General features: G+C 71.3%; 100 protein-coding genes, 5 tRNA genes and 1 pseudogene (2 of these 106 cut by a window edge). 70 read left to right on the forward strand and 36 right to left on the reverse strand.

All coding sequences use genetic code 11. From position 1 onward, the window contains the following. A protein-coding gene (locus tag O5O46_RS05035) for a TIGR03960 family B12-binding radical SAM protein (protein ID WP_269854015.1) crosses the window boundary here: on the forward strand, positions 1–1523 show its 3' portion. The gene continues 430 nt to the left of window position 1, outside the view; the window shows 1523 of its 1953 coding nt (coding positions 431–1953); its start codon lies off the left edge, out of view; its stop codon occupies positions 1521–1523. 243 nt (positions 1524–1766) lie between these two features. On the opposite strand, the gene O5O46_RS35440 is transcribed toward O5O46_RS05035, so the two are convergent. Beyond that, positions 1767–2810: an eCIS core domain-containing protein gene (locus O5O46_RS35440; RefSeq protein WP_443072390.1), complete on the reverse strand. Its 1044-nt coding sequence runs from the start codon at positions 2808–2810 to the stop codon at positions 1767–1769. Positions 2811–3111: 301 nt separating this feature from the next. On the opposite strand from O5O46_RS35440, the gene O5O46_RS35445 reads away from it, so the two are divergent. The 12 genes from O5O46_RS35445 to O5O46_RS05105 all read left to right on the forward strand — a co-directional run bounded on the left by O5O46_RS35445 (position 3112) and on the right by O5O46_RS05105 (position 16082). Continuing rightward, complete coding sequence (locus O5O46_RS35445; RefSeq protein ID WP_443072391.1) at positions 3112–3501, forward strand: type II toxin-antitoxin system VapB family antitoxin; 390 nt, start codon at positions 3112–3114, stop codon at positions 3499–3501. After that, positions 3471–3902, forward strand: a complete 432-nt coding sequence (locus tag O5O46_RS05055) for a VapC toxin family PIN domain ribonuclease (protein ID WP_269854016.1) — start codon at positions 3471–3473, stop codon at positions 3900–3902. Before O5O46_RS35445 ends, O5O46_RS05055 begins: the two co-directional genes overlap by 31 nt. A gap of 113 nt (positions 3903–4015) precedes the next feature. Beyond that, a complete protein-coding gene (locus O5O46_RS05060; protein WP_269854017.1) occupies positions 4016–4840 on the forward strand; it encodes a TIGR03936 family radical SAM-associated protein in 825 nt (274 codons plus the stop codon). A gap of 255 nt (positions 4841–5095) precedes the next feature. Then, entirely contained in the window at positions 5096–8584 is a 3489-nt protein-coding gene (locus O5O46_RS05065; protein WP_269854018.1) for an Rne/Rng family ribonuclease, read from the forward strand. A 275-nt stretch (positions 8585–8859) separates the two neighbouring features. Continuing rightward, the gene (gene rplU / locus O5O46_RS05070) at positions 8860–9180 is read left to right on the forward strand and encodes a 50S ribosomal protein L21 (RefSeq protein WP_255928715.1); all 321 of its coding nucleotides are present in this window, start codon (positions 8860–8862) and stop codon (positions 9178–9180) included. Between the two features lie 14 nt (positions 9181–9194). Further along, positions 9195–9449, forward strand: coding sequence for a 50S ribosomal protein L27 (rpmA, locus tag O5O46_RS05075; protein WP_269854019.1), 255 nt, complete (start codon positions 9195–9197; stop codon positions 9447–9449). Between the two features lie 117 nt (positions 9450–9566). Next, complete coding sequence (gene obgE, locus O5O46_RS05080; protein ID WP_269854020.1) at positions 9567–11000, forward strand: GTPase ObgE; 1434 nt, start codon at positions 9567–9569, stop codon at positions 10998–11000. Positions 11001–11136: 136 nt separating this feature from the next. Next, entirely contained in the window at positions 11137–12234 is a 1098-nt protein-coding gene (gene proB, locus O5O46_RS05085) for a glutamate 5-kinase (protein WP_269854021.1), read from the forward strand. Positions 12235–12471: 237 nt separating this feature from the next. Then, the gene (locus tag O5O46_RS05090; RefSeq protein ID WP_269854022.1) at positions 12472–12942 is read left to right on the forward strand and encodes a hypothetical protein; all 471 of its coding nucleotides are present in this window, start codon (positions 12472–12474) and stop codon (positions 12940–12942) included. Positions 12943–13002: 60 nt separating this feature from the next. Continuing rightward, positions 13003–14295 carry a glutamate-5-semialdehyde dehydrogenase gene (locus tag O5O46_RS05095; RefSeq protein ID WP_269854023.1) on the forward strand — a complete coding sequence of 431 codons (1293 nt, stop codon included), beginning with the start codon at positions 13003–13005 and terminating at the stop codon, positions 14293–14295. A 91-nt stretch (positions 14296–14386) separates the two neighbouring features. After that, positions 14387–14905 (forward strand): SCO2584 family spore wall biosynthesis protein, encoded by a 519-nt coding sequence (locus O5O46_RS05100; RefSeq protein WP_269854024.1) that lies wholly within the window; start codon positions 14387–14389, stop codon positions 14903–14905. A gap of 109 nt (positions 14906–15014) precedes the next feature. After that, positions 15015–16082 (forward strand): SCO2583 family membrane protein, encoded by a 1068-nt coding sequence (locus O5O46_RS05105; protein WP_269854025.1) that lies wholly within the window; start codon positions 15015–15017, stop codon positions 16080–16082. Here the strand turns inward: O5O46_RS05105 and O5O46_RS05110 are convergent. Beyond that, positions 16048–17097: a M48 family metallopeptidase gene (locus O5O46_RS05110; RefSeq protein ID WP_269854026.1), complete on the reverse strand. Its 1050-nt coding sequence runs from the start codon at positions 17095–17097 to the stop codon at positions 16048–16050. The two genes, O5O46_RS05105 and O5O46_RS05110, sit on opposite strands and share 35 nt — an antisense overlap. A gap of 91 nt (positions 17098–17188) precedes the next feature. On the opposite strand from O5O46_RS05110, the gene O5O46_RS05115 reads away from it, so the two are divergent. From O5O46_RS05115 to O5O46_RS05150, 8 genes are all read left to right on the forward strand, one after another. Continuing rightward, on the forward strand, positions 17189–17329 hold the full coding sequence (locus tag O5O46_RS05115) for a hypothetical protein (protein WP_269854027.1): 141 nt from the start codon (positions 17189–17191) through the stop codon (positions 17327–17329). Positions 17330–17524: 195 nt separating this feature from the next. Continuing rightward, positions 17525–17671, forward strand: a complete 147-nt coding sequence (locus O5O46_RS05120) for a hypothetical protein (protein WP_269854028.1) — start codon at positions 17525–17527, stop codon at positions 17669–17671. 43 nt (positions 17672–17714) lie between these two features. Then, complete coding sequence (nadD, locus tag O5O46_RS05125) at positions 17715–18365, forward strand: nicotinate-nucleotide adenylyltransferase (RefSeq protein ID WP_269854029.1); 651 nt, start codon at positions 17715–17717, stop codon at positions 18363–18365. A gap of 42 nt (positions 18366–18407) precedes the next feature. Beyond that, entirely contained in the window at positions 18408–20045 is a 1638-nt protein-coding gene (locus tag O5O46_RS05130) for an LCP family protein (protein WP_269854030.1), read from the forward strand. A gap of 282 nt (positions 20046–20327) precedes the next feature. Beyond that, a complete protein-coding gene (gene rsfS, locus O5O46_RS05135) occupies positions 20328–20762 on the forward strand; it encodes a ribosome silencing factor (RefSeq protein WP_269854031.1) in 435 nt (144 codons plus the stop codon). Between the two features lie 20 nt (positions 20763–20782). After that, positions 20783–21472, forward strand: a complete 690-nt coding sequence (locus O5O46_RS05140) for a histidine phosphatase family protein (protein ID WP_269854032.1) — start codon at positions 20783–20785, stop codon at positions 21470–21472. Positions 21473–21547: 75 nt separating this feature from the next. Then, positions 21548–21620: transfer RNA gene (locus O5O46_RS05145), tRNA-Ala, on the forward strand. A 245-nt stretch (positions 21621–21865) separates the two neighbouring features. After that, complete coding sequence (locus O5O46_RS05150; protein ID WP_269854033.1) at positions 21866–22276, forward strand: hypothetical protein; 411 nt, start codon at positions 21866–21868, stop codon at positions 22274–22276. Here the strand turns inward: O5O46_RS05150 and O5O46_RS05155 are convergent. Then, complete coding sequence (locus O5O46_RS05155) at positions 22221–23579, reverse strand: glycosyltransferase 87 family protein (RefSeq protein ID WP_269854034.1); 1359 nt, start codon at positions 23577–23579, stop codon at positions 22221–22223. The genes O5O46_RS05150 and O5O46_RS05155 overlap by 56 nt on opposite strands. A gap of 233 nt (positions 23580–23812) precedes the next feature. Here O5O46_RS05155 and O5O46_RS05160 point away from each other — a divergent pair. Then, positions 23813–23885, forward strand: a tRNA-Ala gene (locus O5O46_RS05160). Here the strand turns inward: O5O46_RS05160 and O5O46_RS05165 are convergent. After that, on the reverse strand, positions 23867–24724 hold the full coding sequence (locus O5O46_RS05165) for a hypothetical protein (protein ID WP_269854035.1): 858 nt from the start codon (positions 24722–24724) through the stop codon (positions 23867–23869). The genes O5O46_RS05160 and O5O46_RS05165 overlap by 19 nt on opposite strands. A gap of 359 nt (positions 24725–25083) precedes the next feature. On the opposite strand from O5O46_RS05165, the gene O5O46_RS05170 reads away from it, so the two are divergent. From O5O46_RS05170 to O5O46_RS05195, 6 genes are all read left to right on the forward strand, one after another. Further along, positions 25084–27027, forward strand: a complete 1944-nt coding sequence (locus tag O5O46_RS05170; protein WP_269854036.1) for a S53 family peptidase — start codon at positions 25084–25086, stop codon at positions 27025–27027. Positions 27028–27291: 264 nt separating this feature from the next. After that, positions 27292–30165 carry a leucine--tRNA ligase gene (gene leuS, locus O5O46_RS05175; protein WP_269854037.1) on the forward strand — a complete coding sequence of 958 codons (2874 nt, stop codon included), beginning with the start codon at positions 27292–27294 and terminating at the stop codon, positions 30163–30165. A gap of 131 nt (positions 30166–30296) precedes the next feature. After that, complete coding sequence (locus O5O46_RS05180; protein WP_269854038.1) at positions 30297–30902, forward strand: hypothetical protein; 606 nt, start codon at positions 30297–30299, stop codon at positions 30900–30902. A gap of 72 nt (positions 30903–30974) precedes the next feature. After that, entirely contained in the window at positions 30975–31820 is an 846-nt protein-coding gene (locus O5O46_RS05185) for a DegV family protein (protein WP_269854039.1), read from the forward strand. Positions 31821–32028: 208 nt separating this feature from the next. After that, positions 32029–32886: a ComEA family DNA-binding protein gene (locus O5O46_RS05190; protein WP_269854040.1), complete on the forward strand. Its 858-nt coding sequence runs from the start codon at positions 32029–32031 to the stop codon at positions 32884–32886. After that, positions 32883–35438 (forward strand): ComEC/Rec2 family competence protein, encoded by a 2556-nt coding sequence (locus O5O46_RS05195; RefSeq protein WP_269854041.1) that lies wholly within the window; start codon positions 32883–32885, stop codon positions 35436–35438. The genes O5O46_RS05190 and O5O46_RS05195 overlap by 4 nt, the downstream gene beginning before the upstream one ends. A gap of 114 nt (positions 35439–35552) precedes the next feature. On the opposite strand, the gene O5O46_RS05200 is transcribed toward O5O46_RS05195, so the two are convergent. Beyond that, complete coding sequence (locus O5O46_RS05200; protein ID WP_269854042.1) at positions 35553–35798, reverse strand: hypothetical protein; 246 nt, start codon at positions 35796–35798, stop codon at positions 35553–35555. A gap of 84 nt (positions 35799–35882) precedes the next feature. Here O5O46_RS05200 and holA point away from each other — a divergent pair, with 84 nt between their 5' ends. Then, on the forward strand, positions 35883–36869 hold the full coding sequence (holA, locus tag O5O46_RS05205) for a DNA polymerase III subunit delta (RefSeq protein WP_269854043.1): 987 nt from the start codon (positions 35883–35885) through the stop codon (positions 36867–36869). 204 nt (positions 36870–37073) lie between these two features. Here the strand turns inward: holA and rpsT are convergent, their stop codons facing one another. Continuing rightward, positions 37074–37340 carry a 30S ribosomal protein S20 gene (gene rpsT, locus O5O46_RS05210; RefSeq protein ID WP_269854044.1) on the reverse strand — a complete coding sequence of 89 codons (267 nt, stop codon included), beginning with the start codon at positions 37338–37340 and terminating at the stop codon, positions 37074–37076. A 197-nt stretch (positions 37341–37537) separates the two neighbouring features. Here rpsT and lepA point away from each other — a divergent pair, with 197 nt between their 5' ends. The 4 genes from lepA (at position 37538) to hemW (ending at position 43465) form a co-directional block, all read left to right on the forward strand. Continuing rightward, positions 37538–39406, forward strand: a complete 1869-nt coding sequence (lepA, locus tag O5O46_RS05215) for a translation elongation factor 4 (protein WP_269854045.1) — start codon at positions 37538–37540, stop codon at positions 39404–39406. A 154-nt stretch (positions 39407–39560) separates the two neighbouring features. Next, positions 39561–40010, forward strand: a complete 450-nt coding sequence (locus tag O5O46_RS05220) for a hypothetical protein (RefSeq protein WP_269854046.1) — start codon at positions 39561–39563, stop codon at positions 40008–40010. Between the two features lie 265 nt (positions 40011–40275). Then, positions 40276–42177 (forward strand): AMP-dependent synthetase/ligase, encoded by a 1902-nt coding sequence (locus O5O46_RS05225; protein ID WP_443072392.1) that lies wholly within the window; start codon positions 40276–40278, stop codon positions 42175–42177. A gap of 55 nt (positions 42178–42232) precedes the next feature. Further along, the gene (gene hemW / locus O5O46_RS05230) at positions 42233–43465 is read left to right on the forward strand and encodes a radical SAM family heme chaperone HemW (RefSeq protein ID WP_269854048.1); all 1233 of its coding nucleotides are present in this window, start codon (positions 42233–42235) and stop codon (positions 43463–43465) included. A 47-nt stretch (positions 43466–43512) separates the two neighbouring features. Here the strand turns inward: hemW and O5O46_RS05235 are convergent, their stop codons facing one another. Next, positions 43513–44340, reverse strand: coding sequence for a DUF3097 domain-containing protein (locus tag O5O46_RS05235; RefSeq protein ID WP_269854049.1), 828 nt, complete (start codon positions 44338–44340; stop codon positions 43513–43515). 24 nt (positions 44341–44364) lie between these two features. Continuing rightward, on the reverse strand, positions 44365–45108 hold the full coding sequence (locus O5O46_RS05240) for an MBL fold metallo-hydrolase (protein WP_269854050.1): 744 nt from the start codon (positions 45106–45108) through the stop codon (positions 44365–44367). Between the two features lie 237 nt (positions 45109–45345). Here O5O46_RS05240 and hrcA point away from each other — a divergent pair, with 237 nt between their 5' ends. The 7 genes from hrcA (at position 45346) to O5O46_RS05275 (ending at position 54101) form a co-directional block, all read left to right on the forward strand. Continuing rightward, the gene (gene hrcA, locus O5O46_RS05245) at positions 45346–46362 is read left to right on the forward strand and encodes a heat-inducible transcriptional repressor HrcA (RefSeq protein WP_269854051.1); all 1017 of its coding nucleotides are present in this window, start codon (positions 45346–45348) and stop codon (positions 46360–46362) included. After that, positions 46363–47502, forward strand: coding sequence for a molecular chaperone DnaJ (dnaJ, locus tag O5O46_RS05250; protein WP_269854052.1), 1140 nt, complete (start codon positions 46363–46365; stop codon positions 47500–47502). It abuts the gene before it with no gap. An 85-nt stretch (positions 47503–47587) separates the two neighbouring features. Further along, positions 47588–48655 carry a nitronate monooxygenase gene (locus tag O5O46_RS05255; protein ID WP_269854053.1) on the forward strand — a complete coding sequence of 356 codons (1068 nt, stop codon included), beginning with the start codon at positions 47588–47590 and terminating at the stop codon, positions 48653–48655. Further along, on the forward strand, positions 48652–49389 hold the full coding sequence (locus O5O46_RS05260; RefSeq protein ID WP_269854054.1) for a 16S rRNA (uracil(1498)-N(3))-methyltransferase: 738 nt from the start codon (positions 48652–48654) through the stop codon (positions 49387–49389). Before O5O46_RS05255 ends, O5O46_RS05260 begins: the two co-directional genes overlap by 4 nt. Before the next feature lie 67 nt (positions 49390–49456). Continuing rightward, positions 49457–52702 (forward strand): S41 family peptidase, encoded by a 3246-nt coding sequence (locus O5O46_RS05265; protein WP_269854055.1) that lies wholly within the window; start codon positions 49457–49459, stop codon positions 52700–52702. Between the two features lie 79 nt (positions 52703–52781). Continuing rightward, entirely contained in the window at positions 52782–53141 is a 360-nt protein-coding gene (locus O5O46_RS05270; RefSeq protein WP_269854056.1) for a histidine triad nucleotide-binding protein, read from the forward strand. A gap of 54 nt (positions 53142–53195) precedes the next feature. Beyond that, positions 53196–54101 carry a ribonuclease Z gene (locus O5O46_RS05275; RefSeq protein WP_269854057.1) on the forward strand — a complete coding sequence of 302 codons (906 nt, stop codon included), beginning with the start codon at positions 53196–53198 and terminating at the stop codon, positions 54099–54101. A 116-nt stretch (positions 54102–54217) separates the two neighbouring features. On the opposite strand, the gene O5O46_RS05280 is transcribed toward O5O46_RS05275, so the two are convergent. Continuing rightward, positions 54218–54943 (reverse strand): MgtC/SapB family protein, encoded by a 726-nt coding sequence (locus tag O5O46_RS05280; protein WP_269854058.1) that lies wholly within the window; start codon positions 54941–54943, stop codon positions 54218–54220. A gap of 102 nt (positions 54944–55045) precedes the next feature. Here O5O46_RS05280 and O5O46_RS05285 point away from each other — a divergent pair, with 102 nt between their 5' ends. Then, positions 55046–56044, forward strand: a complete 999-nt coding sequence (locus O5O46_RS05285) for an adenosine deaminase (protein ID WP_269854059.1) — start codon at positions 55046–55048, stop codon at positions 56042–56044. An 89-nt stretch (positions 56045–56133) separates the two neighbouring features. Next, entirely contained in the window at positions 56134–58287 is a 2154-nt protein-coding gene (locus O5O46_RS05290) for an HAD-IIB family hydrolase (RefSeq protein ID WP_269854060.1), read from the forward strand. Here the strand turns inward: O5O46_RS05290 and O5O46_RS05295 are convergent. Next, entirely contained in the window at positions 58192–59511 is a 1320-nt protein-coding gene (locus O5O46_RS05295; RefSeq protein ID WP_269854061.1) for a 6-phospho-beta-glucosidase, read from the reverse strand. The genes O5O46_RS05290 and O5O46_RS05295 overlap by 96 nt on opposite strands. Before the next feature lie 228 nt (positions 59512–59739). Between O5O46_RS05295 and O5O46_RS05300 the strand changes: the two genes are divergently transcribed. The 6 genes from O5O46_RS05300 (at position 59740) to era (ending at position 65535) form a co-directional block, all read left to right on the forward strand. After that, positions 59740–60825 (forward strand): carbohydrate kinase family protein, encoded by a 1086-nt coding sequence (locus tag O5O46_RS05300; RefSeq protein ID WP_269854062.1) that lies wholly within the window; start codon positions 59740–59742, stop codon positions 60823–60825. Between the two features lie 291 nt (positions 60826–61116). Then, entirely contained in the window at positions 61117–62157 is a 1041-nt protein-coding gene (locus O5O46_RS05305) for a PhoH family protein (protein WP_269854063.1), read from the forward strand. 13 nt (positions 62158–62170) lie between these two features. Then, on the forward strand, positions 62171–62668 hold the full coding sequence (ybeY, locus tag O5O46_RS05310) for an rRNA maturation RNase YbeY (protein WP_269854064.1): 498 nt from the start codon (positions 62171–62173) through the stop codon (positions 62666–62668). Positions 62669–62673: 5 nt separating this feature from the next. Continuing rightward, the gene (locus tag O5O46_RS05315) at positions 62674–63975 is read left to right on the forward strand and encodes a hemolysin family protein (RefSeq protein WP_443072393.1); all 1302 of its coding nucleotides are present in this window, start codon (positions 62674–62676) and stop codon (positions 63973–63975) included. A 226-nt stretch (positions 63976–64201) separates the two neighbouring features. Then, the gene (locus O5O46_RS05320; protein WP_269854065.1) at positions 64202–64552 is read left to right on the forward strand and encodes a cytidine deaminase; all 351 of its coding nucleotides are present in this window, start codon (positions 64202–64204) and stop codon (positions 64550–64552) included. Positions 64553–64593: 41 nt separating this feature from the next. Beyond that, the gene (gene era / locus O5O46_RS05325; protein ID WP_443072394.1) at positions 64594–65535 is read left to right on the forward strand and encodes a GTPase Era; all 942 of its coding nucleotides are present in this window, start codon (positions 64594–64596) and stop codon (positions 65533–65535) included. Positions 65536–65598: 63 nt separating this feature from the next. On the opposite strand, the gene O5O46_RS05330 is transcribed toward era, so the two are convergent. Both O5O46_RS05330 and O5O46_RS05335 read right to left on the reverse strand, forming a co-directional pair. Then, positions 65599–65865, reverse strand: coding sequence for a protealysin inhibitor emfourin (locus tag O5O46_RS05330; protein ID WP_269854067.1), 267 nt, complete (start codon positions 65863–65865; stop codon positions 65599–65601). 9 nt (positions 65866–65874) lie between these two features. Further along, entirely contained in the window at positions 65875–66993 is a 1119-nt protein-coding gene (locus O5O46_RS05335; protein ID WP_269854068.1) for a M4 family metallopeptidase, read from the reverse strand. 310 nt (positions 66994–67303) lie between these two features. Here O5O46_RS05335 and leuA point away from each other — a divergent pair, with 310 nt between their 5' ends. The 4 genes from leuA (at position 67304) to O5O46_RS05355 (ending at position 71752) form a co-directional block, all read left to right on the forward strand. Beyond that, entirely contained in the window at positions 67304–69073 is a 1770-nt protein-coding gene (leuA, locus tag O5O46_RS05340; protein WP_269854069.1) for a 2-isopropylmalate synthase, read from the forward strand. Positions 69074–69322: 249 nt separating this feature from the next. Continuing rightward, positions 69323–70042, forward strand: coding sequence for a TerB family tellurite resistance protein (locus tag O5O46_RS05345; protein WP_443072395.1), 720 nt, complete (start codon positions 69323–69325; stop codon positions 70040–70042). A gap of 76 nt (positions 70043–70118) precedes the next feature. Further along, positions 70119–70898 carry a DNA repair protein RecO gene (gene recO, locus O5O46_RS05350; protein WP_269854070.1) on the forward strand — a complete coding sequence of 260 codons (780 nt, stop codon included), beginning with the start codon at positions 70119–70121 and terminating at the stop codon, positions 70896–70898. 26 nt (positions 70899–70924) lie between these two features. After that, on the forward strand, positions 70925–71752 hold the full coding sequence (locus tag O5O46_RS05355; protein WP_269854071.1) for an isoprenyl transferase: 828 nt from the start codon (positions 70925–70927) through the stop codon (positions 71750–71752). Positions 71753–71822: 70 nt separating this feature from the next. Here the strand turns inward: O5O46_RS05355 and O5O46_RS05360 are convergent, their stop codons facing one another. Beyond that, positions 71823–72230 (reverse strand): Fur family transcriptional regulator, encoded by a 408-nt coding sequence (locus tag O5O46_RS05360; RefSeq protein ID WP_269854571.1) that lies wholly within the window; start codon positions 72228–72230, stop codon positions 71823–71825. Positions 72231–72393: 163 nt separating this feature from the next. On the opposite strand from O5O46_RS05360, the gene O5O46_RS05365 reads away from it, so the two are divergent. Then, complete coding sequence (locus O5O46_RS05365) at positions 72394–73776, forward strand: glycine--tRNA ligase (protein WP_269854072.1); 1383 nt, start codon at positions 72394–72396, stop codon at positions 73774–73776. 63 nt (positions 73777–73839) lie between these two features. On the opposite strand, the gene O5O46_RS05370 is transcribed toward O5O46_RS05365, so the two are convergent. The 6 genes from O5O46_RS05370 to O5O46_RS05395 form a co-directional block, all read right to left on the reverse strand. Then, positions 73840–74256 (reverse strand): MarR family winged helix-turn-helix transcriptional regulator, encoded by a 417-nt coding sequence (locus O5O46_RS05370; RefSeq protein WP_269854073.1) that lies wholly within the window; start codon positions 74254–74256, stop codon positions 73840–73842. Beyond that, positions 74256–75701, reverse strand: coding sequence for an MFS transporter (locus tag O5O46_RS05375; protein WP_269854572.1), 1446 nt, complete (start codon positions 75699–75701; stop codon positions 74256–74258). The genes O5O46_RS05370 and O5O46_RS05375 overlap by 1 nt, the downstream gene beginning before the upstream one ends. 91 nt (positions 75702–75792) lie before the next feature. Then, positions 75793–76383, reverse strand: coding sequence for a TetR/AcrR family transcriptional regulator (locus O5O46_RS05380; protein ID WP_269854074.1), 591 nt, complete (start codon positions 76381–76383; stop codon positions 75793–75795). A gap of 27 nt (positions 76384–76410) precedes the next feature. Continuing rightward, positions 76411–77412: an aldo/keto reductase gene (locus tag O5O46_RS05385; protein WP_269854075.1), complete on the reverse strand. Its 1002-nt coding sequence runs from the start codon at positions 77410–77412 to the stop codon at positions 76411–76413. 87 nt (positions 77413–77499) lie between these two features. Next, positions 77500–78078, reverse strand: a complete 579-nt coding sequence (locus tag O5O46_RS05390) for an NADAR family protein (protein ID WP_269854076.1) — start codon at positions 78076–78078, stop codon at positions 77500–77502. Between the two features lie 93 nt (positions 78079–78171). Next, a complete protein-coding gene (locus O5O46_RS05395) occupies positions 78172–79647 on the reverse strand; it encodes an MFS transporter (protein WP_269854077.1) in 1476 nt (491 codons plus the stop codon). A 101-nt stretch (positions 79648–79748) separates the two neighbouring features. On the opposite strand from O5O46_RS05395, the gene O5O46_RS05400 reads away from it, so the two are divergent. The 4 genes from O5O46_RS05400 (at position 79749) to O5O46_RS05415 (ending at position 86017) form a co-directional block, all read left to right on the forward strand. Next, positions 79749–80624, forward strand: a complete 876-nt coding sequence (locus tag O5O46_RS05400) for a helix-turn-helix transcriptional regulator (RefSeq protein WP_269854078.1) — start codon at positions 79749–79751, stop codon at positions 80622–80624. Positions 80625–80699: 75 nt separating this feature from the next. Then, the gene (dusB, locus tag O5O46_RS05405; RefSeq protein WP_269854079.1) at positions 80700–81902 is read left to right on the forward strand and encodes a tRNA dihydrouridine synthase DusB; all 1203 of its coding nucleotides are present in this window, start codon (positions 80700–80702) and stop codon (positions 81900–81902) included. A gap of 381 nt (positions 81903–82283) precedes the next feature. After that, positions 82284–85052, forward strand: coding sequence for a pyruvate, phosphate dikinase (gene ppdK, locus O5O46_RS05410; RefSeq protein ID WP_443072396.1), 2769 nt, complete (start codon positions 82284–82286; stop codon positions 85050–85052). 221 nt (positions 85053–85273) lie between these two features. Next, positions 85274–86017: a polysaccharide deacetylase family protein gene (locus O5O46_RS05415; protein ID WP_269854573.1), complete on the forward strand. Its 744-nt coding sequence runs from the start codon at positions 85274–85276 to the stop codon at positions 86015–86017. A 57-nt stretch (positions 86018–86074) separates the two neighbouring features. Here the strand turns inward: O5O46_RS05415 and O5O46_RS05420 are convergent, their stop codons facing one another. The 7 genes and pseudogenes from O5O46_RS05420 to O5O46_RS05450 all read right to left on the reverse strand — a co-directional run bounded on the left by O5O46_RS05420 (position 86075) and on the right by O5O46_RS05450 (position 94036). After that, on the reverse strand, positions 86075–87919 hold the full coding sequence (locus O5O46_RS05420; RefSeq protein ID WP_269854081.1) for an APC family permease: 1845 nt from the start codon (positions 87917–87919) through the stop codon (positions 86075–86077). Between the two features lie 238 nt (positions 87920–88157). Then, positions 88158–89039 carry an oxidoreductase gene (locus tag O5O46_RS05425; RefSeq protein ID WP_269854082.1) on the reverse strand — a complete coding sequence of 294 codons (882 nt, stop codon included), beginning with the start codon at positions 89037–89039 and terminating at the stop codon, positions 88158–88160. A 76-nt stretch (positions 89040–89115) separates the two neighbouring features. Further along, positions 89116–89952, reverse strand: coding sequence for a carbohydrate ABC transporter permease (locus O5O46_RS05430; RefSeq protein ID WP_269854083.1), 837 nt, complete (start codon positions 89950–89952; stop codon positions 89116–89118). Beyond that, entirely contained in the window at positions 89952–90866 is a 915-nt protein-coding gene (locus tag O5O46_RS05435; RefSeq protein WP_269854084.1) for a carbohydrate ABC transporter permease, read from the reverse strand. Before O5O46_RS05435 ends, O5O46_RS05430 begins: the two co-directional genes overlap by 1 nt. Before the next feature lie 4 nt (positions 90867–90870). Further along, on the reverse strand, positions 90871–92172 hold the full coding sequence (locus O5O46_RS05440; RefSeq protein ID WP_269854085.1) for an ABC transporter substrate-binding protein: 1302 nt from the start codon (positions 92170–92172) through the stop codon (positions 90871–90873). A gap of 55 nt (positions 92173–92227) precedes the next feature. Beyond that, positions 92228–93182, reverse strand: a pseudogene (locus O5O46_RS05445) (phosphotriesterase family protein). Positions 93183–93280: 98 nt separating this feature from the next. Then, positions 93281–94036 carry an MgtC/SapB family protein gene (locus O5O46_RS05450; RefSeq protein WP_269854086.1) on the reverse strand — a complete coding sequence of 252 codons (756 nt, stop codon included), beginning with the start codon at positions 94034–94036 and terminating at the stop codon, positions 93281–93283. Between the two features lie 257 nt (positions 94037–94293). Here O5O46_RS05450 and O5O46_RS05455 point away from each other — a divergent pair, with 257 nt between their 5' ends. Then, positions 94294–95421, forward strand: a complete 1128-nt coding sequence (locus tag O5O46_RS05455) for an alpha/beta hydrolase (protein ID WP_269854087.1) — start codon at positions 94294–94296, stop codon at positions 95419–95421. A 195-nt stretch (positions 95422–95616) separates the two neighbouring features. Here O5O46_RS05455 and O5O46_RS05460 read toward each other — a convergent pair whose 3' ends face one another. Beyond that, entirely contained in the window at positions 95617–96024 is a 408-nt protein-coding gene (locus tag O5O46_RS05460) for a rodlin (protein ID WP_269854088.1), read from the reverse strand. A gap of 252 nt (positions 96025–96276) precedes the next feature. Here O5O46_RS05460 and O5O46_RS05465 point away from each other — a divergent pair, with 252 nt between their 5' ends. The 7 genes from O5O46_RS05465 (at position 96277) to O5O46_RS05495 (ending at position 103673) form a co-directional block, all read left to right on the forward strand. Next, positions 96277–96441 carry a hypothetical protein gene (locus O5O46_RS05465; protein ID WP_269854089.1) on the forward strand — a complete coding sequence of 55 codons (165 nt, stop codon included), beginning with the start codon at positions 96277–96279 and terminating at the stop codon, positions 96439–96441. Positions 96442–96686: 245 nt separating this feature from the next. Continuing rightward, positions 96687–97124, forward strand: coding sequence for a gamma-glutamylcyclotransferase family protein (locus O5O46_RS05470; protein WP_269854090.1), 438 nt, complete (start codon positions 96687–96689; stop codon positions 97122–97124). A 102-nt stretch (positions 97125–97226) separates the two neighbouring features. Continuing rightward, positions 97227–97403, forward strand: coding sequence for a hypothetical protein (locus tag O5O46_RS05475; protein WP_269854091.1), 177 nt, complete (start codon positions 97227–97229; stop codon positions 97401–97403). A 70-nt stretch (positions 97404–97473) separates the two neighbouring features. Beyond that, positions 97474–98769, forward strand: coding sequence for a deoxyguanosinetriphosphate triphosphohydrolase (locus O5O46_RS05480; protein ID WP_269854092.1), 1296 nt, complete (start codon positions 97474–97476; stop codon positions 98767–98769). Positions 98770–99089: 320 nt separating this feature from the next. Further along, positions 99090–100364: an NAD(P)/FAD-dependent oxidoreductase gene (locus tag O5O46_RS05485; RefSeq protein WP_269854093.1), complete on the forward strand. Its 1275-nt coding sequence runs from the start codon at positions 99090–99092 to the stop codon at positions 100362–100364. Between the two features lie 67 nt (positions 100365–100431). Further along, a complete protein-coding gene (gene dnaG, locus O5O46_RS05490) occupies positions 100432–102321 on the forward strand; it encodes a DNA primase (RefSeq protein WP_269854094.1) in 1890 nt (629 codons plus the stop codon). A gap of 95 nt (positions 102322–102416) precedes the next feature. Then, entirely contained in the window at positions 102417–103673 is a 1257-nt protein-coding gene (locus O5O46_RS05495) for an RNA polymerase sigma factor (protein WP_443072397.1), read from the forward strand. Positions 103674–103773: 100 nt separating this feature from the next. Here O5O46_RS05495 and O5O46_RS05500 read toward each other — a convergent pair whose 3' ends face one another. Together O5O46_RS05500 and O5O46_RS05505 are read right to left on the reverse strand one after the other, a co-directional pair. Continuing rightward, complete coding sequence (locus O5O46_RS05500) at positions 103774–105231, reverse strand: FGGY family carbohydrate kinase (protein ID WP_269854095.1); 1458 nt, start codon at positions 105229–105231, stop codon at positions 103774–103776. 27 nt (positions 105232–105258) lie between these two features. After that, on the reverse strand, positions 105259–105558 hold the full coding sequence (locus O5O46_RS05505) for a YtxH domain-containing protein (RefSeq protein WP_269854096.1): 300 nt from the start codon (positions 105556–105558) through the stop codon (positions 105259–105261). Between the two features lie 210 nt (positions 105559–105768). On the opposite strand from O5O46_RS05505, the gene O5O46_RS05510 reads away from it, so the two are divergent. From O5O46_RS05510 to O5O46_RS05520, 3 genes are all read left to right on the forward strand, one after another. Then, a tRNA-Asn gene (locus O5O46_RS05510) sits at positions 105769–105841 on the forward strand. A 5-nt stretch (positions 105842–105846) separates the two neighbouring features. Then, positions 105847–105919: transfer RNA gene (locus O5O46_RS05515), tRNA-Asn, on the forward strand. Between the two features lie 165 nt (positions 105920–106084). After that, a tRNA-Ile gene (locus O5O46_RS05520) sits at positions 106085–106161 on the forward strand. A gap of 662 nt (positions 106162–106823) precedes the next feature. Here O5O46_RS05520 and O5O46_RS05525 read toward each other — a convergent pair. The 6 genes from O5O46_RS05525 to O5O46_RS05550 are packed head-to-tail and all read right to left on the reverse strand — an operon-like array spanning position 106824 to position 112121. Then, positions 106824–107972, reverse strand: coding sequence for a cytochrome P450 family protein (locus O5O46_RS05525; RefSeq protein WP_269854575.1), 1149 nt, complete (start codon positions 107970–107972; stop codon positions 106824–106826). Beyond that, entirely contained in the window at positions 107909–109423 is a 1515-nt protein-coding gene (locus O5O46_RS05530) for a cytochrome P450 (RefSeq protein WP_443072398.1), read from the reverse strand. Before O5O46_RS05530 ends, O5O46_RS05525 begins: the two co-directional genes overlap by 64 nt. After that, positions 109420–110019 carry a GTP-binding protein gene (locus tag O5O46_RS05535; RefSeq protein ID WP_269854097.1) on the reverse strand — a complete coding sequence of 200 codons (600 nt, stop codon included), beginning with the start codon at positions 110017–110019 and terminating at the stop codon, positions 109420–109422. The genes O5O46_RS05530 and O5O46_RS05535 overlap by 4 nt, the downstream gene beginning before the upstream one ends. Continuing rightward, positions 109997–110350 carry a DUF742 domain-containing protein gene (locus O5O46_RS05540; RefSeq protein WP_269854098.1) on the reverse strand — a complete coding sequence of 118 codons (354 nt, stop codon included), beginning with the start codon at positions 110348–110350 and terminating at the stop codon, positions 109997–109999. Before O5O46_RS05540 ends, O5O46_RS05535 begins: the two co-directional genes overlap by 23 nt. Further along, a complete protein-coding gene (locus O5O46_RS05545; protein ID WP_391858188.1) occupies positions 110347–110769 on the reverse strand; it encodes a roadblock/LC7 domain-containing protein in 423 nt (140 codons plus the stop codon). Before O5O46_RS05545 ends, O5O46_RS05540 begins: the two co-directional genes overlap by 4 nt. Beyond that, complete coding sequence (locus tag O5O46_RS05550; RefSeq protein WP_269854099.1) at positions 110766–112121, reverse strand: ATP-binding protein; 1356 nt, start codon at positions 112119–112121, stop codon at positions 110766–110768. Before O5O46_RS05550 ends, O5O46_RS05545 begins: the two co-directional genes overlap by 4 nt. A 280-nt stretch (positions 112122–112401) precedes the next feature. Here O5O46_RS05550 and O5O46_RS05555 point away from each other — a divergent pair, with 280 nt between their 5' ends. Beyond that, on the forward strand, positions 112402–113841 hold the full coding sequence (locus O5O46_RS05555; RefSeq protein WP_269854100.1) for an MFS transporter: 1440 nt from the start codon (positions 112402–112404) through the stop codon (positions 113839–113841). Between the two features lie 45 nt (positions 113842–113886). After that, on the forward strand, positions 113887–114342 hold the full coding sequence (locus tag O5O46_RS05560; protein ID WP_269854101.1) for a MarR family winged helix-turn-helix transcriptional regulator: 456 nt from the start codon (positions 113887–113889) through the stop codon (positions 114340–114342). A gap of 192 nt (positions 114343–114534) precedes the next feature. On the opposite strand, the gene O5O46_RS05565 is transcribed toward O5O46_RS05560, so the two are convergent. Continuing rightward, positions 114535–115343, reverse strand: the final stretch of a protein-coding gene (locus O5O46_RS05565; RefSeq protein WP_269854102.1) for a phosphatidylglycerol lysyltransferase domain-containing protein. 1738 nt of this gene lie beyond the right edge of the window; only the last 809 of its 2547 coding nucleotides appear in the window; its start codon lies beyond the right edge, outside the window — the gene reads right to left on this strand; the stop codon is at positions 114535–114537.

The following is a 115343-nucleotide window of genomic DNA, read 5'->3' on the forward strand; positions in this document are numbered from 1 at the left end:
CGATCGTGCTCGCGGGCGGCCACGCGGCCTTCAACCCCGAGCCGATCGCCGACTTCATCGACGCCGCCGTCATCGGCGACGGCGAGCAGGCCGTGCTGGAGATGACCGACGTCATCCGCGCCTGGAAGGCGGAGGGCCGCCCGGGCGGGCGCGATGAGCTGCTGCTGCGGCTGGCCAAGACCGGCGGGGTGTACGTACCGAAGTTCTACGACGTGGAGTACCTGCCGGACGGCCGGATCGCCCGTGTCGTGCCGAATGCCTCCGGCGTGCCGTGGCGGGTCTCCAAGCACACTGTGATGGACCTCGACGAGTGGCCGTACCCCAAGCAGCCGCTGGTCCCGCTGGCCGAGACGGTGCACGAGCGGATGTCGGTGGAGATCTTCCGCGGCTGCACCCGCGGCTGCCGGTTCTGCCAGGCCGGCATGATCACCCGTCCGGTGCGCGAGCGCAGCATCACCGGCATCGGCGAGATGGTCGACAAGGGCCTGAAGGCCACCGGCTTCGAGGAGGTCGGCCTGCTGTCGCTGTCCTCCGCCGACCACAGCGAGATCGGCGAGGTGGCCAAGGGCCTCGCCGACCGGTACGAGGACGACAAGATCGGCCTGTCGCTGCCGTCCACCCGGGTGGACGCCTTCAACATCGACCTGGCCAACGAGCTGACCAGGAACGGCCGCCGGTCCGGTCTGACCTTCGCTCCCGAGGGCGGCTCGGAGCGGATCCGCAAGGTCATCAACAAGATGGTCTCCGAAGAGGACCTGATCCGTACCGTCGCCACCGCGTACGGCAACGGCTGGCGGCAGGTGAAGCTGTACTTCATGTGCGGCCTGCCGACCGAGACCGACGAGGACGTGCTGCAGATCGCGGACATGGCGACCAAGGTGATCGCCAAGGGCCGTGAGGTGTCCAGGTCCAACGACATCCGCTGCACGGTGTCCATCGGCGGCTTCGTGCCCAAGCCGCACACCCCCTTCCAGTGGGCGCCCCAGCTGTCCGCCGAGGAGACCGACGCCCGGCTGGAGAAGCTGCGCGACAAGATCCGCGGCGACAAGAAGTACGGTCGCTCGATCGGCTTCCGCTACCACGACGGCAAGCCCGGCATCGTGGAGGGCCTGCTCTCCCGCGGCGACCGCCGGATCGGCGCGGTCATCCGCGCGGTGTACGAGGACGGCGGCCGGTTCGACGGCTGGCGCGAGTACTTCAGCTACGACCGCTGGATGGAGTGCGCCGAGAAGGCGCTGCCGGAGTACGGCGTGGACGTCGACTGGTACACCACCCGTGAGCGCGGCTACGAGGAGGTCCTGCCCTGGGACCACCTCGACTCCGGCCTGGACAAGGACTGGCTGTGGGAGGACTGGCAGGACGCCCTCGACGAGACCGAGGTCGAGGACTGCCGCTGGACCCCGTGCTTCGACTGCGGTGTGTGCCCGCAGATGGACACCCACATCCAGATCGGCCCCACGGGCAGGAAGCTGCTGCCGCTGACCGTGAAGAACGGCGCGACCAGCGGTAACGCCGCTTTCTGAACGGGGCTGTGAAACGCGTCACAGAAGCGGTCGGGGAGCGTATCGGAGGATGAGGCGGCCCTGACCGCCGTCCTGGCGGACCCGGGGGGTGCGGCGCGCACGGGAGTCGAAGCGCGTGGCGGCCCCCGGGACGCCTCTGCAGGCCCCTCGGGCGTGCCCTGGCCTCCGCAGTGAGGTCGAGTGGGGTTGAGGGGTGGCGGATCGGGGCCGCCGGACTCGGTCACGGCACGGCGGCGCCGTGTGTCACTTGGTGTTCCGCACGTACCAGTCCTCGCCGTACAGCCACTTCCCCTGCGTGTCGTACACCTGGACGTTGCATTCGAGGTGCGAGGGAATGGAGTACCGGAAGTGCTTGTCGATGTCGGCAGCCACCGATCCGGTCGCTCCCAGCTCTGCCCCCGTCACCCCGTCGAAGTGGGCCACCACCTCGTACTCCACCACGTTGCCGTTCTTGATCTCCTTCTTCACGTTCGCTTCTGTGTAGTGCAGGTGGTTGGAGTTCCCGGTCTTGGTGAGCGGTGTCAGGTTCGTCAAGGTGTTTCCGGGGCCGCCCAGGTTGTCGTTCAGCAGGTGCCCCTGCACCATGTTCCGCGCGAACCAGGCTCCGGTGGCACCGCTGTTCGACGCCGGCCACCACGTGGGCTTGACACGCGGTGAGCTGCCCTTTCCCAGGGAGCCGGGATGCAGCTCGGCCTTCATGTAGGTGCCCACTCCGTTGGCCGTGTTGCCGTACTGCACCTGGTGACGGCCCCCGTACACGCGCTGAATCGCCCTGGAAACCGTTGGGACGAGTTCGCCGGCGGCGGCCACACCGGCCTCCTGGCTCTCGGTGGGAACCGGGCCGCCCATCACCCGGTGCGCATTGGCTTCGGCCTCACGCTCGAAGCGGTCGGACGGATCGCTCACCCGCAGTCCGTTGCCGTTGTCCGCTCCGGCGACCTGGCCCTGCCGCTGCTGGATGACGTGCGTCAGCTCGTGGGCGAGGGTGTGCTTGTCTCCACCGCCCTGCCCGATGACCACATGGCTGCCCGAGGTGTAGGCGCGGGCGCCCAGCTCCGCCGCGGACCGCTGTGCGGCGGTGTCCGCATGGATGCGGACGTTGGAGAAGTCGGCGCCGAGCCGTGCTTCCATCTCGGCACGGACCGCGGGTTCCAGCGGTTTCCCCGGGCTGCGCAGGACGGCATGGACAGCGGAGCGCTGCACCGCGAGCTGTCCCGTTCCGCCACCGCGGTCGGCACTGTGTCCGTGTCCGTCCTGGGCCCACGCGTGTCCGCTTCGCCGGAGCATCTGAACGACCGCGGCGTTCCCCGCGGCACCCTGCAGCCCGAGCAAGCCTCGGGCGGAGGTGCGCGCGGGAGCGTCTGGGCGGCGCATGGAAGCGGCCCCGCGTTCCGCTGCGTGGCCGGTTTCCCTGTCCATGGCGGAAGCCAAGTTCTCCTCCTCAAGGAAGTGGATCTGTCCGTCCTACCCGGGCCGTCCGCTGCGAGTACAGGTGCGCCGGGGCACCTTCGGGCGACGAAGGGGCACACTTCGGCGGTTCGCCACCAAGGCGCCCGCGTCTGGTCGTGGGGAAGAGGGACGCGCGGCCGTGGAGCGTCTCGGACCGACTGTCGTCGTTGGCCGAGCCGTTTCCACGAAGGCATCCAGCGCCGGTGCGGTGGGGCCTTTTGTGCTTGTCCGATCAGCGGAAATGATTCTGCACTGTGACGGGATCGATACCCTGGGTGTCGAGAGGGAGGTGGTGGTGCGGGTGGCCAAGACCGTGATCGACATCGACGAAGAGGCATTGGCTCTCGCGGCCCGGGCGCTCGGCACGAAGACCAAGAAGGACACGGTCAACGCGGCGCTCCATGAGGTGGCGGCGCGGGTCCGGCGCGAAGAGGCGCTGCGGGACCTGGTCGAGATGGCGGAGGACGGCGTGTTCGACAAGGCCCTGGGGGAGGTGCGGTGCTCGCAGACGGAGCCGATCGCTTCCTGATCGACGCGTCGGCGGCTGCCCGGATCCACCGGGCGGCGGCACTGGAGAAGTGGGCGCCGGTGCTCAGGCAGGGCCGCGTCGGCATGTGCGAGGCGACGCGGGTCCAGCTGCTGCGTTCGGCCCGCTCAGCGGACGAGTACGACCGGCTCGCCGACGGGTTCGCGTCGTTGTACGGCCGGTACGGGGTGACGGAGGAGGCGTGGACGCGCGCCAGGGCGCTGCAGCGGAACCTGGTTCGGGCGGGCTGCCACCGCTCCGCTGGGGTGGCCGGGCTGCTGGTCGCGGTCACCGCGCTCGACCACCGCCTCACGCTGCTGCACTACGACCGGGGCTTCGAGACCATCGCCCAGCACACCGAGCTGAAGACCCGCTGGCTCGCCGAGCCCGGGTCCCTGGGCTGAGTCCCGCCCGGCCACCCCGGCCGCGTAACCTTGGGAGAGGTATGACCGCTCTCATGAAGGAATGAACGACACTGGGCAAGCGACAGCCCGAAGGCCCTCCGCCCGCACCCGCGGTGCAGCGCATCCGACTGCGCTACACCAAGCGGGGCCGCCTTCGGTTCACCAGCCACCGCGACTTCCAGCGCGCGTTCGAGCGGGCGCTGCGCCGCGCCGAGGTGCCCATGGCGTACTCGGCGGGGTTCACCCCGCACCCCAAGGTCAGCTACGCCAACGCCGCACCCACCGGTGTGGCCAGCGAAGCCGAGTACCTGGAGATCGCTCTCACCGCACCGCGTGACCCGGAGAAGCTGCGGGTGCTGCTCGACGAGTCGCTGCCGCCCGGCCTTGATGTGATCGACGCGGTGGAGGCGCACACCTCCGGCCTCGCCGACCGGCTGGAGGCCTCGGTGTGGCAGCTGCGGCTGGAGGGCGTCGAGCCCTCCGAGGCGCAGCGCGCGGTGGACGCGTTCCTCGCCGCGGAGGCGGTCGAGGTCCGGCGTACCACGAAGAACGGTGTGCGGACCTTCGACGCGCGCGCCGCGGTGACCGAGCTGACGGTGGTACCGCCGGACGCGTCGCCGCAGGACACGGCGGACGCGCTGACATCCGTAGAACAGAGTGCCGATAGGCCGGGACGTGGTAGCTGTGCGATACTGCGGCTGGTTGTTCGGCATCTGACACCTGCCGTACGACCCGACGACGTCCTGTCCGGCCTCCGTTCGACGGCCGACCTCGCGCCGCCGGTCCCCGCAGCGGTGACCAGGCTGGCGCAGGGGCCGCTTGACGAGAAGACCGGCACGGTGACCGATCCGTTCGCGCCAGACCGCGACGCCGCCTCGGCCGTACTCAACACGGCCGCCGGGCAGTCCGTTGCGACAGTGCCGGGCGGTCCCGCGTAGGACCGTCGTTGACGCATCGCCGATGCGCCAGGGAGTCGCCTCGCCGCCCGTCACCGGGCGGGCAGGGGCCGTTCTTAGCGTCCGGTGACGCGCTGACCAGGAGACTTTCGCCGGTCTCGGCCATCAGGACGGGCCCGGCGAGTGAGACAACAGCTCCCGTGTGGCGCCCGTGCCCCGGGCCGCGCAGCCGTGAAACAGCGGCCGCGGCCGGAACCAGAGCGCGGCGCCCGGGAGCGTGACGGGAGAAACGCCCGCATGCTCGATACCCCCGAGCCCGGCAACGCGGCGCCCGAGGCGCCGAACGGCAGTGATTCCGGCGTGAGCGCCGAATCCCAGACCCCGGCGGCGCCCCGCCGCCGGCGTAGGGCCGCTTCGCGCCCGGCCGGTCCGCCGGCTGCCGCGTCCGCCGAGGACACCCAGACCATTTCCGAGAAGCCCGCCGCCCCGGAGGCGCCAGCCGCCACCGAGTCGGCAGAGGCCCCACCGGCGCGTACGACCACCACCCGGCGCCGCGCCACCCGTAAGGCCACCGCGCCCGCGGGCCCGCCGAAGGCCGCCGAGGAAGCTCCCGAGGCGCCCGCCGCCGAGGCCGAGGAGGCGCCCGCCCGCACCCCGCGGCGTCGCGCCACCCGTAAGGCCGCCGCCCCGGAGGCGCCCGCCGCCACCGAGGAAGCCGCGGCCGAGGAGGCCCCGCAGCGCGCCCGCCGCACCCGCAAGCGCGCCGCCGCGGAGCCCGGCGACGACTCCCGTCGGCTGAAGCCCGGCTCCCTCGCCCCCAAGGAGGAGGCCGAGCCGGAGCCGGCGCCCATCGAGGCCGCCGCGGAGCCCGACGTGGCCCCGCAGCGCACCCGCCGTCGCACCCGTAAGGCCACCGCGGAGGCCGGTCCGCCCTCGTTCGCCGCCGCGGACAGCGACACGACCGAGCCGGTGGCGTCCATGGCGCCCGAGGAGGACGTGTCCGAGGAGCCGGTACGCGGCCGTCGCCGCGCCGTCCGGCCGCCCACGGCCGTCTTCCAGCCGCCGGTCTTCACCGCGGCCGAGGCCGCCAGTGCGGCCGCCGAGGACGAGGAGGAGGGCGGTTCGCGCCGTCGCCGCCGTCGCCGGGTCGCCGCCGAGGAGGCGCCGGTGACCGCTCCCGCCGAGGAGCCGACCGCCGCTGAGGAGGCCGCCGAGGAGGCGGAGCCGGAGGCCGAGCACGAGGACGAGACCGGCGAGCGCCCGTCCCGTCGCCGCCGCCGTGGCGGCCGTCGCCGCCGTCGTGGCGACGCGGCCGAGGCCGAGGCGGACGGCGAGGAGGAGGCCGAGACCGAGGCCGCCCAGCCGCAGGCCGAGCAGGAGCCGGAGGAGGCCGAGGACGAGGAGGCCGAGTACGGCAGCAGCACCAGCCGTCGCCGCCGCCGTCGGCGCCGCCGCAGCGGTGAGGCGGCCGGTGAGGCGGAGGCCCCGGCCGACGAGGACGGTGTGCGTACCGTCGTCAAGATCCGCGAGCCGCGCAAGAAGAAGGAGGAGCCGTCCGACGAGGTCCAGTCCATCAAGGGCTCGACCCGTCTGGAGGCGAAGAAGCAGCGCCGTCGCGAGGGCCGTGAGCAGGGCCGTCGCCGGGTGCCGATCATCACCGAGGCCGAGTTCCTGGCCCGCCGCGAGGCGGTCGAGCGGGTGATGGTGGTCCGTGAGAGCGGCGAGCGCACCCAGATCGGCGTCCTTGAGGACGGCGTGCTGGTCGAGCACTTCGTCAACAAGGAGCAGGCCACCTCCTACGTCGGCAACGTCTACCTGGGCAAGGTCCAGAACGTGCTGCCGTCGATGGAGGCCGCGTTCGTCGACATCGGCAAGGGCCGCAACGCCGTGCTGTACGCGGGCGAGGTCAACTTCGAGGCGCTGGGCCTGGCGGGCGGTCCGCGCCGCATCGAGTCCGCGCTGAAGTCCGGCCAGTCCGTGCTGGTCCAGGTCACCAAGGACCCGATCGGCCACAAGGGCGCCCGGCTGACCAGCCAGGTCTCGCTGCCCGGCCGCTACCTGGTCTACGTGCCCGAGGGCTCGATGACCGGCATCAGCCGCAAGCTCCCGGACACCGAGCGGGCGCGGCTGAAGCAGATCCTCAAGAAGATCGTCCCCGAGGACGCGGGCGTCATCGTGCGCACCGCCGCCGAGGGCGCGAGCGAGGAGGAACTGCGCCGCGACGTCGAGCGGCTGCAGGCGCAGTGGGAGGAGATCCAGAAGAAGGCGAAGAACGGCAACGCCCCGACGCTGCTGTACGGCGAGCCGGACATGACCGTCCGGGTCGTGCGCGACATCTTCAACGAGGACTTCTCCAAGGTCATCATCAGCGGCGACAACGCATGGGAGACCATCCACGGATATGTCTCGCACGTCGCGCCCGACCTGGTGGACCGGCTGCAGAAGTGGACCTCCGAGGTCGACGCCTTCGCCACCTACCGGATCGACGAGCAGCTGCTGAAGGCGCTGGACCGCAAGGTCTGGCTGCCGTCCGGTGGTTCGCTGGTGATCGACCGGACGGAGGCGATGGTCGTCATCGACGTCAACACCGGCAAGTTCACCGGCCAGGGCGGCAACCTGGAGGAGACGGTCACCAGGAACAACCTGGAGGCGGCCGAGGAGATCGTGCGCCAGCTGCGGCTGCGCGACCTCGGCGGCATCATCGTGATCGACTTCATCGACATGGTGCTGGAGTCCAACCGCGACCTGGTCATGCGGCGGCTGCTGGAGTGCCTGGGGCGGGACCGCACCAAGCACCAGGTCGCCGAGGTCACCTCGCTGGGACTGATCCAGATGACCCGCAAGCGGGTGGGCCAGGGTCTGCTGGAGTCCTTCTCCGAGACCTGTGTGCACTGCAACGGCCGCGGTGTCATCGTCCACATGGAGCAGGCCACCACGCCCGGTGGCGGCGGCAAGCGCAAGAAGAAGGGCCGTGCGGCAGCGCAGCCCGAGGCGGTGGAGGCGGCCACGGTGGCCGAAGCCGCGGAGGCGCTGGAGGCCGCTGAGGTGGTCGAACCCGTCGAGGTCACCGAGCGCGAGCTGGTGCCCGCCATCGGCGGCGACGAGGAGTGGTTCGGCAGCCCGGCCGAGGCGGAGGCCGCGGCGAAGGCCGCCGCTCCGCGCGGCCGCCGGCGGGCGACCAGGGCCGCGAGCGCTCCGGCGGGCGCGCCGAAGCAGGCCGAGGCGGAGGTCGTCGTACCGGCGGCCCCGGTCGCGGCTGAGCCCGAGCCGGAGCCCGAGGCGGCGCCGGAGCCGGAGCCGGTACGTCCGCGCCGCCGCTCCCGCAAGGCGACCGCGCCCGCGGGCTCGCCCAAGGCCGCCGAGGAGGCAGCCGCCGCGGAGGTCATCGTCGTCCCGGCGGCACCGACCGAGGCCGCGCCCGAGGCGGCCCCCGTCGAGACGGCACCGGCCGCCGAGGTGGCCGAGCCCGAGGCGGTACGTCCGCGTCGGCGCGCCCGTAAGGCGTCGGCTCCGGCCGGCCCGCCGCCCGCGGCGGCGGAGGCGGCCGTGGTGGTCGTACCGGCGGCACCGGTGGAGGCCGTGGAGGCCGCCGAGGAGCCCGAGCCCGCGCCCAAGAAGCGGGCGGCTCGCAAGACGGCGGTCAAGAAGGCTCCCGCGAAGAAGGCGGCGGCCAAGAAGACCGCTGCCGCGAAGAAGACGACGACCAAGAAGGCCGCCGCCAAGAAGACCACGACCAAGAAGGCCGTGGCCAAGAAGGCGGCCGCCGCCCCGGCGGACGAGTCGTAAGCCCGCGGTCGGGCTGGTGGGTCTTCCCGCCCGCCCACCTTTTCGCCGTCACCGCCCCCGCCGGGTCCGCCCGGACGGGGGCGGTGACGTAGGGGCCGGGTGGCGGGAACCCCCGGTTTGACCCCGCCGAAGGCGCCCCGTAACCTTGACCTTCGGCGTTTCTGCGCCCACTCCTGAGCAAATCCCTCCCGCTCCTGTCGGGAGAGGCTCACACAGCGAACCTCGTGCGGGCTGGCATCGGGAGTGCCATTTCGAGCGAGAGAGTGAGATCCGCGTTGTACGCAGTCGTGCGTAGCGGTGGCCGCCAGCACAAGGTTGCTGTCGGTGACATCGTCGAGGTTGACAAGATTTCCACCGCCAAGGTTGGCGACACGGTCGAGCTCTCGACCCTGCTCGTTGTCGATGGCGACTCCGTCACCAGCGACCCGTGGGTGCTGGCGGGCGTGAAGGTCCAGGCCGAGGTCGTGGACCACCACAAGGGTGCCAAGATCGACATCCTGCGGTACAAGAACAAGACCGGTTACCGTCGGCGCCAGGGCCACCGCCAGCAGTACACGGCAGTGAAGATCACCGGCATCCCCACGGCTGCGAAGTAAGGGACTGAGGAGAGATGGCACACAAGAAGGGCGCATCGTCCACCCGGAACGGTCGCGACTCCAACGCTCAGCGGCTCGGCGTGAAGCGCTTCGGCGGTCAGGTCGTCAACGCCGGTGAGATCCTGGTCCGCCAGCGCGGCACCCACTTCCACCCGGGCAACGGCGTTGGCCGCGGTGGCGACGACACGCTGTTCGCCCTCACCGCCGGTGCGGTCGAGTTCGGCACCAGCCGTGGTCGCAAGGTTGTGAACATCGTTCCGGCCAGCTGAAACAACCAGCTGCCGTAACGCGACACACCGAGGGCGGACCTCGCTTCCCGCACCGGGAGGCAGGTCCGCCCTCGATGTGTTTGGCAAACCGATAGAAATCCCTAGGAGGCCCAGACCATGACCACCTTCGTGGACCGCGTCGAACTGCATGTCGCCGCGGGTAACGGAGGCCACGGCTGCGCCTCCGTGCACCGGGAGAAGTTCAAGCCGCTGGGCGGCCCGGACGGCGGCAACGGCGGTCGCGGCGGCGATGTGATCCTGGTGGTCGACACCGGCATCACCACGCTGATCGACTACCACCACTCCCCGCACCGCAAGGCCACCAACGGCAAGCCCGGCGAAGGCGGCAACCGCTCCGGCGCGGACGGCCAGGACCTGGTCCTGCCGGTCCCGGACGGCACGGTCGTACTGGACGCCAAGGGCAACGTACTGGCCGACCTGGTGGGCCAGGGCACCTCGTTCATCGCCGCCCAGGGCGGTCGCGGCGGCCTGGGCAACGCCGCGCTGGCCTCCGCGCGCCGCAAGGCCCCCGGTTTCGCGCTGCTCGGCGAGCCCGGCCAGGCGCACGACATCGTGCTCGAACTGAAGACGGTCGCGGACGTGGCGCTGGTCGGCTACCCGAGCGCGGGCAAGTCGTCGCTGATCTCGGTGCTCTCCGCGGCCAAGCCGAAGATCGCCGACTATCCGTTCACCACGCTGGTGCCCAACCTCGGTGTGGTGACGGCCGGTTCGACGGTCTACACCATCGCCGACGTGCCCGGGCTGATCCCGGGTGCCAGCCAGGGCAAGGGCCTCGGTCTGGAGTTCCTGCGCCATGTCGAGCGCTGTTCGGTGCTGGTGCACGTACTGGACACCGCGACGCTCGAATCGCACCGCGACCCGGTCACGGACCTCGATGCGATCGAAGCCGAACTGGCGGAGTACGGCGGTCTCGGGGACCGGCCGCGGATCGTGGTGCTCAACAAGGTGGACATCCCGGACGGCCAGGACCTCGCCGATCTGATCCGTCCCGACCTGGAGGCCCGCGGTTACCAGGTCTTCGAGGTGTCGGCGGTCTCCCGGCACGGCCTGCGGGAACTGTCCTTCGCGCTGGCGGACATCGTCGCCAGGGCGCGGGCCGCCAGGCCGGTGCAGGAGGCGACCCGGATCGTCATCCGCCCGCAGGCCGTGGACGACGCGGGCTTCACCGTCACCGCCGAGGACGGCTTCTACCGGGTGCGCGGCGAGAAGCCGGAACGCTGGGTCCGGCAGACCGACTTCAACAACGACGAGGCCGTCGGCTACCTCGCCGACCGGCTCAACCGCCTCGGTGTGGAAGAGGAGTTGGTGAAGGTCGGCGCCCGCGCGGGCGACCAGGTGGTGATCGGCCCGGAGGAGGACGCGGTCGTCTTCGACTGGGAGCCCTCGCTGGCCGCCGGTGCCGAGATGCTGGGCCGCCGCGGCGAGGACCACCGCTTCGACGCCCCGCGCCCGGCCGCCCAGCGGCGCAAGGACCGCGACGCGGAACGCGACGAGGCGGAGCGCGAGTACGACGAGTTCAATCCGTTCTGACGTCGTTCCGCGGTTCGATACTCGGAGGCGAACGGTCCGCCGAGTCCCGTACATTGCGCTCGGCGAAACGGGACCAGCAGGAAGTTGTGGGGTACACGCGGTGGTACGGCAGCAGGACGCAGGTCTGAGAGGCGATGTGACGGCGGCCCGTAGGGTCGTCGTCAAGGTCGGCTCGTCCTCGCTGACCACCGCCGCGGGCGGCCTGGACGCCGACCGGGTGGACGCGTTGGTGGACGTGCTGGCGAAGTGCCGGGACAGCAGGGAGATCGTGCTGGTCTCCTCGGGCGCGATCGCCGCCGGGCTCGCCCCGCTGGGCCTGGCCAGGCGCCCTCGCGACCTGGCCCGTCAGCAGGCCGCCGCCAGCGTGGGCCAGGGACTGCTGGTCGCCCGCTACACCGCGTCGTTCGCGCGGTACGGGATCCGGGTCGGGCAGGTGCTGCTGACCGCCGATGACGTCAGCCGACGGGCGCACTACCGCAACGCCTACCGCACGCTGGACAAGCTGCTCGCCATGGGCGCCCTGCCGATCGTCAACGAGAACGACACGGTGGCCACCGACGAGATCAGGTTCGGCGACAACGACCGGCTGGCCGCGCTCGTCGCCCACCTGGTCCGCGCCGACCTGCTGGTGCTGCTCTCCGACGTGGACGGGCTGTACGACGGCGATCCGCGCACTCCGGGCGCCCAGCGGATCGCGGAGGTGGCCGGTCCGCGGGACCTCGACGGGGTGTCGATCGGCAGCGCGGGCAAGGCCGGTGTGGGCACCGGCGGCATGGTGACCAAGGTGGAGGCGGCCGGTATCGCCGCGGCGGCGGGTGTGCCGGTGGTGCTCACCTCGGCGACGCACGCCGCGGACGCGCTGGCCGGGCGGCCGACCGGCACCCTGTTCCACCGCACCGGCAAGCGCTCCGCGGACCGGCTGCTGTGGCTGGCGCACGCCTCCGCCCCGCGCGGCGCGTTGCGGCTGGACGCCGGAGCGGTCAAGGCGGTGGTGGAGCGGCGGACATCGCTGCTGCCCGCCGGGCTGACCGGGGTCGAGGGCCACTTCTCCGCGGGTGACCCGGTGGACCTGGTCGACGAGACCGGTCGGGCGGTCGCCCGCGGTCTGGTCAACTTCGACGCCAAGGAGCTGCCGAGGCTGCTCGGCCGGTCCACCCGGGAGCTGGCCGCGGAACTCGGTCCGGCCTATGAGCGCGAGGTGGTGCACCGCGACGACCTGGTCGTGCTGCGGTGAAGGCCGTGTGAAGGCTGGCAGGCGGGTCGACGATCCGAGGGCTTCTTGGGGAAAAACGCCCCGCGGTCGGCCCGGGACTGGTCAACTTTGATGCGGGGGACCGTTTCCACACAGGAAACTCCAAACAAGAACGTCCGAATCACACGCAAGCCCAGTAGAGCAAGCCAGGCAGGATCGCCAGACCCCGCACCACAATCCGCTGACCCCAAGGCGGAGAACGCATACAGGAGGCCGCCGGTGAGACGAGGGCGCCCGGGGGCGCTGCCCCGAGGAACGGCGGAACGGACCCTGACCAGCGTCGACGGCATACAGACGGACCGTCCAGGACAGGATCCGGCGCCGGAATCGCACAGCCGGGAGCGCGACGCCTCCCGTCTGTGGCATGTCACGCTCAGCGTCTCGGGGGACGAGGCGCCACTCACGGAGGTCAGACGGGCGCTGGAGCAACTCGCCCACGATCACCCCTTCCTGCTGACCAGCCGCTACGCCACCACCCACGCGGAGATCCGCTACTGGGAGGAGGCGCGCGACCTGCATGACGCGGCGGCCATCGCGCTGCGGCTGTGGGGCGAGCACCGCGCCACCGCCAAGTTGCCGCCCTGGGAGATCGTCGGTCTTGAGGTCATCGACCGCGAGACGTACCACCAGCGCGTGGCCGAAGGCTATGGGCCGCCGCCCGCCACCCCGGTCGGGGTGCACCCGTACTGATCCGGTCCGGCATGTGGAATCACGGTCCGGCATGCCGCCGCAGGTCAGTAGGCTTCCCCCATGACCAGTAGCGCGACCTCGCCCGTACTTGACACCGCCCGCCGTGCGAAGGCGGCCGCCGCCGTGCTCGCACCGCTGCCGCGGTCCGTACGCGACGGCGCGCTGCTCGCGATCGCCGACGCGCTGCGCGCCCGTACCGGGGAGATCGTCGCGGCCAACGCGGAGGACATCGACAGGGCCCGCCGCGAAATGGCGGCGGCCGGTGGTGGGCGACGGGCGGGCGGCAGCAGCGAGGCGCTCATCGACCGGCTCACCCTCACCCCGGAGCGGATCGAGGCCATCGCCGCGGACGTGACCAAGGTGGTGGCGCTGCCCGACCCGGTCGGTGAGGTGCTGCGCGGCTCCACGCTGCCCAACGGCCTTGAGCTGCGCCAGGTCCGGGTTCCGCTCGGTGTGGTCGGCATCATCTACGAGGCCCGGCCGAACGTCACCGTGGACGCCGCCGTGCTCTGCCTGAAGTCCGGCAACGCGGTACTGCTGCGCGGGTCCTCGTCCGCGTACGCCTCCAACACCGCGCTGGTCGCGGTGCTGAGGGACGCGGTGCAGGCGGCCGGACTGCCCGCGGACGCGGTGCAGTTGGTGCCCGGCGAGAGCCGTGACTCGGTCAAGGAGCTGATGCGCGCCCGCGGTCTGGTGGACGTGCTCATCCCGCGCGGTGGCGCCTCGCTGATCAGGACGGTCGTGGAGGAGTCCACGGTTCCGGTGATCGAGACCGGGGTCGGCAACTGCCATGTGTACGTGGACGAGCACGCCGATCTCGACATGGCCGTGAAGATCCTGGTCAACGCCAAGGCGTCGCGGCCGAGCGTGTGCAACGCCGCGGAGACGGTGCTGGTGCACGCCGCCGTCGCCGACGCCTTCCTGCCCCGGGCGCTGGCCGCACTCTCCGAGGCCGGGGTGACCGTACACGGCGACGAGCGCTGGCAGCGGGCCTCCGGTGCCGTGCTGGCGGCCACCGAGGAGGACTGGGCGACCGAGTACCTGTCGTACGACATCGCCGCCGCCGTGGTGCCCGACCTGGACGCCGCCGTGGCGCACATCCGCCGGTGGTCCTCGGGACACACCGAGGCCATCGTCACCCGCGACCAGTCCGCCGCCCGCCGCTTCGTGGCGCTGGTGGACTCCACCGCCGTGATGGTCAACGCCTCGACCAGGTTCACCGACGGCGGCCAGTTCGGCTTCGGCGCCGAAATCGGCATCTCCACCCAGAAGTTGCACGCCCGCGGACCGATGGGCCTGCCCGAGCTGACCTCCACCAAGTACGTGGTGACCGGCGACGGCCACATCCGCTGACCGCCCGCCCGCTGGCGCGAAGTGGCGGCCGCCACGGTCGAATTCGGCTTCCGACTGCCCAACCCGGCCTTTCCGGGATTACTCTGGACGGGTGTCTGAGGATGTGGGCGGCAAGCCGTTCCCGGACGGTGAGGACCACGGCGGCGCGGACGACGAGTTCGCATCCGTGGTGTTCGACGAGGCCTTCGTACGGGCGGCGACGCTCCATGAACCCACCGCGCACGAGCGGCTGTTGGCCGCCGCCCAGGCCTGGACGGAGGCGGACGCCGCACGCGCCAGGATCGGCGGGGTGGAGGACGACGTCCTCGACGACGAGACGCCGCGCTACGGCGCCTACCGCTACCGCAGCTTCGCGGACGACACCGACGACGCCCTCGACCGCTACGGCCACCCGCACCGGCACGCCTACCGCGGCCACACCCGCTGGCAGCGCACCGTCGCCTGGGTGCTGGCCCTGGTGATGGGCATCGGGGTGATCGCCCTGACCTTCGTGGCCGTCTACCGGGGCGCCGGTGGCGGCGGTCGGCAGCCCGCCCCCGTGCCCGCCACCGGCCGGGTGGACACCGCGCCGCCACAGGTCCGGGCGGCGTCGCCCGCCGGGCCGCCCTGAGCGAGCCGGGGCGGCGCGAGGAGCGCCCGGGACGGGCCGGTGACGGCCGCTCAAAACTTGTCTCGTACCGGGGCGTTCACCTGCGGCACGACCGACCTACTCTTGTTGTATGGCCGGGCGTGCAGACCCTCCGGAGGGGACACCCGAGGGCGTCCCGGGGGGCGGTGACGACGAGTACCGATCCGTCGTGTTCGACGAGTCGTTCGTCCGGGCTGCCCGCATACAGGAGTTCTCGGCGCAGGAACGTCTGGGCGGAACGGCCAGTGCGGTGCGCACCCGGCGGCCGCTCGGATGGATGGGTGCCGGGCGGCAGGCACTGGTCCTGGTGCTGCTGATCGCGATGGCCTTCGGCGTCGCCCTGTACCTGGGCATACGGCACCCGTATCGGCCGGCCACGCCTGCGGACGTCGACCCGGCGCGGATCACCCTGGTGCCGTTGGCCCCGCAGGTGCCGGTGCCGGTCGCCGCCGCCGACCGGATGTTCGCCGCCGAGGACGCGGCTCACTACCGGGTGGGCGCCAAGGGCATCGTCCTGCCGCAGATCAACGGCACCGACCACTTCTCGCAGAGCCAGGTGCTCCAGGCGGTGACCATCGCCAAGGAGTATCTGGCCGCCTCCTCGCTCGACCGCAGCGCGCTCACCGGCGGTGATGTACGCGCGGTGCGCGAACTGCTCAATCCCGGTCAACTCGACCAGTTCGACCGGAGTTTGGCGCACCCGGTCGATGACGGACAGTACGCCGCGATCGGATGGCTGGTCCGCTTCGACCCGGCCCGGATCGCGCTGGCCGACCCCGGGGTGCGGGTGCGCGGCAGCATGACGGTGAACGAGGACGGCCCCGGCGGCCTGCTGGTCGACACCGACCACACCATGGTCTACGCGGTGCGGGCGGTCGGCGCCGGACCCGACCAGGCCTCGCTGTTCACCGTACGGCGGCAGCTGAAGCTGTTCTTCGACCGCGCCGACCTGCGCAACCGCCAGGTGGAGGTGGAGCAGGCGGCGGTCGAGGCCGGGCCGCTCGCCTGCACAGGAAACCCGGCCGGGTACTTCCGTCCGCTACTGGCCGGACAGAGCGTGCCCGCCGGGGCCGGGGTGGACCCCTATGACCACGGCAGGCCGGTCACCTCGGTGTGCGGACTGCTCAGGACCGTTCCGAGCCCGAGCCCGATCCGGTGAACTTGTCCCGCAGCTTCCCGCCGATGTCCCCGGCGCCCGCGGCGATGTCGTTGATCAGGCCCATCAGCGGGTCCTTGCTGGACTTCACGTGGTCCGCGTAGTGGTTCGCGGACTCCTTGAAGGACTCGTAGACCGAGGTGTCCTTGTCGTCCTCGCGGCGCGGGTAGTGCCCGTCCATGATCCGCTGGTGGTCGCGGCTGCCCGCCCACTTCTTCAGCTCGGCCGCCCGCACCGTGGTGAACGGGTGGCTGCGCGGCAGCACGTTGAGGATCTTCAGCACGGAGTCGCGCAGGTCGCCGCCGGACTCGTACTCCTCCGCCTGCTTGAGGAACTCGTCCACGTTCATCTCGTGCAGGTGGTTGCCGCCCGCCAGCTTCATCAGCCCGCGCATCGACGCCTGCAGGTCCTGGCCGACCAGCAGCCCCGCCCGGTCCGCGGACAGCTCGGACTTGCGGAACCACTCGCGCAGCGCGGTGACGATCGCCATGACCGCCATGTTGCCCAGCGGGATCCACGCCACCCGCAGCGCCAGATTGGTCAGGAACAGCAGGATCGTGCGGTACACCGCGTGGCCGGACAGCGCGTGGCCCACCTCGTGCCCGACGACCGCGCGCATCTCCTCCTCGTCCAGCAGCTCCACCAGACCGGTGGTGACCACGATGATCGGCTCGTCCAGGCCGATGCACATGGCGTTGGGCTGCGGGTCCTGGTTGACGTACATCGGGGGGACCTTCTCCAGGTCCAGGATGTAGCAGGCGTCCCGCAGCATCGTGTTCAGATGCGGGAACTGCTGCTCGCTGACCCGTACCGAGTCCGACAGGAACAGCAGCCGCAACGACCGCTCCGGCAGCAGCCCGCTGAGCGCCTTGAACACGGTGTCGAAACCGCTCAGCTTGCGCAGCGCCACCAGCGCCGAGCGGTCCGCCGGATGCTCGTAGGCGCGTGACGATATCCCTGGGAAACGGGTGCGGTTACGGCTCGGCACCTGGTCGTTCGATTCGTTCGGCACGGTCATTGGGCCTCAATCCCCTGCTAGCCGTCTCGTGCTCGTCCCCCTGACACACCCCACGATAGGGCCCGGCGCCGACAGGACTACGCTGAGAAGCATGCAGAACGCCGTGTTGAACCACCTCGCCGACGGGGCACCGATCTCCAGCGAGCTCCTGCCCGTCGTCATCGTCGTCGCGGTAGTCGGCGTGGTCTTCCTCGCGTGGTTCCTGCTGCGCGGTTACGGGGACAAGGACTGACGGTCGGTTACTCGGTTCCGCGGCCGGATACGGCTGCGGACGGGTAGATCGCCTACACAGTCAGGACGCGCGGGGGCTGCCTGGGGTTCCTGGCGCCCCGCACGTACGATGTGGCACGAGTTTCCGGCCCGGTCCGCCGCCCGGTGGCTCACCGCGACTCGACCGCATCCTCGACCGCAAGGGGTCCTGCCGACCATGACCGCAAACATCCCAGCAGCTCTGACGCAGCTCGCCGAAGGCGGCAACCACCAGAGCCTGAGCCCGTACCTCACCGGGGGCGGCGCGCTGTTCATCCTGCTGCTCCTGCTGTGGATCACCACGCGCTTCAACCGGGACCGCTGAGCCGGGTCAAGGCTTCCCGAGCGGCCAAGTAGGGTGTGCTCGCATGGGAGAGCAGGCAGTGCCCACGCGCCCCTCCGCGACCGCTGACGGAGGGGCCGGGCCAGTGAAGAAACGACTCGGTGTGATGGGCGGGACGTTCGACCCCATCCACCACGGCCACCTGGTGGCGGCGAGCGAGGTCGCCAGTCTCTTCCACCTCGACGAGGTCGTCTTCGTACCGACCGGCCAGCCGTGGCAGAAGGAACACAAGCTGGTGTCCCCGGCGGAGGACCGCTATCTGATGACGGTCATCGCCACCGCGTCCAACCCGCAGTTCTCGGTGAGCCGGATCGACATCGACCGCGGCGGCCGTACCTACACCCTCGACACCCTGCGGGACCTGCGCGCCGAGTACGGCGACGTGGACCTCTTCTTCATCACCGGCGCCGACGCGCTGGCGCAGATCTTCTCCTGGCGGGACGCCCAGGAACTCTTCTCCATGGCGCACTTCATCGGGGTGACCAGACCGGGGCACACCCTGTCCGACCCCGGCATTCCCAACGGCGGTGTGTCCCTGGTCGAGGTGCCCGCGCTGGCGATCTCGTCCACCGAGATCAGGGACCGTGTGGCGCAGGGCGAACCGGTCTGGTACCTGGTGCCCGACGGCGTGGTGCGCTACATCAACAAGCGGAATCTGTACCGGGACGCCGGGTAGCGATCGCTCGCGGTACTCGTTTTCTGATCTGGAGGGGCACCCGTGAGCGGCGACCAGGAGCACTACGGCCAGGACCCCTACGCGGGCGGCTACCAGCAGGGCCAGCAGGGATACGACCCGTACGCCCCTGCACAGCAGGGCTACGACCAGGCGTACCACCAGGGCCAGCAGCCCTACGCCCCGTACCCGGACCAGCAGCAGTACCCGCAGCAGGGGTACGTCCAGCAGCCGTACCCCCAGGAGTACCCGCAGCAGGGCTACCCGGGCCACGACGGCTACCAGACGTACCAGCAGCCCGGCTACCAGGACCCTGCGGCGTACCCCCAGCCGTCCTACGAAGAGCAGCGCTACCAGGTCCCGCAGCCGCGCCAGGAGGAACCGCCGCGCGTTCCGGAACCCGAACCCCAGCAGCCGCCGATCCGTGACGAGGAGGCGCCCCGGGAGTTCCACACCGAGCAGTTCGCGTTCGTCGAGGACGAGGACGAGCAGGCCGAAGACGTCATCGACTGGCTGAAGTTCTCCGAGTCCCGCACCGAACGCCGCGACGAGCGCAAGCGGCGCGGCCGTACCCGGGTGGTCGTGCTGGTCGTGCTGCTGGTGCTGGCACTGCTCGGCGGCGTCGGCTACCTGTGGCAGGCCGGAAAGCTGCCCGGCCTGGGCAAGGCCAGCGCCGCCGCGCAGGCCGCCGGCGCCCAGAAGCGCGACGTGATCGTGGTGCACCTGCGGCAGGTCGACAGCAACGCCAGTTCCACCGCGCTGCTGGTGGGCAACGAGACCACGGGCAAGGGCACCACCGTCCTGCTGCCCAACTCCCTTTCCGTCAACCCCGACGGCAACGGCAGCACCACGCTCGGCAAGTCGGTGGTGGACCAGGGCGCGGGGCCCACCAGGGACGCGCTCAACGCCCTGCTGGGCGCCAACATCCAGGGCAGTTGGCGGCTTGACACGCCGTATCTGGAGATCCTGGTCGACGCGGTCGGCGACATCACCGTGGACACCGACACCACGATCACCTCGGGCGGCAAGACCGTGGTGAACGCGGGCCAGCAGCAGGACCTGAACGGCCAGGCGGCGGTCGCCTACGCCAGCTACCGCGGCCCCGGCGAGTCGCAGGACAAGCAGCTGAACCGGTTCGGGCAGGTCATGCAGGCGGTGCTGATGAAGCTGCCGAGCGACGCCGCCACCGCCACCAAGATCATCGACAGTCTGGGCGCCATCCCCGACCCCTCGCTCAGCGACGCGCAACTCGGCGCCACCCTGGCGCACCTCGCCGACCAGGAGAAGGCCGGCCACTACAGCACCACCACGCTGCCCGTGCAGGCGGACGGCACCCTCAGCCAGCAGGCCACCGACACCGTGGTGAAGGACGTGCTCGGCGGCACCGTGAAGAACACCGACACCAGTGGCATCCCGCGGGTCGCGGTGCGCGACGCCACCGGCAGCAAGAAGGCGGCGTCCTCGGCCCAGGTCGCTGTGGTCAACTCCGGCTACACCTACGTGGACGGCGGCACCGCCTCCCCGCAGGCCAGGTCGCAGGTGGTCTACGGCGCCGACAGCCAGGCGCAGACCGCCAAGGAACTGGCCAAGACCCTCGGGCTGCCGGACAGCGCGGTCAGCAAGGGGCAGGCAGCCAACAACGCGGACATCACGGTCGTACTGGGCGGCGACTACAAGGGGTGACCCCGGAGTGCGGTGTGGCCCGGAGGGTCTCCGTTGAGGGTGGTGGGCGACGGGTGGGCGGCGCTGCGGCCCGTGAGGGTCTCCGTTGAGGGTGGTGGTGGGCGACGGGTGGGCGGCGCTGCGGCCCGTGAGGGTCTCCGTTGAGGGTGGTGGTGGGCGACGGGTGGGCGGCGCTGCGGCCCGTGAGGGTCTCCGTTGAGGGTGGTGGTGGGCGACGGGAGGGAGGGCGCTGTGACATGAGACCCTGGAGGCGTACCCGTTCCCGACCGGAAAGCATGGCTTGTGACCGCCACGGACCGCTCCATCGAGCTGATCACCGCCGCCGCCCAGGCGGCAGCCGACAAGCTCGCGCACGACATCATCGCCTACGACGTCAGCGACGTGCTCGCCATCACGGACGCGTTCCTGCTCGCCTCCGCGCCCAATGACCGGCAGGTCAAAGCGATCGTGGACGAGGTCGAGGAACGGTTGCAGAAGGAGCTGGGCGCGAAGCCGGTGCGCCGCGAGGGCGAGCGCGAGGGCCGCTGGGTGCTGCTCGACTACGTCGACATCGTGGTGCACGTCCAGCACGCCGAGGAGCGGGTGTTCTACGCGCTGGAGCGGCTCTGGAAGGACTGCCCGGAGATCGAGCTGCCCAAGGACGCGGTGGCGACCCGGGGCAAGGCCGCTGAGTACGCCAAACAGCACGGCGCCGAGGCGGACGGAGAGCTGAGCTGAGCACGCAGCCCCAGCCGCCGGTGAACGGCGCGGCGCAGCAGGAGACGGCCGAGCGGGAGCCCGGCCGTAAGAACGGCCGTGGCCGTCGCGTCGTGCTGTGGCGGCACGGCCAGACCTCCTGGAACCTGGAGCGCCGCTTCCAGGGCTCCACGGACATCCCGTTGACCGAGACCGGCGTCGCCCAGGCGCGCCGGGCGGCGAGGCTGCTCGCCGCGCTCAAGCCGGACGCGGTGATCTCCTCCGACCTGCGGCGGGCCGCGGCCACCGCGACCGAGCTGAGCGCTGTCACCGGCCTGCAGCCCACGTTCTACGAGGAGCTGCGGGAGACCTACGCGGGCGCCTGGCAGGGCCTGACCAGCGACGAGATCATGGAGCGCTACGGCGAGCAGTACCTGGCCTGGAAGCGCGGGGAGCCGGTGCGGCGCGGCGGCGGCGAGCTGGAGACCGAGGTCGCCGACCGGGCCGCGCCGGTGGTGCTGCGCGAGGTGGAGAAGCTGCCGGAGGACGGCACGCTGCTGGTGGTCAGCCACGGTGGCGCGATCCGGGTCACCATCGGCCGCCTGCTGGGACTGGAGCCGAGGCACTGGGAGTCGCTCGGCGGACTGTCCAACTGCTGCTGGTCGGTGCTCGGACACGGCGCCCGCGGCTGGCGGTTGCTGGAGCACAACGCGGGCACCCTGCCGCAGCCCGTGCTCGGCGACGACGTGTGATCGCCGATTTCGCGAATCAGCAGGTCACACGCTAAGCTTCTACACGTTCCGGCAAGGAGACGAGCCGAGAAAATCGGGGCTATAGCTCAGTTGGTAGAGCGCTTGCATGGCATGCAAGAGGTCAGGAGTTCAATTCTCCTTAGCTCCACAGCGAAACGGACCACCTTCGGGTGGTCCGTTCTTTTTGCGCGCACACTCGGGGCCGCGCCCCAGCCCGTCCCGAACTCCCCGGTGCATCAGCGCCCTTGGGCTGTCCTCTCTCGTTCCGCCGGGAGTTCGCGGAGCGGGCGCCGCGTACGCGAAAACCGGCCACCGGGTGGGTGAGCCTCAACTGGCGGCGGGCCTCGCGGCGTTGGCACGGCGCACTGGTGCCGCTCGGCCTCGTCACCGCCGGTGCGGCCCGCGTGCTGTGCGGGCTGCCGCTACGCGGTGGGCGGCAGCGGCGGTGAGTGGCTCTGCCCGGCCATGGCGGTGGCGGGCGCGGGATCGGCGTACGGACCGAACCTCGACCGGGCGCTGGAGCGCTGCGCGCCGGTGGACGCGGCCGACACCGGCGGGCTGCTGGTGACCGTCCTCCAGCCCGGTCAGCTGGTGGACGTGGCCACCCTCGGCACGCTGTGCCTCAACCGCCTCTCGTACTGCGCCCGTTCCGCCCCCGGCACGGCCGCAGCCTCCGCGCACGCGCCGTGGCTGACAACGGTCGCACTGGCCGGGACCGCGCCGCCGGGCGTGTTCGCCGGGGCACCGCTCAGTGGTCGGCGTACGCCTGGTCCTGCCGCGTCCCACGGGACTGCGCCGGGATGACCGCGCGAAGGGCCTCGCGCCGGATCCGCAGCGCCCGTACCGCCTGGGTCCCGGCGACGGCCAGGAACGCCAGGCCGATCAGCGGATAGACCGCGGACAGCAGCATCTCCCCGGGGTTCTGGTGCAGTTCGAAGCGCCGCCCAGGGGTGTGCGGCACCGCCCACGGCACGAAGGAGCAGAACAGCACCGCGGTCAGCGCCGCCCCCACCCGCCACCGTGGTTCACGCCGCCGCAGCGCCTCCGAGCCGAGCAGCAGCACCATCGGCACGCACCACACCCAGTGGTGCGACCAGGACACCGGACTGACCAGCAGCGCCGTCACCGCGCAGGCGCAGGCCGCCCAGGCCGTCCCGGACGGCAGCCGGTCCCCGGCCAGCGCCGCGGCCACCGCGACCGCCAGCCCCAGCGCGCCGACCAGCGCCGCGGCGACCAGCCAGGACCCGCCCGGGTCCGGGGTGTGCAGCAGGCGGGCGAGCACACCGCGTACCGACTGGTTGGCGGTCTCCTCGGCATGGCCGACCCGGTTGGCGGCGAAGACCATCCGGGTCCAGAAGTCGCGCGAGTCCCGGGGCAGCGCCACCGCCGCCACCGTCACCGTCGCCGCGAAGGCGCCCGACGCCACCGCGGCCCGGCGCAGCGCCGGGTTCCACACCGTGCCGCCGCTTCGCAGCCGCCGCCAGCCCTGGGCGGCGCCCACCAGCGCCAGGAAGACGGCGAACAGCGCCGGGGTCAGCTTGATCCCGGCCGCGATCCCGATGCCGGTCCCGGCCCAGCGGTGGCCGGCCCGCCGGGTCAGGTCCCACAGCACCAGGACCGCCAGCAGCAGGTTGATCTGCCCGTACCGCAGCGTCGTCCACACCGGTTCGCACCACACCGCCACGGCGCTGATCGCCAGCGTCGCGGCGGCGCGCGGCACCCGCTGCGGCCGTCCGACCAGGCGCAGCGACAGGTGGACCACGGCTACCAGCAGCCCCAGGTTGGCCGCCGTGGCCGCGGTCCGCATCGCCGGGACGCCCAGCCAGGTCAGCGGCGCGAAGATGATCGCCGCGAACGGCGGGTAGGTGTTCGGCAGGTTGGCCTCGGTGGCCACCATCGCGTACAGGTCGCGGCCGGTCCGCATGGTCCAGCCCTCGGCCCGGTACACCATGAGGTCGATCATGGAGACGTGCGCGGCGCGCTGTGCGATCCAGAAACCGGTGAACGACACCAGGCAGGCCAGTGCGGCGAGCATGGTCGGCCGCCGCGCTATGAGGTCCCGGACCGCGCCGGTACGCGGGTCGCTGATCGGCTGCGTCGCGGTCACGGTGGTTGGCTCCTGGGTCCGGGGGCTTGGCTCGGCCCGGTCCGGTGGTCCGGGTCGTCGTTCGGGCGGCGCGGAAGCCCGACAGTACCTTCTGTCGGGTTCGCGCAGCAGGGCGCGGTATTCCCCCCGGCCCTGGGGGCGCCGGGGCGCCGCTCGATCGATTTGGCGAAACGCCCCCCGCACCGTGTAATGTTTACGGAGTCGCCGGGGGTTCCCGGCGGAGAGCAAGACCTGGGGCTATAGCTCAGTTGGTAGAGCGCTTGCATGGCATGCAAGAGGTCAGGGGTTCAATTCCCCTTAGCTCCACGAGTACGAAGGCGATCCGGGTCCGCGAGAAGCGCGGGCCGGATCGCCTTCGTCGTTTCCGCAGGGCCTCGCCGCGCGGTGGCGAAGCCTCCGCACCCCCCTTCGGGCGCGCCGGGGTTGGAGGAGGTGACGGGCGTCACACGCGGGCGCGGAGCCGCCTTCCGCGGCCCGCGGGGGCGGCGCCCGGCAGGTCTGCCGCGCCGGGTCGCACGCACCGCCAGTGCCGCGCTCACGGCCACCAGGCACACCGCGTAGCACGCCACCGTCCAACCCGGCGCCGCGCGCCCCGACTTCAGGCCGTGCACCACGGCGGCGAACCATGCCGGATACCCGCACCCGTGCAGCACCCGCCAGTGCGCCGGTCGACCGCGCGCCGCGAACGCCCCGCGCAGCACTCCGGTGGCCGCCGCCAACAGCAGCGGGTACCCGGCGACCGTACCCAGGCCGACCAGCAGCGCCCGGCCGCCCGGCCCGGCCGGGACCAGCGCCTCGGCGGCCGTGGCGTGCCGCTCGGTGACCTTGACGGCGATGTGCAGCCCGAGGAGGCCCAGACACGCCACCGTGGCCGCCCGGTGCGCGCCCTGCGCCAACAGCCGCTGACGCGGGCCGAGGAAGCGGCTGTCGGTACTGACCAGCCCCCACACCACGGTCGCGGTCAGGGACAGCAGCGCGCCGACTCCCGCGTAGGCGTCCAGCCAGTGGCGTGCGCCGGGGATTACGAGCGGCAGGGCCGCCGCCGGGACAACGCACCCTGCGAGCGCGTAACGCCTGGGTAGGCCGCTCGGTCCGGTCGCGACGCGGGCCAGGGGCGGCCGTTGACGGTGTCGATGCGTGGGCATGGTGAATGTCTAGGCGAACTCGCCCCGCAGCATGGGGACTTGCGGTAAACGCGGTCGGCCGCCGGGCCGCGCTGCTAGCGTCGGGCGGTGGTCTTGCGGGCGACCCTCGAACCGGTCACCCTGTCAACTGCCGTACGGAATTACGCCTTCCGGTCCGCTGCCTCCATCGCATGTCAACGGCGCATTACAACTTCCCGGCCATTACGCCCACTTGACCATTTCTTGACGCAATCATTCCCCTGATGTGAACAGATCAGCGACAGAGTTTGGCCCTACGGCATGCGGATCACCGCTATTCGGTGAACGCGATCCGGGTCACGCGAGCATGCCGCGACCATCCGTGTCTCTTTGGGGGTTTCATGAAGCTTGTCCGTCACAGAGCGCGCGCCGGTCTGGCGGTGGCAGCCACGCTGCCGCTGGTGGCCGGCGCTCTGGCCATGGGCGTCCCCACCGCCCAGGCCGACTCCAACAACCGGCAGGTGCTGACCAACACCAAGCCGCTGTGGGCGACGGCGCGTGCCGACCACGGCACCGCCGCCGGGTCGACCACCGTCAACGCCCGTGTCTACCTGGCCGGCAAGGACGCGCAGGGCCTGGCCTCCTACGCGCAGGGGGTGTCCGACCCCTCGTCGCCCAACTACGGCAAGTACCTGACGCCGAAGCAGGTGCAGGACCGTTTCGGCACGACCAGGCAGCAGATAGCCGAGGTCACCGCCTGGCTGAGGAACTCCGGCCTGACGGTGACCGGCTCCAACCAGCACTACGTCGCGGTGAGCGGCGACAAGGCCGCGGTGGAGAAGGCCTTCAACACGGAGCTGCGCAACTACTCCAAGGACGGCCACCTCTACCACGCCCCCGCCCAGGCCGCCTCGGTACCGGCCTCGCTGCACGGCGCGGTGCTCACCATCACCGGCCTGGACAACGCCCCCAAGCAGTCCAGGCACGACGAACTGCCCCCGCCGGAGGCCGTCGCCCGGCAGGCCGGTCCGTTCTCCACGTACTACGGCTCCAACGTGGCCAAGAACCTGCCCAAGGCCTACGGCGGTTCGGCGCCCTACGTCGTCAAGGGCTACACCGGCAAGCAGCTGCGTGCCGCCTACGGTGCCAAGGGCTACACCGGCAAGGGCGTGACCGTCGCCATCACCGACGCGTTCGCCTCGCCGTACATCGCCAAGGACGCGGCCGAGTACGCCAAGCGCAACGGTGACGCGGCCTACAAGAGCGGCCAGTTCACCCAGGTCCTGCCGAGTGCCTACAACAACATCGACTCCTGCAAGGCCGCCGGCTGGTACGGCGAGGAGACGCTGGACGTCGAGGCGGTGCACGCGGTCGCCCCGGGCGCCAACATCGTCTACGTGGGCGCTGCCTCGTGCAACGACCCCGACCTGATGGACAGCCTGAACAAGGTGGTCGACAACCGCCTCGCCGACATCGTCTCCAACTCCTGGAGCGATGTGGAGGCCAACGAGACCCCGGACGTGGCCGCCGCCTACGACCAGATCTTCCAGCAGGGCGCGGTCGAGGGCATCGGCTTCTACTTCTCCTCCGGTGACAACGGCGACGAACTCGCCAACACCGGCACCAAGCAGATCGACACCCCGGCCAACTCCGCCTGGGTCACCTCGGTCGGCGGCACCTCGCTGGCCGTCGGCAAGGGCGACAAGTACCAGTGGGAGACCGGCTGGGGCACCACCAAGGCCACGCTCTCCGCGGACGGCAAGAACTGGTCCTCGCTGCCCGGTGACTACCTCTACGGCGCCGGCGGCGGTACCAGCAAGCTCACCCCGCAGCCGTACTACCAGCGCGGCGTCGTCCCGGACACGCTGAGCAAGCAGAACGGTGCCACCCCGCAGCGCGTGGTCCCGGACATCGCGGCGGTGGCCGACCCGTCCACCGGCTTCCTGGTCGGCCAGTCGCAGACCTTCCCGGACCACTCCGTGAAGTACAGCGAGTACCGCATCGGCGGCACCTCGCTCGCCGCGCCGGTGATCTCCGCGATCCAGGCGCTCGCCCAGCAGGCCCGCGGCGGTGTGCCGATCGGCTTCGCCAACCCGGCCATCTACGACCGGTTCGGCACCTCGGCGTACCACGACGTGACCGACCACCCGCTCGGCCAGGGCCAGTCCCTCGCCGACGTGCGCGTCGACTTCAAGAACGGCTTCGACGCCAAGGGCGGTTACAACACCTCGCTGCGCACCCTCGGCCACGACAGCTCGCTGAACGCGACGATCGGATTCGACAACGTCACCGGCGTCGGCAGCCCCGGCGCGGACTACGTGCTCTCGTACCGCCCGCGCCACTGAGCGACAGCGGACAGGCACAAGGCGTAGGGGCCCGCACCGATATCCCGGTGCGGGCCCTTCCCGCGCTGGGGTACCCTGAGCCCATGCGTGCCGTACGCCTTCTGCTTAGCCAGCCGCGCTGACAAGGAACCAGTCAGTGCGGCGTCCCCTCCTGTGCGAGGGGTTTTTTCGTTTCCGGACCAGGCCGGTACGCGGTCCGGGCGAAACGATCCGAAGGCAGACCGGGCGTACGCCTGTCATGACATCGATGGAGCTTCGAGGGACATGAGCGAGACCACCCCCGCCGCCGAGGCGGCCGCGCCGCACCGCTACACCGCCCAGCTGGCCGCCGACATCGAGGCACGCTGGCAGGACTTCTGGGAGCGCGAGGGCACCTTCAACGCCCCCAACCCGGGTGGCGGCGAGCTCGGCGGTCCGGCGGAGGTCACCGGTCGGCCCAAGAAGTTCATCATGGACATGTTCCCGTACCCGTCCGGCGCGGGACTGCACGTGGGCCACCCGCTGGGCTACATCGCCACCGATGTCTTCGCCCGCTTCCACCGCATGACCGGCCACAACGTGCTGCACACGCTGGGCTTCGACGCCTTCGGCCTGCCCGCCGAGCAGTACGCGGTACAGACCGGCACCCATCCCCGGGTGACCACCGAGGCCAACATGGCCACCATGAAGGCCCAGCTGCGCCGCCTGGGCCTGGGCCACGACAAGCGCCGCTCCTTCGCCACCATCGATCCCGAGTACTACAAGTGGACTCAGTGGATCTTCCTGCAGATCTTCAACTCGTGGTACGACCCCGAGGCGCGCAGGGCCCGGCCCATCGACGAGCTGGTCGAGCAGTTCGCCTCCGGCGCCCGGCCGACCCCCGACGGCCGCGCCTGGAGCGAGCTGTCCGGCGTCGAGCGCGCCGACGTCCTCAGCGGCTACCGGCTGGCCTACGCCTCCGACTCGCCGGTCAACTGGTGCCCGGGCCTGGGCACCGTACTGGCCAACGAGGAGGTCACCGCGGACGGCCGCTCCGAGCGCGGCAACTTCCCGGTCTTCAAGGCCAAGCTGCGCCAGTGGATGATGCGCATCACCGCGTACGGCGACCGCCTGCTGGAGGACCTGGACGCGCTGGACTGGCCCGAGGCCATCAAGCTCCAGCAGCGCAACTGGATCGGACGCTCCGAGGGCGCCCGGGTGGACTTCCCGGTCAGCTTCGACGGCGACGCCAGGATCACCGTCTTCACCACCCGCCCCGACACCCTGTTCGGCGCCACCTACATGGTGCTGGCCCCCGAGCACGAGCTGGTGGAGAAGATCGTCCCGGCCAGCTGGCCCGAGGGCACCCCCGCGGCGTGGACCGGTGGGCACAGCACCCCGGCCGAGGCGGTCGCCGAGTACCGCAAGCAGGCCGCCGCCAAGTCCGACCTGGAGCGGCAGGCCGAGGCCAAAGAGAAGACCGGCGTCTTCACCGGCGCGTACGCGGTGAACCCGGTCAGCGGCGAACACGTTCCGGTCTTCATCGCCGACTACGTGCTGATGGGCTACGGCACCGGCGCCATCATGGCCGTACCGGCGCACGACACCCGTGACTTCGCGTTCGCCCGCGCCTTCGAGCTGCCGATGCGCTGCGTGGTGCAGCCCTCGGACGACCGCGGCACGGACCCGTCGACATGGGAGGACGCCTTCGACTCCTATGACGCGCGGATCATCAACTCCGCCAACGCCGACGTCTCGCTGGACGGCCTGCTGGTTCCCGAGGCCAAGTCGAAGATCACCGAGTGGCTGGCCGCCCGCGGCATCGGCGAGGGTACCGTCAACTTCCGGTTGCGCGACTGGCTGTTCAGCCGTCAGCGCTACTGGGGCGAGCCGTTCCCGATCGTCTACGACGAGGACGGTGTGGCGCACCCGCTGCCCGAGTCGATGCTCCCGGTCGAGCTGCCCGAGATCGACGACTACGCGCCGCGCACCTTCGACCCGGACGACGCCGACACCGAGCCCGAGACCCCGCTGTCCCGCAACGAGGACTGGGTCAACGTGGAGCTGGACCTCGGCGACGGGCCGAAGACCTACCGCCGCGAGACCAACACCATGCCGAACTGGGCGGGTTCGTGCTGGTACGAGCTGCGCTACCTGGACCCGCACAACGGCGACCGGCTGGTCGACCCGGCGGCCGAGGAGTACTGGATGGGCCCGCGCGAGGGCCAGCCCGCGGGTGGCGTCGACCTGTACATCGGTGGCCAGGAGCACGCAGTACTGCACCTGCTCTACGCGCGCTTCTGGCACAAGGTGCTGTACGACCTGGGGCACATCTCCTCGTACGAGCCGTTCCACAAGCTGTACAACCAGGGCATGATCCAGGCCTACGTCTATCGGGACAGCCGCGGCTTCCCGGTCCCGGCGGCCGAGGTCGAGGAGCGGGACGGCAAGTACTTCCACGGCGGCGAGCAGGTCAAGCGCGAGCTGGGCAAGATGGGCAAGTCCCTGAAGAACGCGGTCACTCCGGACGAGATCTGCGCCGAGTACGGTGCCGACACGCTGCGCCTGTACGAGATGGCGATGGGCCCGCTGGACGTGTCCCGCCCGTGGGACACCCGGGCGGTCGTCGGCTCCTACCGCTTCCTGCAGCGGCTGTGGCGCAACGTGGTGGACGAGGCCACCGGCGAGGTCACCGTCGTGGACGACGAGCCGGACGAGGAGACCCTGCGCGCGCTGCACAAGGCGATCGACGGCATCCGCGGCGACATGGCGGGCCTGCGCTTCAACACCGCCATCGCCAAGGCCACCGAGCTGAACAACCACCTGACCAAGCTGTCCAGGGTGCCGCGCACCGTGGCCGAGCAGATGGTGCTGCTGGTCGCCCCGCTGGCCCCGCACATCGCCGAGGAACTGTGGCGCAAGCTGGGGCGCACCGAGTCGCTGGCCCACGCCGACTACCCGGTCGCCGACCCGGCCTATGTTCAGGACGAGACGGTCACCTGCGTCGTCCAGGTCAAGGGCAAGGTCAGGGCGCGCCTTGAGGTGCCGCCCGCCATCGGCGAGGCGGAGCTGGAGGAGCTGGCGCTGGCCGACGAGGCGGTACAGGCGGCGCTGGGCGGCGCGGGCATCCGCAAGGTCATCGTCCGGGCGCCGAAGCTGGTGAACATCGTGCCCGCGTGACATCACGCCCCCTAGGGGCCGATTCGGGGCCGGTTGCGGGTTCCACTGGAGCCCGCGACCGGCCCCGGCCGTCTACCGTGGAGACAACCGGCTCGGTGTGGTGTTTCGGCGTGGTGTGAGAGGGAGCGTCCATGGTTGCCGTTTTCGGGGTACTCGCGCTGGTCCTGCTGGCGGCCGTGGTGCTCGGCGTGGTCGCGACGGTCAAGACGGCACGGGCCGTGCGGCGCGGTGTGGAGCGCACCAGCGCCCAGGCCCGGCGGGTCGTCGAGGAGACCACCCTCAAGGCGAAGAAGTACGGTCAGCCGGGCGCCCTCGGCGAGTTGGCGTCGCTGCGGCTGGAACTGCGCGAGTCCATGATCGGCACCCGCCAGGCGCTGGAGGCGGGCGTCACGGACGACCCGGCGCTACGCGAGGCGCTGTCCCTGCTGGGCAGGCTGCGGGAGCACGCGCACGCCCTGGACGACGAACTGCGGCTGCTGGAGCGTGAGCCCGACAAGGGCCGGATCACCGCCCGCCTGCCGGAACTGCGCCAGCGCACGGAACGCGTCACCCACTCCGCCGACTCACTGCGCTGGGCGGCGCAGGACCGGGCCCGGCAGTTCGGCGACGACGAACTCGCAGCGCTCGGGCGGGAGATCGAGGTGGAGGCCGGCGCGCTGCGGCACTGGGCGCCGACCGAGGTGGAGGCTCCGGCACGGTCGGAGCTGGGTCAGGACTGGCCGGGCGGCCGCCGCTGAGCCGGCGGTGACGGCTGCCGCGGGCCGGGCAACGGTGTTGTTACCACAGGGTTGACGGGTAGGGTCCCGCTCATGCCAGCCCATGTCGCCATCGTCACCGATTCCACGGCCTACCTGCCGCAGGAGGCGCTGACCCGCCATCACATCACGGTCGTTCCGCTCACCGTGATCCTGGGTGACGAGGCACTGGAGGAGGGCACCGAGGGCTTGGCCTTCACGGTCGCCACCGCGTTGCGGCGCCGCCGACCGGTGACCACCTCACGGCCGGGCCCCGAGCGGTTCGTCGCGGCGTACCGCGCGGCGGCCGACGCGGGCGCCGGAGCCGTGGTCTCCCTCCATCTGTCGGCCGAGTTCTCCGGCACGTACGACGCGGCGCGCGTCGCCGCGGAGACCGCGCCGGTTCCGGTACGGGTGGTGGACACCGGCATGGTGGCCATGGCACTGGGCTTCCCGGTGCTCGCGGCGGCCGAGGCGGCGGAGTCCGGAGGCACGGTGGACGACGCCGTCGCGGCGGCGGAGAAGCGCGCCGCGGGCACGTCCGCCTACTTCTACGTGGACACCCTGGACTATCTGCGGCGCGGCGGCCGGATCGGCGCTGCGCAGGCCCTGCTGGGCTCGGCGCTGGCGGTCAAGCCACTGCTGCAACTCGCGGAGGGCCGGATCCAGTTGCTGGAGAAGGTGCGCACGGCGTCGCGGGCCATCGCCCGGCTGGAGGAGGTCGTTGCCGAGCGGGCGGGCCAGGCGACGGTTGACATCGCCGTCCACCACCTGGCCGCCGCCGAGCGCGCCGAGGCCCTGGCGGAGCGGCTCCGGGCGCGGGTGCCGGGGGTGGCGGAGCTGCATGTGAGCGAGGTCGGGGCGGTCATCGGCGCGCACACCGGGCCGGGACTGTTGGGGGCGGTCGTCTCGCCACGGTGAGGATGCCGGGGCGGGGCCGTTGGAGGCGGATGTCCGGCTTCGGCGGGGCGGGTCTTCGGGGTGGCGGTGCCGCGGTGTGAGGTGAACTCGCGCCGCCCGGAGGTGGCCTCACCCGCTCGGGTGGCGGAGTTATCCACAACTGGCCGGTAATCCACGGGATTCAACCGGTCTCAGCGGGATCCGGGCGGCGTGCCTACCGTCAGGCGGCATGGGAACGCACACCGCAACTGCCAATCGCCGCAGCGACATCGGCACCGTCGCCCGAGCGCGTGCGGACGCGCTGTTCGACCGGCCGCCGCCGGTACGGGATCCGGCGGTCGCCGATCCCTCCCCGGAACCGGCTCCCGCGCTGGCGGACCACCCGTCGCGCCGCGCGTCGTGGCGGACCGCCGTCTTCGAACGGCTGCCGGTGTGGGTGCAGTTGAGATGCGGGATGGAGCTGCGCACCGTCGCCGCCCTCGCCGGGGTGCTGATGCTGGCCGCCGTCTTCGCGGTGCACCACTTCTGGACAGGCAGGCCGCGCACCGTGCAGCCGCCACCCGTCGCGCGGGCGGTCACCACCCCGGTGGGACAGGTGGCCGGTGGCTCGGCGATGCCGACGGCCCGGCCCTCCGCCGCGGAGGTGGTGGTCGACATCGCGGGGAAGGTACGCGAGCCGGGGGTGCGTCGGCTTCCGGCCGGGTCACGGGTCACCGACGCGCTGAAGGCGGCGGGCGGCCCTCTGCCGGGCGCCGACACCAGCGGTCTCAACCTGGCCCGCCCACTCACGGACGGGGAACAGGTCGTGGTCGGCCAGCCCGGCCCGCCCGCCGAGGCCGCGGGCGCCCGAGGGGGCGGCGCGGCGCAGGCGGCGGGCACGGACGGCGGGCCCGGTGCTCAGCTCAGCCTCAACACCGCCACGGCCGAGCAGCTTGACGCCCTCCCCGGCGTCGGACCGGTGCTCGCCCGCCGCATCGTCGAGTACCGCACGGAGCACGGCGGATTCACCTCCGTCAGCCAACTCCGCCAGGTCACCGGGGTGGGGGAGCGTCGTTTCCAGGAGCTCCAGGCCCTGGTGCGGCCATGAACACGCCACGATCCTCCGCGTCGTCCGCGGCTCCGGGCCGAACGGTGCGGGCGGCCGGACCGCCCGCGTCCGCTGGCGGGCTCGGTACGTCCCCGCCACGGCAGGACGGTCCGGCCGACCTGCGCCTGGTGCCGCCCGCGCTGGCGACCTGGCTGGCCGCCGTCATCGCGCTGAACGCACCGGGCCGCTGGGTCGCCGTCGGCGCCGGGGTCTGTCTCGTGGCGGCCCTCGCCCTGTGCGTCGCGCACCGCAGGGCCACCGGCGCGATGACCGGCGCTCCCGCCCGGCGGGGCGTCGGGACAGCCACCGTGGCGGCCGCGGCACTGCTGTGCGCCTGCGCCGCCGCGAGTGTCGCCGGACTGAGCGTGGCCGGACTGCACCGGGGACCGGTCCCGGCGCTCGCCGCCCAACATGCCCGTGTCACCGCTGAGTTGACGCTCACGGGTGACCCTCGTGCGGTGCGGCCCCGGGTGCGTGGTTCGACCCCGGCCCCGCCCTCCGTCATCGCGGAGGCCGACGCATTACGCGTCACCTCCCGGGGCACCACCACGGCCGTGCACACCCCCGTGCTGCTGATCGTCCAGCCCGGGGACGGCGCCCAGGCGTGGCTGCGGCTGCTGCCGTCCACCGGCCTCACCCTGGACGGCCAGTTGGCCCCCACCACCCGGCAGGCCGACCGCAGCGCCGCCGTCTTCCAGGTGCACGGCCCGCCGACCGTCACCCGGCCGCCGTCGGCGGTGCAACGCCTGGCCGGAGCGCTGCGCGCCGGGCTGCGGGACGCGACCGACGAACTTCCGCCGGACGCCCGCGCGTTGCTCCCGGGCTTCGTGGTGGGAGACACCTCCCGGGTGGCGCCCGATCTCCAGGAGGCTTTCGCCGAAACCGATTTGACCCATCTGCTGGCGGTCAGCGGTTCCAACCTGACGGTGATCCTCACCCTGTTGATCGGCCCCTCGTCCCTGGCTGTACGCGCGGAACGCCGGGGCATCGCCGCCCGGCTCGGCCTGCCGCTGCGGCTCACCGCGGTGCTCGGTGGGGTACTGACCATCGGCTTCGTGGTGCTGTGCCGACCGGACCCGAGTGTGCTGCGGGCCGCCGTCTGCGGTCTGATCACTCTCCTGGCCATCGGTACCGGGCGTCGCCGCACCCTGCTGCCCGCGCTCGCCGCCGCCGTCATCGCCCTGGTCCTCTACGACCCGTGGTTGGCCCGCTCCTATGGCTTCGCGCTGTCGGTGCTGGCCACGGCCGGGCTGCTGACCCTCGCCCCGGGGTGGAGCGCCGCGCTGCGGCGGCGCGGTGTTCCGGCCCACCTGGCGGAGGCCCTGGCGGCCGCCGCGGCCGCGCAGGTGCTGTGCGCACCGCTGGTCGCGGTGCTCGCCGCGCACATCAGCCTGGTCGCCATCCCGTGCAACCTGCTGGCCGAACTGGCGGTGCCCCCGGCGACCGTGCTGGGCTTCGCCGCCCTGGCGGCGGCGCCGGTGTCGATGCTCGCCGCCAAGTGCCTCGCCTGGCTGGCGGGTTGGCCGGTGGTCTGGGTGGCGATGGTCGCCCGCGAGGGCGCCGCACTACCGGGTGCGGCGCTGGACTGGCCCGGCGGCTGGACGGGCGGACTGCTGCTCGCCGTCGTCACCGCCGTGCTGCTGTCGCTGGCCCGGCGCATCGCCCGCCATCCCTGGTTCTGCGCGGCGCTGGCCGCGCTGCTGCTGGTCGCGGTGCTGGCGCCCGCCCCGCTCACCCGGCTGGCCACCGGCTGGCCGCCCGCGGGGTGGCGGATGGCGGCGTGCGACGTCGGGCAGGGGGACGCGTTGGTGCTCAACTCCGGTGACGGTGACGGCTCCGCGGTGGTCGTCGACACCGGCCCTGAGCCGATGCTGGCCGACCGGTGCCTGAAGTCGCTGGGCGTGACCACGATTCCGCTGCTGATCCTCACCCACTTCCACGCCGACCACGTCGCCGGGCTCCCCGGCGTCCTGGCCGGGCGCAGCGTGGGCGCGATCGAGACCACGACCGTGGACGCGCCGCCCGGCGAGGCCGCCTCGGTACGCCGCCGCGCCGCGGCGGCACACATCCCGGTGCTGCGGGCGACGGAGGGGGAGCGGCGCCAACTAGGTCAACTGGACTGGCAGATCCTCTGGCCGCCGGAACCGGAAGCGGCCCTCCCGGACGCCGACCCGAACGACTCCAGCGTCGCCCTGCTGGTGAGAACCGCGGGCCTCACCCTGATACTCCTGGGCGACCTGGAGCCCCCGGCCCAGCGCGAACTGCTGGCCCGGCACCCCGACCTCCCCCCGGTCGACGTCCTCAAGGTCGCCCACCACGGCTCCTCCCGCCAGGACCCCGCCCTGCTGGCCCGCCTCCACCCCCGCCTGGCCCTGATCTCCTGCGGCACGGGCAACAAGTACGGCCACCCGTCCCCCCGCACCCTGAACACCCTCCACACGGAAGGCACAACGGTCCTCCGCACCGACACCGACGGCCCGATCGCCATCACCGGCGGCAACGGAGCGGGGCTGGGTGCGAGCCTTGTAAAGGAGCCGACTTGGGGGTTGTAAAGGAGTCGACATGGGGGTGAGCCCCGTGCGATGTATGGGCAGTGGGCTGGACGGTGCGACGGAACCCCCGGCGGCCGTTCGCGTCTCGGTGTGAGGTCGCCGGGGTGGCGGGTGCTATTCCTCCTCGCGCCAGCCGTCGTACTCCTCGGCGAGGGTGTCGAGGGCAGCGAGGTCGAGTTCCCCTTCGGTGTCCTCGATGACGACCAGCCACTGGGCGTCCTCAGCGTCGTCCTCGCCCGCCAGGGCTTCCCTTACCAGTTGCGGCTCCTGCTCAAGGCCGAAGCGCTCCGCCGCCTCTTCGGCCACCTCCTCCGCCACGTCGCGGTCGGGGAGTACCAACACATGTCGAACAATGCTCACGGCCACATTGTCGGGTACGGCCGCGGTGGGGCTTCCGGCAGGTGTGGGGTGGGCTGTCAGTGGCCCGTGGGATGCTGGACCGCGATGGCAAAGAAGACGTCGACCGATGACCCGCTCGCCCCTGTGACCCTCGCCGTGGGACAGGAGGACCTGCTGATCGACCGTGCCGTGGCACAGGTCGTGGCGGCCGCCCGAGCCGCCGATCCCGACACCGACGTACGGGAGCTGGCCCCGGACGCGCTCCAGCCCGGCACGCTGGCGGAGTTGGTCAGTCCGTCGCTGTTCGCGGAGCGCAAGGTCGTGGTGGTGCGCGCGGCGCAGGACCTGTCGGCGGACACGGTCAAGGACGTCAAGGCGTATCTCGACGCGCCCGCCGAGGAGATCACGCTGGTCCTGGTGCACGCGGGCGGCGCCAAGGGCAAGGGCCTGCTGGACGCGGCCCGCAAGGTCGGGGCGCGTGAGGTCGCCTGCCCGAAGATGACCAAGCCCGCCGACCGGTTGGCCTTCGTGCGGACTGAGTTCCGTACCGCGGGGCGGTCGGCGACGCCGGAAGCGTGCCAGTCGCTGGTCGACGCCATCGGCAGCGACCTGCGCGAACTGGCCTCCACCTGCGCGCAACTGGCCGCCGATGTGGACGGCACGATCGACGAGGCGGTGGTGGCCCGCTACTACACCGGCCGCGCCGAGGCCACCGGCTTCGAGGTCGCCGACCTCGCCGTCACCGGTCGTACGGCCGAAGCGCTGGAGCGGCTGCGGTGGGCGCTGGCCGTGGGCCAGCCGCTGCCGGGCATCACCTTCGCGCTCGCCTCCGGGGTACGGGCGATCGGCAAGCTGGCCACCGCCCCGCGCGGTGCCCGCCCCGGTGATCTGGCCCGCGAGCTGGGCATGCCGCCGTGGAAGATCGACCGGGTGAGGCAGCAGATGCGCGGCTGGTCGGGCGACGGGGTGGCGGCCGCCCTGCGGGCGGTCGCCGAGGCCGACGCGGCCGTCAAGGGCGCGAGCGCCGACCCGGCGTACGCGCTGGAGAAGGCGGTCGTCACCATCGCCCGCGCCGCCCGCTCCCGGCGCTAGCCGGCGCGGTCCCCGGACAACGCGAAGGCCCCGTCGCCGTCGGGGAATGACGGCAACGGGGCCTTCGGTCGTTACTACTGGTGCGCCGCACCCGCGTGGCGAACGCAGGCCGCGTGCGGCGCGTACCGCTGTGAAGCGGAGGGGGTCGGTGTGGAGCGGTTGAGAGGGTCCGCTGGGTCCTTACCGACGGAGTGAGGCGGAGGCTCAGCCCTTGAGAGCGGCGACCTTGGTGGCCAGCGCCGACTTCTTGTTGGCGGCGGCGTTCTTGTGGATAACGCCCTTGCTGACGGCCTTGTCGAGCTTCTTGGACGCCTCGCGGGCGGCGACGGTGGCCTTCTCCAGGTCACCGGCGGCCACGGCCTCACGAGCCTTGCGGATCGCGGTCTTCAGCGAGGACTTGACAGCCTTGTTCCGCTGACGAGCCTTCTCGTTCGTCTTGATCCGCTTCAACTGGGACTTGATGTTCGCCACGAATGAGCCTTTTCAGGTTTGACTGAGTGAATCGACTGAGCGCCTCGGGTCAGAGGGCACGAGGCGCAGTGGTCCAGGTTACCAGCAGGTCCATACGGCTCCCAAACCGCTGTCCACCCGTCGTGCATGGGACTATGGAGGGCAACGTATCGATCCGCCCACAGACGTCGACGACGAGTCGAGAATCAGGACCCTGCGTGCCCGCGACCCCAACCCACGTGCCGGAGCCGAGCCGTACCGACCCGGCGCTGATCCGCAACTTCTGCATCATCGCGCACATCGACCACGGCAAGTCGACGCTCGCCGACCGGATGCTCCAGCTCACCGGCGTCGTCGAGCAGCGGCAGATGCGCGCCCAGTACCTGGACCGGATGGACATCGAGCGTGAGCGCGGCATCACGATCAAGTCCCAGGCGGTCCGACTGCCGTGGGCCCCGACCACCGGTGACGCCACGGGGACCACGCACGTCCTCAACATGATCGACACGCCCGGCCACGTCGACTTCACCTACGAGGTCTCCCGCTCGCTCGCCGCGTGCGAGGGCACCATCCTGTTGGTGGACGCCGCCCAGGGCATCGAGGCGCAGACCCTCGCCAACCTCTACCTGGCGCTGGAGAACGACCTCACGATCATCCCGGTGCTCAACAAGATCGACCTGCCCGCCGCCCAGCCGGAGAAGTACGCCGCCGAGCTGGCGCACATCATCGGCTGCGACCCCTCCGACGTGCTCAAGGTCAGCGCCAAGACCGGTGAGGGCGTGGCCGAGTTGCTGGACAAGGTGGTCGCCGAGGTTCCGGCCCCGGTCGGCAACGCGAACGCCCCGGCCCGCGCGATGATCTTCGACTCGGTGTACGACTCGTACCGCGGTGTCGTGACCTATGTGAAGGTGGTCGACGGCAAGCTCTCCAAGCGGGAGCGCATCCAGATGATGTCCACCGGCGCCGCCCACGAGCTGCTGGAGATCGGTGTCTCCTCGCCCGAGATGACGGCCGCCGACGGCCTGAGCGTCGGCGAGGTGGGATATCTGATCACCGGCGTCAAGGATGTCCGCCAGTCCAAGGTCGGTGACACCGTCACCCGGCTGAACAAGGGGGCCACCGAGCCTCTGGGCGGCTACAAGGACCCCAAGCCGATGGTCTTCTCGGGCCTGTACCCGCTGGACGGCTCGGACTACCCGGAGCTGCGCGACGCGCTGGACAAGCTCCAGCTCAACGACGCCGCTCTGGTCTACGAACCGGAGACCTCGGCCGCGCTCGGCTTCGGCTTCCGCGTCGGCTTCCTCGGGCTGCTGCACCTGGACGTGATCCGGGAGCGCCTTGAGCGCGAGTTCGGTCTGGACCTGATCGCCACCGCACCCAACGTGGTCTACCGGGTGATCATGGAGGACGGCATCGAGCACACGGTGACCAACCCGAGCGAGTTCCCGACCGGCAAGATCGCCGAGGTCTACGAGCCGGTGGTGCGCGCCACCGTGCTGGCGCCCAGCGAGTTCGTCGGCGCGATCATGGAGTTGTGCCAGACCCGGCGCGGCAGCCTGCTCGGCATGGACTACCTCTCCGAGGACCGGGTGGAGCTGCGTTACACACTGCCGCTCGCCGAGATCGTCTTCGACTTCTTCGACCAGCTGAAGTCCAAGACCCGCGGCTACGCCTCGCTGGACTACGAGCCCACCGGCGAGCAGACGTCCGAACTGGTCAAGGTGGACATCCTCCTGCACGGCGACAAGGTGGACGCCTTCTCCGCGATCCTGCACAAGGACAAGGCGTACGCGTACGGCGTGCGGATGGCGGGCAAGCTGCGCGAGCTGATCCCGCGGCAGCAGTTCGAGGTGCCGATCCAGGCCGCCATCGGCAGCCGGGTCATCGCCCGTGAGACGGTGCGCGCGATCCGCAAGGACGTGCTCGCCAAGTGCTACGGCGGTGACATCTCGCGTAAGCGGAAGCTGCTGGAGAAGCAGAAGGAAGGCAAGAAGCGGATGAAGATGGTCGGTGCCGTCGAGGTGCCGCAGGAGGCCTTCATCGCGGCGCTGTCCACCGACGAGGGCGACACCAAGGCCAAGAAGTAGCCCCTCCGCCAGGGCCCGTTCGGCAGCGCCCGCGCACCCGACGGGTCCTCGTCCCACTCGTACGCCGTATTCGTACCGTAACGGCCGGGCCGCCCGGCCGTTACGCACGGTGGCAGCGGCGCAACGGCGCGGCGCGAGAGAAGGGACTGCAACTGTGACTGACTCCTCGGTTGCCAAGCGGGCGATCTTCGTAGTGGCGGCCTCAGCGCTGGCAGTCGGGGCGGCATCGCCGGTGGCGTTCGCCGACGACGCCAACCGCTTCGACGGCGGCCATCTGAACCTGAACAACGGCGCCTCCTGTGCCACCCAGGACGTCACCCAGGTCGGCTGGACGCTGCTGTCCACCGGCAGGATCCCGAAGGCGTTCAACGACGCCAGGGTCACCCGTGGCAGTGACGCGGTGAACGAGTTGTGCCACGCGGTCGACTCCCCGCCGCCGGGCCAGGCGCCGGGTCCCAACCACCAGCCGCAGGGACTGTTCGCCCTCGCCCAGCACCGGACAAAGGGCCTGCGCCAGCACCTTCCGCAGGGCGTCGCCCAGCGCGCGTCCAAGCGGCTGCTCGGCGGGCTGCCCGCCGGGGGGCTGTCCATCAGCCGCCACTGATCTCCACCCAAGGGCCCGGCGTCGGCGCGCCGGGCCCTTTCACACGTCCCGGTCCGGGCGCTTCGGCGGGCCCTTTTCCGCGCTTGCCCGTTTCAACGGGTTGGCGCGACTTAATGCCACCGGCCCCATTTTTCGTGCATCTAGCACCTATCCCGCTGGTCACGGATTGAACGAAGCGCCCGTAGACCCTTACGTGCCGGGTGCCTGGCGTCTAACCTGATCCCTGCTCGAAGGTTACCGATGAGTCACAAGCAATGACCTGGCAATGACGCGGGCCCCGGAGGTTGTCGTGACCGAAACACAGGCATCGATTGAGAGTCGGCCGCCGTCCGTGGCTCATCTCTTCCTCCAGCGGGTCGAGGCCACCCCGGATACCGAGGCGTACCGCTACCCGGTGCCCGGCCCGGACGGCGGCCAGGAGCGGTGGCGCTCGCTGAGCTGGGCGCAGGCCGCGCAGCGGGTGTATGCGATCGCGGCCGGGCTGATCGACCTCGGGGTGCGCCCCGAGGAGCGGGTCGCGATCGCCTCCAACACCCGGATCGACTGGATACTGGCCGACCTCGGGGTGCTGTGCGCGGGCGCCGCCACCACCACGATCTACCCCAGCACCAACGCCGACGAGTCCTGCTTCATCCTGGCCGACTCCGGCAGCCGGGTGCTGATCGCGGAGGACGCCGCCCAACTGGCCAAGGCGCGTGAACGCCGCTCGGAACTACCCGAGTTGAGCCATGTCGTGGTGATCAACCCCGCGGGCGTGCCGGACGGCGACGGCGACTGGGTGCTCACCCTGGAGGAACTGGAGCAGCGCGGCGCCGCCTACCTGGAGAAGCACCCGGAGGCCGTCAGGAAGGCAGTCGACGGGATCACCTCCGAGCAGCTCGCCACCCTCATCTACACCTCGGGCACCACGGGTCGCCCCAAAGGTGTGCGCCTGCCGCAGGACGCGTGGTCGTACATGGCCAAGGCCATCGCCTCCACCGGCCTGCTCGGGCCGGAGGACGTGCAGTACCTGTGGCTGCCGCTGGCGCACGTCTTCGGCAAGGTGCTCACCGCGGGCCACATCGAGCTGGGGCATGTGATCGCGGTGGACGGCCGGGTGGACAAGATCATCGACAATCTGCCGGTGGTCCAGCCGACCTACATGGCGGCCGTGCCGCGGATCTTCGAGAAGGTCTACAACGGCGTGGCGGCCAAGGCCCGTGCGGGCGGCGGCGCCAAGTACCGGATCTTCCAGTGGGCGGCCGGGGTCGCCCGCGAGTACGCCAAGACCTCGCAGGAGAACCGCCGGGCGAGCGGCAACCCCTCGGTGCCGTTCGGCCTGGCCGCCAAGCACGCGGTCGCCGACAAACTGGTCTACGCCAAGATCCGGGAGGCCTTCGGCGGGCGCCTTCGGGCCTGCGTCTCCGGCTCGGCCGCGCTCGCCCCGGAGATCGGCTACTTCTTCTCCGGCGCGGGCATCCACATCCTGGAGGGCTACGGCCTCACCGAGTCCAGCGCCGCCAGCTTCGTCAACCCGGGCGAGAACTACCGCACCGGCACCGTCGGCAAGCCGCTGCCCGGAACCGAGGTGCGGATCGCGGAGGACGGCGAGATCCTGCTGCGCGGCCCCGGCATCATGCAGGGCTACCACGGTCTGCCCGAGAAGACCGAGGAGGTGCTGGAACCGGACGGCTGGTTCCACACCGGTGACATCGGTGAGCTGTCCGACGACGGCTTCCTGCGGATCACCGACCGCAAGAAGGACCTGATCAAGACCTCCGGCGGCAAGTACATCTCGCCCGCCGAGGTCGAGGGCCAGTTCAAGGCCGCCTGTCCGTTCGTGAGCAACGTGTTGGTGATCGGCGCCAACCGCAACTTCTGCACCGCGCTGATCGCGCTGGACGAGCCCACCATCATGGGCTGGGCCGCGGACCACGACCTGGCGGGCCGCGGCTACGCGGAGGTGGTCGCCGCCCCGCAGACCAGGGAACTGGTCGAGGGCTATGTCACCCGGATCAACGAGGGCCTGCAACGCTGGCAGACGATCAAGAAGTTCCGGCTGCTGCCGCGCGACCTGACCGTCGAGCACGGCGAGCTGACCCCGAGCCTGAAGCTCAAGCGCCCTGTGGTGGAGCGGGAGTTCAAGGACCTCATCGACGAGATGTACGAGGGCTCCCGCGAGGCCTGATCGGTCCGGCCCTCCGCGCGGGCCGGACCGGGGCGGCATACGGGACAATGACCGTATGCCATCCGTACTGCCCGACGGCGAGCCCGTACCGCACGACGGCTCGCTGCCCGCCGACGCCCTGGTGGGCGCGGCCGACCGGCCGCTGGGCTTCTACCTGCACGTGCCCTACTGCGCGACCCGCTGCGGGTACTGCGACTTCAACACCTACACGGCGAGCGAGCTGCGCGGTTCCGGCGGTGCGCTCGCCTCACGGGACAACTACGCCCAGACGCTCGTCGAAGAGGTCAGGCTGGCGCGCAAGGTGCTGGGCGACGATCCGCGTCAGGTGGAGACGGTGTTCGTCGGCGGTGGCACGCCGACCCTGCTGCCAGCCGCCGACCTCGGGCGGATGCTGGCCGCGATCCGGGAGGAGTTCGGGCTGGCGGACGGCGCCGAGATCACCACGGAGGCCAATCCGGAATCCGTGGATCCGGCGTATCTGGCGGAGCTGCGGGCGGGTGGCTTCAACCGGGTCTCGTTCGGCATGCAGAGCGCCCGGCAGCACGTGCTGAAGATCCTGGACCGCACCCACACCCCGGGACGGCCCGAGGCCTGTGCCGGTGAGGCCCGGGCGGCCGGTTTCGAGCACATCAACCTCGACCTGATCTACGGCACCCCCGGTGAGAGTGACGAGGACTGGCAGGCGTCACTGGACGCGGCGATCGCGGCCGGTCCTGACCATGTCTCCGCGTACGCGCTGATCGTCGAGGAGGGCACCCAGCTGGCCCGGCGGATCCGGCGCGGCGAGATCCCGATGACCGACGACGACGTCCACGCGGACCGCTACCTGATGGCCGAGGAGGCGCTGTCGCGGGCCGGGTTCGGCTGGTACGAGGTGTCGAACTGGGCGGCCTCGGAGCCCGGCCGCTGCCGCCACAACGAGCTGTACTGGCGCGGCGCCGACTGGTGGGGCGCCGGCCCCGGAGCCCACAGCCACGTGGGCGGAGTGCGGTGGTGGAACGTCAAGCACCCGGGCGCCTACGCCCAGGCGCTGGCCGAGGGGCGCTCGCCGGGGGCGGGACGGGAGATCCTCGCGGCGGAGGACCGCCGAGTCGAACGCATCCTCCTGGAACTGCGCCTCGTCGACGGCTGCCCGCTGGCCCTGCTCGCGCCCGCCGGGGCTCGTGCGGCGGCCCGCCACGTCTCCGACGGCCTGCTGGAGGCCGGACCGTACGAGGCCGGCCGGGCAGTGCTCACCCTGCGGGGCCGGCTGCTCGCGGACGCGGTCGTGCGCGACCTGGTGGACTGATCGTCCGAGGGCCGACCCGCCCTCATCGAGGGAAGCGTCCCGGGCCCTCAGCTGACCGCCGTGACGAAGTCGATCAACTCCTCCACCCTGCCCAGCAGTTCGGGCTGGAGGTCCCTGTAGGACCGGACGCAGCCGAGGATGCGCTGCCACGCGGCGCCCGTGTTCTGCGGCCAGCCCAGCGCACGGCAGACGCCCGTCTTCCAGTCCTGGCCGTGCGGGACCCTCGGCCAGTCGGCGATGCCGACGGAGGACGGCTTCACCGCCTCCCACACGTCGATGTACGGGTGACCGACCACCAGGACGTCGGCGCCGCTCACCTGCTCCGCGATGTGGGACTCCTTGGAGCCGGGCACCAGGTGGTCCACCAGGACGCCCAACCGGGCGTCGGGGCCGGGCGCGAACTCCCCGACGATGGACGGGAGGTCGTCGATCCCCTCCAGGTACTCCACCACCACGCCCTCGATGCGCAGGTCATCGCCCCACACTCGCTCCACCAACTCGGCGTCGTGGCGGCCCTCCACATAGATGCGCCCCGCCCGGGCGACCCGTGCCCGGGCGCCTGGCACCGCTATCGAACCGGAGGCGGTGAGCCGCGGCCCGCGCGGCGCCGCCGGACCCGCCGGGCGGACCAGCGTCACCACCTTGCCGTCCAGCAGGAAGCCGCGCGGTTCCATGGGGAAGACCCGGCGCTTGCCGAAGCGGTCCTCCAGGGTCACCGTGTGGCCCTGAGCGGTCTTCTCACAGCGCACCACCGCACCGCAGAAGCCGGTGGCGGCCTCCTCCACCACCAGGTCGGGCTCGGCCGCCACCTCGGGCGCGGGCTTGCTCCGCTTCCAGGGCGGGGTCAGATCCGGGCCATAACTCCTGCTGCGCATGGGCCAGATGGTATCCGCGCGCGGTCACGACTCCCCGAAACGCCGGGCGAGCGCGTCGCGTTGGCGGCGGACGAACCGTGCGTCCACCGTCGCGCCGTGCCCGGGAACGTACAGCGCCGTCTCACCGCCCACCTCCAGCAGCCGGTCCAGGGTCCGCGGCCACTCACCCGGTACGGCGTCCGGCCCGGCCTGCGGCTCGCCGGACTCCTCCACCAGGTCGCCGCAGAAGACCACGCTCGGGGTGCCCGGGATGACCACCGCCAGGTCATGGTCGGTGTGCCCGCGCCCGGGGTGGACGAGCAGCACCTCGCGGTCGCCCAGATCGATCTCGTACCAGTTGTCGACCAGATGGCCAGGGCGCACCAGCGCCGCGCTCGCCTCGGCGGCCTCCCCGGGGTCCGTGCCGTGCCGTACCGCGTCCGCCCGCAGCGCCTCGCGCTCGCGTTCCAGATAGCCGTCCAGCGCCATGTCCCCGTACACCTGGGCACCGGAGAAGGCGGCGGTGCCGAAGACGTGGTCGAAGTGGCCGTGAGTGAGTACGACATGGCTCACCGGGCGCCCGGTCAACTCGTTCACCTGCCGGTTCAGCTCGGCGCCGGTGCGCACCGTGGACCCGGTGTCGATCACCAGCACGTCGTCCGTGCCCACCACCACGCCGATCGTCACATCGAGGAACGGCAGCCGTCGCCGGGCGACCCCCGGAGCGAGCCGTTCCCAGACCTCGCCGCCCGCGGCCGCGTGCGACGCGTTGCCCTCCGCGTTATCCACAGGGACGACGCTATCGGCGGGCGCCCGACGACGCGCGCGGTACCGTGGCTGACGGGCTGTACTGGCGGGTTGTAACGGCTGGTCGCGGCGGCGTGGGGGCACACCCTTGCCGCGCCCTGACTACTCGGCCGTACACTGGCTGCGGGATTTCTGGCACTCGTGGCTGATGAGTGCCAGGGGGAAGTACCTGAGGGACCGAACGGCCCGCAACGGGACCACTGCTTGGAGGTGTGCGCAATGCTCAGCGAACGCAGACTCGAAGTGCTGCGCGCCATCGTCCAGGACTACGTGGGCACGGAGGAGCCGGTCGGCTCGAAGGCGCTCACCGAGCGTCATAGGCTGGGCGTCTCGCCCGCCACGGTGCGCAACGACATGGCGGTGCTGGAGGAGGAGGGCTTCATCCACCAGCCGTACACCAGCGCGGGCCGGATCCCCACCGACAAGGGCTACCGACTCTTCGTGGACAAGCTGGCGGGGGTCAAGCCGCTGACCGCCGCCGAGCGCCGGGCGATCCAGAACTTCCTGGACGGTGCGGTGGACCTCGACGACGTGGTGGCGCGGACGGTGCGCCTGCTGGCGCAGCTCACCCGGCAGGTCGCGGTGGTCCAGTACCCGTCGCTGACCCGGTCCACCGTGCGCCATGTGGAGCTGCTCTCGCTCGCTCCGGCGCGGGTGATGCTGGTGCTGATCACGGACACCGGGCGGGTGGAGCAGCGGCTGGTGGACTGCCCGGCGCCGGTCGGCGAGACCGTGCTGGCGGACCTGCGGGCCCGGCTGAACAGCCGGGTGGTGAGCCACCGCTTCTCGGACGTGCCGTCGCTGGTGCAGGATCTGGCCGAGTCCTTCGAGCACGACGACCGCCCCACGGTCTCCACCGTGCTCGCCACGCTGTTGGAGACGCTGGTCGAGGAGACCGAGGAGCGGATCATGCTCGGCGGCACCGCGAACCTGACGCGCTTCAACCATGACTTCCCCCTGACGATCCGCCCGGTCCTGGAGGCACTGGAGGAGCAGGTGGTGTTGCTCAAGCTGCTCGGCGAGGTAAAGGACTCCGGCGTGACGGTGCGCATCGGCCATGAGAACGCCCATGAGGGCCTGAGTTCCACGTCTGTCGTCGCGATGGGCTACGGTTCCGGCGACGAGGCGGTCGCCAGGCTAGGCGTGGTCGGCCCGACCCGCATGGACTACCCCGGAACGATGGGAGCGGTACGCGCAGTGGCGAGGTACGTCGGACAGATCCTGGCGGAGTCGTAAGTGGCCACGGACTATTACGCGGTCCTGGGCGTACGACGCGACGCCAGCCAGGACGAGATCAAGAAGGCGTTCCGCCGTCTCGCTCGCGAGCTGCACCCGGACGTCAACCCCGACCCGAAGACCCAGGAGCGGTTCAAGGAGATCAACGCCGCTTACGAGGTCCTCTCCGACCCGCAGAAGAAGCAGGTCTACGACCTGGGCGGGGACCCGCTGTCGGCGTCCGGCGCCGGTGCGGGCGGAGCGGGTGGCTTCGGCGCGGGCTTCGGCAACTTCAGCGACATCATGGACGCCTTCTTCGGCCAGGCGTCGCAGCGCGGCCCGCGGTCGCGGACCCGGCGTGGTCAGGACGCGATGATCCGGCTCGAGATCGAGCTGGATGAGGCCGCGTTCGGCACCACCAAGGAGATCCAGGTGGACACCGCCGTCACCTGCACCACGTGCAGTGGTGAGGGCGCGGCGCCCGGCACCTCGGCGCAGACCTGTGACATGTGCCGTGGCCGCGGTGAGGTCTCCCAGGTCACCCGGTCCTTCCTGGGCCAGGTCATGACGTCCCGGCCGTGCCCGCAGTGCCAGGGGTTCGGCACGGTCGTGCCGACGCCGTGCCCGGAGTGCGCGGGAGACGGGCGGGTCCGCTCCCGTAGAACGCTCACGGTCAAGATCCCGGCGGGTGTCGACAACGGCACCCGCATCCAGCTCGCGGGAGAGGGCGAGGTCGGCCCGGGCGGGGGCCCGGCCGGTGACCTGTACGTCGAGATCCGTGAACTGCCGCACTCGGTGTTCCAGCGGCGCGGCGACGACCTGCACTGCACGGTGACCATCCCGATGACGGCGGCGGCGCTCGGCACCAAGGTGCCGTTGGAGACGCTGGACGGGCTGGAGGAGGTCGACATCCGGCCCGGTACGCAGTCCGGGCAGTCGATTCCGCTGCACCAGCGGGGCATCACGCATCTGCGCGGCGGCGGCCGAGGTGACCTGGTGGTGCACGTGGAGGTGCAGACGCCGAGCAAGCTGGACCCCGAGCAGGAGGAGCTGCTGCGGCGGCTCGCCGCGCTGCGCGGGGAGGAGCGGCCCGCCGGCCACTTCCAGCCTGGTCAGCAGGGGCTTTTCTCGCGTCTGAAGGACGCGTTCAACGGCCGCTGACGCTGTCCGGTCATGTGGGTGGGGCCGGGGCTTCGTCCCCCGCCCCTCCCGAGGCGTTGTCGTACCGCCGTGACAGGATGTACCCATGGCCGCGTTGACCGACCTTTCGCTACTGCCCGTCATCCAGGCGCCGATGGCGGGTGGGACGTCATGTCCGCAGCTCGCCGCGGCGGTGAGTGAGGCCGGGGGGCTGGGGTTCCTCGCGGCCGGGTACAAGACGCCGGAGGCGATGTACCAGGAGATCAAGCAGCTACGCACGCTGACCTCGCGGCCGTTCGGCGTCAACCTCTTCATGCCGCAGCCGAACACCGCCGATCCGGCGGCCGTTGAGGTGTACCGGGAGCAACTCGCCGGTGAGACAAGCTGGTACGACACCGCGCTCGGCGATCCCGACGCGGGCACCGACGACGCCTTCGACGCGAAGGTGGCGGTGCTCACGAACGACCCCGTCCCGGTGGTCAGCTTCACCTTCGGCTGCCCCAGCCGCGCGGTGGTCGACCGGTTCGCCCGGGTCGGTACGTACACCGTGGTCACCGTCACCTCGGTCGCGGAGGCGCAGGCGGCCCAGTGGGCGGGCGCGGACGCGGTGTGCGTGCAGGGCGTCGAGGCGGGCGGCCACCAGGGCACGCACCGCGACGACCCGCAGCTGGACGGCGCCGGTGCCGGGTTGCTGTCGCTGATCCCCGCCGTACGCGAGGCGGTCCAGCTTCCGGTCATCGCCGCGGGCGGCATCATGCGCGGCGGCCAGATCGCCGCGGTGCTGGCGGCCGGTGCCAGCGCGGCCCAGCTCGGCACCGCCTTCCTGGTCTGCCCGGAATCGGGTGCCAACGTGCTGCACAAGCGCGCGCTGACCGATCCGCTGTTCACCCACACCGAGTTGACCCGGGCGTTCTCCGGCCGCCCGGCCCGTGGCCTGGTCAACCGCTTCATGCGGGAGCACGGCCCGTACGCCCCGGCTGCCTACCCGCAGGTGCACTACCTCACCGCGGGCCTGCGCAAGGCCGCCGCCGCGGCCGGCGACCCGCAGGCGATGGCGCTGTGGGCCGGGCAGGGCCACCGGCTGGTCCGTGAACTGCCCGCCGCCCGGCTGGTGGACGTACTCGGCGCCGAACTCGACGCGGCCCGTGAGCAGTTGGCGAAGGGCCGCCCATGACCGCTCCCGTCTTCCTGGTGGAACCGGGCGAGTTGACCGGCGACCGACTCACGCTGACCGGCCCCGAGGGCCGTCACGCGGTCTCGGTGCGGCGGCTGCGGGTCGGCGAGGAGATCGTGCTGACCGACGGCGAGGGCACCGGTGCCTTCGGCACGGTGGCCGCCGTCGAGGGCAAGGACCGGCTGGAGGTCGCCGTCACCCGAACCCGCGCCGAACCCGCGCCCAATCCCAGGATCACTGTCGTCCAGGCGCTACCGAAGGGCGACCGGGGCGAGTTGGCCGTGGAGACGATGACCGAGACCGGGGTCGACGCGGTGGTGCCGTGGGCCGCTTCCCGCTGCGTCACGCAGTGGAAGGGCGAGCGCGGCGCCAAGTCGCTGGCGAAGTGGCGGGCCACCGCACGCGAGGCGGGCAAGCAGGCCAGGAGGCTGCGGATGCCCTGTGTGGACGATCTCATGACGACCCGTCAGGTTGTGGAACTGCTCTCCAACGCCGCCTTCGCCGCCGTGCTGCACGAGGAGGGCAGCACTCCGCTGGCCACCGCACCGCTGCCCACCGAGGGCGACATCGTGCTGGTCGTCGGCCCGGAAGGCGGCGTCGCGCCCGAGGAACTGGACGCCTTCACGGCGGCGGGCGCCAAGCCGTACCGGCTGGGTCCGACGGTGCTGCGCACCTCGACGGCGGGTGTGGCCGCCACTGCACTGCTGCTGGGCCGCACCGGCCGCTGGGCCTGAGGGCGATGCGGAAGCGGTTTTCCAGGGGCTGACCCGCTGGTAAAAGCCCAGTATTAGTGTGGCCGGTGTGACGCAGCCTTCGTACCTCAGGTATCCGCATCCGCACGGCGATCTGATCACCTTCACAGCCGAGGACGACGTCTGGGCGGCGCCGCTCGACGGTGGTCGGGCCTGGCGGGTCAGCGCGGACAACATGCCCGTACGTCATTCGTGTATCTCGCCGAACGGCGAGTACATCGCGTTCACCTCCACGCGCGACGGTGCGCCCGAGGTGTGCGTGGCGCCGGTGGACGGCGGGCCGGTCAACCGGCTGACGTACTGGGGGAGTTCGAGGACCGCGGTGTGCGGTTGGACACCGGACGGCGAGATCGTCGCCACCAGTTCCTACGGGCAGGCGTCGCTGCGCCGCACCTGGGCCTGGGCGGTCCCGGTCGACGGCGGCCCCGCCCGCCGCCTCCCGTACGGCCCGGTCGGCGCCCTCGCCTTCGGGCCGGGAGCCGCGGTGCTGCTGCAGTCGGTGACCATGGGCCGGGACGCCGCCGCCTGGAAGCGCTACCGAGGCGGTACGGCCGGCAAGTTGTGGCTGGACACCGACGGCGACGGCGAGTTCCGGCGGATCCACGCGGAGTTGGACGGCAACCTCGAATGCCCGATGTGGGTGCGGGACCGGATCGCGTTCCTGTCCGACCACGAAGGCACCGGAGCCCTGTACTCCAGCCTGCCCGACGGCTCCGACCTGCGGCGCCACACCCCGTTGGACGGTTACTACGCCCGTCAGGCGGCCACCGACGGCACCCGCGTCGCCTACACCAGCGCCGGTCGGCTCCACCTGTTGGACGACCTGTCGAGTGGTACCGAGCCGCGCCCGCTGACCATCCGGCTCGGCGGACAGCGCACCGATCTGCGCCCGCACCTGGTCCGCGCCGCCCACCACCTCGCCGACGCGTCGCCCGACCACACCGGCCGCGGCAGCGCCGTGGAGGTGCGCGGCACGATCCACTGGCTGACCCACCGCGAGGGACCGGCCCGGGCGCTCGCCGCCGAGCCCGGGGTGCGCGCCCGGCTGCCCCGTACCTTCCGGGTGGGCGGCGAGGGCGCGCCGCAGGTGGTCTGGGTGACCGACGCCGAGGGCGAGGACGCCCTGGAGTTCGCGCCCGCCACCGGTCTGCCGCCCGGCGGCACCGCGCGCCGACTGGCCGCGGGGCGCCTCGGCCGGGTGCTGGAACTCGTCGTCTCCCCGGACGGCCGGCGGATCGCGGTCGCCTCGCACGACGGGCGGGTGCTGCTGGTGGAGCGGGAGACCGGCGAGGTGCGGGAGGTGTCGACCAGCGAGTACGGCGACGCCAGCGGCTTGGCGTTCTCGCCCGACTCCGGCTGGCTCGCCTGGTCGCAGCCGGGGCCCGACCCGCTGCGGCAGCTCAGGATCGCCAACACCACCACGCTCGCCGCCGCCGACGCGACACCGCTGCGCTTCAACGACTTCGCGCCCGCGTTCACCTCGGACGGCAAGCACCTGGCGTTCCTGTCCGAGCGGGCCTTCGACCCGGTCTATGACGCGCATGTCTTCGACCTGTCGTTCCCCAACGCCTGCCGTCCGCACCTGATCACGCTCGCCGCCGACACCCCGTCCCCGTTCGGCCCGCAGCGCCACGGACGCCCGCTCGGCGCCCCCTCTGAGGAGAAGCCGGAGGGCGACAGGCACGAGGGCGACAACGCGGGCGGCGAGGAGCTGCGGGCGCCGGTCACCCGGGTCGACCTGGAAGGTCTCGCCGACCGGATCGTGCCGTTCCCGGTGGAGGCCGCCCGCTACTCCGGGCTGCGCACCGCCAAGGACGGCGTGCTGTGGCTGCGGCACCCGCTCTCCGGTGTGCTCGGCTCGGCGCTGGCCACCCCGCAGGCCCAGCCGCCCGCCACCACGCTGGAGCGCTACGACCTCCACCGGCTGCGCTCCGAGGAACTCGCCGAGGACGTCGACGACTTCACGGTCACCGGGGACGGCGAGCGGCTGCTGCTGGTCTGCGGCGGCAAGCTGCGGCTGGTCCCGGCCGACAGCAAGGCCTCCGACGACGAGGACGGTGACAGCAGCGTCACCGTCGACCTCTCGCGGGTACGGGTCACCGTCGATCCGGCGGCCGAGTGGCGCCAGATGTACGAGGAGACCGGCCGCCTGATGCGCGACCACTTCTGGCGGCCGGACATGTCGGGGGTGGACTGGGACGGCGCGCTGGACCGCTACCGTCCGGTCCTGGACCGGATCGCCACCCATGACGACCTGGTCGACCTGCTCTGGGAGGTGCAGGGCGAACTGGGCACCTCGCACGCCTACGTCTCGCCGCCCGGCGGACACGGTGACGCGCTCAGCCGCCAGGGCCTGCTCGGCGCGGACATCTCCCGGGACCAGCACGGCGTGTGGCGGATCGACCGGGTGCTGCCCTCCGAGACCTCGGACCCGGCGGCCCGCTCACCGCTCGCGGCGCCCGGCGTCGCGGTGCGCGCCGGGGACGGGGTGCTCGCGGTCAACGGCCACCCGGTGGACCCGCTGACCGGTCCGGGGCCGCTGCTGATCGGCACCGCCGGCAAACCGGTCGAGCTGACCATCGCCCCGGCCAACTCCGGTACCGCGGAGACCCGTTCGGCCGTCGTGGTGCCGATCGCCGACGAGGAGCCGTTGCGCTACCACGACTGGGTGGCGGACCGCCGCGCCCACGTCCACCGGCAGACCGGTGGCCGACTCGGCTATCTGCACGTACCCGACATGGTCGGCTCCGGTTGGGCGCAGCTCCACCGCGACCTGCGGGTCGAGGTGACCCGCGAGGGGCTGGTGGTCGACCTGCGGGAGAACCGCGGCGGCCACACCTCGCAGCTCGTGGTGGAGAAGCTGGCCCGCCGGATCGTCGGTTGGGACGTACCGCGCGGTGTACGGCCGTCCAGCTATCCGCTGGACGCGCCGCGCGGCCCGGTGGTGGCGATCGCCAACGAGCACTCCGGCTCCGACGGCGACATCGTCAACGCCGCCATCAAGGCCCTGGGCATCGGCCCGGTGGTCGGCACCCGCACCTGGGGCGGTGTGGTCGGCATCGACTCGCGCTACGAGTTGGTGGACGGTACCGGCGTCACCCAGCCCAAGTACGCGATCTGGCTTGAGGGGTACGGCTGGGACGTGGAGAACCACGGCGTGGACCCCGATGTCGAGGTGGTGCCGACCCCGCAGGACTGGGTGGCGGGCCGCGATCCACAACTGGACACCGCCATCGCCCTCGCGCTGGAGGCGCTGGCCGCCACCCCCGCGAAGACGCCGCCCACGGTCCCGTAGGCCCGGCGCGCCACCATCCCTACGGGGCGCGCCCGGTAGCATGCGCCCCGTAGGTCACACACCCGAGGGAGACACATCCGTGCCGGGAGAACCGCAGGCCGACTGCCTGTTCTGCAAGATCGTGAGCGGGGACGTGCCCGCGACCATCGTCCGGGAGACCGACACGACGGTCGCGTTCCGCGACATCAACCCGCAGGCCCCCACGCACGTTCTCGTCATCCCCAAGGCCCACTACCAGGACGCGGCCAGCCTCGCGGCCGGTGCGCCGGAACTGTGCGCGGACATACTGCGTGAGGCGGGCGCGGTCGCCGCCGACGACAAGGTGGACGGTACCGGCTACCGCATCGTCTTCAACACCGGTTCCGGCGCGGGCCAGACGGTCTGGCACGCCCACGCCCACGTACTCGGCGGCCGCGGCTTCAACTGGCCGCCCGGATAGGCCCACCCGTCGCCCACCACCCTCAACGGGCGCTTCGCGCCGCGGGACAGTCCCTTGTCACAACGAGAACTCATCGTTCTGGGCACCGCCAGCCAGGTGCCCACCCGGCACCGCAACCACAACGGCTACGTGCTGCGTTGGGACGGTGAAGGCATCCTGTTCGACCCCGGCGAAGGCACTCAGCGGCAGATGCTGCACGCCGGGGTCGCCGCGCACGACCTCACCCGGATCTGCGTCACCCACTTCCACGGTGACCACTGCCTGGGGCTCGCCGGGGTCATCCAGCGCATCAACCTCGACCGGGTTCCGCACCCGGTCACCGCCTACTACCCGGCCAGCGGACAGCGGTTCTTCGAACGCCTGCGGTACGCCACCGCGTACCGGGAGACCGTGCGGCTGCGTGAGCAACCCATCGCGCAGGGCGGCGCGTTGACCACCACCCAGGGCTTCACGTTGTACGCCCGCAGACTGGACCACCCGGTGGAGTCCTTCGGGTACCGCCTGGTGGAGCCGGACAGCCGGCGGATGCTGCCTGAGCGGCTCGCCGAGCTGGGGATCCAGGGGCCGGACATCGGGCGGTTGCAGCGCGAGGGCGAGTTGCGCGGGGTGCTGCTGGAGGACGTCAGCGAGCCGCGGCGTGGGCAGCGGTTCGCGTTCGTGATGGACACACGGCTGTGCAACGCGGTCTTCGCCCTCGCCGAGGACTGCGACCTGCTGGTCATCGAGTCGACGTTCCTCGACGAGGACGAGCCGTTGGCCACCGAGCACGGCCACCTGACGGTGGGGCAGGCCGCCCGGGTCGCCGCGTTCTGCGGGGTGCGGCATCTGGTGCTCACGCACTTCTCGCAGCGGTACCCGGATCCCGCGGTCTTCGCCCAGCAGGCGCGGGCCGCCGGTTTCACCGGCGAGTTGACCATCGCCCGGGACCTGGACCGTATCCCGGTGCCCAAGCGGGTCTAGGCCGCGGCGCGCCGTGACCGCCGGTCCGGTCCGTCGGGGTTCGCGCCGTCGTGGTGGAAGGGGGTGCCGGGGGCAGACCCCCAACGCCCCCCGAAACAGGGGTGAAGCCCCAGGGCCTACGCGTCCGCTGCCGAGTCCTCGTCGGACGAGTCCGCCAGATGCCAGTGGAGATCGCGGATCCCCGGCTCCAGGGACAGCCTGGAGACGAGTTGCTCCAGGCCCCGGGCCGGGTCGCCGGTGACGCTCACCACCGCCTGGAGGCGGGTGCTCTCCGACTGGTCGCGGCGGGCCCGCAGCGCGGTCGGGGCGAGCCCCACCGCGCCGAGTGCCTGAAGCAGCAGTGCGCGGATGTGCGTCTCGTCACGCCGGTCGCAGACCAGATGCACGGTGGCGTGCGCCGGACCGGTGTCCGGGTCGTCCTGCGGCACCCGGTCGATCAGCCGCCCGGCGGGCCGCAGCAGCAGATGGACGCCGATGACCGCCAGCGTCCCCAGCACGGCCAGCGACAGCCGGCCGGAGGCGGCCAGCACACCGACCGCCGCCGAACACCACAGAGTGGCCGCCGTGTTCAGCCCCCGTACGCTCGCGCCCTCGCGCAGGATCACCCCACCGCCGAGGAAGCCGATGCCGGAGACCACATAGGAGGCCACCCGGGTCGGGCTGCCGGTGTCCCCGGCCGCCACGCTGTAGAGCACGAACAGCGTCGCGCCCGTCGCGACCAGGGCGTTCGTCCGCAGCCCGGCCATCCGGGCGCGCCACTGCCGCTCGACGCCGATCAGTGCGCCGCAACCCAGGCCGGTGATGAGCCGGACGACGAAGTCCGCGGTGGACAGGGCGTGCATGGGCGCACCTCCTCGAAGACGGGGGCGGGACGGATCCGGCCCGCTCGGAACAGCTCTTTGCGTGCTCACGCGAATATATCGACGGCACATTACGATGGCGGAATGCCTGCGAAGCCCCTGCCCAAGGCCGAACTTCACCTGCACATCGAAGGCACCCTCGAACCCGAGCTGGCATTCGCCCTCGCCGAGCGCAACGGTGTCACCCTGCCCTACGCCACCACCGAGGAACTGCGCCGCGCGTACTCCTTCAAGGACCTTCAGTCCTTTCTGGATCTGTACTACGCGTTGATGGCCGTGCTGCGAACCGAGGATGACTTCGCGGAGCTGGTCGACGCCTATCTGGCCCGCGCCGCCGCGCAGGGTGTGCGGCACGCCGAGATCTTCTTCGACCCGCAGGCGCACACCGCGCGCGGGGTGCCGATCGGCACGGTCATCGAGGGGCTCGCGCGCGCGCTGGACGGCAGCGAGACGCGGTACGGCATCAGCACCCGGTTGATCATGTGCTTCCTGCGCGACGAGTCCGGGCAGTCCGCCCTGGAGACCTTCGAGGCCGCCAGGCCGCATCTGCACCGCATCTGCGGGGTCGGGCTGGACTCCGCCGAGGTCGGCAACCCGCCGTCGAAGTTCCGGGAGGTCTTCCAGCGCGCGGCGGACGCCGGACTGCACCGGGTGGCGCACGCGGGCGAGGAGGGGCCGGCCGATTACATCACCGAGGCGCTGGACGTCCTCGGCGTGGAGCGGATCGACCACGGGCTGCGCTGCCTTGAGGACCCGGCGCTGGTCGAGCGGCTGGCCCGGGACCGGGTGCCGCTCACCGTGTGCCCGCTGTCCAACGTGCGGCTGCGCTGCGTCGATCGGCTGGCCGACCATCCGCTGCCCGCGATGCTGGCCGCCGGGTTGCTGGTCACCGTCAACTCCGACGACCCGTCGTACTTCGGCGGCTACGTGGACGACAACTTCACCGCGATCCGCGAGGCGCTGCGCCTCGACGACGAGACGCTGCGGACGCTGGCCGCCAACTCCTTCCATGCGGCGTTCCTGGACGACCGGGCCAGGCACAACTACCTGGCGGAGGTGGCCGCCCACACGTTCGTGCGGTGACCGCGGCCCTTGGGGCACCCGAACGGCCGTCACTCACCGCGCACTTCAGATAGCGTTCCGCTCGTGTTCATTCGCGATGCGGGCGCCGTATGAAGATCCTGGTCGCCGACCTGGACGGCACACTCCTCGGCGGCAGTACGGAGGACCGGCGCGCGCTTCGCGCCGCGCTGGACCACCACCCGGACGTCACGGTGGTCTTCGCCACCGGCCGAGGACTGCCCTCGGTCCGCGCGGCGCTGCGCGACCCGCTGCTGCCCCGGCCGCGCTGGATCATCGCCGACGTCGGAGCGAGCGTCATCGACGGCGCCGACCTGACCCCGGTCACCGCGCTGCAGCGGCGGCTGCGGGTCGGCTGGCCCGGCGCCGAACGGGTGCGCGCCGCGCTGCGCCGCTTCCCGGAACTGGTCTACCAGGACGGGGTGGCGCAGGACGCCCGCTGCTCGTACTACCTTGCCCCCGAGCGGCTGACGCCTGAGATCACCGACGCGGTACGGGAGTTGGGCTGCGACTGGCTGTACTCGGCGGAACGCTACTTCGACGTGCTGCCGCCGGGCGTGGACAAGGGCGCCGCGCTCGCGGCGCTGGCCGGCGAACAGCACTGGCCGATGACCTCGGTGCTGGTCGCGGGGGACTCGCTCAACGACCTGTCGCTGTTCCGGCTCGGCGCGCACGGTGTGGTGGTCGGCAACGCCGAGCCCGACTTGCTCGCGGCGGTTCCGGCGGACGGCACCGTGCTGTGTTCCGACCGGCCCGGAGCGGCCGGTGTGCTGGCGGGACTGGAGGAACGCGGCTGGGTGGAGGGCCGGTATCCGCTGGTCGTCGGCTACCACCGGCCTCCGGTGCACTGGACGCCCGACGGATGGCGGCAGCCGTCAAGCCCGAACGGCATCCTGCCCACCCTGCGCAGTGCGCTCACCGGCGACCCGCGGGCGGTGTGGGCGACGGCCGCGGTCCTCGACGGCGACGACGCGCCCGTCCTCGACGGGCACGGCAGCGGGCTGCCGCTGGCATTCCTGCGGTTGGACCCCGAGGAGTGGGCCGGGTACTTCCACCGTGCCTGCAAGGAGACGCTGTGGCCGCTGCTGATGTCCCAGCCCGAGCGGCTGCGCTTCGACCCGGACGCCTGGACGTCCTACCGCCGGGTCAACGCGCGGTTCGCCGAGCACATCAGCGACCACGCCGCCGTTGGCGCGACGGTCTGGCTGCACGACTACAACCTGTGGCTGGTGCCCGGACTGCTGCACACCGCGCGGCCCGATCTGCGGCTCGGACTGTTCCACCACACCGCGTTCCCGCCGCCGGATGTCTTCGACCAACTCCCCACCGCCGCCGAGGTCCGTGCCTCCCTCGGCCGCCTGGACTGGGCCGGGTTCCACACCGCCGACTTCGCCGAGCACTTCCGGCGGACCCTCGCGGGCGTACCCCGGCCGCCGCGACTCGGCGTGCATCCGCTGGGCATCGACCGCGACGCCATCGAGGCACTGGCCCGCGACCGTATGCCGCGACGCGGGGCGCAGGACGGGCCGCTGGTGCTCTCCGTCGAGCGGCTGGACTACGCCAAGGCGCCGGTGCAGAAGGTCGAGGCGGTGGCGGCGCTGCTGGCCCGCTGCCCGCGACTGCGCGGCCGACTGCGCTTCCGGCTGGTGTGCCCGCCCCCGGAACCCGGCATCACCGCCTACGACATGACCCGGGCCGCCCTCGAACGCCGTGTCACCGAGGTCAACAGCGCCTGGGCGACCGGCGGTTGGCGGCCCGTCGAGTACCTGCCGCACAACCTGCCGTTCGCCGAGGTGGTCGACCACTACCTCGCCGCCGACGTGTTCTGGGTGACCTCCTTACAGGACGGCATGAACCTCACCGCCAAGGAGTTCATCGCCGCCCAGGCCGCCTGCGGGCTGAGCGGGGTGCTGGTGCTCTCCCGGCACACCGGTGCCGCCGCGCGGCTGGGCGGCGCGGCACTTCTCACCGACCCGGGCTCCCCCGAGGACCTCGTCGACACCCTGCACCGGGCCGTCACCCTCGCCCCCGCGGAACGCCGCGCCCGGCTGGCCCGTCTCGCCCGGCTCCTGGGGCGCGAACACCCCGCGCAGTGGGCGGCACGGATCATCGCCGCGATCCAGGGCCAGGACCCGGACCGGCGGACGGAGTCACTTGATGCCCGCCCGGTCCAGGATGCGGGCGGCCACCGCCACCGAGTCCACCAGCGGGTGCGTGGCCATCGCACGCAGCGCGGCGGTACGTGAACCGGTCTGCGCCGCCTCGATCGTGGCCCGCTCGACCGCCTTCACCGACAGCATCAGCCCCGCCTGGTGGGCGTCCGGGGCGGCGACCGGCAGCGGCCGTACGCCGTCCGCGTCGACCGCACAGGGCACCTCGACCACGGCGTCGGCGTCCAGCACCCCGACCGTCCCGGCGTTGGGCACGTTGAGGATCAGCGTGGCGCGTTCGTCGTGGGCAATCGCCCGCATCAGGGCGAGCGCCACCCGGTCGTAGCCGCCGCCCTCCAGGTCCTCGGCGTCCCGCTCCCAACCGCCGGACGCCGCACGGCTCGCGGCGCCGTAGGTCACCTCGCGCTCCAGGCGGGTGCGCTCCCACAGCTCGGGGGCGTTGGCGGGCTCCGCCGCCGCGCGCCTGAAGAACTCGGCCTGCTGGCGTTCCAGGAACTCACCGCGGGTGGTCTCGGCGGACCGGACCGCCTCGATCGCCTCACGGGTGAAGTAGTAGTAGTGCAGGTACTCGTTGGGAATCGAGCCCAGGGTGCGCAGCCACTGCGGGCCGAACAGCCTGCCCTCCTCGAACGAGGCCAACGCCGCCTCGTCGTCCAGCAGTTGGGGCAGCAGGTCCCGCCCGCCGGACTCCAACCGGCGCAGCCAGCCGAGGTGGTTGAGGCCCACGTAGTCGTAACCCACCGTGTCCGGATCGGCTCCCGCGGCCCGTGCCGCCCGCCGTACCAGGCCCACCGGCGAGTCGCAGATGCCGATCACCCGCTGTCCCAGCACACGGTGCATCGCCTCCGTCACCATTCCCGCCGGATTGGTGAAGTTGATCACCCAGGCGTCCGGCGCCACCACCCGCACGCGCTCGGCGATGTTGACCGCCTCCGGCAGTATCCGCAGCCCGTACAGCACCCCGCCCGCGCCCACCGTCTCCTGGCCGAGGACGCCCTCGGTCAGCGGGATCCGCTCGTCGCGCACCCGCCCCGCCATACCGCCCATCCGGATCGCGGAGAAGACGAAGTCCGCGCCGCGCAGCGCGTCGTCCAGGCTCTGGGCGATCCGCACGATGGGCGCGCCGGGAGCGCTGTGCGCCTGTGCGGCCAGTACGCAGGCGATCACCGACAGCCGCTGGTGGTCGGTGTCGTACAGCACCAACTCCTTGACAGCACCCGGCGATCCCGGCTCCGCGAACAGGGACCGGTACACCAGCGGGACGCGGAAACCGCCACCGCCGAGAATCGTCAGCCGCATACTGCCTCCTTCTTCGGTTCGCTTCCGCGCCCCCGCGGCGGGGGCGCGGAACGAGTACGCCGTCCGCGGGCCGGTGGCGGCGGGGAGCGATGCCCACCGGTTCCCTCTTCGACTCCTTCCGGCGGCAGCCTGGTCGTGCGTCCTGTAATGCTGCCTTCACCGCGTACCCCGTTCTTCTGGGGCACAGTGTGCAGCACGCGATCACGCGCACGCCGGAAGGAGCCACTGGTGGCAGACCAACCCGTCCTCGACCCGCTCGCCGCGGTCCGCACCCCGGCCGATCCGGCGACGGATGTGTATCTGACCGGAACCGTGTTCCTGGACATCATCTTCACCGGCCTGGACAGCGCCCCGGTGCGCGGTACCGAGTCCTGGGCCCGGGGAATGGGCTCCAGCCCCGGTGGCGTGGCCAACATGGCCACCGCGCTCGCCCGGTTGGGCCTGCGCACCTCGCTCGCGGCGGCGTTCGGCGACGACATGTACGGCGACTACTGCTGGGAGAGCCTGGAGCAGGACGAGGGCATCGACCTGTCGCTGTCCCGGCGGGTGCCCGGCTGGCACTCTCCGGTCACCGTCTCCATGGCGTACGAGGGCGAACGGACCATGGTCAGCCACGGCCACGAGGCGCCGCCCCCGGAGGAGCCCGCGCCGGTGTGCCCGCCGCCCGCCCGGGCCTGCGTGGCCTCCCTGAGCCCCGGGCGCCGGGAGGAGTGGATCGGGCACGCCGCCCGGCACGGCAGCCGGATCTTCGCCGACGTCGGCTGGGACGACTCGGGGCGCTGGGACCCCGGAGACCTGTCCGACCTGCGGCACTGCGAGGCGTTCCTGCCGAACGCGGCCGAGGCGATGCGCTACACCCGCACCGAGTGCCCGCGCCGGGCCGCCCGCAAGCTCGCCGAACTGGTGCCGCTGGCGGTCGTCACTTTGGGCGAACAGGGCGCTTACGCGGTTGACTCGGCGAGTGGTGAGGCCGCGGAGGTGCCCGCGCTCACCGTGGACGCCCTCGATCCGACCGGCGCCGGTGACGTGTTCGTGGCCGGGTTCATCGCCGGCACGCTCGCCAACTGGCCGCTCGTCAACCGGCTCGCCTTCGCCAGTCTGACCGCGGCGCTGTCCGTCCAGGAGTTCGGCGGCTCGCTCGCCGCCCCCGGCTGGATCGAGATCGCCGCCTGGTGGCAGCACGCCAAGCACTACGACGACCAGGACCGCACCGCGCTGCGCCGCTACGCCTTCCTCGACGACCTGCTGCCCACCGCCGCCCGCCCCTGGCCGCTGCGCCGCGCGGTGCCGACCATCGGCTTCCGGCAGCAGTAGTGACCCCGTCCAGTGGTACCGGAGGGCGAGCGGTGATCGTCCGGATCGACGCGGGCTGGATCCCGCGCGTCCCGTCCGCGTCGATCCGGGTCGATCCGGTCATCCGGCCGGAAAAGGCCGACCTGCGTCGCACCGCGCTCGCGCTGCGCGGACGGGCGGTCCGAGCGGTCCTTGGGAACGGGGGTGGAAAACCTCTCGGGCCTGACCGCGGCGCGTCGTACCCTTGAACCCCAGGCCCTAACAGGCATGTCGAGTACGGAAGCGGGACCAGAAGGCCGCAGAGCCTCGCCCATGACACAGACACCCACGCAGCAGCAACCGCAGGCGCGCGCACACTTCGTCGTACCGGCCAAGCACCCCATGGTCACCGTCCTGGGATCGGGTGATTCGCTGCTGCGCGTGATCGAGCGGGCGTTCCCCACCGTGGACATCCATGTACGTGGCAATGAGATCAGCGCTGCCGGGAACTCGGCGGAAGTCGCCCTGGTGCAGCGCCTTTTCGACGAGATGATGCTGGTGCTGCGCACCGGCGCGCCGATGACGGAGGACGCAGTGGAGCGGTCGATCGCCATGCTCCGGCAGGACAGCGGACCGGACGGGCTGGAGGAGACCCCCGCCCAGGTCCTCACCCAGAACATCCTCTCCAGCCGCGGCCGCACCATCCGCCCCAAGACGCTCAACCAGAAGCGGTACGTCGACGCGATCGACAAGCACACCATCGTCTTCGGCATCGGCCCGGCCGGTACCGGCAAGACCTATCTGGCGATGGCCAAGGCCGTCCAGGCGCTCCAGTCCAAGCAGGTCAACCGGATCATCCTCACCCGGCCCGCCGTGGAGGCGGGCGAGCGGCTCGGCTTCCTGCCCGGCACGCTCTACGAGAAGATCGACCCGTACCTGCGCCCGCTGTACGACGCGCTGCACGACATGATCGACCCCGACTCGATCCCCCGGCTGATGGCGAACGGCACCATCGAGGTCGCCCCGCTCGCCTACATGCGCGGCCGTACCCTCAACGACGCCTTCATCATCCTCGACGAGGCCCAGAACACCTCCGCCGAGCAGATGAAGATGTTCCTGACCCGCCTGGGCTTCGACTCCAAGATCGTCATCACCGGCGACATCACCCAGGTCGACCTGCCCGGCGGCACCAAGAGCGGGCTGCGGCAGGTCGTGGAGATCCTGGACGGCGTCCAGGACGTCCACTTCGCCCGGCTCACCAGCACCGACGTGGTCCGCCACAAGCTGGTCGGACGGATCGTGGACGCCTACGAGGCCTATGACAACCGCAACGGCAGCCATACCCGCGGCGGCCGGGCCAGCAAGGGAAAGTAAAAGACACCGCACCATGGCGATCGACGTCAACAACGAGTCCGGCTGGGAGATCGACGAGCAGTCGGTGCTCGAAGTCGCCCGTTACGCACTCCAGCGCATGCGCATCCACCCCATGTCAGAGCTCTCGATCATCGTCGTGGACGCCGACGCCATGGAACAGCTGCACATCCAGTGGATGGACCTGCCAGGTCCCACCGATGTGATGTCCTTCCCGATGGACGAGCTGCGTCCGCCGGGCAAGGACGACGAGGAGCCGCCGCAGGGCCTGCTCGGCGACATCGTGCTGTGCCCGGAGGTGGCCAAGAAGCAGGGCGAGCAGGCTGCCACCCAGCACTCGATGGACGAGGAGCTGCAACTGCTCACCGTCCACGGCGTGCTGCACCTGCTCGGCTACGACCACGAGGAGCCGGGCGAGAAGGCCGAGATGTTCGGCCTGCAGAAGGCGATCCTGGACGACTGGCGCGCGGAGCGCGGCGTCGAAGGGCCCTCCCCGGCCCCCACCATCCACTGACCGCCGTGATCATCGCAAGCGTCCTTCTCGTCGTCATCGCCTGGCTCGCCGCCTGTGCCGAGGCGGGCCTGGCCCGCACCTCGCGGTTCCGCGCGGAGGAGGCGGCCAGGGCCGGGCGGCGCGGCAGCGCCAAGCTGCTGGCGGTCGCCTCCGACCCCACCCGCTACCTCAATGTGGCGCTGCTGGTGCGGGTCGGCTGCGAGATGGCCGCCGCGGTCTTCATCACCGCGGTCTGCCTGCGTTCCTTCGACCGGACCTGGCAGGCGCTGACGGTCACCATCGCTGTGATGGTGCTGGTCAGCTATGTCGCGGTGGGCGTCTCACCGCGCACCATCGGCCGCCAGCACCCGCTGAACACCGCCACGGCCGCCGCGTACGTGCTGCTGCCGCTGGCCCGCATCATGGGGCCGGTGCCCAAGCTGCTCATCCTGATCGGTAACGCGCTCACCCCCGGCAGGGGCTTTCGGCAGGGGCCGTTCGCCTCCGAGGCGGAGCTGCGCGCCCTGGTCGACCTCGCCGAGCAGGACTCGCTGATCGAGGACGAGGAGCGCCGCATGGTGCACTCGGTCTTCGAACTCGGTGACACGATCGTGCGCGAGGTGATGGTGCCGCGCACCGACCTGATCATGATCGAGCGGACGAAGACGCTCCGTCAGGCGCTCACCCTCGCGCTGCGCAGCGGCTTCTCGCGCATCCCGGTCACCGGTGAGAACGAGGACGACGTGGTCGGCATGGTCTATCTCAAGGACCTGGCGCGGCGCGTGCACATCAACCGCGAGTCGGAGAACGACCCCGTCACCACGGTGATGCGGCCCGCCACGTTCGTTCCCGACACCAAGAACGCGGGCGACCTGCTGCGGGAGATGCAGCGGGACCGCAACCACGTCGCGGTCGTCATCGACGAGTACGGCGGTACCGCCGGGATCGTCACCATCGAGGACATCCTCGAGGAGATCGTCGGCGAGATCACCGACGAGTACGACCGCGAACTGCCGCCGGTCGAGGACCTCGGCGACGGCAGCTTCCGCGTCACCTCCCGGCTGGACATCGGCGACCTCGGCGAGCTGTACGGGGTGAAGCTGGACGACGAGGACGTGGAGACGGTCGGCGGTCTGCTCGCCAAGGCCCTTGGCCGGGTGCCGATTCCGGGCGCCAGCGCGGTGGTGGAACTGCCCGAGGAGGCCGGGTACTCGCCCCACGCACCGGGGGCACTGCGCCTTACGGCGGAGTCCCCGTCGGGCCGCAGGAACCGGATCGGCACGGTGTTGGTGGAGCCCGTCGAGGTTTCGAGGGGTTCGGGGGAGTAGCCGACTCACCGGCGCCGCGGCGCACGAACTGCCCGTCGCCAGCGAGGAGTTCGCGGAGCCGCGGGCGCGCGGTGACGTGCGGCCCAGTGGGCGGATGGTGAAGGGGATCCCGCATCCGGTCGGTTCGCCGCGTTTCGAGAGAAGTTCCAGCGGCCGTCCTCGCCGGAGGGGCGTCGGGAAACCCTCCGCCCGCCGGTCGGCTCAACGTCCGCCGTATGCTCGCTCCATGAGCGACGCAGCAGCCATCGACCCCGAGGACCGCAAGATCATCACGCTGGCCCGCTCGGTGCGCGCCCGCAACGGCGTGCCCGAGGGCGCGGCCGTACGGGACGAGACGGGCCGTACGTATGTCGCCGGGACGGTGGACCTGGCCTCGCTGAAGCTGAGCGCGCTGGCCACCGCCGTGGCGATGGCGGTGGCCAGCGGCGCGAAGTCCCTGGAGGCGGCGGCCGTGGTCAGCGACGCGGAGGCCGTCCCGGCCGAGGACCAGGCGATCGTCCGCGACCTGGGCGGTTCCGGCACGCCCGTCTTCCTGGCGGCGGCGGAGGGTAACCTGCGCACCCGTCTGGAGGCATGACGCGGCCGGACCATCGCCGCCCATCAGGGACAATGGGCGGCATGAGCGTTCGCACAGATTCCCCGCAGAACTCCCACCGAGCCGGTTTCGCCTGCTTCGTCGGTCGGCCCAACGCGGGCAAGTCCACCCTCACGAACGCTCTGGTCGGCCAGAAGGTGGCGATCACCTCCAACCGTCCGCAGACCACCCGGCACACCGTGCGCGGCATCGTGCACCGCCCGGACGCCCAGCTCGTCCTGGTGGACACCCCCGGACTGCACAAGCCGCGCACGCTGCTCGGCGAGCGGCTCAACGACGTCGTGCGGACCACCTGGTCCGAGGTCGACGTGATCGGCTTCTGCCTGCCCGCCGACCAGAAGCTCGGCCCCGGTGACCGGTTCATCGCCAAGGAACTGGCGGAGATCAAGAAGACCCCGAAGGTCGCCATCGTCACCAAGACCGACCTGGTCGACTCCGAGCAGCTCGCCGCCCAGCTGATCGCCATCGATCAGCTCGGCAGGGAACTCGGCATCGAGTGGGCGGAGATCGTTCCGGTGTCCGCGGTGGGCGACAAGCAGATCTCGCTCCTCGCCGACCTGCTGGTTCCGCTGCTCCCGGAGGGGCCCGCGCTCTACCCCCAGGGCGACCTCACCGACGAGCCGGAGCAGGTCATGGTGGCCGAGCTGATCCGCGAGGCGGCCCTGGAGGGCGTACGGGACGAGCTGCCGCACTCGATCGCGGTCGTCGTCGAGGAGATGCTGCCGCGCGAGGGCCGCCCGGAGAACAAGCCGCTGGTCGACGTGCACGCCAACATCTACATCGAACGCCCCAGCCAGAAGGGCATCATCATCGGCCCCAAGGGCGCCCGCCTGAAGGAGGTCGGCACCAAGGCCCGCAAGCACATCGAGGCGCTCCTCGGCACACCGGTCTTCCTGGACCTGCATGTGAAGGTCGCCAAGGACTGGCAGCGCGACCCCAAGCAGTTGCGGAAGCTGGGTTTTTGAGCCGACCGGCGGCGGGCGGCATCGACTCCGGCCGCCAGGCTCAACGAGGCGGGCGTGACGGCCTCACGCCCGCTCGCCCAACACCCTTGAGATCAGCTCCCGTTGGGGTGCGGACAGGTGGGGGTCCGCGCAGTACGCCTTGATGCCGTCCACCTCGAGTTCGTAGTCGAAACCGTCCGGCACCCCGGCCGGCCGGTCCGGTCGGCCGTCCGACAGGGCGGCCACGGCCAGGGACCGCAGCCGCGCCTCGTCGTGGCGGCCGGTGGTGTCCAGCTCCGCCCGACGGGTGATCCCGGCGAATCCGCCGGTTCTCGTCACCGCTATCCGCATGCTCTACGCCTACCCCTGCGACGAGGACGGCGCACCCTCGGGGGCCGCCTGGCGGGGGAGTGCGGCGCTGGCCGCCACGCCGACCTGGGACCAGGCCTTGAGCACCGCCTGGTGCTCCTCTCCGTCCCCGTACCGGGCGTGCGCCGCCGCCGCGGTGGCCCTGGCGAAGTCGGCGAAGTCGGCGTCCGACGCGAGCCGGCCGCCGGTGAGGGTGTCGTACCAGATCTGCCCGGCGCGCTCCCAGCTGTGCCCGCCGAGCGTGGCGGCGACCAGGTAGAAGGCGTGGTTCGGGATGCCGGAGTTGATGTGCACGCCGCCGTTGTCCTGCGAGGTGCTGACATAGCCGTCCATGGTGGCGGGCTGCGGGTCCTTGCCGAGCGCCGGGTCGTCGTAGGCGGTCCCCGGCGCCTTCATCGAGCGCAGCGCGACCCCGTGGATCCCGGGTGCCAGAACGTCCGCGCCGATCAGCCAGTCGGCCTGGTCGGCGGTCTGCCCGAGCGCGTACTGCTTGATGATCGAGCCGAACACGTCGGAGACCGACTCGTTGAGCGCCCCGGACTGCCCGAAGTACTGGAGGTTCGCCGAGTACTGGGTGACGCCGTGCGTCAGCTCGTGCCCGATCACGTCGACGGACCCGGTGAAGTCCTGGAAGATCCGCCCGTCGCCGTCGCCGAAGACCATCTGCCTGCCGTCCCAGAAGGCGTTGTTGTAGCCCTGCCCGTAGTGGACGCTGGCGTTCAGGGGAAGGCCCCGGCCGTCGACGGAGTGCCGTCGGTACGCCTTCAGATAGAACTCGAAGGTGGCGCCGAGCCCGTCGTAGGCGTGGTTGACCGGCTGGTCCTTGACCGGACCCGCGCCCTCCGCGCGCACCTCGGCACCGGGCAGCGTCTGCTCGTGCCCGGCGTCGTAGATGGTGCGGTTCGGCCGGTCGGCCACCGCTTCGGCGACGGCGGACTCGACGGCCACCGGGGCGCCGATCCGACGCCGGGTGCGGTGCACGGCGTCCAGCTCCAGCGTGTACCGCGCCGGAACGTGTACTTCGGGATCCTCGTGCCGGGCGAGCGACTCCAGCAGGTGCGGCGGGACGATGGGGCAGAAGACGGGACGGTGGGCAGGCACGTTGGTCATGCCCCGCAATCTGGCATCGCGTAGCAGCGTTGTCACGGTACGTGCCCGTAATTGACGAGAACGAGTGGAAGATTCGGGTTTACCCCCTGTTGGCCCGCCGTCTTGCATACTGAGAGGAACCGGGCTTCTCCTGTGCGCGGTGGGGCCTGCCGGGCTAGGCTTCCCACACCATGCGTTTCGGGCTGCTTCTTCTTAGCTGCCGCGGCGAGGGCCTGTAGTCGAGGCCGACCCCCTCCCCGCGGAGTTCGGTGATGCGCGAATCCCGCCCCCGTCGGCCGTCCGAGCCAACAGGACTCTGGAGCCTCACAGCATGAGCAGCACCCCCAACAGCGTCGGCAGGCCCACGCCCATCACCGCCGCCACGGTCCGCCAGCGCCCGTCCGGGATGCCGATCCACCGCTACCGCCCGTACGAGTCGGTGCGGATCCCCGACCGCACCTGGCCGGAGAAGCGGATCACCAAGGCGCCGCGGTGGCTCTCCACCGACCTGCGGGACGGCAACCAGGCGCTGATCGACCCGATGTCCCCGGCCCGCAAGCGGGCGATGTTCGACCTGCTGGTCAGCATGGGCTACAAGGAGATCGAGGTCGGCTTCCCCTCGTCCGGTGAGACCGACTTCGCGTTCGTGCGCTCCATCATCGAAGAGGGCGCGATCCCGGAGGACGTGACGATCTCCGTCCTGACCCAGGCCCGCGAGGAGCTGATCGAGCGCACCGTGGAGTCGCTGCGCGGCGCGCCGCGCGCCACCGTGCACCTGTACAACGCGACCGCCCCGCTGTTCCGCCGGGTGGTCTTCCGCGGCGGCCGCGAGGAGACCAAGCAGATCGCGGTGGACGGCACCCGGCTGGTGATGGAGTACGCCGACAAGATCCTCGGCGACCAGACGGTCTTCGGCTACCAGTACAGCCCGGAGATCTTCACCGACACCGAACTGGACTTCGCGCTGGAGGTCTGCGAGTCGGTGATGGACGTCTGGCAGCCGGAGGACGGCCGCGAGATCATCCTCAACCTGCCCGCCACAGTGGAGCGTTCGACCCCGAGCACGCACGCCGACCGGTTCGAGTGGATGTCGCGGAACCTCTCCCGCCGCGAGCACGTCTGCCTGTCCGTGCACCCGCACAACGACCGCGGCACCGCGGTCGCCGCCGCCGAACTGGCCATCATGGCCGGGGCCGACCGCATCGAGGGCTGCCTGTTCGGCCAGGGCGAGCGCACCGGCAACGTCGACCTGGTCACCCTGGGAATGAACCTGTTCTCCCAGGGAGTCGACCCGCAGATCGACTTCTCGCGGATCGACGACATCCGCCGCACCGCCGAGTACTGCAACCAGATGGAGGTCCACCCGCGCCACCCCTACGCGGGCGACCTGGTCTACACCGCCTTCTCCGGCTCCCACCAGGACGCCATCAAGAAGGGCTTCGAGGCGCTGGAATCGGACGCGGCGGCGCAGGGCAAGGGCGTTGACGAGATCGAGTGGGCGGTGCCCTACCTGCCCATCGACCCCAAGGACGTGGGCCGTTCCTACGAGGCCGTGATCCGGGTCAACTCCCAGTCCGGCAAGGGCGGTATCGCCTACGTACTGAAGAACGACCACAAGCTGGACCTGCCGCGCCGGATGCAGATCGAGTTCTCGAAGATCATCCAGAACAAGACCGACGCCGAGGGCGGCGAGGTCACCCCGGCCGAGATCTGGGCGGTCTTCCAGGACGAGTACCTGCCGATGCCGGACAACGCCTGGGGCCGGATCGCGCTGCGTTCCGCGCAGACCTCGACCACCAACGACGGCGGCGACGCGCTCACCGTCGAGGCGGTGGTGGACGGCACCGAGACCGTGCTGACCGGTACCGGCAACGGCCCGCTGGCCGCCTTCGTCGACGCGCTGGCCGCCACCGGGGTGGACGTACGGGTCCTGGACTACGCCGAGCACGCGCAGACCGAGGGCGCGGCGGCCCAGGCCGCCTCCTACGTGGAGTGCGCGATCGACGGCAAGGTGCTGTGGGGCGTCGGCATCGACGCCAACATCGTGCGGGCCTCGATCAAGGCCGTGGTCTCGGCGGTCAACCGCGCGTACCGCGACTGACCCGACGGACGACCCGCGCGGTCCCGGCCGCCAACGCGGCGGCCGGGACCGCGTTTTCGTGACCGGATGAGTACGCGGTACTGACCGCACGTCATCTGTGTGGCTAACATCACTCCAACACGGCGCCGTTGCCGGAGCGTTACTTCCGCGCTGAGCCGCGCTGCGCTGCCTCCGGCGCCCGTGCCGTGGAACGCGATCGGACATCGCGGAAGTTCGCACGTGCCAGGACGAGCCGCCGGAGGGTGCATCGTGGGCCTGCCATCGCTGGAACCGCGCTGTCGGGGCCGATTCGGCTGGGGGGTGCGCACCGTCTGGCAAACCGAGGGCGACGGTGAGTTCTACTGCCCCAACTGCGGCGGCGACCGCAACTACTGCCGCCGCACCGGTGTGCGGCGGTTCACCGTGCTGGGCATCCCGCTGCTGTCCCGCGGCTCGGCGGGCACCATCGCCGAGTGCGGCGTCTGCCACCGCCGCTACGGGCTCGACGTACTGGACGCGCCGACCAGCAGCCGCTTCTCCGCGATGCTGCGGGACGCGGTGCACACCATCGCCCTCGCGGTGCTCACCGCGGGCGGCGCCGGATCCCGGCAGGCCCGGCAGACCGCGCTGGAGGCGGTGCGCGAGGCCGGGTTCAGCGACTGCACCGAGGACCAGCTGATCGGTCTGCTGGCCGCGCTCGCCGCGGACGAGGGGCGGCTGCCCGGCTCGTACGACTCGCTGGCCGGCGCCCTGGACGGTTGCGGGACCTGGCTGTCGATCGAGCTGCACGAGGCCCTGGAACCGCTCACCAGGCACCTCGCCCCGCAGGGCCGGGAGCGGGTGCTGCTCCAGGGCGCCCGCATCGCGCTCGCCGACGGTCCGTACCTGCCCGCCGAACGCGAGGCGCTGGCCGCCGTCGGCCGCTCGTTGCGGCTGCCCGCGGAGGACACCGACCGACTCCTGGAGGCCGCCGCCCGCACCCCGTCGTAGGCGACAATGGCTCCATGCTGCGTTCTTCCGGGGGACCGCCCCCGCACCCCCGGCCGAGCCTCCGTGGCGGCGGGCGATGAGCCTGTTCCGCGACGACGGCGTGGTCCTGCGCACCCAGAAGCTGGGGGAGGCCGACCGGATCGTCACCATCCTCACCCGGCGCCAGGGCCGAGTGCGCGCGGTGGCCAGGGGAGTGCGGCGCACCAAGTCGAAGTTCGGCGCCCGGCTGGAGCCGTTCTCCCATGTCGACGTGCAGTTCTTCGCCCGTGGCGGGGAACTGGTGGGCCGCGGGCTGCCGCTGTGCACCCAGGTCGAGTCGATCGCCGCCTACGGCAGCGAGATCGTCACCGACTACGCCCGCTACACCGCGGGTACGGCGATGCTGGAGACCGCCGAGCGGTTCACCGATCACGAGGGTGAACCCGCCGTGCAGCAGTACCTGCTGTTGGTCGGCGGGCTGCGTACGCTGGCCGGCGGGGCGCACGATCCGCGGCTGGTGCTGGACGCCTTCCTGCTGCGTTCGCTCGCGGTCAACGGCTACGCGCCCAGCTTCGAGGCCTGCGCCAAATGCGGACTGCCCGGCCCGAACCGTTTCTTCTCGGTCGCATCGGGCGGAGTGGTGTGCGGCCAGTGCCGGGTACCCGGCAGCGTCGTACCCTCTCCGGAGTCGCTGGAACTGCTGGGCGCGCTGCTCACCGGGGACTGGGAGACCGCGGACGCCTGCGAGGACCGCCACTCCCGGGAGGGCAGCGGGATCGTGGCCGCGTACCTGCAGTGGCATCTGGAGCGCGGGCTGCGTTCGCTGCGGTTCGTGGAGAACGCCGCGGGCCTGGGGCGAAGCCCGCAGACCTTCTAGAAACAGGAAAGTAGGGAACAACGCACATGGCACGTCGTGGGATCCTCGGCCGGGGCCGACGCGAGTACCAGACGCCGGAGCCGCACCCGTCGGGCGCGCGGCCGCCGAAGATCCCCGGCGAGCTGGTGCCCAACCATGTCGCGATCGTCATGGACGGGAACGGCCGCTGGGCGAAGCAGCGCGGCCTGCCGCGCACCGAGGGCCACAAGGTCGGCGAGGGCGTTGTGCTCGACGTGCTCAGGGGCTGCATCGAGATGGGCGTCAAGAACCTCTCGCTGTACGCCTTTTCCACGGAGAACTGGAAGCGGTCGCCGGAGGAGGTCCGCTTCCTGATGAACTTCAACCGCGATGTGATCCGGCGTCGCCGCGACGAGATGGACGCGATGGGCATCCGGATCCGGTGGACCGGACGGATGCCGAAGCTGTGGAAGTCCGTGGTCCAGGAGCTCCAGGTCGCCCAGGAGCAGACCAAGGACAACGACGTCATGACGTTGTACTTCTGCGTCAACTACGGCGGCCGGGCGGAGATCGCGGACGCGGCGGCGAAGCTGGCGGCGGACGTCAAGGCGGGCCGGCTCGACCCGTCCAAGGTCAACGAGAAGACTCTGGCCAAGTACATGTACTACCCGGACATGCCGGACGTCGACCTGTTCGTCCGCCCGTCCGGTGAGCAGCGCACGTCCAACTACCTGATCTGGCAGAGCGCTTACGCGGAGATGGTGTTCCAGGACGTTCTCTGGCCGGATTTCGACCGCCGCGACCTGTGGCGGGCGTGTCTGGAGTACGCCTCCCGTGACCGGCGCTTCGGCGGAGCGGTGCCGAACCCGGACGGACTCGGGGCTTCGGGGGCCTAGCCCCGGAAGTGGTCCGGGGCGCGGCTTCGCGACGGGGGAGCCGGGGGCCTCGCCCCCGGAACCACCTCGACTACTTCCGCGCGCACTCCGCGCAGGTGCCGAAGATCTCGATGGTGTGGTCCACGTCCACGTAGCCGTGCTCGGTGGCGATCGCGTCGGCCCACTTCTCGACCGCGGGCCCCTCGACCTCGACGGCCTTGCCGCAGCCGCGGCAGACCAGGTGGTGATGGTGGCCGCTGCTGCACCGGCGGTAGACGGCCTCGCCGTCGCTGGTGCGCAGCACGTCCACCTCACCGGCGTCGGCGAGCGACTGCAGGGTCCGGTAGACGGTGGTCAGGCCCACCGAGTCGCCGCGGTGCCGCAGCAGATCATGCAGTTCCTGGGCGCTGCGGAACTCGTCGACCTCCGCGAGGGCGGCCGACACGGCAGCGCGCTGGCGGGTGGCGCGTCCCTGGACGGGGGGGTTGGCGGTGGCCACGGTCTCGTCCTCCTCGTTCCGGCTCGCTCCCATTGTGCCAGTGGTTGATGATCGTAAAGCGAATCCGATTTGGTCAGGAGCCCTCGGGCGCCGGTAACCTGAGTTATTCGCTGGGCCGCAGCGGATCCCACATTGACAGCTTCGTCGTACTGAAGAGAGCACCGTGGCCGCCGACAAGATCGACACCATCGTCAGCCTGAGCAAGCGCCGTGGCTTCGTCTACCCCTGCTCCGAGATCTACGGTGGTCAGCGCGCCGCCTGGGACTACGGACCTTTGGGCGTGGAGCTCAAGGAGAACATCAAGCGTCAGTGGTGGCGCTCCATGGTCACCTCGCGCGACGACGTGGTCGGTATCGACTCGTCGGTGATCCTCGCCCGCGAGGTCTGGGAGGCGTCCGGGCACGTCGCCACCTTCACCGACCCGTTGACCGAGTGCACCTCCTGCCACAAGCGCTTCCGCGCCGACCACCTGGAGGAGGCGTACGAGGCCAAGCACGGCCGGATGCCCGCCAACGGGCTGGCCGACATCAACTGCCCCAACTGCGGCAACAAGGGCGGCTTCACCGAGCCCAAGCAGTTCTCCGGCCTGCTCTCCACCCACCTCGGCCCGACTCAGGACTCCGGCTCGGTGGCCTACCTGCGGCCGGAGACGGCGCAGGGCATCTTCACCAACTTCGCGGCCGTGCAGCAGACCTCGCGCAAGAAGCCGCCGTTCGGCATCGCCCAGGTCGGCAAGTCCTTCCGCAACGAGATCACTCCGGGCAACTTCATCTTCCGCACCCGCGAGTTCGAGCAGATGGAGATGGAGTTCTTCGTCAAGCCGGGCGAGGACGAGAAGTGGCACGAGTACTGGATGGACCAGCGCTGGAACTGGTACCGCGACCTGGGCCTCCGCGAGGAGAACATCCGCTGGTACGAGCACCCGAAGGAGAAGCTCTCCCACTACTCGAAGCGCACCGCTGACATCGAGTACCGCTTCAACTTCGGCGGTACCGAGTTCTCCGAGCTCGAAGGCGTGGCCAACCGCACCGACTACGACCTGAACGCGCACTCCAAGGCCTCCGGCCAGGACCTGTCGTACTTCGACCAGGAGGCGGGCGAGCGCTGGACCCCGTACGTCATCGAGCCCGCGGCCGGTGTCAACCGCGCCATGCTCGCCTTCATGCTCGACGCGTACAACGAGGACGAGGCGCCGAACGCCAAGGGCCAGATGGAGAAGCGCACCGTGATGCGCCTCGACCCGCGCCTCGCCCCGGTCAAGGTCGCCGTGCTGCCGCTGTCCCGCAACCCGCAGCTGTCTCCGAAGGCCAAGGGCCTCGCCGCCGACCTGCGGAAGAACTGGAACATCGAGTTCGATGACGCGGGCGCCATCGGCCGCCGCTACCGCCGCCAGGACGAGATCGGCACGCCGTTCTGCGTCACGATCGACTTCGACACCCTGGACGACAACGCGGTGACGGTGCGCGAGCGCGACACCATGAAGCAGGAGCGGGTCTCGCTGGACCAGGTACAGGCCTACCTGGGCGGCCGTCTGCTCGGCTGCTGACGCGTACGGCGAAGGGGCCGGAGGCTGTGGATCACAGCCTCCGGCCCCTTCGCCGTCTGTGCGTCAGGCCAGCAACTGGTCGACGATCCGGTCCAGCGCCGCCAGGTCCCCGGGCGGCAGGGCGAGCAGCGCCTCGGGCGGGGTGTCGAGTATGCGGTCGGCCTCGTCGGCCGCGGCCTTGCCCCGCGGGGTGATGTGCACCAGCTTGGAGCGGCGGTCCGCCGGGTTGGCGGTGCGCTCCACCAGACCGCGCTTGGCCAGGTCGTCCACGATCAGGGTGGCGTAGGGGGCGTCGATCACCATGTACTCGGCCAGCGACCGCAGGGTGTGCGGCTGGGCGGCGATCCGCCGTAGCGCCTTGACCCGGTTGAAGCTCATGCCCAGTGCCTCGGCGACCTCCTTGCGGCGGTCGTGCTGCTCCAGCAGCAGCACTCTCAGGTCGTGCCAGACCCGTGTGGCGGTCTGCGTTCTGTCGTCCATCACGCGTTCACCGGCATCCTGATCTCCTCGGCCTTCAGGCGGTCCGCCGCACGGTCCGCCGTGCCGCGTGCCCAGCGGCCGGAGGTGATGCTACCGATCAGGAAAACGGCCGCTCCACACCCGGCGATGATCCACCAGGCGGTCCTGCCGGCCGTCACGAAGCCCGCCGCGTAGCCGCCCGCCGCGCCCGAGGCCATCACCGAGCCGATGACGGCGACCCCGAGGGAGGCGCCGACCTGGCGGCTGGTGGAGGCGACGGCCGCCGCCACGCCCGCCTGCGAGCGCGGCATTCCGGACACGGCGGTGTTGGTGATCGGCGCGTTGACCAGCCCGAAGCCGATGCCGAAGGCGATGTACGCGCCGATCACCAGGCCCAGCGAGACGTTCACGGAGAACAGCAGGGCCATCCCCACTCCACTGCCGCACATCGCCGTCCCGGCCACCAGCAGCGGCAGCCGTGGCCCCCGGGAGCCGACGATCCGGCCGGAGAGCGGGGCGAAGAACAGCGACATGGTGGCCATCGGCAGCATCATCAGACCCGCGTGCAGGGCGTCGAGATGGCGCAGGTCCTGTAGGTAGAGGGTGTTGAGGAAAAGGAACCCGCCCAGCGCGGCGAACCCGCAGATCGCTATCACGGTCGCGCCGGAGAACGGCGCGCTCCGGAAGAACCGCAGGTCCAGCAGGGGTTCGGCGCGCCGAGGTTCGTACCAGAGCAGACCGGCGAGGGAGGCGACGGCGATCAGCAGGCAGCTGATGATCAGCGGGTTGCCGATGCCCTTGCCGGGCGTCTCGATGATCGCGTAGGTCACCCCGGCGAGCAGCAGGATCATCAGCAACTGGCCGATCGGATCGGCCCGGCGCGGCTTGGGGGCGCGCGACTCCGGGACGAACAGCCTGGTCAGGGTGAGCGCCAGCAGGCCTATGGGTACGTTGAGCCAGAAGATCGCCCGCCAGCCGGTGGTCTCCACCAGCAGCCCGCCGATCACCGGCCCCGCCGACATGCTTATGCCGACCACGCCGCCCCACACACCGATGGCGCGGGCGCGTTCCTTCGGTTCGGTGAAGACGTTGGTGATGATCGACATCGCGACGGGGTTGAGCATCGAGCCGCCCACCGCCTGGAGCATCCGGAACCCCACCAGCCAGGGCAGACCCGGCGCCAGGCTGCACAGCAGGGAGGCGAGGGTGAAGATGGCCAGCCCCACCTGGAAGGTGCGGCGGCGGCCGATCCGGTCGGCGGTCGAGCCGGAGAGCATCAGGAAGCTGGCGAGCACCAGCGTGTAGGCGTCGATCGTCCACTGCAGACCGGAGACGGTGGTGTGCAGCTCCCGCTGCATCGACGGCAGCGCGACGTTCAGCACGGTGTTGTCGAGGCTGACCATCAGCAGGGACATGCAGCAGATGCCCAGTACGAGGAAGCGTCGTCTGCGGCTCAGCTCTGGCACGGCCACTCCGGAATGTTAGTTGTACATATGTAATTATTTCTATCGTACAACTAGTGTCCGCAGTGGCCAAAGAGGCTCGCTGTGCGCCGGCCTACACCGCGAGCCCGCGCAGGACCAGGGCGCAGACGGCCTCGAACGCCGGGTGGATGCCCTCCTCGCCCCAGTCGGCCGCGTAGGCCGGGTCGTGGAACCTGCCGGTGGCGTCCCATGCGGCGCGCGCCGCGGCCAGCGGATCGGTGCCGGCGGGCAGGCCCAACTCGCCCTTCGCCACGCCCTCTTGGATGATCTGCGCCAACTGCCGTACCAGCGTGTCGATATGGCGGGCGACCACCTGGCTGTTCTCGCCGGCGAGCACCATGTACGTGGCGAACAGCTCCGGATCGTCGCCCGCCTTGGCCCGCTTGGCCGCGAACAGCGCCGCGAGCCAGCCGCGCAGCCGCTCCGGCGCGGGGCGTTCCGCCCGCGCCAGCAGGGACAGCGTCTCGTGCGACTGGTCCAGCCAGCGCTCGGTCACCGCCTCGCGCAGCGCGGCCTTGCTGGGGAAGTGCCGGTACACGCTGCCGTGGCTGACCCCCAGGGCCCGGGCCACATCGACCACGGTCGCCTTGGCGGGACCGAAGCGGCGCAGCACGTCCTCGGTGGCTTCGAGGATGCGGTCGGGGGTCAGCGTCTCCGGCGGCATGGAAGGGCCAGCCTTTCTGGTGGGCTACTACTTCTTGCTGTCGAGGTCGTGCATGTGTGCGGCCGGGTAGCGGTCGCCCGCGGCGGCGCCGGCTGGGACGGCCTTCTCGATCGCCGCCAGGTCCGCCGCGTCCAGGGTGACGTCCAGTGCGCCCAGCGCCTCGGTGAGGCGGTCGCGGGTCCGTGCGCCGACCAGCGGCACGATGTCCTCGCCGCGGGAGAGCACCCAGGCGATGGCGATCTGAGCGACGGTAGCACCCTTGCTGTCGGCCGTCCGGCCCAGCGCCTCGACCAGGTCGAGGTTGCGGTCCAGGTTCTCGCCGCTGAACCGCGGGCTCATGCTGCGGAAGTCGCCCGCCGTCGTTTTGCGGTCGCGGGACCAGTGGCCGCTGAGCAGACCGCGGGAGAGCACGCCGTACGCGGTCACGCCGATGCCCAGCTCGCGGCAGGTCGGCAGGATCTCCCGTTCGATGTCCCGGGAGAACAGCGAGTACTCGATCTGCAGGTCGCTGATCGGGGCCACCGAGGCGGCCCGGCGGATGGTCTCCGCGCCGACCTCGGACAGGCCGATGTGCCGTACGTATCCGGCCTGCACCGCCTCGGCGATGGCGCCGACGGTCTCCTCGATCGGCACCGCCGGGTCGAGCCGGGCGATCCGGTAGACGTCGATGTGGTCGGTGCCGAGCCGCTGGAGCGAGTAGGCCAGGAAGTTCCTCACCGCCTCGGGGCGGCCGTCGTAGCCGGACCAGCCGCCGCCCGGGTCGCGCAGGGCGCCGAACTTCACGCTGAGCAGTGCGTTCTCCCGGCCCTGCCTGCTGCTCTCCAGGGCCTCCCGGATCAGCAGTTCGTTGTGGCCCATGGCGTAGAAGTCGCCGGTGTCCAGCAGGGTGATCCCGGTGTCGAGGGCGGCGTGGATGGTGGCGATGGACTCCCCGCGGTCGGCCTGGCCGTACATCGCGGACATGCCCATGCAGCCGAGACCGAGGGCCGAGGTGGTGGGGCCGGTGGCGCCGAGGGTGCGGGTCTGCATGTGGTGCTCCTTCGATGGGGTGCACGACAAGAATGGCATGCGCGATGACAGATTTCAATATTTGTCATCGCGCAGCATCGATGCGCCTCAGCCCAGTCGTGACCTGGTCTCCATGAGGGCGAAGCCCAGCAGGTTCGACCCCCGCCACCGCGCCGGATCCGCGGCGCGCTCGTCGTCCGCCGCCAGGCCGATGCCCCAGACCCGGTCCAGCGGGCTGGCCTCCACCAGCACCCGCGACCGGGTGCCCAGCAGGAAGTCGCGCAGGGCCGGGTGCTGGCCGAACTTGGCGACGTTCCCCTCGACCACCAGATCCCAGCGGTGCCGCGCCCACAACTCCTCCTCGAAACCGCGTACTTGGCGGCCGAGCGCCTTCGCCTCGTTGGGGTGCCCTGCGGCCAGCACCTCCGCCGCGGTCCGCTCGTCCCCGAACAGCCGGGCCTTGCCCGCCATCATCCAGTGCTCGGCCGTCGGATACCGGACGCCGTCCACAGCGAACTCCGCGGGCCACCACTGGCTCAGGCACGACGGCCCGACGCTTCCGTCCCGCGTGGGCCGATGGCCCCAGAACATCAGGTACTTGGGCACCGCCCCGCCGGCCACCAGGGCGGCCAGCGCCTCCCGGTCCCGCACCTCGGAGACGTGACTGATCCGCTGCGTTTCACTCATGCGGTAGATCGTGGCAGGGCAGTATGACAACGAGCCCGCGGATCACGGCGATCACCCCCGTACCGCCGTTGTCCGCGGGCCCGTACCCCGTCGTCACCGCACCTGACGCGGTAGCCGCAGGCTCAGCGCGACCGCCGCCGCGCCGCCCGCCACCTGCACCAGGATCGCCGTCACCAGCGCGTCCCGCATGCCGACCGAGGACGCCAGCGACAGGAACAAGGTGCCCAGGGTCGCCACCCCGAGCGCCAGCGAGGACTGCTGGGTGGTCACCATCACGCCGCTGCCCACCCCGGCGCGGTCCGCCGGAACCTCCGACAGCACGATCCGGAACACCGTGCTCATCGCCAGCCCCTGGCCGAAGCCGAGCACCGCCATGCCGGGCGCGAAGTCCAGCGGACCCATGTGCGGCCACGACGACAGCGCCGCCGCCACCACGACCAGCAGCCCGATGCCCTGGACGGCCAGTCCCGTGGTCACCACCCGGCGCCCGTGCCGCACCACCAGCCGCGGCGCGAGCAGGGAGGCGGTGAAGAACGCCACCGCCATCGGCGCCAGCGCGCTGCCCGCCCCCACCGGGCCCAGCCGCAGCCCCTGCTGGAGCCCGACCGCCATCACGAACATGAAGCCGCCGAATCCGGTGAAGAACGGCAGCGCCACCAGCAGACCGCTGCGCATCCCGTGGTTGGCCAGCAGCGACGGCGGAACCAGCGGGTCCGCGCCGGAGGCCTCGGCGCGCCGCTCCACCAGCCAGAACCCGGCCGCCACGAACGGCGCCGCGGCCAGCAGCAGCCAGCACCACAGCGGCCAGCCGACCGCCTTGCCCTCCATCAGCGGCACCAGCAGTGCCAGCAGTGTCGCGGCCAGCAGCACCGTGCCCCTGCCGTCGATCCGCGCGGGCTTCGCCGACCGGGTCTCCGGGACCGTACGCAGCGCCAGCAGCATCGCCGCGGCCGCCACGGGGACGTTCACCAGGAAGATGGAGCGCCAGCCGGTGCCCACGAGGTCCGCGGCGACCAGCCAGCCGCCCAGCATCTGGCCGGCCACCGCCGCTATGCCGCCGGTCGCGCCGTACAGGCCCAGCGCCCGGCCACGCCGCGCACCGGTGGTGGTGGACTGGATGGTGGCCAGCACCTGCGGCAGCATCATCGCGGACGCCGCGCCCTGGGCGACCCGGGCGCCCACCAGCGTCCAGGCGTCCGGCGCCAGACCGCAGGCCAGCGAGGTGAGCGCGAAGAGCGCGGTGCCGATGAGGAAGAGGCGGCGGCGGCCGATCATGTCGCCGAGCCGTCCGCCCAGCACCAGCAGCACCGCGTACGCCACGCCGTAGCCCGCCGCGACCATTTCCAGCAGCGCCGGGCCGGTGTGCAGATCGCGCTCGATGGTGGGCAGTGCGACGTTGACGATAAAGAAGTCGATCATAGGGAGCGCCGCGCCGAGCAGCAGGGTGAGCAGGCCCAGCGGGCTGAGCACCGGTGACGCGGCGGAGTCCGGGCTGCCGAGGCGCCGGACGGTTGGCCGGACCGTGGCCCGGGAGGGCTGGAGTTCGGTCTGTTCGATCTGTGTCTTCACGGCCACCACGATGCTGGCCTGCTTAAAGGGGTACCAGAGTGTGGTTATCCAGGTATTGGAAGCACCTGGCAACCGTCTCAGGGGTACGGCACCCTGGTTGCATGAGCGTGAGCACCGATGTACGCCGACGCGAACTGGCCGACTTCCTGCGCAGCCGTCGCGAGCGCATCACTCCCGACCAGGTGGGCCTGCCCACGGGTTCGCGCCGCCGCACCCCGGGTCTGCGGCGCGAGGAGGTGGCGCAGCTGTCCGCGGTCGGCGTCACCTGGTACACGTGGCTTGAGCAGGCCCGCGACATCCAGGTCTCGGCACAGGTGCTGGACGCGGTGGCCCGTACGCTCATGCTCGACCCCGGTGAGCGCGCCCATCTGTTCGTGCTGGCCGGGGTCTCCGACCCGGTGCCGAGCAAGGACTGCCCCACGGTGACTCCCTCGGTGCGGGCCGCCATGGAACAGCTGGAGCCGCTGCCCGCCTGCGTCATGAACGGGCGGTACGACATCCTCGCGTACAACCGCGTCTACGGGCGGCTGGTGGCCGACCTGGACGCCCTGCCGCCGGAGGACCGCAACGTGATGTGGCTGGTGTTCACCGATCCCGCCTGGCGCGAGGCGGTGGTCGACCGGGACGAGGTGATGCGCCGCTGCACCGCCCAGTTCCGCGCCGGGATGGGCGAGTACCTGGCCGAGCCGGTGTGGACCCATCTGGTCAAGCGGCTGGAGCGGGCGTCGGAGGAGTTCCGGGAGATCTGGCGGGAGCACGAGGTCGCCCCGCCGTCCAACCGGCCCAAGCGCTTCCTCAACAGCCGGGTCGGGCTGCTCAACATGGAGCACACCAGCATGTGGCTGCGCCCGCGCAGCGGCACCCGCATGGTGGTCTACACCCCACTGGACGAGGAGACCCGTATCCGGCTTGAGCGGCTGCGCGAGCTGGCGGTCACGGAGGGGGAGCTGCGGGAACGGGTGCCGGTGACGGTCTGAGCGGTGCCGGCGCGGCGGTGGGGGACAATGGGAGATCGCCCGTACCGTCCGCCGTCCGAAGGAAAGCCCGCCGCGATGACGAACCTGCAGATCGGTCCGCACACCGTGTCGCCGCCCGTGGTGCTCGCACCGATGGCCGGGATCACCAACGCGCCGTTCCGCACGCTGTGCCGGGAGTTCGCTGAGGGCGCCGGCTGGGGGGCCGGCTCGCGGCGAAGCCGCGGTGGAACGCGGCGACTCCCGGGAGATCGCGGCTCCGGGAGCAAGGGGCTGTTCGTCTCCGAGATGATCACCACCCGGGCGCTGGTCGAGCGCAACGAGAAGACCATGCAGCTGATCCACTTCGACGAGACCGAGCGCCCGCGCTCGATCCAGCTGTACGGCGTCGACCCGGTGACCGTCGGCAAGGCGGTCCGCATGATCGTGGACGAGGACCTCGCCGACCACATCGACCTCAACTTCGGCTGCCCGGTGCCCAAGGTGACGCGCAAGGGCGGTGGTTCCGCGCTGCCGTTCAAGCGGCACCTGCTCCGCGCGATCCTGCGGGAGGCGGTGGGCAACGCCGGAGCGCTGCCGGTGACGATCAAGATGCGCAAGGGCATCGACGACGACCACCTCACCTACCTCGACGCCGGGCGCATCGCCGTTGAGGAAGGCGTCACCGCGGTCGCGCTGCACGGCCGCACCGCGGCCCAGCACTACGGCGGCACCGCCGACTGGTCGGCCATCGCCCGGCTGAAGGAGGCCGTCCCGGAGATCCCGGTGCTGGGCAACGGCGACATCTGGTGCGCCGAGGACGCGGTGCGGATGATGCGCGAGACCGGCTGTGACGGTGTGGTGGTGGGCCGCGGCTGCCTTGGGCGGCCATGGCTGTTCGGCGACCTGGTGGGCGTCTTCGAGGGCGAGGGCGGCAGCGCCCGGCCGACGTTCCGGGAGGTCGCCGAGGTGATGCGGCGGCACGCCGAACTGCTCGCCGAGTGGCTGGGCGACGAGGAGCGCGGCGTCATCGACTTCCGCAAGCATGTCGCCTGGTACACCAAGGGGTTCTCGGTCGGCTCGCAGATGCGCCAGCGGCTGGCCATGTCGTCCTCGCTGGCCGAACTGGACGAGCATCTGAGCGCGTTGGACCTGGACCAGCCGTGGCCGGAGGGCGCCGAGGGGCCGCGCGGGCGTACCGCCGGTACCAAGCGGGTTGTGCTGCCGGACGGTTGGCTGAAGGACCCCTACGACTGCGCGATGGTGAGCGCCGACGCGGAGTTGGACACCTCCGGCGGCTGAGTGTTTCGGGCACGCTCCCCCTGTCCAACATGTGAGACGAGAGCGGGGGGTGTGCGCGTGATTCTCGCCACGCATGATTAGTCACCTGCTCATTTGAGCACCGTGATCGTGTGGCATCGAGTGCCGTCATGTCTCCAATTCATGGCACGGGGTGTCACGGGTGTTAACTTCAGCGGCTGTACGCAACCGTCACGCTGGGTGGCCGTCTGGAGTTCAAACCCGCGGCTTCCGCGCTCATGTGTTCAGGTTCTAAACGCGGATGAGCGCTCAGTCGGCAAGTGTGGATCGCAGGCCGGATGAGCCATTCCGCTTTCGATCTGCTGGCAGACGAGTGGTTACGCCCATATGACATGGCCGTAGACGCACTGCGCTGCCTTGGAGATGGGTACGCTCCCCGCCGTCAGGGCACACCCCCGTGGGCGAGGAGTCGGTCCAGTGTCGGAACAGCAAACACCGCGGAAGTTCGTCTACGACTTCACTGAGGGCAACAAGGACCTGAGGGACCTGCTCGGTGGCAAGGGCGCGAACCTCGCCGAGATGACCAACCTCGGTCTGCCGGTACCTCCCGGCTTCACCATCACCACCGAAGCCTGCAAGGTCTACCTGGACTCCGGCAGCGAACCCGCGGAGCTGCGCGACGAGGTGAGCGCCCACCTCGCCGACCTGGAACAGCGCATGGGCAAGCGCCTCGGCCAGAGCGACAACCCGCTGCTGGTGTCGGTGCGCTCCGGCGCGAAGTTCTCCATGCCCGGAATGATGGACACCGTCCTCAACATCGGCCTGTCCGACGCCTCGGTGGCCGGTCTCGCCGCCCAGGCGGGCGACGAGCGGTTCGCCTGGGACTCCTACCGCCGCCTTGTCCAGATGTTCGGCAAGACGGTGCTGGGCGTGGACGGCGACCTGTTCGAGGAGGCACTGGACGAGGCCAAGCAGGCCAAGGGAGCCAGCAGCGACCTCGGGCTGGACGCGGCCGACCTGCGGCAACTGGTCGAGGACTTCAAGCAGATCGTGCTGAAGGAGGCGGGCCGCGAGTTCCCGCAGGACCCGCGCGAGCAGATGGACCTCGCCATAAGGGCGGTGTTCGACTCCTGGAACGGTGAGCGCGCCAAGCTCTACCGCCGCCAGGAGCGCATCCCGCACGACCTCGGCACCGCCGTCAACGTCTGCTCGATGGTTTTCGGCAACCTCGGCCCCGACTCCGGCACCGGTGTGGCCTTCACCCGCGACCCGGCCAGCGGCCAGCAGGGCGTCTACGGCGACTACCTGCAGAACGCACAGGGCGAGGACGTCGTCGCGGGCATCCGCAACACCGTGCCGCTCGCCGATCTGGAGCGCATCGACAAGCCGTCCTACGACGAGCTGATGCAGATCATGGAGACGCTGGAGACGCACTACAAGGACCTGTGCGACATCGAGTTCACCATCGAGCGCGGCAGGCTGTGGATGCTCCAGACGCGGGTCGGCAAGCGCACCGCCGCCGCGGCGTTCCGGATCGCCACCCAGCTCGTCGACCAGGGGCTGATCGACGAGGCCGAGGCGCTCCAGCGGGTCAACGGGGCGCAGCTCGCCCAGCTGATGTTCCCGCGCTTCGACGAGGGAGCCACCGCCGAACTGCTCGGCCGGGGCATCGCGGCATCGCCCGGCGCGGCCGTCGGCAAGGCGGTCTTCGACTCGTACACCGCCGTCAAGTGGTCGCGTTCCGGGGAGAAGGTCATCCTGATCCGCCGCGAGACCAACCCCGACGACCTCAACGGCATGATCGCCGCCGAGGGAATCCTGACCTCGCGCGGCGGCAAGACCTCGCACGCGGCCGTGGTCGCCCGCGGTATGGGCAAGACCTGTGTGTGCGGCGCCGAGGAACTCGAAGTCGACACCAAGCGGCGGCGGTTGACCGCGCCCGGCGGGGTGGTGGTAGAGGAGGGCGACCTGGTCTCCATCGACGGCTCCACCGGCAAGGTCTACCTCGGCGAGGTGCCGGTCGTCCCGTCCCCGGTCGTGGAGTACTTCGAGGGCCGGATGCACGCGGGCGCCGACGACGCCGACGAACTGGTCCAGGCCGTGCACCGGGTCATGGCCTACGCCGACCGGGTGCGCCGCCTTCGGGTACGCGCCAACGCCGACAACGCCGAAGACGCCGCCCGGGCGCGGCGGTTCGGCGCCCAGGGCATCGGACTGTGCCGCACCGAGCACATGTTCCTCGGCGACCGCCGCGAGTTGGTCGAGCGGCTGATCCTCGCCGACCACGACGACGAGCGGGCCAGTGCCCTCGACGCCCTGCTGCCGCTGCAGCGCCAGGACTTCATCGACCTCTTCGAGGCGATGGACGGACTGCCGGTCACCGTACGGCTGTTGGACCCGCCGCTGCACGAGTTCCTGCCGGACATCACCGATCTTTCGGTACGGGTGGCGCTCGCCGAGTCGCGCAAGGAGGCGCACGAGAACGACCTGCGGCTGCTCCAGGCCGTGCACCGGCTGCACGAGCAGAACCCAATGCTCGGACTGCGCGGCGTACGGCTCGGCCTGGTCATTCCCGGCCTGTTCACCATGCAGGTACGGGCCATCGCCGAGGCCGCCGCCGAGCGGCGCGAGTCGGGCGGCGACCCGCGTGCGGAGATCATGATCCCGCTGGTGGGCACGGTGCAGGAGCTGGAGCTGGTCCGCGAGGAGGCCGAGAAGGTCATCGCGGAGATCGAGGCCCGCAGCGGCGTCGACCTCGGCCTGAAGCTGGGCACGATGATCGAGCTGCCGCGCGCCGCGCTGACCGCCGGGCAGATCGCGGAGGCCGCCGAGTTCTTCTCCTTCGGCACCAACGACCTCACCCAGACCGTGTGGGGCTTCTCCCGTGACGACGTGGAGGCAAGCTTCTTCACCGCGTACCTGGAGAAGGGCATCTTCGGCGTCAGCCCCTTCGAGACCATCGACCGGGACGGCGTGGGCTCCCTGGTCAGGCACGCGGTCGAGGCGGGCCGGGCCACCCGGCCGGACCTCAAGCTGGGCGTGTGCGGCGAGCACGGCGGCGACCCGGAGTCCGTCCACTTCTTCCACGAGGTGGGGCTGGACTACGTCTCCTGCTCACCGTTCCGCATCCCGGTCGCGCGCCTGGAGGCGGGCCGCGCCGCGTCGCGTAGCGAGGGAAGCGACAACCGCTAGGCCATTTCCGGAAAACCCTCACTGGAAGGCGGCGCCCTGTGCGGAGGGCGCCGCCTTTCATTTCTCTGTGCGTTCCCCGTCGGGCGCGGAGCGCGGCTCGCGCACCTCGCCGGAAACGGGGCTGGCCGGTGCGTTCCTCCACGGGCGTGCGTGACCGGTGCGTGCGTGTTTTGGTGTATATGCGGTGGGCGGCGGTGCTGATGGGAGGCGGGGTGAGTGCCATGCCGGTCCTGGCGGCCCGGGGGCTGGCGGGGCTGGCGGTGGCTGCCCTCACCGCGGTGCTCACCGCCTGCGGCGGCGGGCCGCACGTCTCCGGGGGGCGGACCACGCCCGGTCAGGTGGCGGGCGTCGACTGTCTGCGGGCCAGGTGCCTGGCGCTGAGCTACGACGACGGCCCCTCCCCGTACACCGCGCCGCTGCTACGAGTGCTGGAGGGGCGGCACGCCACCGCGACGTTCTTCCTGATCGGGCGGCAGGTGCGCGGCTACCGGCAGGACGTACGGCGCCAGTACCGGGACGGCGACGCCATCGGTGACCACACGGTCAGCCACCCCGACCTCACCCGCCTCTCCTCCGCCCGGGTCAGGTACCAGATCACCACCGCGGCACGGCAGATCGCGGCGGCCGACGGCCTCACCCCGACCATGCTCCGGCCGCCCTACGGCGCACAGGACGCGCGGATACGGGCGCTGGCCCGGGCGGCCGGGCTGTCCGTGGTGATGTGGAACGACGATCCACGCGACTGGCAGGTACGGGACGCACCCGTCATCGAACGCCAGGTGCTGGAGCAGGCCCGGCCCGGCGGCATAGTGGAACTGCACGACCGCTACGCCGCCACGGTAGCGGCGACCCCGCACCTCATCGACGCGCTCCGCGCCCGCGGCTACACCCTCGTCACGATCCCCCAACTCTTCGCCCACTCCGGCGGCCTGCGGCCGGGAGCCGTGTACTTCCACGGGCCATGAGACGGGTTCGGGGAAGCCGGGGCCGGCCCCCCAACCCCTGTACCGCCGCCGAAGACGTCAGCCGAGGCGGAAACGCAACCGGCAGATGACCGCGTCGGTGTCCCTGCGGACCGCGTGGGCCAGTACCGCGCCGCGCTGGTTCTGCAGCAGCCGCTGCCACAGGTGCGCGGGCTCGACCTCCGGGATCATCACGGTGATCCGGGTACCGGGGCGCTCGGCCGTCAGGTCGCGGATCAGCTGGGTCACCGGACGGCCCAACGCCCGCCGGGGGCAGGGCAGTTCGACCAGCGGCACGCCCGGGTTCCACAGGTCCCAGTCGCGGCGCAGCGACTCCGTGTGCGCCTGGTCCTCCGGGTCGGGCGCGGTGACCGTCACCGCCATCACCTCGTCGCCGAGCGAGGACGCCGCGGTCAGCGCCTCGCTGGTCAGCCGGGAGAGCGTGGAGACCGGCACGATGACCAGCGACCGGTCGCGGCGCGGCGGTTCGGGGACGCGGCCCAGCCCCAGTGTCTCGCCGATCCGGGTGTACGCCCGGTGGATCCGCTCGAAAAGCAGCACCAGCAGCGGCAGCGCGACCACGATGATCCAGGCGCCCTCGGTGAACTTCGTGGCCGTCACGATGACCGCCGCGACACCGGTCAGTACCGCGCCGAAGGCGTTCAGCCCGGCCTTGGCCGCCCAGCCGGAGGACCGCTCCGCACGCCAGTGGATCACCATGCCCACCTGGCAGATGGTGAAGCCGACGAAGACACCGATGGCGAACAGCGGCACGATCGTGTTCGTGTCACCGCCGGAGAACACCAGCAGCGCCGCCGACACCGCCGCCAGCGCCAGCACACCGTGCCGGTGCACCTGGCGGTCGGCCTTGAGCGCGAAGACATGCGGCAGGTGGTTGTCCCGGGCCAGCAGCGCCATCAGCACCGGCAGTCCGCCGAACGAGGTGTTGGCGGCCAGCGCCAGCAGGATCATGGTGGCGAACTGCACCACGTAGAAGGCCCAGTTGTGGCCGAGCGAGGCGTCCGCCAGCTGGGCCAGGACGGTGACCCCTTCGACCGGCTGTAGATGGAACCGGCCGATCAGCACCGAAAGGCCGATCAGCATGATGCCCAGCAGCGCGCCCAGCGCGACCTCGGTACGCTGCGCCCGCTTGACGCGCGGGGTGCGGAAGGTCGGTACGGCGTTGGCGATCGCCTCCACACCGGTCAGCGCGGAGCATCCGGCGGAGAACGCCTTGAGCAGCAGCAGCGCGCCCACGGTGGTGGCGTTGGCGGCCACCACGGAGCTGTGCCCGGCGGCGGTCACCGTGCTCGCCGGATGGTCGCGGAACAGGCCCACCACTATGAGGGCCAGGATCGAGCCGACGAAGACGATGGTCGGGACCATGAACACCCGCGCCGACTCGGCGATGCCGCGCAGGTTGACCGCGGTGACCACGACGAGCACCGCGAGGCACAGCCACAGCCGGTCGCCGTAGAGCGCGGGGAAGGCGGAGGTGAGCGCGGCGACACCGGCGGTGACCGAGACCGCCACATTGAGCACGTAGTCCAGGATCAGCGAGGCCGCCGCCACCAGACTGGTGCGGCGGCCCAGGTGTGTCCTGGCCACCGCGTACGACCCGCCGCCGTTCGGGAACGCGGCGATGACTTGGCGGTAGGAGGCGACGAGCACCGCCAGCAGGGCGGCGATCGCCAGGGTCACCGGAAGCGTGTAGCCCAGGCCGTGCGCCCCGGCCGCGGCCAGCACCAGCACGATCGACTCCGGGCCGTAGGCCACGGAGGCCATCGCGTCCAGCGAGAGGGCGGCCAGGCCGCCCAGGGCGGTCAGCTTGTGGCGGTCGCCGGTATCAGGGGGCTGCTCGCGGGTCGTGGCGGGATCTGTGGACTGCGACGCTGTGGTGGTCATGCGGCGTGGTACCTCCGTACGGGAGATCTCAGAATTCCCGCGCGCGGGGGCGCACCCCGGTTCCCTAGCGCCGTCTTTGCACGCACCACCTCTTCCCTGACGGGATCTTTACGCGGCTCGCCCACCGCCCACCCGGTACCGTTCAGTGTGCGGTTGGCGGTGCGCCGCGGCGGCTTGCCCCCGCCCACCCCGCCGTGACCCCAAGCCCGGCGGCGGGCGCGCCGCCAAACAGGCTGGGCTAGTCCAGTGCCTCGTACCGGACGCCGGTCAGTTGCTCGGACGCCGCCCAAAGCCGCTCCGCGGCGACATCGTTACGGGTCCACGGCGCACGCCAGGAGAGCCCCGGCGCGCCCCCAAACGCCAGGAACCGGGGCCCGAGGAACGCGTCGCCCCGCACCCCCGCCGCCGTGGCGGCGTAGAGCGTCGGCAGCGCCCCCGCCCGCGGCGACTGCGCGACGAGGTTGCCGAGCCGAACGAAGCCCTTCTGAAGATTGGTGTCCGCGTAACCGGGATGCGCCGCGGCGGCGATCACATCGGATCCGGCCGCCCGCAACCTGCCGGCCAGTTCATGGACGAACAGCAGGTTGGCGGTCTTCGACCGCCCGTAGGCCATCCAACGCCCGTACCTGCGCTCACTGTTGAGATCACCGGGATCGATGTTGGCGATGGCGTGCAACCCGCTGGAGACGCTCACCACCCGGGCGCCCGGCGTAGCCAGAAGCAGCGGCAGCAGCAGCCCGGTCAGCGCGAAGTGCCCGAGGTGGTTGACACCGAACTGCGTCTCGAAGCCGTCCACCGTCCTGGCGTAGGGCACCGCCATCACGCCCGCGTTGTTGACCAGCAGGTCAAGGCGTTCGCCGGGAAAGTCCCCGGCGAACGCCCGCACCGTCGCGAGATCCGCGAGGTCCAGATGGCGGTAGGCGGCCCGGGCCGACGGTACCTCGCGGACCAACCGCTCGACCGCCGCCTGTCCGCGCCGCTCGCTGCGGCAGGCGAGCACGACGTGTGCGCCGTGCCGGGCCAGCTCCCGCGCCACGCAGTAACCGATGCCGCTGTTGGCACCGGTGACCACCGCGGTACGGCCGGTCTGATCGGGTATGTCGTTCGCGGTCCAGCCCATCGCACCAGCCCGTTCGTCGCTCGGCTTTGGCGGGCACCTACCCGGCCTCGCGGTGATCAGCCTAGGTCCGGGCCGTTCACTCGTCGATTCCGGAACGTTCCACTCCGGCGACGATGAAGCGCTGTAGCACGACGAACACCACCAGCAGCGGCAGGATCGACACGGCCGCCGCGATGAACATCTCGTGCAGGTTGACCGTCTGCCCGGTGTTGAACGTGGCCAGCGCCACCTGCACCGTCCAGGACTGCTGGTCCTGGCCGATCACCAGCGGCCACAGGAAGGCGTTCCACGAGCCGATGAAGACGATGGTGCCGACCGCGGCGAAGACCGGCGCCGAGTTGGGCACCACGACCCGCCAGTACGTACGCCAGTAGCCGAGCCCGTCCACCCGCGCCGCGTCCTCCAACTCCCGTGGAAAGCCCAGGAAGTACTGCCGGAACAGGAACGCCGCGAACGCGCTGAACAGCGTGGGCACGATCAGCCCGCGCAGCGTCGAGATCCAGCCGAGAGTGGAGACCAGCACGAAGCTGGGGACGAAGGTGACCGCCGACGGGATCATCAGGGTGCCGAGGATCCCGTAGAAGACCTGGTTGGCCCAGGGGTACGGGATGCGGGCCAGCCCGTATCCGGCCAGCGAGGCCAGCAGCAGCGTTCCGGCGGTGGTCGCTGCCGCGATCCGGGTGGAGTTCCACAGCGCGTGCAGCATCGGCACCGAAGGATCGTCGAACAGTTCGCGGACGTTGCCCCACCGCACGTGTGTGGGGAAGAAGGTCCAGTGGGCCCCGGTGATGTCGGACTCGCCGGCCAGTCCGTTCCGTACCAGCAGGTAGAACGGGATCAGGAACAGCACGGCGAGTGCGACCAGGATGACCAGCCGCAGCGCCCGCGCGAACCCGCGCAAGCCGTCGCCCATCACGCCTCCTTGCGGCCGAGGCCGAACCAGCGTGCCTGCGCCACCGTGACCACCGCGATGATCAGCGCGAGCACCACCGCGCCCGCGCTGCCCAGCCCGAGGTCCTGGCCCTGCCCGAGCGCCACGTAGTACAGGTAGACCAGCGGCGGCCGGGCGTACGGTGGATAGCCGCGGGCGCTGGACAGCAGGTTGTAGAACTCGTCGAACGCCTGGAACGCGTTGATCACCAGCAGCAGCACCACCGCCACCGAGGTGGCCCGCAGCTGCGGGAAGGTGATGTACCGGAAGACCTGCCAGCCGGGCCGGGCGCCGTCCACCGCCGCCGCCTCGTACAGCGTGCTCGGGATGCGCTGCAGACCGGCCAGGAACAGCACCAGGTAGAAGCCGGCCTGCAACCACAGTCGTACGGTCACGATCACCACCCAGTACCAGGGCGGACGGGTGGTCGACAGCCAGGCGACCTGATCCGCGCCGAACCAGCCGAGAACGGTGTTCGCCAGCCCGAACCGCACCCCGTTGAAGATCGACAGCTTCCAGACCATCGAGGCGACGACGTACGAGCAGGCGGTCGGCAGGAAGAACACCGAGCGGAAGAACGCACGGGCGAACCGCAGCCGGTTGACCATCAGCGCCAGGCCGAGCGAGAGCGCGTACGTCGCCGGGACGATGAACAGCGAGAACACCGCGAAGGTGGCCAGGCTGGAGGTGAAGGCCGAATCCGACAGTATCGCGGTGTAGTTGGCGAACCCGACGAAACGGGTGGGCGTCACCGTGTTGTGGGCGTCGAAGAAGCTGAGCGTGATGCTCCACAGCAGCGGTACGTAGCCGAAGACGGTCAGCCCGATCACGAACGGGCCGGTGAACACCCAGAACCACAGGTAGCGCCGCTGCGGCCCGAGCAGTCGGGTCAGCATCCGCTCAGCCCGACTTGCGGCGCACGCGCTGGAGTTCGGCGTTGACCGTGGCCACCGCCGATCTCACCTGCGCCGCCGGGTCGGCGCCGTCCTTGATGATCCGACTGACCGCGTCCGCCAGCGCCACCTGCGACCTGGGCGTCCACAGCAGCGGAAGCGCGTGCCCGTGGTCGGTGCTGAACCGTACGGCGTCGGCCGCCGCGCCCGAGCGCAGCTTCGCCGCCTTCCTCGCCAGGGAGAGCCGGGCCGGGATGTGGAATCCGTAGGAGAGCGCGAAGTCCTCCTGGTAGTCGGTGCGATCCACCCACAGCCACTTCACGTACGCCTTGGCCGCGTCGATGTGCCTGCCGCGCGCGCTGACCGCCGAGGCGTAGGCGCCCACCGGCACGGCCGGGCTTCCGGCGGTGCCGTCCTGGGGGAACGGCAGCACACCGAAGTCATCGCCGAGCGCCTTGCCGATCTGCGGCAGCGCCCACAGTCCCGTCCACTGCATGGCGGTCAGCCCCTGGGTGAACGCCGACGGGTCGGACCAGTCCGCGGGTGCGCCGAGCAGCAGTGATCCGCTGGCGTACAGGGTGTGCAGCTTGCCCAGGGTCCGCGCGGCGGCCGGGTCGTCGAATCCGGCCTTCCCGTCGTCGGTGACCAGCCGCAGCCCGGCGGCGACCAGCGGGATGCCGCCCTGGCCGAGCACACCGGCGCCACCGTCGTTGCCGAGGAACAGGCCCTTGGTGTCCTTGCCGGTCAGCGCGTGGGCGGCGGCCACCAACTCGTCCAGCGTCCGCGGGGGTTGGACGCCCGCCCTGGCCAGCAGGCTCCTGCGGTAGTACAGCATCTGCATGTCGATGGCCTGCGGAACGCCGTAGACCCTGCCCTGGTACGTCTTCGGCTCCAGCACCGCCGGGTTGAAGTCGGCGCGGACGTCCTTGACCAGGTCGGTGAGGTCCACCACCTGGCCGCCCTGGATCTGGTCGATGGACGGTCCGCTGTCCTCGAACACATCGGGACCGGCATCGGTGAGCAGCGCGGCGGCGGTCTGCTGGTCGTAGTCACCGGGCCGCCACTGGACGGTGACCCCGGCCGGCCGGTACGCGGCCGCGTACCGGCGTACGGCCTGCTCGGTGCCCGGCTCGCCGTACTGGTGGTACCACTGCGACAGCGCGGGACCACTGCCCGAACCACCGCCGCCGCGACCGGTGTTCGACCCGCAGGCGGCGGCGAGCGCGCCGGTGAGTGCCAGGCCGCCGCCGAGTCCGAGCAGTCGGCGGCGGGAGAGCGCGGGAAGCGTGCTGTGCTGCGGCTCCGACATGGTCTAGAAGTATCGCCCGGTTGCGTGTGACACGCATTGCGAACACGTGAATTGGTCAGCGCCATTCCACCGCGAAGGCGCGGGCCGGGTTGGCGACGAAGAACGCGTTCGCCACCTCCTCGCCCAACTCACCGACGATGCGCGGCCGGAGTACCCGCAGCAGGAACGGCATGCCGGGGCCGCCACCGGAGGAGGCCCGCGCCGCGGCGGTCGTGGTGTCCGCGCCGATCAGAACCTGGTCCGCGCGGCCCGACGCGGCCAGCGTCACCAGCGAGTCGAACAGCCGCCAGTCCGTCGCGTGGTTGGCCCGTGACGGCCCGTCGAACGCCAGGAACGCACCGGATTCCGCCGCCTCCCGCTGCACCCGCAGATCGGGGGAGCGGTTGAGGTGGCCGAGGACCACCGAGGCCGGCGGCACCGCCAACCGCCCGCACAGCAGGTCGAGTACGTCCAGCGGCGCGGTGCCCAGCTCATGGTGAACGGCGATCGGCGCGCCGGTCGCGTGGTGTGCCTCGGCGGCGGCCGTCATCACCTGCCGGGCGTGCGCGTCCAGCCCGTGGAACACCGGCGACCTTGATCAGGCCGGCCCTCACCGGTTCGGCCGGACCGTCCGGGTCCTCGTCCCGGCGTACGCCCTCGGTGAGTTCGGCCACGAAGAGTTCGGCGAGCCGGTGCGTCACGCGCTCCAGCACGCCGGGCGCGCAGTGGGCGGCCTGGTGCAGGCCGGTGGCAGCGACGATGTGTACGCCCGCGTCGCGGGAGACCTGGGGGAGCGCGTCGGTGCGGCGGGCGGTGCCGAACGGCGACCACTGCACGACCGCCTGCCCGCCCAACTCCCGGAAGGCGCACAGCTCCTGGGTGGCCGCCTCCGGGTCGTCCAGCTCCTGGCCGGGCAGTTGCGGGCTGCGGAAGAACAGGTGGTCATGGGCGTCGCAGACGCCCAGCTCGGCGGCGGGGATGTCACCGAGCACGGTACGGACGGCGGCCCGCGCGGGCTGGCTCTGTCGCATCGCGGCTTTCCGTTCGGGTGGCGGGGGCCGGGACGCGTGCCCGGCCGTCAACGATCACGCCGTTACACGGTAAGGGCGGCGCGCTCGGGTGGGCGGCGTCAGTCCGTGGCGTCGCTCGCGGGGGACCAGATACTGATGACGCCGGGGAGCTCGGACAACTCCGAGACCAGATGGTGCACCTCGCCCCGGCCCTCGATGGACAGCCGCACCTCGGAGGTGCCCGCGGGCCGCTCGTGCTCCTCCTCGTCCTCCAGCCAGGGGGCGTGCTCCACCCGTACGTCCACCACCCGGAAGCCCTCTCCGGTGCACCGCTCCAGGACGCGCGGCAGCACACCGCCGCCCGAACGGTAGGCGAGCAGCAGCTGGGCGTGCTCGGCCGCGGAGACGCTCGGGAAGCGGCGGGTTATCAGCGGATAGCCGCGGATCACCAGGAAGTGCCCGAACGTCGCGGCGACCGCCAGCAGGGGCAGCCCGCCGCCGCAGGCCATGCCCACGCCACAGGTCAGCCAGATGGTGGCGGCGGTGGTCAGACCGCGCACCGTGTGTCGGTGGACGAAGATGATCCCGCCGCCGATGAAGCCGATGCCGGAGATGATCTGCGCGGCCACCCGCGAGGGGTCGAAGGAGACGTGTTGCAGGGCCAGCACGCCGTTGAAGCCGTGCTGGGAGACCTCCATGAACAACGCGCTGCCGACCCCGACCAGGGTGTGGGTCCGCAGCCCGGCACTCTTCTGCCGGATCGCCCGCTCCAGGCCGATCAGTGTGGAGAGCACCAGCGCGAGCCCCAGCTCGGCCAACTGCCGCAGGCCCTGCCCGGCGGCCGGATCCCACAGCGGCAGCGCGATCGTCCGCATCGGTCACCTCCCAACCGAGAATGTGTGGTCGAGCCTATCCCCGGAGGCTGACAATCGGTCAGTCAGCCAACTCCAATGGCTCGCGCGGGTAGGCGTTCGACCGGGTATGTCTGGAATGAGGTGAAAGGCCGGGTGCGGGTGGGGCGGACCGTAAAGGTGGGGAAAGCTCGCTGCAAAGTGGAGTAAACCAATCCGAACGGATTTCCGTCTCTTCTCTTGAGAAGGACTGCCCGAAGCCTGAAGAGAGAGCGACGACCGTGGGACTCACGTCCAAAGTGTTCTTCATAGTGCTGGTGATCATCGCGGTAGCGGTGGTCGCCGCCGCGCTATGGCTGTGGCCGCGCGCCGCCAAGCAGGGTCCGGTGCCGTGGCTCGGTCGGCTCGGGCTGATCGCCGCGACGCAGGTCGCCATCCTGGGCGTCATCCTCGTCGCCGCCAACAACAACTTCGGGTTCTACTCCTCCTGGAACGACCTGCTCGGCAACCCCGAGGGCCAGCAGCTCGTGGACGCGGGCCACACCACCGACGGGCGGCCGGTCAGCCTGGTCGTCCAGGGCAAGACCGACGCCGGGCTCAAGGGCGGCAAGACCAAGGCCGGTGAGGTCGAGGCGGTCACCTTCCGCGGCCCGTCCTCCGGGCTGACCACCGACGGCTTCGTCTACCTGCCGCCGCAGTACTTCCAGAAGGGCCACGAGAAGGACAAGTTCCCGGTCGTCGTCGCACTCACCGGCTACCCGGGCGTGGCGAAGAACCTGATCACCGGGCTGAAGATCCCGCGCACCGTCTCAGATGACATCGTGGCCAAGAAGATCAAGCCGACCATCTACGTGATGGTGCGGCCCGCCATCGTGCCGGGCCGGGACACCAACTGCACCGACGTCCCCGGCGGCCCGCAGGCGCTGACCTTCTTCAACCAGGACCTGCCGATGGCGATCGCCAGCCAGTACCGCACCAGCGACACCCCCGGCACCTGGGGCGCCGTCGGCGACTCCACCGGCGGCTACTGCGCGCTGAAGTTCCCCATGACCAACCCCACCCGGTACGGCGCGGGCGCCAGCCTGTCCGGTGACTACTTCGCCCGGCAGGACCACGACACCGGTGACCTCTACGCGGGCAGCGCCCAGGTAAAGCGGGAGAACGACCTGATCTGGCGCATGGAGCACCTGCCCGCCCCGCCGGTCTCGCTTCTGCTGACCAGCAGCAAGAAGGGCGAGGACAACTACGGTCCCACCATGAAGTTCGTGTCGAAGGCCAAGGCGCCCACCAGGATCGACACGCTGATCCGCGACGAGGGCGGCCACAACTTCAAGACCTGGCGCGCCGAGTACCCCGAGGTCATCCTCTGGCTGGACAAGCAGCTTTCGGCCCGCGCCCAGCAGCCGTAGCGGCGACTAGCGGCGACGGTTCTTCCAGACAGCCCGAGGGCCTGTCCGCAACTAATTCGCGGACAGGCCCTCAGGCTGTCAGGCGCGGTTAGTCCGCTTATTGCGTGATTGCTTATGCGGTACGCGTCACAAAAACCGGGGACCCCCAGCCGCCGACGGAAAGCCGACGGCCAGGGAGCTCCCAGGATGAGACGGTCAGTGGTTGGCCGCGCCGTTCCCGGACAGAACGGGGATGTTGTCCAGGATGTGCGACAGCGGGGCATCGCCCTGGCTGAAGCTGGAGTTCTCCGTGCACATCTGGCTGCCGTTCTGGTTGATGATGTCCTGCAGCTGGACGTTGATGGGCACGAGGTTGACGATGGGAACGTTGGCCTGGACGTTCCTGATCGGGATTGCGATGCACGGCTTGTTGAGCGTGCCCTGGACCAGGCCGATCTGCGGGCTCATGTAGCCGCCCGTGGTCGTGTTCCCGTACCTCTGCTCCGAGCCGTTGCCGTTGGCGGAGTTGGGGCCGTGGTCGTCGCCGATGGCCATCGCCGGCGCGGCAGAGACACCAACGATGGAAGTGACCACCGCAGCTGTAGCGAGAATCTTCTTGATCACGCGAGTTTTTCCTTCCGATCCTGGAGCGCCCCACTACCGGAGCAGACTGCACAACTCCCGGCGCAAGGAGAAGTTCCTATCGTTCACCCTCCCGGCGCAATTTCATGCGCCACCGGAGTGTGCAATTCGTGTAAGGGAATCCGCTGCTGTGTTCGTGCTCCGTACGCATTCCGCCACGCCTCCCGGGAGGCGCCCGCGGCGGCCTGGGGCGCGACCCGGGACGGCCGGCGGTGCTGGGCGTAGGATTCCCGGGTGGCGTCTGAGGCAGAGGAACCCGAGGAGCCGCTGGTCACCATCGCGCCGTACGCGCCGCCGCCGCCGGATCCGCTGGACCGGCCGTGGGTCGGGCCGATGTTCGTCATCGGCGTTCCGGTGGCCCTGGCGGTGGTCGTCTTCCTCTTCCTGCTGCTCCGCTAGCGCCGCCGGGACCTCGCCGACGTCGCGCACGCGCGGGTCGCCGTGTACATCCAGGTGGCGGGCAGCAGTGCCAACCTACAAGCGGCCGCGGTCAGTTGGGCGGTGCTCCGCCCCCCTTGCGCGTCCTCGGCAGCAGCGCACGTATGCGTTCGCGCATCCCCATGACCCCCGTTGTCGTCGTTCACCGGGGATCACCGACGCCGCTGCGGCGCGGGCCGGTTCCGGTGGTGGCATGATGACGGACCATGGACGCTGGCCGCCTGCCCGTATTCGTGTACGGCACGCTGCGTCCCGGCGAGGCCAACCATGGGCTGCTGCTCGGCCGCACCGCCGCCGCGACGCCCGCCGTACTCCCCGGTGCGCTGCTGTACGAGGGGCCCGGCTATCCGTACGCCGTGGACGATCCGGGCGGCGGCGAGATCCGCGGTGAGCTGATCGATCCGCTGCCCGAGGTGTACGAGGCGGTGCTGGCGGATCTGGACCGCCTTGAGGAGTACGTGCCGGGTGCGCCCGGCAACCTCTACGATCGCCTTGCCCGCGAGGTCCGCGTGGCGGCCGGGCACGTCCGCCCGGCCTGGGTCTACCTGGCCGGCACCGCGACGGCCCGCGCCCTGCGGGCCGACGGCGTCCCCGTCCGGGGCGGGGACTGGCGCCGGCGGCGCCTTCCCGGCGCTCCGGGGTAGCGGCGCCCCTCCCGCCGGCCCAACCTCCTTACCGGAAAAGGCGCTTCACGGAGGACACGTCGGCGCAACGCCGACGCAACTCGCCGTCGGCAGACTTGAGCCATGACGGATGTGACGCCCGAGCCCGAGTCCGGTTCCGACTTCGATTTCGACGGTGTGTTCGACAGTACGGCGCAGCTCATGTCCCTGGTCTCCCGGCAGCTCAGCGCGCAGCTGACCCGGATAGCCCCGCCCGGTCGGCGCACCGACGAGACCGCGCGGGCCCGGTCGGCCGCCTGACGAGGCCGGAACCGGTCCGGCGCGGCGACGCGCGGGCGCGGCTGTCAGTGGCTGCGGTTACCGTCGCAGTATGGACTGGAACCACCCGGTGGCGGCCGCCACCGGCGCCCCGTACGACGAAGCGGCCACCGAGCGCTGGGTGCCCGAGCCGGACAAGCGGCCGGGCCGCACGGCGTTCCAGCGCGACCGCGCCCGGGTGCTGCACTCCGCCGCGCTGCGGCGGCTGGCGGGCAAGACCCAGGTGGTCGACCCGGCCACCGCGACGCCCGAGGTCAACACCAGTCCGCGCACCCGGCTGACGCACTCCCTCGAATGCGCCCAGGTCGGCCGGGAGTTGGGGGCGGCGCTCGGCTGCGACGCCGACCTGGTGGAGACCGCCTGCCTGGCGCACGATCTCGGCCATCCGCCGTTCGGACACAACGGCGAGCAGGTGCTCGCCGAAGTCGCCAAGGATTGCGGGGGGTTCGAGGGCAACGCGCAGTCGCTGCGGCTGCTGACCCGGATAGAGCCCAAGCGGTTCACCACCGATGGCGCGGGCCGCGTCTCCAGCGTCGGCCTCAACCTCACCCGGGCCGCGCTGGACGCCGCCACCAAGTACCCCTGGCGTCAGGGCGATCACCCCACGGACCCGGCCTCCCGCAAGTTCGGGGTGTACGAGGACGACGAGCCGGTCTTCAACTGGCTGCGGGCGTCCGCCCCGTCCGGCCGCCAGTGCTTCGAGGCGCAGGTCATGGACTGGTCGGACGACGTCGCGTACTCCGTGCACGACGTTGAGGACGGCCTGATGGCCGGGCACCTCGACCCGAACCTGCTGCTCGCCGAGCCCGAGCGGCAGGAGATCTACACGGTCGCCATGGGCCGCTACGCGCGGGACGCGGCGCCTGACGAACTGGCGGAGGCGCTGGACCGGCTGCTGGACCAGGAGTGGTGGCCGCACGGTTACGACGGCTCCGCCCTCGCGCAGGCCCGGTTGAAGGACGCCACCTCGCAGCTCATCGGCCGCTTCTGCCTGGCGGCCGAGCGGGCCACCCGGGACGCCTACGGCCCCGGCCGCCTCAGCCGGTACGTGGCGCAGCTCGTGGTGCCCCGGAGCGTACGGCTGGAGTGCGCCGTGCTGAAGGCGGTGGCCGACCGCTATGTGATGCAACGCGCCGACCAGGCCAGGCGCCGGGCCGAACAGCGCGTCGTCATCGCGGAGTTGGCCGAAGCGCTGGTGGCCAGGGCCCCCGAGGGCCTCGACCCGCAGTTCCGCGGCATGTACGAGGTGGCTCCCGACGACCGGGCCCGCCTCAGGGTGGTGATCGACCAGATCGCGTCCCTGACGGACGCCGCGGCCCTGACCCTCCACCACCGCCTGGCCGTGTAGGGACTTCGGGGCCACAACCACCCGCACCGCACAGGGCCCCCGGGCGGCAACCCCTCCCGCCAGCGGCAACGACCGCGCGCCGTCCCGGCCGTGTCGCGGGCGGCGCAGCCCGAAACCACCGGCCCCCCCGAAGCCCCCGGGGCGCGGTGCCGGGGAGAAGCGAACCGCGGCCGGGGGGTGACCCATCGCCCCCCGGCCCTGCACCATGGAGATCACAGGCCAAGCACCCCCACGGTGCGGCGCCCTTCACGTGGGCCGTACGGTGCGGGACGCTCCCTGAGGACGGATTCGCCGGGGGATTCCGCGCGAGGAGGCGCACAGTGGTCGACGCACATCAGACGTTCGTCATCGTCGGAGCCGGACTGGCCGGGGCGAAGGCAGCCGAGACCCTCCGGGCCGAGGGCTTCACCGGCCGGGTGATCCTCATCGGCGACGAACGCGACCACCCCTATGAACGCCCCCCGCTGTCCAAGGGCTATCTGCTGGGCAAGGACGACCGCGACTCGGTCTTCGTCCACGAACCCGCCTGGTACGCCAGCGCGGACATCGAGCTCCACCTCGGCCAGCCGGTGGTCCACCTCGACCGGGTCGCCAGGACCGTCACCCTCGGCGACGGCACCGCGCTGACGTACGACAAGCTGCTGCTCACCACAGGCGCCGAGCCACGGCGGCTGCACATCCCCGGCACCGATCTCGCGGGCGTCCACCACCTGCGCCGCCTGGCGCACGCCGAGCGGCTGCGCGGCGTCCTCACCTCGCTCGGCCGGGACAACGGCCACCTGGTGATCGCGGGCGCGGGCTGGATCGGCCTTGAGGTGGCCGCCGCCGCCCGCGAGTACGGCGCCGAGGTGACCATCATCGAGCCCGAGTCGACCCCGCTGTACGCCGCCCTCGGCCCCGAACTCGGCGCGGTCTTCGCCGATCTGCACCGCGAGCACGGCGTCCGGTTCCACTTCGGCGCGAAGCTGACCGAGATCGTCGGCCAGGACGGCATGGTGCTCGCCGCCCGTACCGACGACGGCGAGGAGCACCCGGCGCACGACGTGCTCGCCGCGATCGGTGCCGCGCCGCGCACCGCGCTCGCCGAGGCGGCCGGGCTCACCCTCGCCGCCCGGGCGGACGGCGGCGGCGTCGCGGTGGACGCCGCGCTGCGCACCTCGGACCCGGACATCTACGCGGCGGGTGACTGCGCCGCCGCCCAACACCCCACGCTGGGGCTGCGGCTGCGCGTGGAGCACTGGGCGAACGCGCTGAACGGCGGCCCCGCGGCGGCGCGCTCGATGCTGGGGCAGGACGTGTCGTACGACCGGGTGCCGTACTTCTTCTCCGACCAGTACGACCTGGGCATGGAGTTCTCCGGGCACGTGGCGCCGGGCAGTTACGACCAGGTGGTGTGCCGTGGGGATGTCGGCAAGCGGGAGTTCATCGCCTTCTGGCTGGGGCAGGGCGGCGAGGGGTTCCGGGTCCAGGCCGCGATGAACGTGAACGTCTGGGATGTGACGGACACCTTGCAGGAGCTGATCCGCTCCGGCCGTACCGTCGACCCCGACCGCCTCGCGGACCCGGGTGTCCCGCTGCCCGAGTTCCTGGAGTGATCAACGGCTCCGCTCCAGGAGGGAGGCGCGGGACGCCGCTGTCGTATCCCGACCGTAGAATTCAGTCGTGGCGGGCAGGATCCGGGATGAGGATGTGAAGGCGGTTCGGGACGCGGTCCCGATCGACGCCGTGGTGTCCGAGTACCTTCAACTCCGTCCGGCGGGTGGCGGCAACCTCAAGGGACTATGTCCCTTTCACGATGAAAAGTCCCCTTCCTTTCAGGTAAGTCCAAGCAAGGGGCTTTTCTACTGCTTCGGTTGCCAAGAGGGCGGTGACACCCTCGACTTCGTCATGAAGCTCGACCACCTCTCCTTCGCCGAGACGGTCGAGCGGCTGGCCGCCCAGGCCGGCATCACCCTGCGCTACGAGGAGGGCGGCTACACCCCCGGCCGCCAGCAGGGCGAGCGCACCCGGCTGGTGGAGGCGCACAAGGTCGCCGCCCAGTTCTACGTCGACCAGCTGGGCGGCGCCGAGGCCGAGATCGGCCGCAAGTTCCTCGCCGAGCGCGGCTTCGACCAGGCGGCGGCCGCCTACTTCGGCGTCGGCTACGCCCCGGCGGGCTGGGACCACCTGGTCCGCTTCCTGCGCGGCAAGGGCTTCTCCGACAAGGAGCTGCTGCTCTCCGGACTGGCCAGCGACGGCCGCCGCGGTCCCATCGACCGGTTCCGCGGCCGGCTGATCTGGCCGATCCGCGACATCACCGGAGAGGTGATCGGCTTCGGCGCCCGCAAGCTGCGCGAGGACGACAACGGGCCGAAGTACCTCAACACCCCCGAGACCCCGCTGTACAAGAAGTCCCACGTCCTCTACGGGATCGACCTGGCGAAGAAGGACATCGGCAAGACCGGCCGCGCGGTGGTGGTCGAGGGCTACACCGACGTCATGGCCTGCCACCTCGCGGGCGTCACCACGGCCATCGCCACCTGCGGCACCGCCTTCGGCGAGGACCACATCAAGATCCTTCGCCGGGTGCTGATGGACAACTCCGGCTCACAGGTGGTCTTCACCTTCGACGGGGACGCCGCCGGTCAGCGCGCCGCGCTGCGTGCCTTCGAGGACGACCAGAAGTTCGCCGCCCGTACCTCCATCGCGGTCAGCCCCGGCGGCATGGACCCGTGCGAGCTGCGGCTGGCCGAGGGCGACGGGGCGGTGCGCAACCTGGTCGACCAGGCGCTGCCGCTGTTCGACTTCGCCATCCGGTCCACCGTCGCCCGGCACAACCTGGACACCGCCGAGGGCCGCGCGGCGGCGCTGGAAGAGGCCGCGCCCATCGTCGCCGGGATCAAGGACGCCGCCATCCAGCACGAGTACGGTGTCCAACTCGCCGGAATGCTGGGCATCCTGGAGGTGGACTTCGTGGTCCGCCGGGTCAGCCAACTCGCCCGCTGGCAGCGCGAGCGCGGCCGTCAGCCGGACCGGCAGCGCCCCGCCGCCCGTTCCGCGCCCGCCGGGCCGCAGCCCGCGCCCCGGCCCACCGGCCCCCGGCTCGATCTGCGCAGCCCGCACCACCGCGTCGAGCGCGAGCTGCTCAAACTGGCGCTACAGCACCCCCAGTTGGTCGCCCCGGCCTTCGACGCCTACGGCGAGGACGAGTTCACCGCGGCGCCCTACGCCGCGGTGCGCCGGGCCGTCGCCGAGGCCGGGGGAGTGGCGGCGGCCGACGGCGACTACCTCACCCGGGTCAGGGACGCGGTGCCGGACGACTCGGTGCGGGCGATGGTCACCGAGCTGGCCGTCGAGCCGGTGATGCACAAGGCGCCCGACATCTACGCGGGAGAGGTGCTGGTCAGCGTGCGGCTGGCCGCGGTCAAGCGGCGGGAGAGCGAGCTGCGCGCCAACCTCGCCCGGCTCGGCCCGCGGGCCGACGCCGCCCAGATCGGCGCCGTGCAGAACGAGCTGTGGGCGCTGCAGCAGTACGGCAACCGGCTGCGCGACCAGGGTGCCGCGGGCCTGTGAATCGTAGTCGCGCGAGCGCTGCGGGTAACGAGAACCGAAGAAACTGACCGCACACCCCTCGTAGTCGAGGCGTCTCGTACCGCACACTGGGTCCGGTGCCTGAGTCCTCGGAGCGCGGAACGCCAGAACCCCCCGGCCATCCGCTCACGGTGCACTCCCGGACGGACAGCGGCGGGGCCGCGACCGTTCCACTGCCGCACGCCTCCGAGTCCGTGACCGCGCTCAGTGTGGAGGCCGTTCCTGTGCAGACGCAGATCCTCGCCCCCCAAGCCGACAGTGCCGTCGAACTCGTCCCCGTGGAACCCGAGGTGGAGCCCGCACTGGAGCGGGTGCCCGCGCAGAGCCATGCGGCAGCGCACCCCGAGACCGAGCCGCTGATCGACGAGAGCGACGAGAGCGACGAACCGGAGCCGGAACGTGCTCATCCGGCCGAGGTCTCCGGGCCGTCGGCCGATCTGTTCCGCCAGTACCTCCGGGAGATCGGCCGCATTCCGCTGCTGACCGCCGCGGAGGAGGTGGAGTTGGCCCGCAGGGTCGAGGCCGGACTGTTCGCCGAGGAGAAGTTGAGCGGCGCCACCGACCTGGACTCGCGGCTCGCCAGCGATCTCGACCAACTGGTGGTGCAGGGCCGGATGGCCAAGCGCCGCCTGATCGAGGCGAATCTGCGACTGGTCGTCTCGGTCGCCAAGCGCTATGTGGGGCGCGGGCTGACCATGCTCGATCTCGTCCAGGAGGGAAACCTCGGCCTGATCAGGGCGGTTGAGAAGTTCGACTACGCGCGTGGCTACAAGTTCTCCACCTATGCGACCTGGTGGATCCGGCAGGCCATGAGCCGCGCCCTGGCGGACCAGGCGCGCACCATACGGGTCCCCGTCCACGTGGTCGAGCTGATCAACCGGGTGGTGCGGGTCCAGCGCCGCCTGCTGCAGGAACGCGGCTTCGAACCGGCGACCGCCGACGTCGCCGCCCAACTCGACCTCACCGAGGAGCGGGTCACCGAGGTGCTGCGGCTCGCCCAGGAGCCGGTCTCGCTGCACGCGCCGGTCGGCGAGGAGGACGATGTGGCGCTCGGCGACCTCATAGAGGACGGCGACGCGGCGTCCCCCGTCGAGTCCGCCGCCTTCCTGCTGCTGCGCGAGCATCTGGAGGCCGTGCTGTCCACGCTCGGCGAACGCGAGCGCAAGGTCGTGCAGTTGCGCTACGGGCTGGTCGACGGCCGCCCACGCACCCTGGAGGAGATCGGCAGGATCTTCGGCGTGACCCGTGAGCGGATACGCCAGATCGAGTCCAAGACCCTCAACAAGCTCCGCGACCACGCGTTCGCCGACCAGTTGCGGGGATATCTGGACTGATGCGCTGGGGGCCTGGGGTCCTGCCCCCCGACCCCCGTGACGGCGAGCGACCGCGAGGCCGCGGGCTGGCGGTGTCCGAACCGGCCGAGGCCGCAAGGCGCTAGAGAGCCGCGAACGCCCCCGGATGCGTCTGGTCCCGTACCGCCCGGTACTGCTGCCTCACGGAGGAGCCGACCGCCAGGTCGTCCGCACCGGGCTCGGCCACCCGGCTCCCCGAGAGCACCGCGGACGCCCAGTGCGGCGGCTCCTGCGGCGACAGCGAACCCCGCTGGGCGCCCAGCGCCCAGGCCGCCTGCCGGGCCGCGCCCAGCGCCGCGTAGTCGGCGGGCGGTGGCACCACCACCGGCACCCCGAACAGGCCGGGCGCCATCGCCTGTACGGCGGGCAGCTCACCGGCGGGGCCGAGCAGGAAGACCCGGCGCACCGCGACCCCGCGCCCGCGCAGCACGTCCAACGCGTCAGCGAGCCCGCACAGCATTCCCTCGAACGCGGCCCTCGCGAGGTGTTCTGGCTTCATGCTCTCGCGTCGCAGCCCCGCCAACAGGCCGGCCGTGTGCGGAAGTTGCGGGGTGCGCTCGCCCTCCAGGTACGGCAGCAGCACCAGCCCGTACGACCCCGGAGTGGAGCGCAGCGCCAGCTCCGACAGGCCGGACAGATCGGTGCCCAGCAGATCGGCCGCGCCGCGCAGTACCCGTACCGCGTTGCGGGTCTGCACCACGGGCAGGTGGTGGCCGGTCGCGTCCGCGAGCGAGGTGATCAGGCCCGACGGGTCGGTCAGCGCCTCGTGGTGCACCGCGAACACGGTCCCGGAGGCGCCCAGCGCCACCACCGCGTCGCCCGGACCGAGGCCCAGGCCGAGCGCGGCCGCCATGTTCTCCCCGGTCCCGGCGGAGATCAGCAGCCCTTCGGGCGTGTGCCCGGCGGGCTCCGCGGGGGCCAGTACCTCGGGCAGCCGAACCCGGTGGCCGAGCGCCAGCTCCACCAGGTCGGTGCGGTAGCCGCCGGTGGCCGCCGACCAGTAGCCGGTGCTGGAGGCATCACCCCGGTCGGTGATGCGGCGCGCGGGACGGCCCAGCAGCTGCCACACCAGCCAGTCGTGCGGAAGCAGTACTTCCGCCGTGCGTTGCGCCGAGGCGGGCTCGTGCTGGGCGAGCCAGCGCAGCTTGGAGATCGGATAGGCGGCCTCGGGAACCGAGCCGACCGCCTCCGCCCAGCCCCCGGGTCCGCCCAGCGCCTCGGTGAGGTCGGCCGCCGCGACCTGGGCCCGCCGGTCGTTGCGCAGCAGTACCGGACGGACCAGCACCCCGCCCGCGTCCAGGGCGACCAGCCCGTGCTGCTGGCCCGAGACGCCGATCGCCTGGACCCCCTCAAGCAGCCCGTCCTTGGCCGCCTCCCCCAGCGAGAGCAGCCAGGCCTGCGGGTCGATCTCGGTCTGCTTGCCGTCTCCCTCGGTGGGGTGCGGGGCATACCCCTGCCGCAGTACGGCACCCGTGTCGGTGTCACATACGACGACCGTGGTTCCCGCGGTCGAGCTGTCCAAACCGGCGACTATCCCCATAGCGCCAGATCATGCCGTATCCAGGGATCAGGTGTTGCTGGTGCCCCAGTCGTCCTCGCCCGGCGTCCGCTGCTCGCGCAGCGAGCGCAACCGTTCGGTCACCGACGCGGGCAGCCGTCCGTCGATCCGGTGGGAGACCTTGTGGGCGGCCTTCCCCACCAGCTCCATGCCCTGCTGGCCCGCTGACTCCACGGTGTTCCGCACCGCGGGGTTCTGCGCGATGCGCCGGGCGGTCTTGCGCAGCTGTTCGTACCGCTCCCGCCCGGCGCGCGCGCCGAGCACATAGCCCACGGCGGCTCCGGCGATGAACGTCAGCCGATAGCGCATGGCTCCACCCTTCCCTCGTTCTGGCGTACCTGGTGCGCTTCGCCAGCATGCAACGGTTCGGCGCTCGGCGCCTACCCGCTGTAGCCATGCGACAACCCCGGCGACACCGGTTGGCGGAGCACCCCCCTGCTTGCGCTAATGTATGTGTCGCAGCGAGCGCACGCCGCCGGGGAGGCCCGGATGTGGGTGCGTTCGAGGCACACAGAGCATTCCTCCGTAGCTCAATTGGCAGAGCATTCGGCTGTTAACCGAAGGGTTACTGGTTCGAGTCCAGTCGGGGGAGCTCGGTCCCCTGTAGCTCAATTGGCAGAGCAGCCGGCTGTTAACCGGCAGGTTACTGGTTCGAGTCCAGTCGGGGGAGCATCACTCAAGGACCCCGTTAGGGGTCCTTTTCGTATGGTTGGGAACCGATCCCCGGCGGGTGAAGTCCTCCCAGGCGTGCGTGTGTGACCCGTGAGGGCGACAGATCGTATGAGCGGCTATGCTGCGGCAGACGGTGTGCACGGCAAAGCACGGCACGCCGTACGGGGCGTTAGCTCAGCCGGTTAGAGCAGCGGACTCATAATCCGTCGGTCGTGGGTTCGAGTCCCACACGCCCCACCAGGGTTCCATCGTGCAGAACCGTTTTCACCTGCGATGGAGCCACGCCGAGAGGTCCCCCGGATGGCTCCGGGGGGCACTCGAAGATCGTTAGCTCCGCCGATGCTCCGCCGGAGTGCAAACGATCACCGTCCAGTCTCCCGACGGCGTAACCGCGTCAACCTCCTCGAACGGTCGCCTCGGCGCTACGAGCCCACGCGGCAGAAGGCCCCGCCCGCGCGACGGGGGAACGCACGCGGACGGGGCCGTTCTATGTCGTCAGGTCACGGTTCGCGGGACCGGTCGACCTGCACGGGCGAGAAGCCCACGGCGGTCACCTCGACGCCGGCGCGGGCCAGGAAGGCCGCGTTCTCATCCTCCGGCGGCCCCAGGTCGAGCGCGGTCTTCGGGTCGCCCAGGAGTTCCGCGCCGGGCCGGTCGTCGTCCAGGCCGGGCCTTTAGGGCGGCCTCTACGGGCCTACGGGATCAGTGGCAGTTGGAGCTGGGTGGCACGGTCCCCACTTGGCGTAATCGGCCTCCCAGAGTGGACGCCGCCACCTGCGGCCGGGGACCGCGCGCCTACGTACGTCTGACAGTCGGCCGGAGCATTCCGGTGGCGTTGGCCTGGAGGAGTCGGGCCGCCGGGGCGGCCCGGGCACCCCGTGCCCGAGCCGCCCCGGTCGCTCTCAACCGCCCAGTAGGACCGGCAGCGCGCGATGCCCGTTGGAGATGAACGACTGCACGGTCTCCAACTCCTCGGCCGGTACCGCCAGTCGGGCATCGGGGAACCGGTCGAACAGCGCCGGAAGCGCGATGGCCGCCTCCAGCCGGGCCAGCGGTGCGCCCAGGCAGAAGTGCACACCATGCCCGAACGCCAGATGCTCCTTGTCGGCGCGGGTGACGTCGAACGCGTCGGCCCGCTCGCCGTGGTGGCCCGCCGCCTGGTAGTTGGCCAGGATCGGCTCGCCCTTGGCGATCCGCACCCCTTCCAGCTCCACGTCCTCCACCGCGTACCGCAGCGGGAGGTGTGCCACCGGGGCGCGGTACCGCAGCGCCTCCTCGATCACGTCTTCCCAGGAGGCCCGGCCGGAGCGGACCAGTGCCAACTGCTCCGGGTGGGTCAGCAGCGCGTGGATCGCGTTGTCGATGAGGTTGACGGTGGTCTCGTGCCCGGCGCTGATGACCAGCAGCAGGGTGTCGACCAGTTCGTCCTCGCTCAGCCGGGTGCCGTCGTCCTCGTTGCGGGCGGCGATCAGCACACTGGCCATGTCGTCGCCCGGCTCGGCCCGCTTGATCTCCACCAGCTCCCGCAGGATCTGGTAGATCAGGTTGTGGTTGGCCAGCGCCTGCTCGGGTGTGTTGGTGGTGGCGAACACCCCGTCCACCGCCCTGCGCAGCGGATCGCGCTGGTGGTCCGGGACGCCGAACAGGTCGCAGATCACCTGGATCGGGATCGGGTACGCGTACTCCTCGCGCAGATCGGCCGGTTCGCCGTCCGGCACGGCGGCAAGCCGGTCCAACAGCCCCGCGGTGATCTCCTCGATCCGCGGCCGCAGCGCCGCGGTACGCCGCGCGGTGAACGCCGGGGCGACCAGCTTGCGCAGCCGGCGGTGGTCGTCGCCGTACGCGGTGAACATGTTCGTCACCGCGACCCAGGTGAACAACTGCCAGTCCGGCGGGATCTCACCGCTGACGAAGGCGGGCCAGTGCTGGTGGGAGTCCTTGGACACCCGCGGATCGGTCAGCAGCCGCTTGAGCAGGTCGATGCGGCCTACTGACCACGCCACCACCTGGCCAGGAAGCTCCACCCGCGTCGCCGGCCCGTGCTGGGCGATCCTGGCCGCTTCTCCGGCGACGTCGCGGCCTGCGGGGTCGATGACATGGGGCTGGCTGTCCAACGTCTGTCTCCAGGGGTCTCGTCAGGCAGGGCGGACGGCGAAACGGGTACGGCCGCCGGGATCGGCCCGGGGGCGGAAGGCGTCGAGCGCGTCGCCGGTACTGCCGGTGGCAGCGGTGCGGCCACCGGCGGGAATCGCACCGGCAGCGCGGTGAGCGCCCGCTGGAAGGGGCCCGGCCGCCACTGCAACTCCTCGGCCGCAACGGCCAGTTCGATGTCCGGCAGCCGGTCGAGCAGCCGCTCCATGGCGACCGAGGCGATGATCCGCGCCTCACGCCGGGCCGGGCAGGAGTGCGGTCCCGCGCTCCACGCGAGGTGGGCGCGGTTGCCTGAGCGGTGGTCGGTGGCCAGGGTTGGGTCGGTGGTCGCGGCGGCGAAGCTGATGACCACCGGCTCGCCCTCACGCAGCGGGTACCCGGCCACCTCGGTGTCGTAGAACGGGTAGTGCACGCCGTAGTTGGCCATCGGCGGGTCGGTCCAGAGCACTTCGTCGAGCGCGTCCTCCACCGGCAGACCGCCGCCGCCCAGGCTTCCGGCGAACCGGTCGTCGGCCAGCAGCAGCCGCAGGCCGTTGGCGATCAGGTTGTGCATCGGCTCGTTGCCCGCGCCCATCAGCACGACGAGCTGGTGGATCATCTCCTCGTCGGTCAGCCGCGCCTCATGGGCCATCAGCCAGGAGATCAGATCCGCTCCCGGCTGCTTCCGCTTCTGCGCGACCAGGGTGATCAGGGTCTCGGTGAGCAGCGCGTCCGCCTTCTCCGCGTCCACCCCGTCGAAGATCCCCTGGTGGCCTTCCATCATCCGCTCGCCCAGCTCCGGCGGGCAGCCGAAGATCTGGTTCATCACCAACTGGGGCAGCACCCGGGCGTAGTCGGCGAGCAGGTCCGCCTGCCCGGTCGGGCCGAACCGGTCGATGACGGCGTCGGCGCTGCGTTCCACATAGCCCCGCAGCGCATGCGGGTCGACCTTCGCCAGGGCGTCGTCGATGGCACCGCGCAGCCGCTGGTGCCGATCGCCCTCCGCATAGAGGGCGTTGGGCCGCCAGGTCATCATCGGCACCACCGGGTTGTCCGGTGACACCCGCCCTTCGGCCAGCGCCCGCCAGCGCCGGGCGTCCTTGCCGAACGTCTCGGTGCTGCGCAGCACATGCAGCGCGGCGTGATAGCCGAGGACGAGGGTGGCGTCGACGCCGGGCGCCAACTCCACTGGTGCCAGCGGGCCTTGGCGGCGCAGCCCGTCGTAGACCCGGCCGGGGTCGCGGGCGAAGTCGGCGCCGTACAGCGGGGTGGCGCCGGACCCGGTGGGGTACGTGGGATAGGCGGACTGCCGGGGCTGGTGCGCCGGGCAGCCGGGGGGCGGAAGGGCGTCGTCCGGGGGACGGATGGTCACGCGCTCTCCTGGCGGTTGCGGGAGTACAGGTACTGGACGAGCGAGATCAGTGCCTCGGTGGACGACCTGCGGTCGCGGGCGTCGCAGGTCACCAGTGGGGTCTCGGGCAGCAGGTCGAGTGCCTCGCGCAACTCCTCCTCGGCGTACGCCGGCGCGCCGTCGAAGTGGTTGACGGCGACCGCGTACGGCAGGCCGTGCTCCTCCAGCAGGCCCATCACGTCGAAGGAGTGCTCAAGGCGCCGGGTGTCGGCGAGCACCAGGGCGCCCAGCGCGCCGTAGGTCATGTCCCGCCACAGCTGGGTGAAGCGCCGCTGGCCCGGAGCGCCGAACAGGTACAGCACCAGGTGGTCGTTGAGGGTGAGTCGGCCGAAGTCCATGGCGACCGTGGTGGTGGTCTTGTCGGGGACGCCCGCCAGGTCGTCGGTGAGCGCACCGGCCTGGGTCATCGTCTCCTCGGTGCGCAGCGGCCGGATCTCCGACAGGGTGCCCACGAACGTGGTCTTGCCCACGGCGAAGTGCCCGACGACGAGCAGCTTGACGGCGGTCCGCACCGTCTCGGGCAGATAGACGCCGTCAGAGGCGAGCACGGAGCCCATCGAGGACCTCCTGGAGGATCTCGGGTTCGGGGAGTTCGGCGGACGGTATGGGAGAACGGGTGATGATGTGGCCGCTGTCCACCAGGTCGCTGAGCAGCACCTTGGTGACGCTCACCGGGATCCGCAGATGCCCCGCCACCTCGGCGACGGACAGCGAGCCACCCCGGCACAGCTCCATGACGCGGCGTTTCTCCGGGCTTAAGCCGCCGGTCGCACCGCCGGCGGCGATCACCAGGGTGACCAGGTCGAGGGTGTTGCGGGTCGGGTGGGCGCGCCCGTCGGTGATGACGTACGGCCGCACCAGCCCCCGCCTCTTGCCCGGCGAGGTCATGCGGTCCTGCCGACGTCCTGCCGCGGCGGGCTGGTCAACTCCTTGCCCAACCGGTCGACCAGCTTGTGCATGCGGAACGTGACCGCCTCCATGTCCACGTCGGCGGCGGCGGACACCGCGAGGTACGCGCCGGGACCGGCCGCCACCAGGAAGACGAACCCGTCCACGAACTCGATCAGCGTCTGCCGCCAGCCGGTGTCCGGGTCGTCGCAGAACTCGGCGGTGGAGCGGCTGATCGACTGGAGCCCGGCCAGCGCGGCGGCCTGCCGCTCCGACTCGTCCCGGCTGATGCCCTGGGAGTGCGCCCGCAGCATTCCGTCGGCGGAGAGCAGGATCGCGTGCCGGGCGCCGGGGACGGCCAGTGCGTCGTCCAGCATCCAGCCGAGCCGGTCGTTGGAGGTCTCGTGCAGTCCGTTCATGTGTGGGGATTCCCTTCGTGGTCCGATGAGGAGGCACGGCCGGACCGGGTGCCGCGGGCGAACGCCCCGATGATCGCGGCGGCGTCCTGCGCCGAGCGGCCCTGCGGGGCCTCGGGCGTCGGCTGCTCGGCCGCCGTGGCCGGTTCGGCCAGCGGCTGCCTGCGGCGGCGTTTGGGCAGGCCGCCCGCGGTCGAGGCGTACACGGTGGTCGGCTCGGCGCCCGACGGGTGGGGGCCGTCGTATTCCGGAACGCGTTCTGGGACCGTCACCGGGCTGGTCGGGCGCTTCGGCGCCGCGTGCCTGGCCGTGGACGGCGGACGGGTGCGCACCGAGTCGGCGCTGTCGTCGGGCGACTGGGTGAGCAGCGCGCTGGGCAGGAAGACCACCGCCCGCACCCCGCCGTACGGGGAGCGGGTGTCGACGGAGACGCTGAACCCGTAGCGCGCGGCGAGCACCCCGATGGCGGCGAAGCCGAACTGCGGCGGGTCGCCGAGCCGGGTGATGTCCACGCTCTGCCCGGCACCGGTCAACAACTCGGTGGCGCGCCGGATCTCCTGCTCGATCAGGCCGACGCCGGCGTCGTCGATGACGATGGCCGTGCCGTTGTGGGCGGGTTGCAGGTTGACCTGCACCGTGGTGTTGGGCTGCGAGTGGCGGGCGGCGTTGTCCAGCAGCTCCGCGACGGTGAGCACGACCGGCTCGACGGCCCGGCTGACCACGGCGACGTCGACCTGGGCGTGCACCTCGACCCGGCGGTAGTCGCGGATCCGGGAGGTGGCGCCGCGCACCACGTCCTCCAGCGAGGAGGCGGCGCGCTGGCGGCCCGGCCAGGAGCCGCACAGTACGGAGATGGCCTGCGCGCGGCGGCCGAACTGGGAGTTGGTGTGGTCGATCGCCAACAGGTCCTGCAGCACGTCGGGGTTGTCGTGCCGCTCCTGCATCTCGGAGATGGCCAACTGCTGTTCGTTGGCCAGGCCTTGCAGGGCGCGCATGGAGGCCATCAGCGCGGCCTTCGCCGACTGGTCGGCGCGCGCCTGCGCGTTCTGCGCGGCCCGGCTGAACAGGTCGGAGACCGTCTTCAGGCTGTTCGCGTAGTCGGACCCGGCGAGGTGTCCGTGCAGCAGTCCGGGCGCTCCGGCGGGTTGGTGCGGTCCGGCCTCCACGAGGGCGGGGAGTCTGACGGTGGCCAGATGGCGGACTTCCTCGTCGCGGGAGCGCACGCTGTCTTCCAGCGAGGCGACGGTTCGGCGCAACCGGGCACTGATCTGCCGTTGGCGTATCAGCAGGACCACGACGGCCAGTGCACCGGCCAGGAGGCACCAGAACACCGCCTCCGGTATGTGTCGTGTCATCAGATCCTCGGGACGGGGGCGGGGGGATCACGGCCTGTGCGGCGGATCTTACCCAAGGCCACCGCACGTCTGAGCGAGAAGCGAATGGTCAACTGCCTTATCACTTGCGGTATTCGGGGTGATGTAGGGGTTGCCAGGGGTGGGCTAGGGGTGCGTGCGAGGTCGCGGTCCGCGACTGACTCGCGACTTCCTGTGTCCGTCATATATCGGCGGCAGAATATTTCGGAGACCGATGTAACCTGGAGGTGTCGGACGCCACGCCGCGAGGAGAGGAGGAGCCATGGGCGGTCCGCTGACCCCGGCGCCGCCGCGCCGCCGTCCCTGGCCCGCGTTCCTGCTGCATGAACGCCCCCGGCCGGACCGAATACGCAACCGGCCCGGCGCGTGGTGGCTGGCCGTCGCCACCGTGTGCTTCGGCGCCTTCATGGGGCAACTCGACGCCAGCATCGTCACCCTGACCTACGGCAGTCTGCGCACCGAGTTCCACGCCCCGCTGGCCGCGGTCGAATGGGTCTCGCTGGCCTATCTGCTCGCGCTGGTCGCCCTGTTGGTCCCGGTGGGCCGACTCGCCGACGCGCACGGGCGCAAGCTGCTCTACCTCTACGGGTTCGTGGTGTTCACCGCCGCCTCCGCGGCCTGCGGACTGGCGCCCACGCTCGGCGCCCTCATCGGCTTCCGCGTGGTGCAGGCGGTCGGCGCGGCCATGATGCAGGCCAACAGCGTGGCGCTGGTGGCCACCAGCGCGCCGCGCGACCGGATACGGACCGCGTTGGGCGTGCAGGCCGCCGCACAGGCGCTCGGTCTGGCGCTGGGCCCCACCGTGGGCGGCGCCCTGGTCTCCACCCTCGGCTGGCGCTGGGTGTTCGGCATCAACGTGCCGATAGGCCTGGTGGCGCTGGTCGCGGGCCACTACCTGCTGCCCAGGACGCGCGGCCGCAACCGGGTGCGCAGCTTCGACTGGCCGGGGCTCGCGCTGCTGGCGCTGGCCACCACCGCCGGGCTGCTCGGCGTCTCCGCCGCCTCGGGACTCGCCGTGCCCGGCTGGGGCGCGGCCGTGCTGTTCGCCGTCGCGCTGGTCGCGGGCCGGGGCTTCGCCGTACGGCAGGGGCGGGCCGCCGCACCGCTGCTCGATCTGGCGCTGCTCCGGCTGCGGGCGGTGGCGGCCGGGCTGGTCGGGGCACTGTGCGGCTATCTGGTGCTGTTCGGGCCGCTCGTCCTGGTGCCGGTGGTACTGACCGGCGAGGGCTCCTCCGAACTGGCGGCCGGGCTGGTGCTGACCGCGCTACCCGCCGGGTTCGCGGTGGCGGCCACCGGTGCGGACCGGCTGCTGCCGCGCGGTATGAGCGACCGCGGGCGGTGCCTGCTCGGCGCCGCGCTGTGCGCCGGGACGCTGGCGGCGCTGCTCGCCGTGCCGTTGGACGAGGTGTGGCTGACGCCGCTGCTGGCGGTGCTGGGGGTGGGGCTGGGGGTGTTCACGCCCGCCAACAACACGCTGATCATGGGGGCGGTACCCAGCAGTTCGTCCGGTACCGGGGGTGGCCTGGTCAACATGGCGCGTGGGCTCGGCACCGCGCTCGGGGTGGCGCTGGTGACCCTCGCGCTGCACCTTTCCGCGCAGTACGGGGCGCGGCTGGCCGTCGTACTGCTGCTCGGCGCCGCGGCGCTGGCGGTGGTGGCGGCGTGGTTCAGCCCGCGCCGAGCCGCAGGCCGCAGCAACTAGGGTCTAGTCATGCCGCCCCAGCCCCGATCCCCTGAGCCCCAGGCCGTGACGCCAGCGCCCGGTCAGGACGCCCGACTGCTCACCGAGGCCGTCACCCGGCTGCGGCGGGCGCTGCGGGCGTCGATACGTACCGACTACCCATGGGAGCAACTGCCCATGGCTCAGGTGGAGTTGCTGCAGGTGCTGGCCGAGCACTCGCCCGCGAGGATCGGGGATCTGGCGACGCGGCAGCGGCTCGCCACCAGTACGGTCTCCGGCCTGATAGGCCAGATGATCAATGCGGGTCTGGTGGCCCGCGCGGTGGACCCCGCCGATCGGCGGGCCTCCGCGGTGTCCCTCACCGACGCGGGGCGGGCCCAGCTGGCGGCATGGGCCGAGGCGCACGAGCGGCGGTTGGACGCCGCGTTGGGGGCGCTGGACGAGGAGGAGCGGGAGGTTGTGCGGGCGGCGCTTCCGGCGTTGTTCCGGCTTGCGGAGCAGTTGGACGAGACGGATCGTTAGGTGTCTGCCCGCCCGTTCGCCGGTTCGCCTGCGCTGGCGTTGCGGGCCCCCGCCTGCCCACCCGCTTGACGTCGGCCTTCGCCTGCCGTTGCGCTCTGCCGGTTGTGGGCCGGGGGCGCGCCGGTGTGGCTGCTGGCTCCGCCCGCGTTGTCGGCTGCGGGGACGCCCCGGCAGGCCCCTCGGGTGGCGGACCTACCCGGGGAGCGTGCCGCGGCCCAGGCGCGGTGTGGTCAGGAAGCCCTCCGTCGCCGCGTTCGCGACAGCGATCCTCGGCAGCTCGGTCGCCCGCTCGTACAGCAGGTACCGCGGCTGCCACCGCGGATGGAACGCCGCGTTCACCCGCTGCACAGACTCCAACCGCCGCTTTCGCGCCAGCAGTTGAACGATGCCCCGGTGTACCCGGAAGACCCACCCGGTCCCCGGCCCCCCATGCTCCGCAGCGGTGTGGAACACCGTGAAGTTCAGCGACACCCGCTCAAGCCCGGCCACCGGCTCGGTCTCCGACCGGGCCCGTAGCAGCAGTTCCGCGATCATGTAGGGCACCAGTTCCCCGGACGACTCGCGGTCGCGCCGCATCAGGTCGAGCGTCAGCCCCGTCCGCCCCCAGGGCACAAGACTCAGCAGCGCGCAGGTGCGGTCATTGGGGTCACGGCACTCGACGAGCACGCAGTCACCGTCCGCCGCGGCGCCCAACCGCCCAAGCGCCATGGTGAACAGCCGGTCCGACGTGCCGTGCCGCCAGGCGTCCGCCAGATGCACCAGATGCGCCATCTCGGGCCCCGGGATGTCCCGGTGCCGCCGCACCACAACCGTGTAACCGGCGGCCCGGATCACCTCGTGCGCCCGCCGCAGCGGCCGTATCGCGTCGCCGTCCAGACTGAACCCGGCAGCGCCGACCACCGCTTCGTCGCCGAACGCCAGCACCTTCAGCCCGTACCGCTCGTACGCCGCCGCGGCGGCCTCGCTCGCCCCGGTCACCGCCGGAACCCAGGCGTGGGTAC

The organism is Streptomyces sp. RPT161, from assembly GCF_027533845.1.
Taxonomy (GTDB): domain Bacteria; phylum Actinomycetota; class Actinomycetes; order Streptomycetales; family Streptomycetaceae; genus Streptantibioticus_A; species Streptantibioticus_A silvisoli_A.

Excerpts from the sequence above, each read along its gene's own strand:
- holA (WP_269854043.1), top strand. The coding sequence starts at position 35,883 with ATGGCAAAGAAGACGTCGACCGATGACCCGCTCGCCCCTGTGACCCTC.
- O5O46_RS05165 (WP_269854035.1), bottom strand. The coding sequence starts at position 24,724 with ATGCCCACGCATCGACACCGTCAACGGCCGCCCCTGGCCCGCGTCGCG.
- O5O46_RS05285 (WP_269854059.1), top strand. The coding sequence starts at position 55,046 with ATGCCTGCGAAGCCCCTGCCCAAGGCCGAACTTCACCTGCACATCGAA.
- O5O46_RS05535 (WP_269854097.1), bottom strand. The coding sequence starts at position 110,019 with ATGGGCTCCGTGCTCGCCTCTGACGGCGTCTATCTGCCCGAGACGGTG.
- O5O46_RS05370 (WP_269854073.1), bottom strand. The coding sequence starts at position 74,256 with ATGGACGACAGAACGCAGACCGCCACACGGGTCTGGCACGACCTGAGA.
- O5O46_RS05435 (WP_269854084.1), bottom strand. The coding sequence starts at position 90,866 with ATGCTGACCCGACTGCTCGGGCCGCAGCGGCGCTACCTGTGGTTCTGG.
- era (WP_443072394.1), top strand. The coding sequence starts at position 64,594 with ATGAGCGTTCGCACAGATTCCCCGCAGAACTCCCACCGAGCCGGTTTC.
- O5O46_RS05255 (WP_269854053.1), top strand. The coding sequence starts at position 47,588 with ATGGCCGCGTTGACCGACCTTTCGCTACTGCCCGTCATCCAGGCGCCG.
- O5O46_RS05555 (WP_269854100.1), top strand. The coding sequence starts at position 112,402 with ATGGGCGGTCCGCTGACCCCGGCGCCGCCGCGCCGCCGTCCCTGGCCC.
- hemW (WP_269854048.1), top strand. The coding sequence starts at position 42,233 with ATGCCATCCGTACTGCCCGACGGCGAGCCCGTACCGCACGACGGCTCG.
- nadD (WP_269854029.1), top strand. The coding sequence starts at position 17,715 with ATGGGAGAGCAGGCAGTGCCCACGCGCCCCTCCGCGACCGCTGACGGA.
- O5O46_RS05195 (WP_269854041.1), top strand. The coding sequence starts at position 32,883 with ATGAACACGCCACGATCCTCCGCGTCGTCCGCGGCTCCGGGCCGAACG.
- O5O46_RS05105 (WP_269854025.1), top strand. The coding sequence starts at position 15,015 with ATGGCCGGGCGTGCAGACCCTCCGGAGGGGACACCCGAGGGCGTCCCG.
- O5O46_RS05385 (WP_269854075.1), bottom strand. The coding sequence starts at position 77,412 with ATGCAGACCCGCACCCTCGGCGCCACCGGCCCCACCACCTCGGCCCTC.
- O5O46_RS05305 (WP_269854063.1), top strand. The coding sequence starts at position 61,117 with ATGACACAGACACCCACGCAGCAGCAACCGCAGGCGCGCGCACACTTC.
- O5O46_RS05115 (WP_269854027.1), top strand. The coding sequence starts at position 17,189 with ATGCAGAACGCCGTGTTGAACCACCTCGCCGACGGGGCACCGATCTCC.
- O5O46_RS05430 (WP_269854083.1), bottom strand. The coding sequence starts at position 89,952 with ATGGGCGACGGCTTGCGCGGGTTCGCGCGGGCGCTGCGGCTGGTCATC.
- ppdK (WP_443072396.1), top strand. The coding sequence starts at position 82,284 with ATGGGTACGCTCCCCGCCGTCAGGGCACACCCCCGTGGGCGAGGAGTC.
- O5O46_RS05440 (WP_269854085.1), bottom strand. The coding sequence starts at position 92,172 with ATGTCGGAGCCGCAGCACAGCACGCTTCCCGCGCTCTCCCGCCGCCGA.
- rpmA (WP_269854019.1), top strand. The coding sequence starts at position 9,195 with ATGGCACACAAGAAGGGCGCATCGTCCACCCGGAACGGTCGCGACTCC.
- O5O46_RS05335 (WP_269854068.1), bottom strand. The coding sequence starts at position 66,993 with ATGACCAACGTGCCTGCCCACCGTCCCGTCTTCTGCCCCATCGTCCCG.
- O5O46_RS05120 (WP_269854028.1), top strand. The coding sequence starts at position 17,525 with ATGACCGCAAACATCCCAGCAGCTCTGACGCAGCTCGCCGAAGGCGGC.
- O5O46_RS05390 (WP_269854076.1), bottom strand. The coding sequence starts at position 78,078 with ATGAGTGAAACGCAGCGGATCAGTCACGTCTCCGAGGTGCGGGACCGG.
- O5O46_RS05110 (WP_269854026.1), bottom strand. The coding sequence starts at position 17,097 with ATGACCGTGCCGAACGAATCGAACGACCAGGTGCCGAGCCGTAACCGC.
- O5O46_RS05450 (WP_269854086.1), bottom strand. The coding sequence starts at position 94,036 with ATGCGGACGATCGCGCTGCCGCTGTGGGATCCGGCCGCCGGGCAGGGC.
- O5O46_RS05260 (WP_269854054.1), top strand. The coding sequence starts at position 48,652 with ATGACCGCTCCCGTCTTCCTGGTGGAACCGGGCGAGTTGACCGGCGAC.
- leuA (WP_269854069.1), top strand. The coding sequence starts at position 67,304 with ATGAGCAGCACCCCCAACAGCGTCGGCAGGCCCACGCCCATCACCGCC.
- obgE (WP_269854020.1), top strand. The coding sequence starts at position 9,567 with ATGACCACCTTCGTGGACCGCGTCGAACTGCATGTCGCCGCGGGTAAC.
- O5O46_RS05415 (WP_269854573.1), top strand. The coding sequence starts at position 85,274 with ATGCCGGTCCTGGCGGCCCGGGGGCTGGCGGGGCTGGCGGTGGCTGCC.
- leuS (WP_269854037.1), top strand. The coding sequence starts at position 27,292 with ATGAGCGAGACCACCCCCGCCGCCGAGGCGGCCGCGCCGCACCGCTAC.
- O5O46_RS05290 (WP_269854060.1), top strand. The coding sequence starts at position 56,134 with ATGAAGATCCTGGTCGCCGACCTGGACGGCACACTCCTCGGCGGCAGT.
- O5O46_RS05295 (WP_269854061.1), bottom strand. The coding sequence starts at position 59,511 with ATGCGGCTGACGATTCTCGGCGGTGGCGGTTTCCGCGTCCCGCTGGTG.
- O5O46_RS05065 (WP_269854018.1), top strand. The coding sequence starts at position 5,096 with ATGCTCGATACCCCCGAGCCCGGCAACGCGGCGCCCGAGGCGCCGAAC.
- O5O46_RS05095 (WP_269854023.1), top strand. The coding sequence starts at position 13,003 with ATGACCAGTAGCGCGACCTCGCCCGTACTTGACACCGCCCGCCGTGCG.
- O5O46_RS05470 (WP_269854090.1), top strand. The coding sequence starts at position 96,687 with ATGGACGCTGGCCGCCTGCCCGTATTCGTGTACGGCACGCTGCGTCCC.
- hrcA (WP_269854051.1), top strand. The coding sequence starts at position 45,346 with ATGCTCAGCGAACGCAGACTCGAAGTGCTGCGCGCCATCGTCCAGGAC.
- O5O46_RS05320 (WP_269854065.1), top strand. The coding sequence starts at position 64,202 with ATGAGCGACGCAGCAGCCATCGACCCCGAGGACCGCAAGATCATCACG.
- O5O46_RS05480 (WP_269854092.1), top strand. The coding sequence starts at position 97,474 with ATGGACTGGAACCACCCGGTGGCGGCCGCCACCGGCGCCCCGTACGAC.
- O5O46_RS05550 (WP_269854099.1), bottom strand. The coding sequence starts at position 112,121 with ATGACACGACACATACCGGAGGCGGTGTTCTGGTGCCTCCTGGCCGGT.
- O5O46_RS05540 (WP_269854098.1), bottom strand. The coding sequence starts at position 110,350 with ATGACCTCGCCGGGCAAGAGGCGGGGGCTGGTGCGGCCGTACGTCATC.
- O5O46_RS05545 (WP_391858188.1), bottom strand. The coding sequence starts at position 110,769 with ATGAACGGACTGCACGAGACCTCCAACGACCGGCTCGGCTGGATGCTG.
- O5O46_RS05355 (WP_269854071.1), top strand. The coding sequence starts at position 70,925 with ATGGCACGTCGTGGGATCCTCGGCCGGGGCCGACGCGAGTACCAGACG.
- O5O46_RS05505 (WP_269854096.1), bottom strand. The coding sequence starts at position 105,558 with ATGCGCTATCGGCTGACGTTCATCGCCGGAGCCGCCGTGGGCTATGTG.
- O5O46_RS05420 (WP_269854081.1), bottom strand. The coding sequence starts at position 87,919 with ATGACCACCACAGCGTCGCAGTCCACAGATCCCGCCACGACCCGCGAG.
- O5O46_RS05475 (WP_269854091.1), top strand. The coding sequence starts at position 97,227 with ATGACGGATGTGACGCCCGAGCCCGAGTCCGGTTCCGACTTCGATTTC.
- recO (WP_269854070.1), top strand. The coding sequence starts at position 70,119 with ATGAGCCTGTTCCGCGACGACGGCGTGGTCCTGCGCACCCAGAAGCTG.
- O5O46_RS05425 (WP_269854082.1), bottom strand. The coding sequence starts at position 89,039 with ATGGGCTGGACCGCGAACGACATACCCGATCAGACCGGCCGTACCGCG.
- O5O46_RS05330 (WP_269854067.1), bottom strand. The coding sequence starts at position 65,865 with ATGCGGATAGCGGTGACGAGAACCGGCGGATTCGCCGGGATCACCCGT.
- ybeY (WP_269854064.1), top strand. The coding sequence starts at position 62,171 with ATGGCGATCGACGTCAACAACGAGTCCGGCTGGGAGATCGACGAGCAG.
- O5O46_RS05500 (WP_269854095.1), bottom strand. The coding sequence starts at position 105,231 with ATGGGGATAGTCGCCGGTTTGGACAGCTCGACCGCGGGAACCACGGTC.
- O5O46_RS35440 (WP_443072390.1), bottom strand. The coding sequence starts at position 2,810 with ATGCTCCGGCGAAGCGGACACGCGTGGGCCCAGGACGGACACGGACAC.
- O5O46_RS05400 (WP_269854078.1), top strand. The coding sequence starts at position 79,749 with ATGAGCGTGAGCACCGATGTACGCCGACGCGAACTGGCCGACTTCCTG.
- O5O46_RS05280 (WP_269854058.1), bottom strand. The coding sequence starts at position 54,943 with ATGCACGCCCTGTCCACCGCGGACTTCGTCGTCCGGCTCATCACCGGC.
- O5O46_RS05170 (WP_269854036.1), top strand. The coding sequence starts at position 25,084 with ATGAAGCTTGTCCGTCACAGAGCGCGCGCCGGTCTGGCGGTGGCAGCC.
- O5O46_RS05380 (WP_269854074.1), bottom strand. The coding sequence starts at position 76,383 with ATGCCGCCGGAGACGCTGACCCCCGACCGCATCCTCGAAGCCACCGAG.
- O5O46_RS05225 (WP_443072392.1), top strand. The coding sequence starts at position 40,276 with ATGACGCGGGCCCCGGAGGTTGTCGTGACCGAAACACAGGCATCGATT.
- O5O46_RS05235 (WP_269854049.1), bottom strand. The coding sequence starts at position 44,340 with ATGCGCAGCAGGAGTTATGGCCCGGATCTGACCCCGCCCTGGAAGCGG.
- dusB (WP_269854079.1), top strand. The coding sequence starts at position 80,700 with ATGACGAACCTGCAGATCGGTCCGCACACCGTGTCGCCGCCCGTGGTG.
- O5O46_RS05190 (WP_269854040.1), top strand. The coding sequence starts at position 32,029 with ATGGGAACGCACACCGCAACTGCCAATCGCCGCAGCGACATCGGCACC.
- O5O46_RS05185 (WP_269854039.1), top strand. The coding sequence starts at position 30,975 with ATGCCAGCCCATGTCGCCATCGTCACCGATTCCACGGCCTACCTGCCG.
- O5O46_RS05180 (WP_269854038.1), top strand. The coding sequence starts at position 30,297 with ATGGTTGCCGTTTTCGGGGTACTCGCGCTGGTCCTGCTGGCGGCCGTG.